Genomic DNA, 115,343 nt, shown 5'->3' with positions numbered 1-115,343 from the left:
GAAGAGCACGTCAAGGGCATGGTCAGCCCGGCGACGCTGTTTGAGGAAATGGGCTTCAATTACACCGGTCCGGTGGATGGGCACGACCTGCCGCGTCTGGTCAAGACGCTCAACGCGCTCAAGGACCGCAAGGGCCCGCAGTTTCTGCACGTGGTCACCAAGAAGGGCCGTGGCTTTTTACCGGGTGAGCAGGATCCGATCGGCTACCACGCCATCACCAAGCTCGAAAAGGAACCGGCGTCCTCTGCGGCGGCAAGCGTCGCCAAGCCGGCACCCGCCGCCAAACCGCAGAAGTACTGCAATGTGTTCGGGCGATGGCTTTGCGATATGGCGGCCGTGGATGAGCGTCTTCTCGCCATCACGCCCGCCATGCGGGAAGGCTCCGATCTGGTGCAGTTCTCGAAGGATTACCCGGCGCGCTACTTCGACGTCGCGATCGCCGAGCAGCATGCCGTGACCCTGGCTGCCGGCATGGCGTGCGAAGGCGCAAAGCCCGTGGTTGCGATCTACTCGACGTTCCTTCAGCGCGGCTACGATCAACTGGTGCACGACGTTGCCGTTCAGAACCTCGATGTCACCTTTGCCATCGACCGTGCCGGACTGGTCGGTGAGGACGGCTCGACCCATCATGGCGCGCTCGATTTGTCGTTTCTGCGCTGTGTGCCGGATCTTGTGATCATGGCGCCCTCCAATGAGAGCGAGTGTCGCAAGATGCTGACCACGGCCTATCACTACGACGGCCCGGCGGCGGTGCGCTATCCGCGCGGCACGGGTCCCGGCGCGGTCGTTGCCGAGGCGCTCGATACCATCGAGATCGGTCGGGCGGCGACACTTCGAGAAGGTACGGGGGTGGCGCTGTTGGCGTTCGGCAGCATGGTGACCCCAGCACTCGAGGTTGCCGAGCGCCTGGATGCGACGGTGATCGACATGCGCTTCGTGAAGCCGCTCGACCGCACGGCGGTGCTCGATGCCGCCGGCAGGCATGAGCTTCTGGTCACGGTCGAGGAAAACGTAGTCAGTGGCGGCGCCGGCAGCGGCGTCGGTGAGCTGCTGGCGTCAGAGGGCGTGTCTACGCCGCTGCTGTCGTTGGGCATTCCGGATCGGTTCATCGAGCACGGTACGCCTGCGGAGCTTCTGATCGAGTGCGGGCTCGACGCTGACGGGCTTGAAGCGTCGATCAAGGCGCGGCTTGGCTGATCGCACCCTGCAAAGACCCTGAAACCCGGCGCAATGCCGGGTTTTTTTATGGCCATGGCTGACTATAACGGGGCGTGGTTACTGGCCTCGAATATCGCGGAAGCGCTGCTCCATTTCCTGACGCAGCTCGCGGCGTCTCTGGGCAAGCGCCATGCGCTGACGCTCGACCTCGTCCTGAGGCGTGATCGGCGGCACCTCAGCGGCCTTGCCGTCATCGTCCACCGCGACCATGGTGAAGTAGCAGCTGTTGGTATGACGCACCACACGTTTGTGGATGTCTTCGGCGATGACCTTGATGCCGACTTCCATCGAGGAGCGGCCGGTGTAGTTGACCGCGCCCAGAAAGGTCACCAGCTCGCCGACATGGATGGGCTGGCGGAACATGACCTGATCGACGGAAAGGGTGACCACGTAGCGCCCGGCCCACCGGCTGGCGCAAGCGTAGGCGACCTGATCGAGAAACTTGAGCAGCGTGCCGCCGTGAACCTTGCCTGAAAAATTGGCCATGTCAGGCGTCATCAACACGGTCATGGTGGTCTGGTGGCGTGGGGTGTCCATGAAAGGCGTGTCCTTGTCTTCTTGTGGTTATGGGTCGGTGTGCAACGGCGCGCCTATCAGGAGGTTGAAGGGTAGCTATACCCCAGAACGCCGTAATAGATCGCCAGAAAGTGGCAGAGACTACCGCCCAACACGAACAGATGCCAGATGGCGTGACCATAGGGGATCGCCCGCACAGCGTAAAAGATGACACCGACGGTGTAGATCACGCCGCCGGCAACCAGAAGACGCACGCCGCCTGGGGAGAGCGTGGCGGTCATGTGATTGGAAAACAGCACCATCAGCCAGCCCATGACGAGATAGATCGCAACGCGCAGCGCCTCGAATCGATAGGGCCAGAGGATCTTGAACAGGATGCCGAGGGCTGCAAGCCCCCACACTGCGCCGAAAAGCCCCCAGCCTACCGAGCCGCGCATGTTGACAAGCAAAAACGGCGTGTAGGTGCCGGCAATCAATAGATAGATCGCGCAGTGATCAAGATGCTGGAACAGTTGCTTCAAGCGGGGGCGGCGGGTGAAGTGGTAGACGGTCGAGGCGACATAAAGCGCGATCAGACAGACCCCGTAGACCGAAAAGCTGACGATCTTCCAGGGGTCGATGTCGGCAGCAAGGCTTGCAAGCACCACCAGTACGATCAGCCCGGCCACGCTTAAAAGCGCGCCCAGCGCGTGTGAGAAGCTGCTTAGCCACTCTTCAAGACGCGTGTACTCTTCCTCGAACTGCGCGCTCAGGCGGTGCGGTTTGGTGGGGTCGGTCGATTGCGTGTCCTTGTGGGGTTGCTTGCTCATCGACGCTCCTGAATGTCACTCCAAGGTCAGAACCCTACTGTCGCCGGTCGGTATCCACCGAGGCGGCAAGCGTAAACTCTTCAAGCCCCATCATGTGTCCGAGCTTGCCTGCCTTGGTGCTGAGGTAATGCTCATTGTGCGGATTGAGCCCGGCGGTGATCGGCACGCGCTCGACCACGTTGACGCCCTGCTGCTTGAGACCGTCGACCTTGCGTGGGTTGTTGGTCATCAGTTGAAGGCCGGCAATTCCTAAGTGTTCAAGCATCGGAATGCAGATGTCATAGCGGCGCATGTCGGCCTCGAACCCGAGGGCCTCATTGGCTTCAACGGTATCGGCGCCGTCATCCTGAAGCTGATAGGCGCGAATCTTGTTCATGAGCCCGATGCCACGGCCTTCCTGGCGCAGATAGAGCAGAGCGCCCCGGCCAGCTGCGGCGATTCGTTTCAACGCGGCCTGCAGCTGATAGCCGCAATCACAGCGCATGGAAAACAGCGCATCCCCGGTCAGACATTCCGAGTGAACCCGGGCGAGCACGGGGTGGCCGTCGTCGACGTCGCCGAGGGTCAGTACGACATGGTCCTTGCCGGTCTCGGTATCTTCGAATCCGTGCATGGTGAAAGTCGCCCAAGGTGTGGGCAAGCGGGAAGCCGCAATATAGCGAATCGTCACGTTAACCTCGATGAAGTGAGTGGGTCCGTCCACGGCGGCTGGACTCGAGAATGTTACACTATTGCGAGCACGTCGGGCGCGTCAAAATTATTTGGAAGTTGTACAAAATAATAGTACAGAGTCTGTACAATGACGACGCATTGACTATAGAGAACTGGAATGGCGTTGATAGTTGGACGAAGCGATCACGGCTCGGGTCAAATATCGGCGGCTTGAGTACACTAGCCTCACACCCACGCGATAGAGTTTCTTTGAATGACGCTTAAAAACGATCGTCTCCTGCGCGCGCTGGCGCGACAGCCCGTGGACCGTACGCCGGTCTGGATGATGCGCCAGGCTGGCCGCTACCTGCCTGAATACCGCGATATTCGAAGCCATGTCGGCAGCTTCATGAACCTGTGTAGAGACCGGGATCGTGCCTGTGAAGTGACCATTCAACCGCTCGAGCGGTTCGATCTCGACGCGGCGATCCTGTTTTCCGACATTCTGACCATTCCTGATGCCATGGGCCTCGGCCTTTACTTCGAAACCGGCGAAGGCCCGAAATTCTCGCACCCGGTGCGCGACCGCAAAAGCGTCGAGCGGCTTGAAGCCCCGAACGCCGAGCGTGATCTCGACTACGTCATGAACGCGGTCTCGACGATTCGACGTGAGCTCAATGGCCGCGTGCCGTTGATCGGCTTTTCAGGCAGCCCCTGGACGCTTGCTACCTATATGGTCGAAGGCGGTTCCAGCAAGGACTTTCGTCACATCAAGTCGATGCTCTACAGCGAGCCCGAGGTTCTTCACCACCTGCTCTCGGTGCTGGCCGATGCGGTGACCGACTATCTGAACGCGCAGATTCGTGCCGGTGCCCAGGTCGTCCAGATCTTCGATACCTGGGGTGGGGCACTCTCGACGCCTGCCTATCAGGCCTTCTCGCTCGACTACATGACCCGAATCGTCAGTAACCTGATTCGCGAGCATGACGGTCGTCGGGTGCCGGTCATCCTGTTCACCAAAAATGGCGGTCAGTGGCTTGAGCGCATCGCGGATTCCGGCGCTGATGCCCTCGGCCTCGACTGGACCACTGAACTTTCGGACGCCCGCGCACGCGTCGGTGATCGGGTGGCGCTTCAAGGCAACCTCGACCCCAATGTGCTCTTTGCCAAGCCACCGGCAATTCGCGCTGAGGTCAAGCGCGTGCTCGACAGCTTCGGCACCGGCAACGGTCACGTCTTCAACCTGGGGCACGGAATTTCCCAGTTCACCCCGCCCGAGCACGTCAACGCCTTCATCGATGCCTTGCATGAGATGAGTCCGGCCTACCATGACTAACGCTCGTCTGTTTGCCGGGCTCGCGCTGATCTGGGGTCTGGCAATCGCGGTGGGCAGTCTCATGCCCGGGGAGGCGCTGCCGAGTGCGCTGCCCTGGGACAAGCTTCAGCACGCGCTCGGCTATGGCGGGCTTGCGCTGTTGCTCTATCTGAGCGGGCGTACCCGGCTGTGGGCGTTAATGGTCTCGTTTGTGTTCGGCATTGCCATCGAATACGCCCAGTGCCTGGTGCCGGGCCGGATGGGCGGTGATTGGGCCGATATTCTGGCCAACACGCTCGGGGCGGTGCTGGGGCTTTTCATCGCAACGCTCGTTCAGTACTTCGGACGACTCTCGCGGCAGTGAGTCGTCGTCCAGGTGCGGGCGTGGGCGAACGCGCGATAGTGCTTTTGTTTCCGTGTACGGCTCGCTATCGTGCGAGCGGGAATGGGCCGGACGCGTTCGGCCCGAGATGAATGGCGCCCGAATGGCGGGCCGTGCAGGAGAGTGATGATGAGCGATCAACCGATCGAAGGCTGGTTTACCGAAGTCTTCGACCGCCACGGCAGTGCGATTGCGTTGAAAGTGCAGGAAAAGCTTCTGGACATCACGTCCGAGTATCAGCACCTGGAGGTCTATCAGACCGAGACCTATGGTCGTCTGATGGTGCTCGACGGCTGTGTGATGTTGACCGACCGCGACAATTTTCTTTACCACGAGATGATGACGCATCCGGCGCTTCTGACCCACGGCGCGCCGCGCCGCGTCGTGATCATCGGTGGCGGCGACTGCGGCACCCTCAAGGAAGTGCTCAAGCATGAGCGCGTCGAGCATGTGACCCAGATTGATATCGACGAAGAAGTGACCAATGCGGCCAGGCAATTCTTCCCGGCGCTGGTCGAGCGCAACGATGATCCGCGGGCCGAGCTGTTGTTCGAGGATGGCGTCAAGTGGGTTGATGCCTGCGATGACGGCAGCGTGGATGTGTTGATTATCGATTCAACCGACCCGGTCGGGCCTGCAGAAGGGCTCTTCAAGACCGACTTCCTGACGCGCTGCCACCGCATTCTGAAGCCGGGTGGCGTGATGGTGCAGCAAAGCGAATCACCGCTTTATCACACCGAGACCATCATCAAGTCGCTGCGCGAGGACATGAGCTCGGCCGGGTTCGAAAGCGTCGCGACACTGCCGTTTCCGCAGCCGACGTACCCCTCCGGCTGGTGGAGCTGCACGATGGCCGGCAAGGGCTGTGATGTGACGGCGTTCGACCCCACAACGGTTCGCACCGAGCATCTTGAGCTTGAGTATTACACGCCAGAGCTTCACAAGGCGGCGCTGACGCTGCCGCCGTTCATGAAACGCCACCTCGGGTAAGTGTTGCCGGCGCTCACGTCGAGCGCCGGACCGTCTTTTTCGAAGACCTTCGGTTTTTCGGTGAGGCTCAGTTCGGGCCGTCGCCGGGGGACGGCTCCTCCGGCAGCGGTGTCGTGTACGGCATCGCCGAGGCGCCCTTGTTCGGCCCGCCGCTTTCCATCTGAATGCTCATCCGCGACATTGCCATGTCGACGCCGTCTGCTTCCATTCGGCGTTTCAAGCGCAGGTTGAACTCGCGGGCCACGTTCCACTGCATGACCGGTGACGTTCGAAACTGCGCGCGCAGGATGGCCGCGCCGTTATCGAAGCTTTCGATGCCTTGAAATTCCAGCGGCGACCAGATGTAGAACCGACCGAAGGTGTCCTGTCTCAGCTCGTCGGCGACTTCCTGAATCATCTTGATGGCGTCGTCGATCTTGAGCTGATGTGGGATGCGGATGCGGAACAGGGCGATGCCGAACTCGCGGGAAAAGTTCTGGATCGATTTGATCTGACTGAACGGGATCGAGTGAACGATGCCGTCGAGGTCGCGAAGACGTACGGTTCGAATGCTGAGTTTCTCAACCGTCCCCATATGGCCGCCCACGTCGACGAAGTCGTCGATGGCAAGCGTATCCTCGATCAGGATGAAAACGCCGGTGATCAAATCCTGCACCAGCGTCTGCGCCCCGAACCCGACCGCGAGGCCAATTACACCGGCACCGGCCAGAAGCGGCGTCACGTTCACGCCCAGATTGGCCAGAATCACGATCAGGGTGATCACGGCAATGGTTACGAACACCACGTTTCGGATCAGTGGGGCAATGGTTTGCGCGCGGGTGCTCTGATGGCGGCCGCGATGGGTTTTCATCGTCGACTTGAGCGCCTGCTGAATTGCGGTATCGAGAATGATCCACACGAACCACGCAAGCAACAGTGTGCTGCCAAGACTCAGAATCGTGTTGAGCACGTATTGCCAGAGCACGGTGGGCGTGCGCGTCTCGGTCAGACTGTGCCCCCAGAAGCGCAGCGCGATCTCGAGAAACAGCACCCAGCTCAAGAGCTGCGCGAGGATATAGCCAAAGCGCACTAGACGCCGCCAGTAAAGCGAATGACGGCGGCGTTTGAAATCGGGTCGACGGCGCTGCTCGTCGCGACGAAGAAGCCCGTTGCTGATCAGGACCACCACCAGTACCACTGCCGTCAGCACCGCCTTGGTGAACGCGTTGCGCGCATCGCCGCTCAGCGTGATGTTCGACACGAACAGGGCGGTTACGAACAGCGTGGCCGGGATGTGCCAGATCCGTCCGAGTGCGTACAGAAATTCGACCAGGTGGCTTCGTTTCTTGCGAAGCGGATAGTCGCTGTTCTGGATCAGGTGGCGAATCGGGCGCTTGAAGCGAATGATGAAAATGCCGGCGATGATCACCGCGATCAGACTGCTCAGCTCGGAAACGAAGCCGGCCAGGCCATCGCCCATGAGTTCTCTGAGCTCGGGGGCATTGGCTGCATCGCTCATGGCGGCGAGTGCGGCAATGAAGAACAGGCGGCCAAGCGCACGCTTTCTCAGGATGCGCTGAGCGGTCCGGCGGTGGCCGTAGCCGAACAGCGAAAAGATGATGTCGCAGATCAGCCGGAACAAAAGGCCGGCAAGCCCGACGTAGGCCACCGTCATGCCAAGCGTGATGCCGGGCGTGGTCGGCAGAAACGACGCCGCCCCAAGTGTGACCCCAAAGGCGATGCCCCAGGGCAGCGCCCGGCGCAGAAAGAATCGGGTGATTGCCAGAAGCGAGGGTTCCTCCGGCAGTGCCATTGGCCACTCGTAATGGCGAACCAGAAAGCGAATCAGCCACTTGAGTGCCCAGGCAAGCCCCAGCCAGCAGCCAAGCGTGATCAGGAAGTCTCCCAGAATCCGCCCGGCCGTCAGATCGAATTTAAGCCGCTGGCTCAGGTTCTTCCAGGCATTGATCGCCTGTGTGCGCCATCGGTCGAGAAAACTCAGGTTTTCCCCGTTATCGAGCTGGTCAAGCGAATCGGCAAGGGCGCCAAGCAGACCTGATGAGCCGCCCTCGTGCGCGCCTTCGCGGGCGGCATTGGCCTGTTGCAGGCTTTTCAGGCTATCGAGCAGGGCCTTGCGATCCTGATCGTTTTCAAGCGTTTTGATCACCTCGTCGAGCGACTGGTTCAGCGTCTGGGCCGAGGCGGCCTGGTCGCTGCCGCCGCTCTGGCCCGGCAGGGCCGCAAGCGCCGTGGTCGACATCAACGCCATCCAGAGCGTCAATATCAAATACGCCCATCGCGGGCCCGTGCGTGCTCGCCTCATTGCAATTCCTTGGCTTGGTCGGTGGGAGGGGTACTTTGCCATGGCTTGTGGCTGCAACCCAGCCCACCATGGGTCAGTGTCTTTTAATAAGCACGTTTTAAACTACAGTGGAGAACGTAGACCGGATGTCGCGTTCGAACGGACGGCGTCTGTCATGTCGATATCGGGGCAAAGGCCTCGCTGAGGAGTTCGTTAGATGGCCAACCATGCTCATTCTTCGTCGGCGCCGCTGTGGCAGCCTTCTAGAGACCGGATCGCGGCGTCTCAGATGACCGCACTGATGCGCCGGCTCGAGCGCGATCACGGCGTCACACTCGAGGATTACGCGGCACTTCACGCCTTCAGTGTCGACCACCTCGAGACGTTCTGGTCGGAGCTTTGGGGCGATTTCAACCTGATCGCCCCTGAGGTGCCAGACAAGACGCTTAGCTTTCCAGACGGCCAGGCCGGCCGTATGGAGCACGCAACGTGGTTCGAAGGTGCCCGGCTCAACTACGCCGCCAACTGCCTCTGGCGTCGGGACGATGCGCCGGCGCTGATTTGCCGTGACGAGCGCGGCCGGCGTGAATCGATCAGTTATTACGCGTTGTATGACGAGGTCGCCAAGCTGGTGTGCGCACTCGAGGAGGCCGGCGTCGCTGCGGGTGACCGGGTGGCGGGTATTGTGCCCAACAGCAAGCACGCCGTGATCGGGCTTCTGGCTTCGGCAAGTCTCGGCGCGATCTGGTCGTCGTGCTCGCCGGATTTCGGCGAGGCTGGCATTCTCGACCGGTTTAGCCAAATCGAGCCCAAGGTGCTGATTGCCTGCGATGGCTACAGCTGGGGCGGCAAAGCGATCGACATCCGTGAACGGCTTGGCAAGGTGAGCGCGCAGCTCGAAAGCGTAGTGACGACCGTGATATTCGGCTTTCTGGAGGACGAACCGGATCTTGAAGCCATCGAAAAGAGCGTGCGTTGGGAGACGTTTCTTGAAAACGACGCCTATGAAATCGATTTCCGGGCGCAGGCGTTCGATCACCCGCTCTACATCCTCTATTCCTCCGGCACCACTGGCGTGCCCAAGTGCATCGTGCACGGAGCCGGCGGTTCACTATTGCAGCATTTGAAGGAGCATCGCCTCCATGTCGACCTCGACAGCGACGACGTACTGTTGTTCTACACCACCTGCAGTTGGATGATGTGGAACTGGCTGGTGTCCGGGCTCGCAACCGGGTCGACCCTGGTGCTCTATGACGGTATGCCGCTGCATCCCTCGAAGGATGCGCTGTGGCGCATTATCGAAGAAGATCAGGTCAGCGTGTTCGGAACCAGTGCGCGCTACATCGCCACCTGTGAAAAGGAGGGACTGAAGCCGGGTCGTGAGTTCGAGCTTTCGGCGCTGCGTGCCATTCTGTCGACCGGCTCGGCGCTGTCTCATGAGTCGTTCGATTACGTCTATGCGGACATTAAGTCTGATCTGATGCTGGGCTCGATTTCAGGTGGCACCGACATCGTGTCCTGCTTCGCGTTGAGCTGCCCGATCAAGCCCGTCTACCGTGGCGAGCTTCAGTGTCTGGGGCTGGGTATGGATGTGGCCGTGTTTGATGATACAGGCGAGTCGGTGGTGGGTGAGAAGGGCGAACTGGTATGCCGACAGCCCTTTCCCTGCATGCCGGTCAAGTTCTGGAATGATCCGGAGGGCACGCGGTTCCATGGCGCCTACTTCGATGAGTTCGACAACATCTGGGCGCACGGCGACTTCGCCGAGCTGACGCCCAACGGGGGCGTGATTATTCACGGGCGCTCGGATGCGCTTTTAAAACCCGGCGGCGTGCGCATCGGCACCGCGGAAATCTATCGCCAAGTCGAAAAGGTCGAGGCGGTCAAGGAAGCGTTGTGCATTGGTCAGCAGTGGGACGGCGATATGCGTCTGGTGCTGTTTGTGACCCTGAAGGAAGGGCATGATCTCGATGAGGCGCTTGCGCAAAGCATCCGTACCACCGTGCGCGAAAACGCAACCCCTCGGCACGTGCCAGCCATCATTATTGAGGCGCCGGAACTGCCGCGCACCCGCTCCGGCAAGCTGGTGGAGCTTGCCGTCACCGACGTTGTGCACGGACGCCCGGTCAAGAACAAGGAAGCGCTCGCCAACCCTGACGCACTTGCGTTCTTCGACTCATTGGAGGCGCTATCTAACTAGCGGCTTTCCAGAGAGCGGCTATCCAAAGAGCGACTTTCTAGAGAGCGGCATGACCGCACCCAAGTGGCCGAGCTGATCCGCCCGTGAATCACGGGCGTTTTCAGGGGGCCGATTTCTTGCGTTTCGAGGGTCGCGCCTCGCCCACCCCGTCGTCTTCATGCGTGCCATGCGTATTTGGCGGCCGGCCGGTGCGCGGGTCGTTGGGCCGCGTGATCATCGGCGCCCGGCCGGACATCGCGATGACCTGCGCCTTCAGGTAATGCGGCAACAGCCACAGCTCGGCCATAAGGCGCAAAACGATCATCGCACACAGCATGGCGCCGACGCCGGTGCCCCAGCGCAAAAGCTCCTGATGCAGGCCGCCAAGCCACAGCCAATAGCCGCCGTAGCCAAGAATGGCCAGTTGCAGCAGGCCGTGCAGGGTCGTGATGACACGACGGGACAAGGGGCGGTCGGGAAAGAGAAAATGTCGCATAGCACTCTGAGTTACCAAAAGGATCACGGCGGCGGGAGGCCCCGTTCGCACAGTGTGGGCGCTTATCCTAGCGAATGCGCTTAAGGCTGTCGTTAGATTGCTGTGTCAAAACGTTGCGGTGTGTAGTTGCCCGCAGGATGACTTCGCGCTAACTGAATTCTTGCTGAGCCAGGGAGTAGCGCTGTTCGGACGGCAACCGCTAAAACAATCGGTTAAAGGGCTTTTTGTACGCTTTTCTATTAAAGGTAGCCCTGATGTTTCATGGTCCACTAAGTTTTGCCTCGGCTGCGTCGTTATCTAGGAAGAGCGCCTCCAAATAAGCCACATGCTGTTCTGGAGGGGCAATAAAGTGCTTCCTCTAGCCGAATGTGGGCCGAACAATATGAAAAACTTCAAGTCCATCAAACATTTTGTCGTACTGGCCGCAGGGGCTTGCATTCTAGCCGTTGTCGCTACTCTTCTTGTCTATAACTACATCTCCACGGTTCAAACCGAAGAAGCCGTGACCGAGCGAACGTCATCACTTTTGAAAAGTGGCATCGATGAGCGGCTGGCATCGATTGCTGAGGCCAAATCCGGGCAGATCAATCTCAAGCTCGAGCAAGCGCTTTCGGTTGCGCAGGAGCTTGCCAACGCTAATGCCGTGATAGGCACCCAGGGTGGCCAGCTCGGTATAGGGCGAAACGAAATGTCGGCGCTTACCAAGCAGGCGGTTAGCCGAAACGCGTTTCTGCTTGATGCCTATATTGGCTGGGAGCCGAACGCGTTCGGTGACGATAGTGCCTATACCCCCCTGGCCGATAGCCCGAAAAACTACGATAACAGTGGTCGGTTCAGGCCGTGGTGGTATCGCACCAACTCAGGCGATGTCAATGTGTTTCCTCTCGGCATCGAGCAGGGGATGGAAAACCAGACCGTTCTTCCCTCAGGGATTCGCAAAGGCGAGTACTACCTCTGCCCTCGTGAAACCGGAAAGACCTGTGTCACCGACCCGGCCATCTACGATTACGGCGGTCAGGATCTGATGGTGACCTCCTTTAGTGTGCCGATCATGGTCGATGGGGTATTCAAAGGGGTTGCTGGAACGGATTTATCGGTCGAATTCATTCAAACGCTCTTGCAAGACGCCAACAAGGATCTATATAGCGGAGCCGGACGGATGGCTCTAGTGGCACCGCTTGGACGGCTGGTCGCCTACACCGGCGATAAAAGTGCACTGGGTACGCCTGCGGCCGGTGTCCTCGAGGGCTCCAGTGCCTCAAGGCTTACCCAGGTGCAGCAAAGCGGCAAGGTCATCCAGGTCATGGATGAACAGTCCGGTCTGGTCGAAATCTATAAGCCCATTCGGATTGGGACGACCGATGTGAACTGGACCCTGGTTATTCAGTTGCCCATTTCTGCCGTCATGGCCGACCTTGAAGCATTGAAAGGAGAGCTTGGCGAGCGGCGTACGACCGATATCATCGGCATGCTCATCATCAGCGCGATCGTGACCGTTCTTGGACTCGCGTTGATCTGGTGGGTGGGTAGTAATATCGCGCGTCCGCTGGGTCATCTGGCCGATCGCATGCAGGATATTGCCAGTGGCGATGGGGATCTGACCCAGCGTCTGCCGGTGTCCGGTCGCAACGAACTTGCCGCGGTGGCGGCTCAGTTCAACGCCTTCGTCGAGAAGATCAACGGGGTCATGCTTGATGTGCGCGACAGCAGCGAGAATGTAAAGCTAGCATCTGGCGAGATTTCAACCGGCAGCCTCGATCTATCCCGCCGTACCGAAAACACCGCCGCAAGCCTCGAGGAATCTGCCGCGGCAATGGAAGAGCTGACCAGTACAGTGGCCAATTCCGCCGAGTCCTCACGTCACGCCTCGACCATCTCCTCGAGCGCGGCCAAGTCCGCTGAAGAAGGCGGTGAGGCCATGGTCGAAGTCACGGCGACCATGCGTGAAATCAGCAACTCCGCCAAGGAGATCGAAAGCATCATCGGCGTGATCGATTCCATCGCCTTCCAGACCAATCTGTTGGCGTTGAACGCCTCGGTCGAGGCGGCGCGAGCCGGCGAGCAGGGCCGAGGCTTTGCCGTGGTGGCAGAGGAAGTTCGAAGCCTTGCCAACCGCAGCACCAAGGCCGCTAAAGAGATCAAGACGCTGATCGATGCCTCGGTCGACAAGACCGCCAGCGGCGAAGCACTGGTTCAGCGGGCCGGCGAGCGCATCACCGGAATCGTTGATCAGGTTCGCCGCGTCAATGACCTGATCGGGGAAATCTCGACCGCGGCGGAGGAGCAGAATACCGGTATCTTCCAAGTCAACCAGGCGGTGTCGCAGCTTGACCAGATGACTCAGGAGAACGCGGCGCTGGTCGAGGAGTCCGCGGCGGCGTCCGATGCCCTCAGCCAGGAAGCCCGCCGCCTGGCCGACATTATCGGTGTCTTCCGGCTTCGAGAGCGCGGTCAGCATGAGTATGTCGCGACCGGTCACTACGTTACCGAGTCAGACGAAGCGCCGTCAGCGCACGCGCGTGAGCGCGAGTATATCGACTGAGCGCGAGACGGTCGAGCAGGAAACGGCGCCTTCGGGCGCCGTTTTTTTAGCCATCATGAATGTATCGGGGCATGGTCAAGTTCCTTTTCGTAGAGACGATAAGGTAGGTAAGTTTTTTAGCACTTTAGGCTTACCTAAAAAGGAAAGTTCATGCCCACTTCGATACGTGCCAGGATTTTAGTGTTCTGCGTTGCCATCATCGTGTTCGCGCTTGCGCTGACCGGTGTTGCAACGTACGCCGTGACCAGTGCCTATAACGAGGCTTCCATCAAGGCCAACCTGACCTCAATCGCGGATGGCTACAGCCGCTCGATCGAGGAGTGGGACGCCAGCCGCCGCTCGATTCTGAATGCAGCCGGCAACGACGCGCTGTCCGATCACGAGGTTCAAAGTCTTCAACAGGCCGCCCGCAGTGGCGGCTTCTCGATGGTGTATATCGCCTACGGAGACGATACGTTCGTTTCCAGCAGTGGCTGGACGCCACCAAACGATTTTACGCCAACCCAGCGCGCCTGGTATCAGAAAGCGCTCGCCCAGGACGGGCTGGTCGTCACCAAGCCCTACATGGACGCATCAACAGGCTCTCTGGCCATCGCGTACGCTTTGCCGATTAAATCCGAAGGGCAAACGGTGGGTGTCATGGGCGCGGATGTAAGCCTCAAGAACGTGACGCAAAACGTTAATTCCCTGAAGCCAACCCCTGAGAGCTATGCGTTTCTGGTCGACCGTAGCGGCACGCTCGTGGCGCACCCCGATCAAGCCATGGTGTTGAAATCGCTGGGTGAATTGGGGGGCGGGTTTGATATCAGCACCCTGACGCAGGCTGCTCAGTCGCAAAATGTACTGGATGCAACGATTGGGACTCAGCAGGTCTTGTTGTTCGCGGTGCCTGTTGCGGGCACCGACTGGACGCTTGCGATCGCCCTTGATCGCAATGACGCCATGGCCGGACTTGCAAGCATCGTCAAGACGACCGTGATTGCCCTGGTGGTGGTCGGTCTGCTCGCGTCCTTGCTGCTCTGGGCGATTCTGACGCCCATCTTCCGCCGAATGAACGACGTCCGCGATGCGATGATCGATGTGAGTGAAGGCGAGGGTGATCTGACCAAGCGCTTACCGCTTGCCCGACGCAACGATGAGATCAACCAGATTGCCGGCTCGTTCAACGCCTTCGTCGACAAGATCAACGGCGTCATGCTCGATGTGCGCGACAGCAGCGAGAACGTAAAGCTTGCCTCCGGGGAAATCTCGACCGGCAGTCTGGACCTGTCTCGGCGCACCGAAAATACCGCCGCAAGCCTTGAGGAATCTGCCGCAGCGATGGAAGAGCTGACCAGTACGGTGGCCAACTCTGCCGAGTCCTCACGCCACGCCTCGACCATTTCCTCAAGCGCCGCCCAGGCCGCCGAAGAGGGCGGCGACGCCATGGTTGAAGTCACGGCCACCATGCGGGAAATCAGCGATTCCGCCAAAGAGATCGAAAGCATCATCGGCGTGATCGATTCCATCGCCTTCCAGACCAACCTGCTGGCGCTGAACGCCTCGGTCGAAGCGGCGCGGGCTGGCGAACAGGGCCGCGGCTTTGCCGTGGTGGCCGAAGAAGTTCGAAGCCTTGCCAACCGCAGCACCAAGGCCGCCAAGGAAATCAAGACGCTGATCGACTCCTCCGTGGATAAGACCGCCAGCGGCGAAGCGCTGGTTCAGCGGGCCGGCGAGCGGATCACCGGAATCGTTGATCAGGTTCGCCGCGTCAATGACCTGATCGGGGAAATCTCGACGGCCGCGGACGAGCAGAACACCGGCATTTCACAGGTGAACCGGTCGGTGTCTCAGCTTGATCAGATGACCCAGGAGAACGCGGCACTGGTCGAGGAGTCGGCGGCGGCGTCTGACGCACTCAGTCAGGAGGCGCAGCGGCTCTCGGAGATCATCGGTGTCTTCCGGCTCAGCGAGCGGGGCCGGTCAATTGATGCCCCCGCACACACGTCCAGACCTACACAGACACCGTCATCTGGAGCCCGCCGTGCGTCGCGTCAGCCCGAGTTCGACCACAGCTGACGGTAAGGCCCGAGCCCGGTTCACAAACGTCCTGCCACGGCGCCTGCGGGCGCCGTTTTATAAAAGGCGTTTATGAGAGTCAGGGTTCAAAACTGTAAGAATTCAAAACTGGACTAAATCACTCAAGCTTATTTTGTACCTCGCCGTTACTCAGACTACTGGCCCATTGAATGGGTCGAAATGACCGGCCCTCGTTTACCAGGCGTGGCGGCGTTGTTGTAAGCATGCTGGTGCATGAAGACTGTGCACCTTGGATACTCCCCCTACGTTCGAGTCCATTGCGATATGAATTATTTCAAATCGATCAAACATTTTGTGGTCCTCGCGGCGGGCGCCTGTATTCTCGCGGTCGTCGCAGCTCTTCTGATTTACAGCTATTTCTCGACGACGCGCACGGCAGAGGTCGTCGAAACGCAAACAGAAAGCCTGATGCGTGAGTCCATTAATGCGCGCCTTGAATCGGTGGCCTCCGATCAGGCCGGTGAGATCAATCGTCAGCTTGAAAAGGCCTTGAGCGTCTCCCGTGAGCTTGCCAACGCCAACGAGCTGATGGCGCCTGCCTCCGGTGGCCCGGCGCTCGACATCAGCCGCGATGAGCTCTCGGCGATGATCAAGCAGACCGTTGCCAAGAATGAGTTCCTGCTTGATGCCTTTATCGGGTGGGAGCCGAACGCGTTCGGCAGTGACAGCGAGTACGCCGGCCGTGAAACCGGCGGCTATGACGGTTCCGGCCGTTTCATGCCGTGGTGGTATCGAACCGGCACCGGTGCGGTGGAAGTCCTGCCACTCGGTGCGACCATGGACAGCCAGAAGGTCATGGAATCCGGCATTCGTGAGGGCGAGTACTATCTGTGTCCGAAGGAAAGCGGCAGTACCTGCGTTATTGACCCCGCCATCTATGACTACGACGGCAAGGACGTCATGGTTACGTCGTTCAACGTGCCGATCATGGTCAATGGCGAGTTCAAGGGCGTGGTCGGTACGGACCTTTCGGTCAACTTCATCCAGGATTTGTTGTTACGCGCTGACCAGAACCTTTATGACGGTGCGGGCGATATGGCACTCATCGCACCGGGAGGCGGGCTGGTGGCCTTTACCGGAGACGCGTCGAAACTTGGTCAAAATGCCTCTACTGCGCTGGACCAGTCGGTCATCCAGCGCATCGAGCAGGCCCGCCGCTCCGGGCAGCCGGTCAATGTGACCGACAGCGCCGCAGGAACGATCAAACTGATTCACCCCTTCGAGATCGGCAATACTGGCACCCGATGGACGCTGATGCTCAGCCTGCCGGAATCCGCAGTATTTGCGCAGCTCAACGCCATGCAAGGTCAGATCACCGAGCAACGTACCTCCGACGTCGTCGGCATGCTGTTGGTCAGTGCCTTGATCGCGGCCATCGGTCTTGCCTTCATCTGGTGGGTCGGGCGCGGTATTTCACAGCCGCTGGCCGAGCTTGCCGGGCGCATGCAGGGCATTGCCTCGGGCGATGGGGATCTGACCCAGCGCCTGCCGGTGACCAGTCGCAATGAACTCGGGCAGGTCTCCGAGCAGTTCAACGCCTTCATCGGCAAGATCGAGCGGGTCATGATCGATGTGCGGGACAGCAGCGAAAACGTCAAGCTGGCCTCCGCCGAGGTCTCGACCGGCAGCCTCGATCTGTCGCGGCGCACCGAGGATACAGCGGCAAGCCTTGAGGAGTCGGCGGCGGCGATGGAGGAGCTGACGGGTACGGTCGCGAACTCCACCGAGTCTTCACGCCATGCATCCACGCTCTCACGCGATGCGGCCAAGGCCGCTGAAAGCGGCGGTGACGTAATGGCAAGCGTGGTCGGCACCATGCGCGAGATCAGTAATTCGTCCAAGGAAATTGAAAGCATTATTGATGTGATCGACGCCATTGCCTTCCAGACCAACCTGCTTGCGCTGAATGCCTCGGTCGAGGCCGCGCGCGCCGGCGAGCAGGGTCGCGGGTTCGCGGTGGTGGCCGAGGAGGTTCGAAGCCTGGCCAACCGCAGTACCAAGGCGGCCAAGGAGATCAAGACGTTGATCGATGCCTCGGTCGAGAAGACCACCAACGGCGAGGCGCTGGTCAAGCAGGCCGGCGACAAGATCGGTGACATTGTCGAGCAGGTCCAGCGGGTCAATGGGCTGATTGCCGAGATCACCACGGCGGCGGAAGAGCAGAACACCGGCATCTTCCAGGTCAACCAGGCCGTGTCGCAGCTTGATCAGATGACGCAGGAGAATGCGGCGCTGGTCGAGGAGTCCGCCGCCGCCGCCGATTCACTGAGCCAGGAAGCGACGCGTCTGGCTGACATCGTCGGGACATTTCGAGTCAGCAGTGGCGGTGTGTCCGATGTCAGCACCCAGTCGTCACACGCAGGCGGCGGCCAGCCCGCGCGCTCACCTCGTCTAGCCAATGATACGGCGCTGCATGCCTGATCAAAAAACATGGATATCGTCCATTCAAGTATTGAAACGGCGCCTTAGGGCGCCGTTTCAATGAGAAAAGCACTGTAACCGAGCCTTTTAAAGGATCGCTTCGTTCAAGCCGATAGCCACAGTACGCCTTATTACCTCGCCCCGTGTTTAACGAACCAAGTGCGTTATGGCCTTGAGCAATTGCGGAGTGCAAGGGAGTAAAACGAGCGCGTCCCGATCAATGAGTTATGGCGAGGTTAAGGCAGATGATAAAGCGGTTCAAATCAATCAAACATTTTGTATTGGTGTCCGCTGGGGCTGCCATTTTGGCGGTCGTCGCGGCGATGCTTATATACAGTGCTTATTCTGCGTCAAGTACCCAGTCCTTCGTTCAGGCCCAGTCCAAGGATATGCTGATGTCGTCGCTTAAGGCACGGCTCGAAGCTGAGGCTGCAAAACAGGCAACCAACATAAATACCAACTTTGGGCAAGTGCTTAGCATGGTCAGTACAGTGGCCGCCACCAATGAAGCACTTAGTGTTGATAAGGATGGGGTACGCGACGAAATTGCCAACACCATGAAGCAAGTGCTGCGACGCAACGATTTTCTGCTCGATATTTATGCCGGCTGGGCACCCAATGCATTTGGCAGTGATGCGGCCTATATCGGCGAGCGTGGTCAGAGCTACGTCGATGCGGCCGGGCGTTTCATGCCTCTTTTCTTTCTCAACGAGGACGGTTCGGTCGGAAATATCACTCAGGAAGGGGTAATCGATAGCACTAAAATCATGCCCTCCGGTTCCGAGGAAGGGGCGTATTATTCATGCGTTGAGCGTACAGGTAACCCTTGCGTCACTGATCCCGCCGCCTACGACCTTGGGGGCGAGAAGGTCATGCTGACGTCGTTCAATGCGCCGATCATGGTCGATGGCACCTTCAGGGGGGTGATCGGGGCAGATATTGCCGTCGATTTTATCCAGCAACTTCTGATCGACACCAATCAAGGCATTTACAGCGGTGCCGGCGACATCGCTCTGGTTACCTCTCTTGGCAACGTCGTTGCGAACACTGAAGACGCCTCAAGTATTGGTAAGAAAGCGGCAGGCATTCTGTCTGCAGATGCCACCCGACTGCTCGAGGAAGCACGTACGTCTGAAAACTCTGTTTACGCCCTTGATGACGCCGGCAGTGGCGATGGCATGATCCGGCTTTATCAGCCCTTCCACGTGGCTGGAACCGACACAACCTGGACGCTGTTGATCCGTTTGCCGATGTCAGCGGTTCTGGCCGATCTTAACGCGATGCAGGCGCAGATGGCCGCCAAGGCAAACAGCGATCTGTTCGGCATGCTCGCCGTGAGTGCGCTGGTCGCGGCACTCGGGCTTGCACTGATTTGGGGCGTTGGCCGCAGCATCGCACGCCCTCTGGGCGAGCTCGCCGGACGCATGCAGGGCATTGCCTCGGGCGATGGGGATCTTACCCAGCGTCTACCTGAGAGTGGTCGTAACGAATTTGGTCAGGTGGCGACTCAGTTCAACGCCTTTATCGACAAGATCGAGCGCGTGATGATCGATGTGCGCAACAGCAGTGAGAACGTCAAGCTGGCCTCCGCCGAGGTGTCGACCGGCAGTCTCGATCTGTCCCGGCGTACGGAGAATACTGCGGCAAGTCTCGAGGAGTCCGCAGCGGCAATGGAGGAGCTTACGGGTACGGTCGCGAATTCCACTGAATCCTCGCGTCACGCATCGGCCCTGTCTCGCGACGCCGCCAAGGCCGCAGAAAGCGGCGGGGATGTAATGGCGGAAGTTGTCGGCACCATGCGTGAGATCAGTAGCTCTTCCAAGGAAATCGAAAGCATCATCGATGTCATCGACGCCATCGCCTTCCAGACCAACCTGCTGGCGCTGAACGCCTCGGTCGAGGCTGCGCGTGCCGGTGAGCAGGGACGGGGCTTTGCCGTGGTGGCAGAAGAAGTTCGAAGCCTTGCCAACCGCAGCACCAAGGCGGCCAAGGAGATCAAGACATTGATCGATGCCTCGGTCGAGAAAACCACCAACGGTGAGGCGCTGGTCAAGCAGGCCGGTGACAAGATCGGGGACATCGTCGAGCAGGTTCGGCGCGTCAATGGGCTAATCGCCGAGATCACCACGGCGGCGGAAGAGCAGAACACCGGCATCTTCCAGGTCAATCAGGCGGTCTCCCAGCTCGATCAGATGACCCAGGAAAACGCGGCGCTGGTCGAGGAGTCTGCCGCCGCAGCCGATTCTCTTAGTCAAGAAGCGACGCGTCTGGCCGAAATAGTAGGTACGTTCCGAGTGAGTGAGGATTCAGCGGCCGTGTATTCACCGGTTGCTGGACAGCCCACGCGGAGCGGCAATGTGCAAAGAAGCGCAAGGGATCACGAAGAGTTCGTTTGAAACTCGGTGAGTGCAGATAAAGACGCAGCGCAAGACGCAGGGATACACAGCAAGAGCCGGGAGGTGACCGGCCACGCAGGAAGGCGCGCATGAGCGTTTTCCATGAGTCAGCGGTGGCATGCCACCGCAACCGTTGGTGCGGCGTTGGGTGACCTCGCACCATGTCGCCGAGAAGCCCAGCGCCTATGGCATTGGAATCTTCTCCTTGGCGCCGGCCTTTGCCGGCGCTTTTTTTTGCCTTTTATCCTGTCATGACGTTTGCAGATGATCGAAGGTGATTTCATCGCTGCGGGTGGCGTGCATGGTGGTGTCGCGGCAGAGCTTCAGGAACTCTCTCAGACCCGGGGTCAGGTATTTTTGCCGGTGCCAGATGAAATAAAACTGGCGGCTCAGATCCAGATCCGGGGTGTGAATCGGTGCCAGCGAGCCGCGCCGAAAAGCATCCTTGAGCGCCAGGCGCGACACGCAGCCAATGCCAAGACGGGCCTCGACCGCGCGTTTGATGCCTTCAGTATGCTCAAGCTCGAGCTGAATCTCGAAGCGCTGATGACGGTGGCGCATCGCCTGCTCGAGGGTCCGACGAGTGCCCGAGCCGTCTTCACGCATGATCCAATCCTCTCGCAGCAATCGTTCCATCGTTACGCTCTGATGCGCCAGCGGGTGGTCGGGTGCGCAAAATACGCTCAGCTCGTCGGCGACCCAGGGCTGCATCACAATTTCCTCATGCTGAAAGTCGCCCTCGATCAGCCCCAGGTCCAGCTCGTGATGCACCACCCGCTCGACAATGGTCGAGGTGTTGCGCACGTGCAGCCTGACCCGGCTTTGGGGATGACGCGCACGAAACTCTCGAATCAGAAGCGGGGCCAGGTAGTTGCCGATGGTGAGCGTCGCGCCGACGTCCAATGAGCCGACGCCGGTCTGGCCCTGCAGCAGTTCCTCGATTTCCTCGGCGCGGTCAAGCAGGGACACCGCCTTGGGCAGCAACTGAAAGCCGATGGCGTTGAGCTTGAGCCGTTTGCCGATGCGGTCGAACAGCTGGCAATCGAATTGACGTTCGAGTTCACCCAGGGCGGTGCTGGTGGCCGATTGAGACAGCGCGAGCGCCTCGGCGGCCTTGGAGACGTTTTCGACCTGACCGACAGCAATGAAGACTTCCAGTTGACGAAGCGTGAAGCGCATGGCTCAACCTATATCTGTGGAATAGATATTTAATATTCGGATAATTCATTTAACGGATAAAGGCCGCTGACATACACTGAGCCCAGAATTTTTGACGGCGCTTGCGCCACCGGTCATTCAAGGAATCGTGTCATGAGCAGCAAGTTTTCTACCGAAGAAGTATTGAGCGTTCATCACTGGAACGACACCCTGTTCAGCTTCAAAACCACTCGTGAGCGCACGCTTCGATTCAAGAACGGTCAGTTCGTTATGATCGGGCTCGAAGTGGACGGCAAGCCGCTGACGCGCGCCTATTCCGTCGCCAGCCCCAACTACGAAGACCATCTTGAATTCTTTTCGATCAAGGTTCAGGACGGCCCGCTGACCTCACGCCTTCAGCATTTGAAAGTCGGTGACTCCATTCTGGTCAGCCGAAAGCCGACCGGAACATTGGTGCTGGATGACCTGCTGCCGGGACGTAACCTGTACATGCTCTCGACCGGCACGGGCCTTGCGCCGTTCATGGGCCTGATTCAAGACCCGGAAGCGTACGAGCGTTTCGACAATATCGTATTGATTCACGGCGTTCGTCATGTCAACGAGCTGGCCTACCAGGAATTCATTACCAAGGAACTGCCGGAGCATGAGTACCTGGGCGATGAGATCCGCGAGAAACTGATCTATTACCCGACCGTTACACGGGAAGAGTACTCCACCATGGGGCGTCTGACCGACCACATTCGTACCGGCAAGCTGTTCGAAGACACCGGGCTTCCGCCGATGGACCCGAAACAGGACCGCGCAATGATCTGTGGTAGCCCTGCGATGCTCGAAGAGAGCAGCCAGGTGCTTGACGAGCTGGGCTTCAACATTTCACCGCGCATGGGTGAGCCGGGCGATTACGTGATCGAGCGCGCCTTTGTCGAGAAATAAGAACTCAGATAAACCGTTAAAAAAGCACGGCCTCGGCCGTGCTTTTTTATGGTCGCTTCCTCGGACAATGTCTCGAAGTAACGATCCTGTTCGATAAAAACGAATGGTTTGAGAGAAAATATCCGCTTTTTATTCGATTTAATCGGCGATAACGTGGCCTCAGATATTCCCCGTTTTGACAGGAGCAGACCATGCCACGCCTACTCGTTTTGAAATCAAGCATTCTTGCCACGTATTCACAGTCCACGCAGCTTGCGGACTACACCATCGAGCAGTGGCGTGCGCGTCACGGCGATGGCAGCGTCACCGTTCGCGATTTGGCCGAGTCCCCTGTACCGATGCTCGATAACGAGCTGATCGGTGCCATTCGCCCAAGCGGTGCGCCCATGAGTGCCCGTCAGGAAGAAGTGCATGAGCTTTCAAATGCGCTGATCGACGAGCTCAAGGCGCACGACACCCTCGTCATCACGGCGCCGATGTACAACTTCTCGATTCCAACGCAGCTTAAAGCCTATTTCGACCTCATTGCCCGAGCGGGCGTGACGTTCCGCTACACTGAAAATGGCCCCGAGGGGTTACTCGAGAACAAGCAGGCGCTGGTACTTACCACGCGCGGTGGTATCCACAAGGGCACCGCGGAAGACATGGTCGCGCCTTATGTTTCCACGTTCCTGGGCTTTATCGGCATTACTGACGTCGAAACCGTGTATGCCGAAGGTCTTGCCATGGGTCAGGAATCTGCCCAACAGGCACAGGCCTCGGCGCACGAAGGGATCGATCGCTGGTTCGCCTGAGCCTGGCGATCGCCTTGACCTCTTCCTTAAGAACGCCGCGCCGATCGCGGCGTTTTTTACGGGACAAACATGCAGTCCGTGGAATACCTTGATTTAGAGGTGGCGCCGTCGGCGTCACGGAGTTCTGTGTTCAGTGCGTTTAGGAGTCGATCATGATCGTATTGTATGGCTATCCCCATTCGCGCTCAGCGCGCGTCGCCTGGGTCTTGGAAGAGCTTGGGCTTGACTACGAGTATCGAATGGTGGATTTGAAGTCAGGCTCGGGCCAGCAGCCTGAACATCTGGCGCGTCACCCGGATGGCAAGGTTCCGGTGCTGTGCGATGGCGATCTCACTCTGTTCGAGTCCGCCGCGATCTGTCGCTATCTGGCCGCTCAATACGGAAAGGGTCGTCTTCTGCCGGAGTGCATTGCCGAGCAGGCCGTCGTCGATCAATGGCTTTCGTTTGTCACCACCGAGCTCGAACAGCCGCTCTGGACACAGGCCAAGCACAGCTTCCTGTTTCCCGAAGCGCAGCGCCGTGAAGAGATCATTCCCGTGGCGCGCTGGGAATTCGACAAGGCGGTACAGGCCTTGCAGAGGCGTTTCGACGGTCAGGACTATGTGACTGGCACCCTGTCGTTGGCCGATCTGTTTCTGGCCCAGACCCTTGCCTGGGCGCGAGGCATGGTGAAGCACGAGCTGCCCGAGGCACTCGATACCTACACAAATGAACTGATCGCCCGGCCGGCGTTCGAGCGCGCCCGAAAGCGAGAAGCCTGCTGATCGATCCCGCTCCGGCCCGAGGCCGGAGCGGGGAAACGCGTGCGTTGGTGGGTTAGGCCGCGGCCTTGCGATTGTAGGTCTCGAGGTCCAGCTCGTTTTCGCTCTTGCCGATCAGTGTGGTGACCATTAGATCGCCCGCCACATTGACGCTGGTGCGGGCCATATCAAGGATGCGATCGATGCCGGCCACCACGGCCAGTGCCTCCAGTGGCAGACCGATCTGGGACATCACGATCGAGAGCATGATCAGCCCGGCGCCGGGGACGCCTGCAGTGCCGATCGAGGCGAGCGTGCCGGTCAGAATGATCATGCCGTAATCTGTCATTGTCAGATCCGTGCCGGTCAGCTGCGCCACGAACACGGCTACAACGCCCTGATACAGCGCCGTGCCGTCCATGTTGATGGTCGCGCCGACCGGCAGCACGAATCCGGCCACCCCTTCGGACACCCCCATATTCTTCTGGGCGCAGCGGATCGAGACCGGCAGCGTGCCGGAGCTCGAGGCGGATGAGTACGCGACCACCAGTGCGTCCAGGCTGCCGCGCAGATACCGCACCGGATTGAGCCCGCCAAGAAGCTTCAAGAGCCCGCTGTAGACCACGAGCACATGCATTACGCAGGCCAGATAGACCACGCCGATGACCTTGACCAACGGCAGCAGCACGTCCAACCCGTAGCTTCCCGCCACGAACGCCATGAGGCCGAAAACGCCGAACGGTGCCAGCGCCATCACCAGCTCGGTCAGCTTATACATTGCTTCGGCGAAGCTTTCGAACAGGCGCACCACAGGCTCGCCTTTCTCGCCGATCAAGGTAAGCGATACCCCGAGGGCGATGGCGAATACGATGATTTGCAGGATATTGCCTGAAGACAGCGCATCGATCGGATTCTGGGGGACCAGGTTGACCAGAATATCGACCAGTGACGGCGCCTCCTTGGCCTCGACCGGCGCATCGAAGGAAAGATCGAGCCCGCTGCCCGGTTGAAAGAGCCAGGCCGCAAGCAGGCCGATGGCGATCGCGAATGCGGTAGTGATCAGATAAAGCGCGATGGTCTTGCCACCGATGCGGCCCATTTTTTTCGGGTCACGCATGGCCGTAATGCCGACCACCAGGGTCGAAAAGACCAGCGGTACGATCAGCATCTTGATGGCACTAATGAAAATGTCACCGATGGGTTTCAAGACACTTGCCTGTTCACCGAGCAGGACGCCTGTGAGTGCGCCCAGAATCAATCCGGCCAATATCTTGGCCCACAGTGGCATACGCCGATACAGATTGGGGGGTGTGGAGGAGTCGGACACGTGAGGTACCTTTTTAATTGTTGGGCATGTTTAATTGTTGGGCATGACGAGGTGAGATGGCGGCGTTATAGGTGTGGTGCGCCATCGTACGTTGCGACGATAACGAGTATCCGAGGGAAAAGGCGAGTCGCTAGAGCAATATTGCATCACCGATGCGAGCTTGGACTGGTATTAGGTGCGCCTTGAATCCGAATAAGCACAGACACAGCCCCGCCCCTGTCGCTTGGCATTGAACAGCGCCTGATCAGCCAGATTGAGCAGGGTATGCACTCGGCGGCTGTCAGTGGGGCACAGTGCCACACCGATCGAAGAGGTTGTGTGAAAGACCTGGTTCTCAATATGCCAGGGGGCCTGAAGGGCAGAGCAAAGACGCTCGGCGTGCGCGAGTGCGTGGTCGGCATCGGCGATCACCACGACGAATTCGTCGCCGCCGATGCGGGCCACCGTATCCCCGATGTCGAGATATTCGGTCAGCCGGTTCGCCAATGCCGTCAGTAACGCATCCCCGATGTCATGGCCGTGGCGGTCATTGATGTTCTTGAAATGATCGATGTCTAGATACAGTAGGGCAAACGCGCTTTCCTGCTGGACTCTTCGACTGAGGTCGTCCAACAGTTGGCGTCGATTGGGAATTCCGGTCAAGGCGTCCTCGTAGGCAAGTCGATGCAGACGCTGCTCGTACTGCACTCGCTCCTGAATGTCTCGACAGGTGAACACGACCTGGTATTCCTCGATGTCATCGAACCAGATCATCGAACGCGAAACCTCGAACCAGCGGTAGATGCCGGAGGCGAGACGCAGTCGGCAGCGGGTCGTGGGAAGTTCCCGGTTTTCAGGCGGCAATATCAGGTCGCGTTGAAGCCTTTGAACGTCCTCGGGATGAATGATCGAGCCGATCTTGCCATTTATATGTGCCGAAATGGTATGGCCCAGCTGATGCTCGAAGGACGGCGATAGATAGGTAATCGTGCCATCAAGGCGGCGAGTGCCGACGATATCGCTCATGTTTTCGGCGATTAGCCGGTACTTCTGCTCCTTTAGTGCCAGTTCCTGTTCGGCCTCGACACGGTCAGTGATATTGCGACTGACGATTACCAGTTGATGTCGAGTGCCCACAGAGGTGAACGAGGGCGTCTTGACCACTTCCCACGTGTTGAGCCGGCCATCGAGTTCGAAGGATTTGTAGATGGTCAACGCCTTGCCGTGGGCCCAGGCCTGCTCGTCAGTCTTCAGGTTGTAGCGAAAGGCCTTGGTCAGGTGCGGTCGAAAGACGGCAATGTCCATATCGGTCATGCCGATGTAGTCGAGTCCTTCAAGTTCGTAGGTATCGATCACGGCGCGGTTGGCGATCAGCCATCGACCTTCACCGTCCTTAAGGACAATGAATTCGGTGACAGCATCGATCAGATAGCGAAGCTGGGCGGCGGTGCTCGAGGTGGGCGGGTCGTAAACCACAGACGTGTTCTCGTACGAAGGAGATACTGTCGTTATCGGCCCGAGACGAACGCAATTGAAGTTTCTGGCTATAAAAAAAGGGAGGCCCGTGGGCCTCCCTTTCATGACGATCGTAACGAATCAACCGCTTTTCTTGGCGCGTTTGCGTTCGTTCTCGGTCAGGTGCTTCTTGCGAAGACGGATGAAGTTCGGCGTGATCTCGACCAGCTCGTCGTCATCAAGGAACTCGATCGCCTGTTCAAGCGTGAAGCGAATGGGCGGCGTCAGCACGATATTTTCGTCGTTGCCGGAGGCGCGCATGTTATCGAGCTTCTTGGCCTTGGTCGGGTTGACCACCATGTCGTCGGCACGGTTGTTGATGCCGATCAGCATGCCTTCATAGACTTCGGTGCCGTGCTCGACGATCAGCTTGCCGCGGTCCTGCAGCGCGTACAGCGCGTACGCCAGTGCCTTGCCGGGGACCATGGAGACCAGAACACCGTTGCGGCGCTTGATCTGGGCGTCGGGTTTCAGCGCGCCGTAATGATCGAAGCGGCTGGTCAGGATGCCGGTGCCGGAGGTCAGGGTCAGGAACTGACCGCGGAAGCCGATCAGGCCACGTGCCGGAATGATGAAGTCAAGACGCACACGGCCCTTGCCATCCGGGTTCATGTTGGTCAGCTCGCCCTTGCGGTAGCCGAGCTCTTCCATGACTGCGCCCTGATGCTGCTCTTCGCAGTCGATGATGACTTCTTCGTACGGCTCCTGCCTGGTGCCCTCGATCTCACGGATGATGACCTCGGGGCGGCCAACGGCCAGCTCGTAGCCTTCACGACGCATGGACTCGATCAGAACCGACAGGTGAAGCTCGCCACGGCCGGAGACCTTGAACTTCTCGGGGCTGTCGCCCTGTTCGACGCGAAGCGCGACGTTGTGGATCAGTTCCTGATCCAGACGCTCCTTGATGTTGCGGCTGGTGACGAACTTGCCGTCCTTGCCCGCGAACGGCGAATCGTTGACCTGGAAGGTCATGGATACGGTCGGCTCGTCAACGGTCAGTGCCGGCAGCGCTTCGACGGCGCTCGGGTCGCACAGCGTATCGGAGATCGCGAGGTCTTCGATGCCGGTGATGCAGATGATGTCGCCTGCGGTGGCTTCATTGGTCTGCATGCGCTCGAGGCCCATGTGGGTCATGACCTGGCCGATCTTGCCGCGGCGGGTGTTGCCTTCCTTGGTGATGACGCTGATCTGCTGACCCGGCTTGACGCTGCCGCGCTTGATGCGGCCAAGGCCGATAACGCCGACGTAGCTGTTGTAATCGAGCGCCGAGATCTGCATCTGGAACGGCGCCTCGAGTTCAACCTTGGGCGGTTCGACGATATCGATGATGGACTGGAACATCGGGTCCATGTTCTCTTCCAGCGCGTCCGGATCAGTCCCGGCGATGCCGTTTAGGGCCGAGCAGTAGATGATCGGGAAGTCGAGCTGTTCGTCGGATGCACCGAGGTTGTCGAACAGATCGAAGATCTGGTCGATGACCCAGTCAGGGCGCGCGCCGGGGCGGTCGATCTTGTTGACGACCACGATCGGCTTCAGGCCCTGATCAAAGGCTTTTTGGGTAACGAAACGGGTCTGCGGCATCGGGCCGTCGACGGCGTCGACCAGCAGCAACACGGAATCGACCATCGACATGACGCGCTCGACCTCACCACCGAAGTCGGCGTGCCCAGGGGTGTCGACGATATTGATGTGGTAATCGTGCCACTGGATAGCGGTGTTCTTGGCCAGGATCGTGATGCCACGCTCTTTTTCCTGGTCGTTGGAGTCCATGATGCGCTCTTGGTTTTCGGCCTTGCGGTCGAGCGTACCGGACTGTTGCAGCAATTTATCGACCAGCGTGGTCTTGCCATGGTCGACGTGCGCGATAATGGCAATATTGCGAAGTTTTTCGATCACAATGGGGTCCTGTCGGGAAAGGCGACGCCAAACGGCATCACAATGCTTGTGTAGGTTGAGGTGCAAAGCGGCCGAGTGGCGGCTTGTGTTGTCGTCTTGCGGCCAGCCTGTCACCTCGAAAAGCCACACCAGCCAAAGACGTCGATGCCGTGCATCGCGGGTGGGCGTATTGTCCCGGCTTAGCCGGCTCGCTTCAAGCCAATGGCCGGTTTATTTTTAACCGGGGCACTTGGATGCACCAACATGGAACATATGGTGAGGTGCTTGAGCGCTTATGGTGCATTTGCAGTGCTGCATGCATGCGTTTTGAACTAGAGTGAGTGGGCGCGCTGGGCACTGCCAAACGCTTTTCTATTTTTTTGTTTTAAAAAACGACCAAAAAACAAAATCTTATAAAAGTATTTTTTGGCCTTGCCCCAAATTGGCACGCGGCATGCATCTGTGTTGCACAGTCAAAAGGCATCGCTGCACACGAACTGCACACGCCAATGCGCTGGACACTTTTTAAAAAACGCATATCGCGGATCAACGCCATCACGAGCCAAGCTCACATCGGAGGATCACCATGGCAGATAAGACGCTTGCCCTGATTGAAGAACATGACGTCAAGTGGGTCGACCTACGCTTCACCGATACCAAGGGCAAGGAGCATCACGTCACCATCCCTGCGCGCAGCGTGGATGAGGAGTTTTTCGAAACCGGACAGATGTTTGATGGCTCCTCCATCAATGGCTGGAAGGGCATCAATGAATCCGACATGATTCTGATGCCGGAAGATGGCAGTGGCTACCTGGATCCGTTTACCGAAGACCCCACGCTGGTGCTTTGCTGCGACATCATCGAGCCGGCCACCATGCAGGGCTACGAGCGTGATCCGCGCTCCATCGCCAAGCGCGCTGAAGCCTATCTGAACAGCACCGGTCTCGGTGACACGGCGTTTTTCGGCCCGGAACCCGAATTCTTCATCTTCGATGAAGTGCATTTCAAAACCGACATGCAGGGCTCGTTCTACAAGATCTCGTCCGAGGAAGGCGCCTGGGCCACCGACGACGCCAAGATCGAAGGCGGCAACATGGGTCACCGTCCGCGCGTGAAAGGCGGCTACTTCCCGGTACCCCCGGTCGACAGCTTCCACGACATTCGCGGTGCGATGTGTAACACGCTCGAAGCGGTCGGTCAGAGCGTTGAAGTGCATCACCACGAAGTGGCCAACGCCGGTCAGAACGAAATCGGCGTCAAGTTCAATACGCTTGTCAAGAAGGCTGACGAAGTCCAGACCATGAAGTACGTGATCCACAACGTGGCGCACGCGTATGGTAAGACAGCGACCTTCATGCCCAAGCCGATGGCAGGTGATAACGGCAGCGGTATGCACGTTCACCAGTCGTTCTGGAAAGACGGCGAAAACATGTTCGCAGGCGATGAGTACGCAGGTCTCTCCGAAACCGCGCTTTACTACATCGGCGGCATCATCAAGCACGCCAAGGCCCTGAACGCCTTCGCCAATGCCTCGACCAACTCCTACAAGCGTCTGGTTCCTGGCTTTGAAGCGCCGGTCATGCTTGCCTACAGCGCGCGTAACCGCTCGGCGTCACTGCGTATTCCGTACACGTCCAGCCCGAAAGGCAAGCGTGTCGAGCTGCGCTTCCCGGATCCGACCGCCAACCCGTACCTGACGTTTGCGGCCATGCTGATGGCCGGCATCGATGGCATCAAGAACAAGATCCATCCGGGCGACGCCATGGACAAAAACCTGTACGACCTGCCGGCTGAAGAAGCTGAATCGGTTCCGACGGTTGCGGCAAGCCTTGAAGAAGCCTTGAGCGCGCTGAAAGAAGATCACGCGTTCCTGACCGAAGGTGGTGTATTCACCGAAGACACCATCAACGCCTACATCGAGCTCAAGGAAGAAGACGTCACCAAGCTTCGCATGGCGCCGAGCCCGATCGAGTTCGACATGTACTACAGCCTCTGATCGCGTCTTGCATCAGGTGGAAAAGCCCCGCTCTTGCGGGGCTTTTTTTATGCATGGCCGATCCATGCCTGCCTTAGACTGACTCAAGGCTCAAGGGAGGAGGCTGCAAATGAAACGGTGGTTTTTATTGATGTGTGCGACCGCGCTGGCATTGCCGGCGCTTGCGGATACGGTCTATCGCGTGGTCGATGATGACGGCACCGTGCGCTTCAGTGATCGGCCCACGCCGGGGGCAAGCGCGGTTCAACCCGCGATGCCGGACGTCGTGTCGCCGCCGTCTGGCGGCCTGGCCGCGCCGGCCTCTTCGCAGAGCGTGTCCGAGGCGCGTCGGGCGTATCGGCGCTTTTACATCGAAAGCCCTGCCGACAACGCAACGATTCCACCGGGGTATGCCGGCGATATTCAAGTTTCGGTCGGGGTCGAGCCGTCGCTCAGGGACGGAGACCGGGTGCGGCTGCTGCTCGATGGCACGCCCAGCCAGTCGGCCATGCGCGCGCGGGTATTCATGATCGCAGGCGTTGAGCGCGGTGAGCACCGAATTCAGGCTGAGCTGATCGATGCCGGCGGCCGTGTGCTGCGTCAAAGCTCCCCGGTGACGGTCTTCGTTAAGCGTGCCCAGGTGCCGCCCAATAGCCCTGCCGCGAAGGCACCGGTCAGCGGAGTACGTGGGGCCAACACACCCTAACCAACACACCCTAATAGGCAGGTTTGCGTTGACCGCTGAATTCAATGCACCAAAATGGTGCCAGTCGCCGCGATGAATCAACGGCGATTCGACGCGCCTGGCACGCTCATGGCGCAAAAGGACACGGCCTGGTCGGAACTGGCGCGGTTTTTGCACTATTGAAGTGAACAGTTCAAACGACGTAATGACGCCACAACGGGGACAGGGATGGATCAACGCTTGCTCGAACATTTGACGACCGGGGTCGTCGTGCTGGACGCCGAGCTTCGGGTGCGCTGGATGAATCCGTCGGCCGAATCGATGCTCGGTATCAGCCTGGAGCGTGTGCGCCAGACCGGACTTGAGTGCATCGACCACCAGAACAGCGACGTTCGAACGCGTCTTGCGGCAGCGCTTGCGCACCAGCACCCCTACACCCAGCGTGAAGTGCCGCTGGCGCTTGCGAACGGCACGTCGATCACGGTCGATTACACCGCCTCGCCCTTATCAAAGGATGAGCTGCTGCTCGAGTTCGATGCCCGGGATCGGTTGATGCGCATTTCGCGTGAAGAGGCGCTGGTTGCCCATCAAGAGATGATCAAAGTGTTGAGCCGGGGGCTCGCGCATGAGGTCAAGAACCCCCTCGGCGGCATCCGCGGTGCGGCGCAGCTTCTGGAGCGTGATCTGCCGGACGAAAGTCTTGCCGAGTTCACCCGCATCATCGTCGAGGAGGCCGACCGCTTAAGGGATCTGGTCGATCGTATGCTCGGGCCGAACATCGTCGCCGAGCATCAGCCGCTCAATATTCACGCGGTGCTTGAGCGTGTGCGTACGTTACTTAAGGCAGAGACCACGTCCGTAAGCTTCGTCGGCGACTATGACCCGAGCCTTCCGGAGCTGGTGGGCGATCAGGGGCAGTTGATCCAGGCCATTCTCAATGTGGCCCGCAATGCGGTGCAGGCGCTCGAGGAGCATCAAAGCCCCTCGCCGACCGTGACCCTCAAGACACGGGCCCGGCGGCAGTTCACGCTTGGCGCTGAGCGCTATCGGCTGGTCTGCGAGGTGTCGATCATCGACAACGGGCCGGGGATCCCCGCGCATCTTCACGATTCCCTGTTCTACCCCATGATTTCAGGCCGAGCCGAAGGCAGCGGGCTGGGGCTTTCGATCGCGCAGTCGATCCTGCATCAGCATCACGGCCTGATCGAGTGCGAATCCACACAGGGAAACACATTATTTCGGCTGCTGATTCCCATGCAATCAGCAGCTCAGGACAAGGAGGGCGCGCATGAGTGACAACGCACGGGTCTATATCGTCGATGATGACCGATCCATTCGATGGGTGCTGGAGCGAACGCTTGCGCAGCCGGACCTGACCGTCGAGAGCTTCGAGCGCGCCGAAGCCGCGATGGAGGCCATTGATCGGCAGGTGCCGGATGTACTGGTGACCGACATTCGCATGCCGGGGGTCGATGGACTCGACCTGATGGCGCGCACGCGTGAGCGTTTTCCGGACATGCCGGTGATCGTGATGACCGCGCACTCCGATCTGGACAGTGCCGTGGCCTCCTATCAGGGCGGCGCGTTCGAGTACCTGCCGAAGCCGTTTGACGTCGATGAAGCGCTGTCGCTGGTTCGGCGGGCGGTCGCCCATGCCCGCGAGCGCAAGGCGCCGGTCGATGCGCCGGAAAACATCACCACTGAAATTATCGGTGAAGCGCCGGCAATGCAGGAGGTCTTCCGAGCAATCGGGCGGCTGTCGCAGTCGCACATCACCGTGATGATCAACGGCGAATCCGGCACCGGCAAGGAGCGCGTCGCTCAGGCGCTTCACCAGCACAGCCCACGCGCCAGGGCGCCATTCATCGCGCTCAACATGGCCGCGATTCCCAAGGATTTGATGGAGTCGGAGCTTTTTGGCCATGAAAAGGGCGCGTTCACTGGCGCCACGGCTCAGCGTCGCGGCCGGTTCGAACAGGCCGATGGCGGCACGCTCTTTCTCGATGAGATCGGTGACATGCCGGCTGAAACCCAGACGCGGCTACTGCGTGTGCTGGCCGATGGCGAGTTCTATCGGGTGGGTGGGCATACGCCGGTGAAGGTCGATGTGCGCATCATCGCGGCCACTCATCAGCACCTTGAGGCGCTGGTGGAAGACGGGCGCTTTCGCGAGGACCTTTTTCACCGGTTGAACGTGATTCGGGTGCACCTGCCGAGACTTTCGGAGCGGCGTGAGGACATCCCGCGCCTGGCGCATCATTTCATGATCGAAGCCGCGCGCGAGCTCGCCACCGAACCGAAGGTATTGACCAAGGACGCCGAAACACACCTGTGTGACCTGCCGTGGCCGGGCAACGTCCGCCAGCTCGAGAACACCTGCCGCTGGCTGACGGTAATGGCGTCGGGCCGTGAAATCCTGATCGACGATCTGCCGCCGGAGCTCAAGAATGCGCACCATCAGACGGCCAATGCCGACGACTGGCGCGGGGCCTTTAGAAGCTGGGCCGATCAGGCGCTGACCTCGGGGCACACGCATTTGCTCGAGCAGGCCGTACCGGATTTCGAGCGCATTTTGATCGAGACAGCGTTGAAGCACACCGGTGGTCGCAAGGGCGAGGCGGCCGAGCTTTTAGGCTGGGGGCGCAATACCCTGACCCGTAAACTCAAGGTGCTGCTGCCGGCGCTGGCCGAAAGCGAGTGATCAGCGCCCGCTCAGGTGGCCGAGCGGGGCGCAAAGATCAAGCGCGACGTCTTCCAAAAGCTGCGCGTACTGGGCGCGCGTGGCGTTATCGAAGCGGGCATTGAGGCCTGTCAGTGCGATTACCCCGTGACGCGTTTGCTGTTCGTCCCGAATGACCACGGCAAGCGTTGCAAGTGAGGCGCCGTCGGTATCGACCTGCTCGAGTACGTGCTCGGGCGCCCCCTCTGTCAAAAGCGTCGCAATGGCGCCTTCTGTCATCGGGTAGCGGCTGCCTTCCTCGATCACATGGCACAGCGCATTTGAGCCGAGCTCCCGAAACCGACACACCTGCATGCCGGCGGCCTGAACGTAGAAGGCACAGGTTTCGCCGGTGCGGTCGCGCAGCTGAAGAAGACGTGGTCGAACCAGACTTTCAAGGTCCGGCAGGCTGTTCGAGGCAAGTGCGCCCAGGCGCACGAAGGCCGGGCCCAGATGGTAAACCCCGGCGGCGTCCCGGGTCAGGTAGCCAAACCGTTCGAGCGAGCCGGCCAGACGCAAGATGGTGCTTTTATAGAACCCGCTGTACTGGGCCAGCTCGGTCAAGGTGAAGTGCTTTTTCTGCTTGGAGAAGGCGTTGAGCAGGGTCAGCGCTCGTTCGACCGATTCTACCCGCTGTTGACTCATATCGTGACTCCTCGGTGTTCTATAAGGCTGCGTCAGACACAACAGTCGCCGCTATTGCGCTTTGGTCGAGACCATCTCTTGTTCAAGGCCGCCTCGAGCTTTTGTTCGAGACCGCCGTCGGTGGAGGGTTCCCGGGGGGAGTGCGACAATGGTGATCCACGCCATCATTTCAGGACATTGCAATGAGCACCATGAGTTGGTCGACACTGTTGGCCCCGGCTCGTCTCGATGACAAGCCGTCTGGCTCCGAGCGCGAGATCGGCCGATCGCCGTTTCACAAGGATTACGACCGCATCGTGTTCGCCGGCTCGTTTCGGCGTCTGGGCCGCAAGACGCAGGTGCATCCGTTGACCGAAAACGATCATATCCACACCCGGTTGACCCATTCGCTCGAAGTCGGCTGTGTGGGCCGAAGTCTTGGCATGATGGTGGCCGAGGGGCTTGGGGATCGACTGCCATCCTGGACCACGCCCGCCGACATCGGTGTGATCGTGCAGGCCGCGTGCCTTGGTCACGACATCGGCAATCCGCCGTTCGGCCACGCCGGTGAGTACGCCATCCGCGACTGGTTTCATCGTGCCCGACTCAGCGAGCCGGAGCTGTTCGAGGGCTTGTCCGAGCGCGAAATGCAGGACCTTTTGACCTATGAGGGCAACGCGCAGGGGTTTCGCATCGTGACCCAGATCGAATACAACCAGTTCCGCGGTGGCATGCGGCTTACGATGCCGACGCTCGGCGCGATGCTCAAATACCCCTGGAGCGTTGCCCACGCCGGCCGTGGCGGCAAGTTCAGCGCCTATCAGTCCGAACACGAGCAACTCGCGCGCGTGGCCGAGACGCTTGAGCTGATTCCCACCGCCGATGACGCCTGGTGCCGCCACCCACTGGCCTATCTGGTCGAGGCCGCCGACGATATCTGTTACGCCCTGCTGGATCTGGAAGACGGGCTCGAGATGGATATCCTCACCTTCGATGAAGTGGCAGGCGTTCTGATCAGTATTGCTGGCCACACCCCTGAGGATTTTCTAGAGCTTCAGCGCCTGGGTGCGTCAAGGCGCCGTCAGGTTGCGATATTGCGAGGCGCGGCGATGGAGCGCGCCGTCAAGGAAGCCGCCGAGGCGTTCATCGCCCATGAGCATGAACTGCTCAGCGGCACGCTCAGGACCGACCTTCTGGAACTGTGCCATCCGGATCTTCACTGGGGCGTGCGCCAGGCCAAGGAGATCGCCCGGGAGCGCATTTTTAGAAACCCGCGCAAGGCCAAGCTCGAGATCGGCGCCTACACAACGCTTGGCATTCTGCTCGAGGCGTTCATCGGCGCGGCGTGCGAACTTCATCGTACCGGCACCTCTAGCTTTAAGCATCAGCGCGTGCTGTCGCTGATCGGCGAGAACACGCCCCGCGCCTCATGGCCCCTGTACGACAGCTATCGGCGGATGCTCGATTTCATCGGCGGCATGACGGATCACTACGCGGTCGATCTGGCCCAGGAGATGGGGGGAAGGTTGCGGGGCGAATAGAACTTAAGTCCAATAAAAAGCGTTTTATTTTGAATGTTCATTTAATAATGACAACTTATTTCGATTGCTTTATCTTGACCTTCTGAATGCGCGCGTGGCCTAAGCACTAAAACAATACGGCAAGGTGATTTCGTATTCAGGTCGTTTTGCTAACGTATGCGGCTAGGCTATATGCTTCCTTATAAACAAAAAAGGGCCAGTCTATGGGCAATGCATTTTCTCGTATCGACAAAGTGCTGTTCTTTGGCGTACTGATCATTCTTCTTTCGGCAACGATTCCGCTTGTCGCCTTTCCTGAGCTTGGCGCCCAATGGGTCATGCAGGCCAAAAACTATGTAACCGATAAATTCGGCGTTGCGTATCTCGCCGTCGGAATCGGTTCGTTCGGTTTCATGCTCTATATCATTTTTAGCGATATCGGCCAGATCAAACTGGGGGAGCCGGACGAAAAGCCCGAATTCCCTCTCTTGTCTTGGGCGGCGATGCTGTTCTGTGCCGGCATCGGTGGCGCGATTCTTTATTGGTCGATGATCGAGTGGGTCTACTACATGCAGGCGCCCCCATTCAACATCGAGCCCTTCTCCGAAGAGGCCGTGACCTGGGCTACGACCTACGGCATTTTTCACTGGGGGCCGCTTGCCTGGTCGATCTACCTGGTTCCGGCGCTGCCTATCGCTTATTTCTACTACGTGAGAAAGCACCCGGTCCTTCGCATCAGTGAAGCGCTTCTTCCTGTGCTCGGTGAAAAGCTGGCTCATGGCTGGCTCGGCAAGATCGTGGATATTCTGTTCGTTTTCGGCATGTTGGGCGGTGGTGCTACTACATTCGGTCTGCTCGCGCCTTTGATCACCGAAGGTATGAGCCAGTTGTTCGGCATTCCAAACAATCTGGGCACGCAGATCTGTGTACTGATGTTGTGTACTGCGGTTTTTGCAGTCAGTGCTTATGTCGGCCTCAAGAAGGGCATCAAAGTGCTTTCTGACATCAACATGTGGCTGGCCCTCGGCATCTTATTGTTCGTTCTGATTGTTGGCCCCACCCAGTTTATGCTGAAAACCGGCTTGAACTCGATCGGCACCTTGATTCAGAACCTTTTCCACATGGCGACTTGGACCGAACCGTTCGGTAACATGCAAGGGTTCCCTAAGTCGAATTTCCCGGAAAACTGGACCATCTTCTACTGGGCGTGGTGGCTTGTGTTTGCACCGACCGTTGGTCTGTTCATTGCGCGCATCTCTCGTGGCCGCACGATCAAGACCATGGTGGCCGGATCTCTCTTTTTCGGAACGCTTGGCTGCGCGCTCTTTTTCAGTATCCTTGGTAACTACGCCATCTATTTGCAGCTCACCGACGCGCTCGATGTGGTCTCTATTCTAAACGACCAGTCGCCGCAGGCGGCCATCTTCGCCGTGCTTCACAGCCTGCCTCTGTCCTGGCTTGTTATCGCGATCTTTACCGTTCTGGTCATTATCTTCACTGCGACAACCTTCGACTCCATTTCCTACATCCTGGCGTCAGTGGTTGAAACGAAGATGGATGAAAGTGGTGAGCCGATGCGCTGGAACCGCCTGTTCTGGGCATTTGCGATGTCGCTTCTGCCGATGACTCTGATGTTCCTAGGCGGACTCAACACGCTTCAGACCGCCAGTGTGGTCAGTGGAGTGCCGCTCTTGATCATTGCGGTGCTTCTGATGGTGTCGATGGTGAGAGCTGCCAAATTCGACCTTCGTTATCAGCCCCACTACGAGGATCCTGAAATCAACATCGAAGAGTTCCCTGTGGACGACCCCTGGACCGAGGACGGCAGTTGGGAAGACACCAACAATGAGGATGCACCATCAATCACTCGTAAAGATCTGGGTGATGAGCCTACACCATGATCGTAAACGTATGAGTCGAACAAAGACGCCCGTGCAGGGCGTCTTTTTTTATGCAGGCACACATACTTTTTTCGTACTTTATGTTGGCGGCCGTGCGTTGCTCTTGCGCCATGAGCTGGCAGTATGTCGAAACGAGGCGGGAAATATCCCGATGCCATTTATTGCTTTAACGTGAATTTCGAGATGGTGAGTCATGAATCGACACATTTTGATGATTGGTTATGGTGCGATGGGCCAGGAAGTGCATCGGCTATTGCCGGAGGGGCTGAGCCTTGAATGGGTGATCGAGACGCCCGAGCGTCAGAGCGCGGTCCAGGCGGAGTTGGGCGAGCAGGTCAACGTGGTGTCCTCGGTCGATGAGGTTCAGGGCGAGCCGGCACTGGTGCTCGAATGCGCCGGGCAGCCGGGACTTCGCGCGCACGGTGAGTCGGTGCTTCGTTGCGGGTGGCGGCTGGCCGTGATTTCAGTTGGCGCGCTGGCCGATCAAGCCCTGTACGACGCGCTTTGTGAGGCCGCACGGGCCGGTGATACCCAGTTCGAAGTGCTCTCCGGTGCGGTGGCTGGCATGGATGGGCTGGCGGCCGCGCGGGAAGGCGGGCTTGACCGGGTAACGTATGAGGCGCGCAAGGCGCCCCGCAGCTGGCAGGGCAGTCACGCCGAAACGCTGGTGGCGCTTGATAAGGTCACGGTGCCGACGGTCTTTTTCGAAGGCACAGCGGGTGAGGCCGCTCGCCTGTTTCCGGCCAATTCCAATGTGGCCGCGACCGTTGCACTCGCAGGCGTTGGCATGGAGGCCACCACGGTCAAGCTGGTGGTCGACCCGCTCACGACGCGCAACACCCACCGCATCAAGGCGGAAGGGCGGTTCGGGCAGTTCGAGATCGAACTCAGCGGCTTTCCGCTTGAGGCCAATCCAAAGACCTCGACGCTTGCGGCGCTGTCGGTCGTTCGCGCCTGCCGTCAGTTACTGACGCCGGCGGTGGTCTGACCCTGCACTTGTCTAACCCTGCACTTGTCTGGCCCGATTTTCTGACCCTCACAGGGCGTTTACAGATCGCACGGCGGTCAGGGGCAGACGACCGGGGCGAACACCGACCAGCCGAGGCGCTCGGTCAGCTTCTCGAGCACCTGCATGCCCACCAGCGAATTGCCGCTCGGGTTCAATGCCGGCGACCACACACAGAGGCTGTAGCGGCCCGGCACGATCGCGACGATACCGCCGCCGACGCCGCTCTTGCCCGGCAGTCCGACCCGGTAGGCGAAGTTTCCGGCCTCATCGTAGAGTCCGCTGGTGGCCATGATGGCGTTGACCTGCTGGGTCTGGCGCGGTGACAGGATGACGTTGCCGCTGTGCAGACAGCGGCCCTGATTGGCCAGAAACGAGAAGGCCCGGGCCAGATCCACACAGCTTGCGGCGAGCGCGCAGTGGTGAAAGTAACTCTTGAGCACCGTTTCGACGTCGTTGTGGAAGTTGCCGAACGATTGCATCAGATACGCGGCGGCTGCATTGCGTGAGCGGTGCTGATATTCGGAGTCGGCGACCACCATGTCGGCGATGATGTGCGGGTTGTCGGTCAGCTTTCGAACCATGTCGCGCATGGAGAGAACGGGCGCGGCGTAGCGGGATTCGTTGATGTCGGCGATGACCAGGGCGCCTGCATTGATGAAGGGGTTGCGCGGTCGTCCCTGCTCGAATTCGAGCTGCACCAGCGAGTTGAAGGCCTGCCCGGAGGGTTCATGGCCGAGCCGGTCCCAGATGGCTTCGCCCTGGTGGGTAATGGCCTGCACCAGGCTAAACACCTTGGAGATGCTTTGAATCGAGAACGGGACATCAGCGTCGCCGGCCTGAGACAGCGACCCGTCGGTGCCGATCACGGCAACCCCGAGCTGATGCGGGTCGACGGTGGCCAACGCAGGAATATAGTTCGCCACCTTGCCCTGGCCGAGCAAGGGGCGAACCTCATCGAGAATCGATTCGAGCAGTGCTTGCATCTGAAAACGCGCCTTGTGTGAAAACGCGGGCAGTGTAGCGCGTTCACGCTCGGCGCGCTCAGCCAAGCGAGGCCCTGAACGCGTCGTATCGAACGCTCACGGGGCCGCGTGCAGATGCGTTAGCGGGACTTGTTGGGTTGTGGCGTCACACGCAGGTAGGGGCGTTTTTCGTCCCAGCCGTTGGGAAAGAGTTCCTTGGCCTGTTCGTTGTCGAGCGAGGGCACGATGATCACGTCATCGCCATCGCGCCAGTTCACAGGCGTTGCGACTTTGTAGCCGTCGGTGAGCTGAAGACTGTCGATCACGCGAAGAAGCTCGGTAAAATCGCGGCCGGTGCTGGCCGGGTAGGTCAGCGTCAGGCGAACCTTCTTGGCCGGGTCGATCACGAACACCGAGCGAACCGTGCTGGTGGCGTCGGCGTTGGGGTGGATCATGTCGTAAAGCTCGCTGACACTACGGTCACTGTCGGCCAGAAGCGGGAAATTGAGCGCGCAGCCCTGGGTCGCTTCGATGTCGCCGATCCACTGCTTGTGCTCGTCGAGCGCGTCGACCGACAGACCGATGGTCTTGGTGTTGCGCTTGTCGAATTCGGGCTTCAGGCGGGCGACTTCTCCGAGTTCGGTGGTGCAGACCGGGGTGAAGTCGGCCGGGTGCGAAAACAGCACGACCCAGCTGTCACCGGCCCATTCGTGAAAGCGGATCGAGCCGTCGGTGCTGTCCTGGGTAAAGTCCGGTGCGGTATCACCTAATCTAAGTGCCATGAAAACCTCCTTTGGGATCAAGACCTGCCATGAACGGAGCAGGCGGTCGGCGGCAGACGCCGAGTCGCTGCCTGCCTGTCACGGGTAAGTCTTGTTGCGATTGGGCGATTTCTCAAGGGCGCAACGCAATCGAGGGTCAATAAAAAAGCGCGCCCGAAGGCGCGCTTTCGAAAATGGCGTGAGGCTGTGCGGTCAGACCGCGTCCTTGCCGGTTTCGCCGGTACGGATACGCAGCACCTGCTCGAGCGGGGAGACGAAGATCTTGCCGTCGCCGATCTTGCCGGTGTTGGCAACGTCTGTGATGGCTTCGATGACCTGATCGACCATGCTGTCATCGACGGCGACTTCGAGTTTCACCTTGGGTAGAAAATCGACGACGTACTCGGCCCCGCGATACAGCTCGGTATGCCCTTTCTGTCGACCGAAGCCCTTGACCTCGGTGACGGTGATTCCCTGAACGCCGACCTCGGATAAGGACTCGCGGACATCGTCGAGCTTGAACGGTTTGATGATGGCGGAGACCAATTTCATTGCTTCTCTCCTTGCAGTGTCGGTAAAGGCATCCCTCGTTTGGCATTAAGCATACAACGGGTTTCCAACTCTCACAAAAAGCATTGCCGCTTTGCCAAAAAAGGCCCAAGGGGCCGCAGGAGGGCGGGGCGGCGTCGAGCGCTGCCCCGGGCCTTGATTATTTTTTGCTGCCGATGAATTCCGGGTACGCTTCCATGCCGCATTCGGTGATATCGACCCCTTCGTATTCCTCTTCCTCGCTGACGCGAAGCCCCATCACGGCCTTGATGATGAACCAGACAACAAGGCTTGCGATGAAGGTCCAGCCAAAGATGACGGCAATGCCCAGAAGCTGTGCGCCGAACGTGGCGGCCTCATTGGTCAGCGGCACCGCGAGCAGACCCCAGATGCCAACCACGCCGTGCACCGAAATGGCGCCGACCGGGTCATCGACCTTGAGCTTGTCGAGGGCGACGATGGCAAAGACCACGATCAGACCGCCTGTCAGGCCAATCAGGGTTGCGCCGAGTGCCGTAGGCGTCAGCGGCTCGGCCGTGATCGCGACAAGCCCAGCCAGCGCCCCGTTGAGGGCCATGGTCAAATCCGCCTTGCGAAACCAAAGGCGTGCAAGAATCAGCGCACCGATCACACCGCCTGCGGCGGCTGCGTTGGTGTTGACGAACACCTGCGCGACCGCATTGGCCTCACCGATGTCTGAAATCTTGAGCTCAGAGCCGCCGTTGAAGCCGAGCCAGCCAAGCCACAGGATGAAGGTACCAAGGGTTGCAAGCGGCAGGTTCGCACCGGGAATGGCGTTGATCTGCCCGTTCTTGCCGTACTTGCCCTTGCGCGCGCCAAGCAGAAGGACGCCTGCAAGCGCGGCGGTCGCGCCACACAGGTGCACAACGCCGGAGCCTGCGAAGTCCTGGAAGCCGGCTGCATCGAGGAAGCCGCCGCCCCATTTCCAGTAGCCCTGAACCGGGTAGATAAAGCCGGTCAGCACCACCGCGAACAGCAGGAACGCCCAGAGCTTCATGCGCTCGGCAACAGCACCCGAGACGATCGACATGGCGGTCGCGACGAACACCACCTGGAAGAAGAAATCCGAGCGGGCGGAGTAATAGACCTCGCCCCCGCTTGCGAACACGTCATCGGGGGTGTTTTCCGCCCCGAGCAAAAAGCCGAGGTTCGGCAGGAAGCCGCCTGAATCGCTTGAGTACATCAGGTGGTAGCCGACCAGCAGGTACATGGTGCAGGCAATGGCGAACAGGGCAATGTTCTTGGTCAGAATCTCGGTGGTGTTCTTGGCGCGGACAAGGCCTGCCTCCAGCATCGAGAACCCGGCGGCCATCCACAGCACCAGCGCGCCGGTCATTAGAAAGTAGAACGTATCGAGGGCGTATTTGACTTCGATCAGGTCATTCATTTCACAGTTCCTTGGAAAGCGTGCAATCGGGGGTCATACCGCATCTATACCGCGTTCACCGGTACGGATGCGGATGGCGTCGTCGAGGGGGGTGACAAAGACCTTGCCGTCGCCGATCTTGCCGCTGTTGGCCGCCTGGCAGATGGCGTCGATGATGCTGTCGAGGCGCGCATCATCGACGGCGACTTCTAGTTTTACCTTGGGTAGAAAATCCACCGCGTATTCAGCGCCGCGGTAGAGTTCGGTGTGCCCCTTCTGTCGGCCGAAGCCCTTGACCTCGGTCACGGTAATGCCTTGCACCCCGTTGTCGGCAAGCGCTTCTCGAACGTCGTCGAGCTTGAACGGCTTGATGATGGCGGTCACAAGTTTCATCCGATTCTCCTTGATGGGGCGCGTGCATAAGCTAGGCAGGCACCATGCCAATGCGCGGTTGATCTCTTTTTTATCAGTAACTTAGGCAGGCGTGGGGCAGTGGGTGTGTGTTTGTGGTGCAGGCGCGTGCCAACGGCTGCACCAAATAACGCCCTTTCTTTCGGGCCTTGTGCAGCGTTGCACTGTTTGTGTGCAAGGCGACGGCATGTGAACACCGGGCGTGTCTATGCGCGTGTCTATGAACGTGTCGAAGGGCGTGTTGGCGGGGGCGTTGCGAAGGGCGGTCAAGAACACGAAAGGATTTTGAACACAGGCGCTATCGTCGACGCCGCGACGGGATTAGGCGTTTCGGTTCCACAGTGCGTATCCTATGCTCAACGAACACGTAATCAGAGGAAGGATACTATGGCCGCCAATCGCGATGTATTCAGTCGATTCGCCCAACAGCTAGGCGAGCGTCTTCAGGACGTCTCCCAGGCGCCGGAAGACATTCAGCGAAGCGTTCAGAGCGCGATGAAAAGCACGTTCGACCGTTTCGATCTGGTCTCGCGTGAAGATTTCGACATCATGATGGATGTGCTGACCCGCACCCGTACCCGCGTCGAGGCGCTTGAAAAGCAGGTTGCCGACATGGAAGCGCAGCTTGCCTCCCTGAAGGGCGGTCAGACCACCACGGCCAACGCCGAGCCGTTAAGCGACGATGCAGCCAACGCCGAACCGACCGGAACCAGCGACGACTCGCCGCACACCGGCGTCTGATCTCACCTGGCGTTTCCTTGAAAACCTCGCATCTGCGGGTTTTTTTTACGCCTGAACGGCGTGCGTGATCGGTCGTGACATCGCCTCGTCATGGGGGCGTATCCAAGACGTCATCTTGTGTTCGGATACTTCGCCTACGATTTCTGGTACGCGGAGACGACATGAAGCGACGTGACTTACTGACGACAGGCATCAAGGGAGGGCTGGGGCTTGCAGGCCTTGGCACGGGGATTATCGGGGCGCCGGCCATTGTGCTTGCCGAGGGGCGTCGTCCGGAAGCGGTGTCCGGCGTCATGAGTGGCGATGTGCTGACGGACCGCGCCATGCTCTGGAGCCGGGCGGACCGCCCCGCGATCATGCAGGTCGATATCTCGAAAACGCCGGATTTCGCCCAGTTCCGGCGGCTGCCACCGGTGGCGGTGCTGCCGGAGACCGGGCTTGTCGGCAAGCTCGACGCCACGGGTCTTGCCGGCTGGGATCATCTTTATTACCGGGTGCGTTTTCAATCGCCGGGGGATCACCGGGCGTTGAGCGCGCCGGTCGCGGGGTCGCTGCCGCTTCCGCCAACCACCGCCCGCAACGTGCGCTTTGTATGGTCAGGCGATGTGGCCGGGCAGGGCTGGGGCATCGATGAATCGCGCGGCGGCATGACGATTTTCGAGACCATGCGAAAGGCGCGCCCGGACTTCTTCCTTCATTCCGGCGACACCGTCTACGCCGATGGCCCGATGGAGGAGCGGGTGGCGCTCGAGGACGGCTCGGTCTGGCAGAACGTTGTGACGCCGGCCAAGCAAAAGGTGGCGGAAACGCTCGAGGAGTATCGGGGACAGCACGCCTATAACCTGCTCGATGCCAACGTACGCGCGCTCTACGCAGACGTCCCGATGCTTGCCCAGTGGGACGACCACGAAACGGTGAATAACTGGTACCCGGGGGAGCTCCTTGACGACGACCGCTATCGGGAGAAAAACGTGTCCCTGCTTTCGGCGCGGGCTAGACAGGCGTTTGTCGAGTTCACGCCAACGCGGTTATCCAGCTCGGCCCCCGACCGGCTCTATCGTCGGTTTCCCTACGGCCCCGGGCTCGAGGTGTTCATGCTCGACATGCGAAGCTACCGCGGCCCCAACAGCGCCAATGTGCAGACGTCCTCGTCCCCGGCCACCGATTTTCTTGGTAAGACCCAGTTCGACTGGTTGAAACAGGCCCTGCTCGACTCAAGCGCGACCTGGAAGATCATTGCCGCCGATATGCCGGTCGGGCTGGTGGTGGCCGACGGTGATCACTTCGAGGCGATCGCCAACCGCGATGACGGCGCGCCCAAGGGGCGCGAGCTCGAACTTGCCCGGCTTTTGCGCTTCATTCGCGACAACGCCATTCAAAACGTGGTCTGGTTCACCGCCGATGTGCACTACACCGCAGCGCACCACTACTCGCCGGAGCGTGCTGCGTTCAAGGCGTTCACGCCGTTTTGGGAGTTTGTCAGCGGGCCGCTGCACGCCGGTACCTTCGGCCCCGGTGAGCTCGACGCCACCTTCGGTCCCAAGGTGGTGTTTCAAAAAGCCCCGCCCGACGGCCAGAAGAACCTGCCGCCCTCGCGGGGCTATCAGTTCTTCGGTCAGGTCGACCTTGACGGCGAAAGCGAGGCGCTGACCGTGACCCTCAAGGACAGCGCCGGTACCGCTCTTCATCGGCAGGTACTGACACCGACCCGGGCCTAGGCTGCGACCGCGAAACGGCGTGATGGAACCAATCCGCTAGAGGAGGGTTCTAAAGGCCGTTTCGCTGTCTCAACGCCCCCGGATGATCATGGAAGCCCTCAATCTTCGCCTGTTCGATTGGCTCAACGCCCCTGCCCACGCCTCGCAGTTCCTGCTCATGACCGCGGATGTGTTCGCGATCTACGTTATCTATCTGGTGCCCCTGCTGCTGGCGCTGGGCTGGCTTCACCGGGCGCCCGGCCGTCAGAAGGGCGTGCTTCAGGCGCTGGTGGCCTGTGTGATGGCACTTGGCGTCAATGGGGTGATCGGGCTTTTCTGGAATCATCCCCGGCCCTTTGTCGCCCATCTGGGGCATACGTACCTGTCGCACTCGGCAACGCCGTCGTTTCCAAGTGATCACATGACCATCGTGACCACAGTGGCGCTGACGTTTCTGGCCTACCCGGGGTTTCGGCGCATTGGCGCGGCGCTGGGGCTTTTGAGCCTCGGTATTGCCTGGTCGCGGATCTATCTCGGCGTACACTATACGATGGACATGCTGGGCGCGGTCGGGGTGTCGGCGCTGTGTACGCTGATGGCGCGCCGACTCGAGGCGCTTTACATGCCCGGCCTGCACCGTCTGACGCGGCGCCTCTATCGCCGTCTGTTTTCGCCCTTTATCGCGCGGGGTTGGCTTGCCCGGTAGGTCGCCTCGACTTGCGCTGGCGGCTATCCGGCAGCGTATGATGACAATTCGATGCGCTGGGCGAGTGCCCATCGCCCCTTGCCGTGATCACGCAGCGGGTAAGCCCTGACTGCGTCTGACTGGATTTGAACGTGACGCCATCCGACCCGCTCTCGCTTGCAGAACACCCCATCCCTGCGCTTTCCGACCCCGACTGGGCCGCCATTGCAAACCTGCCCATTGTCGAGCAGGGCGGACGGCTTCATCCCACCTCGCTTGGGCGCGCCGGGATGGCGACCTGGCCGATCTATCACGCACTCGGCGTGCCCGGCGCGGTGGCCGAATGCTTCGTGCGTGAACCGGTCTACCGTGGGCTTCTGGCCGCTGCGAACATGCTGCCCGAAGGCGTCGGGCTGGTGGTGCTCGATGGCTGGCGCCCGATGGCGGTTCAGCGAGCGCTGTTCGAGCGTCTGCACACGCTGATGGCCGAGCGGTTTCCCGAGTATTCAAACGACCGGCTCTATCAGAAAACCCGCGCGTTCGTTGCGCCGCCAAGCGACGACCCGGCCGCGCCAAGCCCGCATTTGACCGGGGGCGCGGTCGATGTGGCGCTCTGTGATGAGTGCGGTCTTATCCTTGATATGGGGTCGGCGTTCGATGAGGTGTGCTCGGCCTCCTATACCGATCATTTTGAAACCCACCTTGATGCCGAAGATGCGATGCTCTATCGCGCTCGCCGCCGCGTGCTCTTCCACGCGATGGCCTCGGCAGGCTTTGTCAATTTGCCAAGCGAATGGTGGCACTACAGTCTTGGTGATCAGCTCTGGGCCTGGCGTACCGGGTCCAGGGCCGCGCAGTTTGGCCCCACCTCTCCATACACGATCGAGCAGCGCTGAACCGCCTCGCTCGTATAAATGGCCGTGGCCGTGAAGTGAGCGTGTGACCGGCACGGCCTTGCCCTTCCCCATGATGACCCGATGCCTGCGTTGCCCATGGTGCGTATGTGCTATCGGTTTATGCTCATTTTCTCGGTTTATGCCCATTTTCTAAATAGAGCTCATCCTGTCGGCAAAGTTTAATTAAACTGCATCCCCAGCCGGCCGATTTTCGGATATGACTGGAGCGCGAGCGCTCCGAACACGGTCTTTTGCGGTCAGTCAAAACTCAAACAACGATGATGCGACTCGGAGGCGGGGATGCCTTTAGTGTGTACGCAGGGCGCCTCGAGCAGCGGGCTCATGGGTCTGGAAAGTCCCGGGCGCCGGTTCGAGCAGTTGAAGGTGCAGCTTGCAATGGTGTTTCAGCCGATCATCGACGTTGAGACCGGGCGTTGCTGCGCGGTCGAGGCCTTGATGCGCGGGGTCGGGGAGGTGGGGTTCGACTCGCCGCTGGCCGTGCTTGCCTGGGCAGAGCGTGTCGGCAAGCTGGCCGAGGTCGATGCTTTGGTCCGCGCGCGCACGCTTGCTGCCTTCAAGGCGCTCAATGCCCCAACGAACGTTCGCTTGTTTTTAAACCTCGAAAACCGGCTGTTCGCCACGTCGGCGTTGACACTCGAAACGCTGCTGGCCGAGCTCGAGGGCGCCGATGTCGCGCCGGGGGCGCTGGTGCTCGAAATTTCCGAGCGTCATGCGCTGGCCGGCGGTGCAACGCTTGAGGCCGAACTTGCTCGCTGGCGCGCGGCCGGCATCGGGCTTGCACTCGATGATTTCGGCATCGAGCTTTCCAATCTGGACCGGTTGTATACGCTTGCCCCCGAGGTCATCAAGCTCGATAAACAGTTCATTCGCGGGCTCGCAAGCGAGCCGCGACTGGTCCTGTTCGTGAAAGGTGTCGTCGCGCTTGCACGCTCGCTTGGTGTCAAGGTCGTGGCCGAAGGTGTTGAAGACGCTGACGTGCTCAAGGCGTGTCGCGAGGTGGGGTGTCAGTACGTACAGGGGTATTTCATCGAGGCCCCGACGGCCGTGCCCAGCCTGCTCCGACGCCCGTTCGAGGTGGCCTCAGCGCATGATGCAACGACCCCTGCCGGTGGCTCGCACGAGCGACAGGGTTTGCCCGAACAACAGTTTCTACTCGAACAGCTAAGCCAGCCGCCGGTACTGACCCTCGACATGGCAATGAGCGATGCCCTGACGCTTTTTCGACAAAACGCGGCCCACAGCCACTTTCCGGTGTTGGATGCCCACGGCGTGCCGCTTGGGGTGGTCACCGAGCGCATGCTCCGGCGCTATGTCTATTCACCGTACGGCTACGCACTGCTTCAAAAGCGCACGGTGAACGACCAGCTGGCCCACCTTCTGAAGCCCTGTTCGAGCGTGACGCTTGGCACCTCGGCGGCCGGAATGATTGAACGCTATTATCAGCCAGGCGCTCTGCGTAGCGAGCATGAAGGGGTCTGCGCACTGGAGCAGGGGCGCTACGCTGGATTCTGGACGCCTGAGGCCATTCTGAGCGCGCTTCAATGGCGCGACATGAACCAGGCGCGGGATGAAAACCCGCTGACCCGGCTGCCGGGCAATCACACCATCGAGCGCACGCTGCGGGAGTATCTAACGCACACGCGCACCGATTGGGCCACGGTCTATTTCGACCTCGACTACTTCAAGCCGTTCAACGACCACTATGGCTTTCGGCGTGGCGATGAAGTGCTGCTTCTGTTCGCACGGCTGCTTGAGAGCCATTTCAGTGATGACACCGCGTTTCTGGGGCATATGGGCGGCGACGATTTCGTCATGTTCATGGCGTGCCCGGAGGTTGAAAAGGCCTGCATCGAGGTCACTGCGCTACTGGCGACGTTTTCTGAGGAAGTGCGCGCGCTCTACAGCGCCTCCGACCTAGCCGGTGGGGGCTTCATGGGGACTGACCGATCCAATCAGAGCTGCTGGTTTCCGCTTTTGACCACCTCCGCAGCACTGCTTGTAGTGCCGGGCCGAGGCGTTCCGGTCAGTGAGCAGCGCCTGCTTGAAACAAGCGTTCTGCTCAAGGGCGTAGCCAAGGTCGAGGGTAATACGCTCTGCTGCGCAAGCGTCTACCCCGGACCACAGGCCGCGGCCGCGAGTGTTTAATGCTCGGCCGGGTGCTTCAGCGCCTGAGCCAGTGCGTTTCTAAGCCACTGAGAAACTGGCCCGCGGGCGCTGTCGCGCCGCGAAATCAATTCGATTGCGATGTCTGGCAGTGCGCCGGCTTCTGCGACATCAAGCTGAACAAGGTTCGGGCGAAAGGGCGGGTAATGGGCAATGTGGCGAGGCACCCGCGCCCAGCCAAGCCCCCGCACCGCAAGCTCAGCCATTGCGTAAAAACTGTTCAGACGCCAATAGCGCGAGGCCTGGGGCGTGTCTGCGCTGTGGGTCTGGCGCTGGGCGATCATCAGCTGGCGGTGCTCAGCCAGATCGCCCGCGCTCGGGCTATTCACTTGCGCCAGCGGGTGTTCTCGCCCGACCACCACTACCTGCGTTAACTGGCCGAGTGAGGCCCGCTCCAGCGCACTGGCGGGCTGGGCGTGGGCAAACTGAATGCCCAGATGAGCGCTGCCATCCTCGATCCAGCGCGCCACTTCATCCTGCGCACCGTTCAATACGGTCAAGGCAAGCGCCGGGTAGGTCGAGGCCAACCGCTCCAGCACCATCATTACCGGGGGCATTTCGACCAGCGCCTCCTCGATCGCAATCGTAAGACTCGCCTCTTCACCCCGGCTCAGCGTTCGTGCGCGGGCCTCGAATCGCTGACACTGCGCCAGCACCTGACGCGCCTCGTGCACCAGGGTGTAACCTGCGTCGGTCAGCCTCGGCAGCCGTGTGCTGCGGTCAAACAGGGGGCAATCAAGGTCTGCCTCCAGGTGCGCAATGGCGGTGCTGACCGCCGACTGCGCCCGCCCAAGCGAGCGTGCAGCGGCGGAGAATGAGCCGGTTTCTGCCACCCGAAGCAGCGTGATGAGCTGATCAAGGCTCCATGGCAGGTGTTCATTCATGGTGAGACCTATCTGAAAAAGTGATGGAAGCCAACTTTCTACTATCGTAGCTGGCCGTAGAATGCGTCGCACATGTACAGGGCAAGTCGCCCGGGAATCTGGTGTCTTCGATGCGAACGAAAAAGGAACGTCTTGCTCAGGCGGGACTGATGGAGTTGGGCGGTATTGTCATTGTCGCGCCGTGTGCAAGCCTTGCGACCGGGCATGATCTTTCTCAGATGGGGGCGCTCGCGCTGATGCTCTCAACGGTTGCGGTACTCTGGAGCACCGTCTGGAACTGGCTGTTCGATCGCTGGGTGCCGACCCGGGAACGAACGCTCGCCCAGCGGCTGGCCCAGACGCTCGGGTTCGAATTCTTTCTGGCCATGATCACGGTGTTCATCGTGGCCTGGTGGATGAACATGGGGCTTTTGGCCGCGCTGTGGCTCGACCTTGGGTTCATCGGGTTCTTTCTGATTTGGGCACTCGCCTTCAACCATCTATTCGACAAGGCGGTGGTGCGCTTGCTGCGTCACCGTGAGGGCAGCTACGCCTCGGCCCACGGCGAGTGAAGCTCTCTGCGTCCCGGACGATATAAAGGAAATGCTTATATTGTCCTTTCTGAAGGAGACGCATCATGTCGCTCGCCATCGTTCGAACGCGCGCCAGTGTCGGGCTCGAGGCCCCGGAAGTACTGGTTGAAGTGCATCTTTCCAATGGCCTGCCGGGGCTCGCCATCGTTGGGCTACCCGAAGCGGCGGTCAAGGAAAGCCGCGAGCGGGTTCGAAGCGCGCTGATCAATTCCGGGTTCGAGTTTCCCGCCCGGCGCATCACGCTCAATCTGGCGCCGGCGGATCTGCCGAAGGAGGGCGGCCGGTTCGATTTGCCCATCGCGCTCGGCATTCTGGTCGCCTCCGGCCAGGTGCCGGGAGAGGCCGTGGCAGAGCTTGAGTGTCTGGGCGAGCTGGCGCTCGACGGCAAGCTGCGTGGCGTAACCGGTGTGCTGCCGGCGGCGCTTGCGATCAAGACCTGCGGCCGGGCGCTTCTTTTACCTGCGATCAACGCCGATGAGGCGGCGCTTGCCGGGGCACTGGCCGTTTATCCGGCGACGAGTCTTTCGGAGGTGGTGGCGCATTTGGTCAAGCAGGCCGTGATCGCGCCGCATCACCGCACCGTGGCGCCTACCGCCCACGTTCCCCAGCCGGATCTCTCCGAGGTGCGCGGTCAGCATCAGGCGCGCCGGGCACTCGAAGTGGCCGCGGCCGGTGCGCACAACCTTCTTTTTGCAGGCCCGCCCGGCACCGGCAAGACCATGCTCGCAAGCCGCCTGCCCGGCATCCTGCCTGAACTTGCGCCCGATGAGTGCCTCGAGGTCGCCGCGATCCGCTCGGTCTGCGGGCTCGATATCCTCGAGCGCTGGGGTCAGCGACCCTTTCGCACGCCGCACCACACTGCAAGCGCCGTCGCGCTGGTCGGCGGCGGCTCCAAACCCAAGCCCGGCGAAATCTCACTTGCCCACCACGGCGTACTGTTTCTGGATGAGGTGCCCGAGTTCGACCGCAAGGTACTGGAAGTGCTGCGTGAGCCGCTGGAATCCGGGTCGATCCACATTGCTCGCGCCAGCCACCAGCGCCACTACCCGGCGCGTTTTCAACTCGTCGCCGCGATGAACCCGTGCCCCTGTGGTCATCGCGGTGATCCGCGTCAGGATTGCCACTGCACGCCCCAGCAGGTTCAGCGCTATCAGGCGCGGCTGTCCGGGCCGCTGCTCGATCGCATCGATCTCCAGGTTGAGGTGCCGGCGCTGCCGGCAAGCGAACTCACCAGTGCCACCGCAGGCGAAAGCTCGGCCACCGTCCGCGCCCGCGTGCAGGCTGCACGTGCGCGCCAGTGGGCGCGGGGGCATCTCAATGCGCAGCTGCCGCCGCAGCAACTCGAAGCCGCCTGCGCGCTCGGTGAGAGTGAGCGGCGCTGGCTGACCGATGTGCTCACGCGGCTCAATCTTTCGGCCCGGGCGTATCATCGCGTGCTTCGGGTCGCGCTGACGCTTGCCGATCTGGCCGGGGAGGAACGGGTCGGGCAGGCACAGCTGATGGAGGCGATCAGCTATCGCCAGCTCGACCGGATGATGGGGCGGGGGTAGTGCTGTTCGAGCCGGCGTATTCGAGGAGGCGTTCGGTAAAGGTGTCGCGGTAAACTACTTGGCACGCGTATCGATAGTGAAAAGGCGCGAGTGTTACCTCGACTCAGGGAGTATTCATCAAATGACTGCGGCGTTTTCCAACGATGTCTTCATGGTAGGCAAGGCCCGAATCACACGGCTTGCCGAGACGGAAATGCAGGTGCCTGCCAGTGCGCTGTTCAAGGGCCATTGGCCACCACAGGTTCCCCTCGAGCCGGTGGTCGGTTTGTCTGTCGAAGGCGATAACACGATCGTGACGCTCAGTGTGCAGAGCTGGCTGATTCAGACGCCGACCGATACCGTGATCCTCGACACCGGCATCGGCAACGATAAGTCGCGTCCGGGCAATGACGCGATGGATGGCCTCGATACGCCGTATCTCGACCGTTTGAGCGCCGCAGGCGTTGCGCCCGAGGACGTCGATCACGTACTGATCACCCACGTTCATCCTGACCACATTGGCTGGAATACCCGTCTGGTCGAGGGGCAGTGGCAGCCGAGCTTTCCCAACGCCCGCTATCACTTCTCGCGTCAGGGGTATGAGGCGTGGTGCGCCGACGCAGGCCGCGCGCAGATGGTCGCCGACAGCCTCCAGCCGGTTGTCGATCACGACCAGGCCAGCCTGTATGACAGCAGTACTCGGTTCGAGCCGATTGCCGGGTTCGAGGTGGTGCCCACGCCCGGCCACAGCCCGGATCACTGCTCGGTTCTGGTTGAAAGCGACGGTGAGCGGGCGCTGTTCAGCGGTGATCTGATGCATCACCACATTCAGGTCGCACACCCTGAGTGGAATTCGATGTTCTGCGCCGACTTGCAGCAGGCAGAAGCGGCGCGTCGCTGGGCGCTGGCGTTTGCTGCCGAGCAGGCGCTGCTCTGGTTCAGCGCGCATTTCGCCGGCAGTCGTGTCGGGCGGGTTCATCGCGATGAGGGTGGCTTTCACTGGGAGTTCGTCGAGCCCCGGCTCGATGCGTGAGTCTGTCGGTCTGGTGCCGTCGGCGACGAGGGCGCCATTTTCTTGGTTTTAACTTAAGTAGATGACGGTTATCCTAAGGCGTGTTTGGCGCGACGCGTCATGAAAAAAGAGCGCTCGAGCGCCTTAATTGCTTAAGAGATGACCGATGACCGATCAACCCAATAACTGGCAGCGTCGCACCTTCATGCGCCAATCGTTTTTAACGATTCCGGCCATCAGCGCCGTTGCCAGCGTGCCCCTGTCCGCCTGGGCGCAAGACGACACACCGCCCTTGTCCGAGTATTACCCGCGCTTTTTCGAGCCGCAGGAATGGGCCTTCATTCTGGCCGCGACGGACCGCTTGATTCCCGCCGATGACAATGGCCCCGGCGCCATCGCCGCTCATGTGCCTGTATTCATCGATCAGGAATTGGCCGGCGATTACGGTAACGCCTCGGACTGGTACATGGACGGGCCGTTTCTGTCTGACCTGCCCGCCGAGTTCGGGTATCAACTGCCACATACACCTGCCGCGGTCTATCGCCTTGGCATCAAGGCCACTCACGTGTACTGCCAGCGTCAGTACGGCACGTCCTTCGCCGCACTCGACAAGGCGCAGCAAATCACGGTGCTCGAAGCGCTCGAGGCCGGCGAGATCGATTTCAACGCGCTCGGCGTCGCCGACCTTCCCAGCCAAAGCTTCTTTGCCTTTTTGCTCCAAAATACCAAGGAAGGCTTTTTTGCCGACCCCATCTATGGGGGCAATCGTCACATGGCCGGGTGGAAACTGTTGGGCTTTCCCGGCGCGCGGGCCAACTTTCTCGAGTGGGTCGATCAATACGACCGTCCATATCCGCTGGGCCCGGTTAGCTTGAAGGGGCTTCAGAACCGTTGAACGTCGCCCGTTGTTTCTAAATTTTTGGGAACGTTCCCAGTCGTTCGCGACGGTCACACGTATCGACCGCCGTCGCGGGGCGGCGCTGCCACGTTAAAAGAATGCACTCATGAAAAAACGCACTGTAGTACTGATGGCGACGCTGTCGCTTTTTGCGGTTCAGGCGAGCGCCTCGGCGGGGGCATCGTCCGACCCGGACACCCTGGCGCGGGGGGCGTACCTTGCGCGCGCCGGCGATTGCGTCGCCTGCCACACCGCACCGGACGGCAAGCCGTTTGCCGGTGGGCTTGCGATCGAAAGTCCGTTCGGCACGATCTACTCCACCAACATCACGCCGGACACGCACGCCGGCATCGGCGGCTACACCGAACAGGAATTCGCCGCCGCGCTCAGACAAGGCAAGCGCGCCGATGGTGCCAACCTGTACCCGGCCATGCCGTACCCGTCCTACGCCCGTCTGACCGATGAGGATGTGCATGCTCTGTACGTGTATTTCATGCACGGCGTCGAGCCGGTCGAGCACCAGCCGGAACAGACCGATCTGAGCTTCCCGTTCGATCAACGCTGGGGCATTACAGCCTGGAACTGGCTGTTTGTCGATCAGTCGACGTTCACACCGACGCCATCGTCCGACGCCGAGGTAAATCGCGGTCGCTACCTAGTGCAGGGGCTCGGGCACTGCGGCAGCTGCCATACTCCGCGCGGGCTCTTCCAGCAGGAAAAGGCACTCAACGAAGAGGATGGCTCAGAGTACCTGTCCGGGGCGAATCTTAACGGCTGGTGGGCGCCGAGCCTTCGTGGCCAACCCGCGGACGAGGAAGGGGCGAAGGTATCGGGGCTCGCCGGCTGGAGCCGCGACGACATCGCCGAGTATCTGGCCACAGGGCGAAATGCCCACAGCGCGGTAGGTGGGGAGATGACCTCGGTCATCGCCAACAGCACCTCGCATCTGAGCGAGCAGGATCTGACCGCGATCGCGGCGTATTTGAAAACGCTTCCGGCCGAAGGAAGCACCCGCGGCAACGACTCCGACGCAACCGGCGTTGCCAAGGAATCAAGCACCGAGCAGACCCTGACCAGGGCAACCGGTCTGGATGCGGGCGCGCGGCTGTATCTGGACAACTGCAATGCCTGCCATTTCGCTTCCGGCACTGGCGCACCGCGTGTTTTCCCCTCGCTGGTCGGTAATTCACTGGTCAACGCCGAGAATCCGACTGGCCTGATTCACACCATTTTGGCCGGGGCTCAGTTGCCGTCCACGCCGAAAAACCCCGAGCGACTCATGATGCCGGGGTTTGCCTGGCGGTTGTCGAATCAGGAGGTGGCGGCGCTCGCCACCTTCGTTCGCGCCGGGTGGGGCAATACCGGCGGTGCCGTGAGCGCCGAACAGGTCAAGGACGTGCGCGAAACGCTTAATGAGCAACCAGGCTACAGCGGCGCGCCGACGCGTTACGGGGCGAAGACTTCCGCCGAGCACGCAACAGACAATCAGACACCGTCACCGAGCAAGGACTGACACATGACGACGACGAAACCCGGTGTCGATGCCGTTATCATCGGATTGGGCTGGACGGGGTCCATCATGGGCATGGAGCTGACCGATGCCGGCCTCGATGTCCTCGCGCTCGAGCGCGGTGAGGACCGCACTAAGGAAGACTTCCTGTATCCAAAGCCTGCCGATGAGCTTAAATACGGCGTGCGGCTGAGCATGATGCAGCGGCCCAGGCAGGCCACGGTCACCATTCGGCGCAATCAAAACGAGATGGCAGCCCCCCAGCGGCACTGGACCACGTTCCACCCGGGCAACGGAGTGGGCGGTGCCGGTGCGCACTGGACCGGCGTATTGTATCGCGCCACGCCGACCGAGCTTTCGATGAAGCGGTTTGCCGACGAGACCTTTGAGCCCGGCTTCCTGCCGGACAACATGAACATTCAGGACTACGGCGTTACCTACGAAGAGCTCGAGCCGCATTACGATTTCTTCGAGAAAGTGGCGGGGCTGTCCGGGCAGGCAGGCAACGTTCAAGGCGCCCTGATCGAGGGTGGCAATCCGTTCGAGGGGCCGAGGCAGAACCCGTTTCCGCTGCCGCCGCTGCCGCGAACGCTGACTGACACCCTCTTTACCGACGCGACCAGAAAGCTCGGGTGGCATCCGTACCCTTATCCGTCGGCCAATGTCTCCGAGGCCTGGACCAACCCATATGGCATGCAGCTCGGGCCGTGTAATTTCTGTGGCTATTGCAGCAACTACGGCTGCCTCAATTACTCCAAGGCCTCGCCTCAGACCTGCGTGCTCGACGCCCTCAAACGACGCGATAACTTCAGTTACCGCACCCAGTGCGAAGTGACGCGCATCGTCAAAAGCGACGACGGCCAGACCGTCAAGGGCGTGCTTTACACGGATGGCGACGGCAATGAAATCTTCCAGCCGGCGCGACTGGTGATTCTGGCGGCGTTCCCGATCAACAGCGTACGGCTGTTGCTGTTGTCCGAGGTCGGGAAGCCATACGACCCGGTCAGCAACACCGGCGTCGTCGGGCGTAACTTCACCTACCAGTTGACCGGGTCGGTGGACATGTACTTCAAGCGCCACCGGTTCAATCCGTTCATCAATGCCGGCGGCAGCGGGCAGGTCATCGACGATTTCAGCCCGGACACGTTCGATACCGCCCGCCACGGCTTCATAGGCGGCGCCTACATCTACACCACGCAAGGACCGAGCGGCGCGATCGGCGGGGTCAAGGTGCCGCCGGGCTCACCGTCCTGGGGCAGCGAATGGAAGGCCAATGCGAAGGCCCATTACGGCCACCACATGATGCTCGGCTCCACCGGCAGCAATATGGCCTACCGTGATGTCTATCTGGATCTCGATCCGACCTACCGCGATCCGAACGGCGACCCTCTGCTGCGCATGACCTACGACTGGAAAGAGAACGACCTGAAAATGACCCAGTTCATGGGCGATCGCATGCGCGACATCGTGGGAGAGCTCAAGCCGGACTACCACACCGAAAGTATCAAGCGGGTGGGCGATCACTTCGACCCGTCGCACTACCAGTCGACCCACCTGACCGGGGGCGCGATCATGGGCACCGACCCGAATACGTCGGTGGTCAACCGCTACCTCCAGCACTGGGACGCGCACAACCTGTTTGTGCTCGGGGCCAGCGCCTTTCCCCAGAACATGCAGCACAACCCGACCGGCACGGTCGCGGCGCTGACGTACTGGTCGGCCAAGCACATTCGTGAGCGCTACCTGGAAAACCCTGGGCCGCTGATGTCGGCCCAGGGCTGAGTAGCCTAGGGCTTGGTAAATAGGTTGGCGTGGTCGGGCCACGACGAAAGGCGCAGAGGAGGTATTGCCCGAGGTAGACCATCTTGTAAGGTGTCGCTGATATACGTGCGTGGCAACGCAGTGAGCGCATCACACAATAACGGTCATCTTCGGGGAAGCTTCATGCTCAATCATCGTGGTTTACGCGCGCCGGCCCAGTGGGTTTCGGTGCTTTTGTGCGCTGTCGTGCTGTCGGGCTGCGCCGCGTTTTCAGCCGAGCCGACGCCCAAGAGCGCGGCGCACTCGCCCGAGCAGTGGTGGGGCCCGGTCATGACAGCCGTCGCCGAGGCCGAACTCTACCCCGATGGCAAGACGGTGGTGGATCTGATTCCAAAGCGTGACCCGGAGGCCATCGTTTCCGAGTTCGAGGCAAAAACCGTGACGGGGCCGTTGTCCAGGCCGGCGCTTTTGGCCTTCGTCAAGGCCAATTTCGATGAGCCGCCCGCCAATGAAAGCCACCTCGAGGAGCCGGCCAATACGCCGGTCGCCCAGCACATCAAGAATCTATGGCCGGTGCTGACTCGCCGCTCAAGAGAGGTGTCAGCCAACCCCTACAGTAGCCTGGTGGGGCTTCCGCACCCCTACGTGGTGCCGGGTGGGCGCTTCAACGAGATGTTCTACTGGGACAGCTACTTCACCATGGTCGGGCTGGCGCGCAGCGAGCGCTTCGACCTGGTGCGGGACATGGTCGAGAACTTTGCCTGGCTGATCGACCGTTACGGCTTTATCCCCAACGGCACCCGCACCTACTTTCTGACCCGCAGCCAGCCGCCGTTTTTTGCCTCGATGGTGTCGCTTTTGGCGCAAAAAGACGGCAATCAGGTCTATCGCCGCTACCTGCCCGAGCTCATGGCGGAATACCGCTGGTGGATGCGCGGCGCTGAAGAGCTTGCCCCGGGCAGCGCGGGCGCGCACGTGGTCAAGCTTGCGGACGGCACGGTCCTTAACCGCTACTCAGGCGGCGAGAACCGACCACGCGCCGAGTCCTACGCCGGCGACCGGGCGGTAGCGGCAAAAAGTACGCGGCCGGCCAACGAGATCTACGGCAACCTGCGCGCCGCCGCCGAAAGCGGCTGGGACTTCAGCTCCCGCTGGATGGCCGAGGGCACGCATCAAACAAGCATCAACACCCGGGCGCTGGCGCCGGTGGATCTGAACGCGCTGATGTTTAATCTTGAAAAGACGCTCGCGCAGGCGTGGGCAGTGAAGGGGGATGCCGAACAGGCGCGTATGTTTGCCGAGCGCGCCGAGCGCCGCCGCCAGGCGATCAACCACGTGTTCTGGGATTCACGCGGCTTCTACACCGACTACAACTGGCGCACGGAGGAGCTTACGCACCGCGTCACGGCGGCGATGGTCTTCCCACTCGCCTTCGGCATTGCAACGCCTGCGCAGGCTGACGCCACCGCGGCCACCGTGCGCAGTGAACTGCTGCGCCCGGGCGGGCTTGTAACCACGCCGCGCAACACCGGCGAGCAGTGGGACGCGCCGAACGGCTGGGCGCCGCTTCAGTGGCTCGCGGTACGCGGACTCGAGCGCTACGGCCACATCGAGCTTGCTCGCACCATTGCCACCCGCTGGATCGACACCAATGAGCGCGTCTACCGCGAGACCGGCAAGCTGGTCGAGAAATACGACGTCGAATCCGCCGGCGTCGGTGGGGGCGGCGAGTACGAGGTGGTCGATGGCTTTGGCTGGACCAACGGCGTGCTGCTCGATTTCCTCGCAAACTACGGCCCGAACGCCGACGCCCGCACCACCAGCGAGCGGGCCAGGGCGGTGCGGGCGTTCAACCAGAAGCTTCATGAGACCAGCGCTGCCCCGGCGCCGTAGCGCAGCGAATAGCGTTTAGGACGTCTCCGACCACGCCCGGGCGATCTCGCCCGGGGTGGTCCACCATACGCCGTCCTCGAGGGAATGCTCCGCCAGCTCGCGGAGCACCTCGCGCAGCACACGCAGGCGAAACGGCTGCCCGACGATGAACGGATGCAGGGCGATGCCCATCACCAGCGGCTGCTCGGCGGACTGCGCCTTCAGCTCGTGAAACTGATCCCGGATCATGGTCGCGAACTCGTTCATGCTGACGCGATGAGCCGAAATGGTCGGGATGTCGTTGATTTCCTGTGGGTAGGGCACCGACAGCAGCGGCCCGGCCTCGGTGGTCATCGGGCAGGGGCGGTCGTCAAAGGCCCAGTTCAGGGTGTAGTCAAAGCCTGCTTCTTTCAAAAACCCGGGCGTGCGTTCGCTTTCCGAGATCCACGGCGACAGCCAGCCGGTGGGCGGCGCGCCGTAGCGCTCGCTCAACCGCGCGCGGCAGGCATGAATCAGCGCCTGCTCGTCATCGGGCGTCATTTGTCCCTGACGCTCGGCGTTGGTGTGGCCGTGGGCGATCACTTCATCGCCTCGGGCGTGAAACGCATCCAGAAGCGCCGGGCAGTGATCGAGAATCGAGGTGTTGGCGATCACGCCAGCCGGCAGATTGAGCTGATCGAACAGCTCAAGACAGCGCCAGGCCCCGACCCGATTGCCGTATTCACGCCAGCTGTAGTTCAAAACGTCCGGCTCACCGTCAGGAGCGGGCGGGGCGATACCGACGCCTCGGCCCTCGCCAAACGCGTAGTGTTCCAGATTGAGGCCAATATACACCGCAAGCCTGGCGCCGTTCGGCCAGGTCTTGGCGTCGTGTTGGGTGATCGGGCGGTAGTCGAACCGGCCGTGGTGGCGAAGTGGGGAAAGCTGCATGACGACTCCGAGGTGATTTCGTCGACCAAGCGTAGACACTCGCGCGCGGTTCGAGCCAGCGATAACCGGCGTCAAGGCCCTGTCAGGCGTTCGATGACGTGAACGGTTCGACGTGCGTCGGCGCGGCCTATCGATGCGCGCGCGAGATCGAGTACGCTTATCGGTTCACCGAGCCGTCAATGAGCGATGAGATGACCTATCAGGGCGAGCCCCTTCAAATCCAGACGCTGACCGGGAGCGCCATTCGCCCCTGGCTTGATGCGTTGGCCGAGCTGCGCCTCGGCGTGTTTTCGACCTTTCCCTACCTCTATCACGCGCCGAAGGCGGAAGAGTTCGAGTATTTGACGCACTACGTCGAAAGCCCCAGTGCGGCGATTTTTCTGGTGCGTGAAGGCGACCGTGCGGTCGGCATGAGTACGGTCATGCCAATGACCGAGGCCGAGGCCGAGTTTCAGGTGCCGTTTCGTGAGGCGGGCTGGACGCTCTCGAGCCTTGCCTACTTCGGCGAGTCGATTCTGTTGCCCGAGTACCGTGGTCGCGGCCTCGGCCATGCGTTTTTCGAGCGGCGCGAAGCCTACGCGCGAGGCCTCCCAGGCGTGACCCACACCACCTTCTGTGCGGTCGAGCGCCCGGCCGATCATCCCGAGCGGCCTGAGGCCTATCAGCCGCTGGATGGGTTCTGGCGTCGCCGGGGGTATGAGCATCATCCTGAGCTTGCGGCGCATTTCCGCTGGCGCGATATCGGTGATGAGGCGCTGAGCACCAAGCGGCTGTCGTTCTGGATCAAGCCGCTCGAGCCTGCGTGATGACGGTGTTGTGCATTAGTCGGTCAATCGTGCGCCTGTCGGTACGCTGCCCGTTAGTCGGTAAACAGCGGCACCGTGCGGTAAAGGCCAGGTTCGATGTCGGTGAAGTTCGCCACATCGCCCATCAGTGCGCCGGTGCCCGGGGCGTCGAGGCAGGCCTGAAGGGCGTCTTCGTTCTTGAATACGGCCTCGGCGATGGCAATCGTTCCGGCTTCGTTTTGACCGAGTGAGGCGGAAAACAGGACCGAGACGCGCGTGAGCCCGGTGGCTTTCCAGGCCTCGCGTACCTTGGGCAGGTGGTGCTCCAGATAGTAGTCCTGGTCGAAGCGGGCATCGGCCTGGCCGGAGTAAACGATGTAGAGCGTGGCGGGGGCGGAATCAGACATGGGGGCATCCTGCAATAGGGTAAAGCGGCACGATACCACGGCCCTGCGCCTGGTCGGTATCGCGTCTAAGGCGCCGGAAGTGTTCCGGCGCCTGGGCCGTCAACTGCCGAAGGCAGCGCCGCCCATCGCGGCCCGTCCGACGGTCGAGTTCGTGGCGCTGGCGGCGCGGGCGACGTCTTCCGGTGTGCCCGAAAGCTCACGGAACATGCCCATCGAGCCTAGAAGTGCAGAAGACTCATAGGGCACGAACACCCGCTCGCCGTTCTTGGCCATGTCCGGCAGGGTCTTGATGTAGGTCTGACCCAGGAGATAGCCGACGACGGTGCGCTTGTCGTCGATGTCATTACCCAGCGCTTCCAGCACCAGCTTGATCGACTCCTGCTCGCCCTGCGCCCGCAGGATGGTGGCTTCCTTGTCGCCCTCGGCGTTGAGGATCGCCGATTCACGCTCGCCCTGCGCGCGGGCGATGGCAGCGGACTTCTCGCCCTCGGCCTCGGTCACGGTGGCGCGCCGGCGCCGTTCGGCGGCCATCTGAAGGCGCATGGCGTCTTCCACTTCTTCGGGCATGTGAATGTCCTGGACCTCGACGCGGGTGATGCGCACGCCCCACTTGTTCGAGGGCTCGTCCATAGCCGCCTGAATCTTGTCGTTGACCTCGCTTCGCGATTCGAAGATACGGTCCAGCTCCATCTTGCCAACTACCGAGCGCAACGTGGTCTTGGCTAACACCTCGATCGCCTGGCTGACATTTTCGACCTCATACACTGCCGCACGCGGATCGATGATCTGAAAGTAGAGCGCGCCGTTGATGCGCACCGTCACGTTATCGGTGGTCACCACCGGCTGACCGGGGAAATCCATCACCGTTTCGCGGCGGTCGATGCGGGCTTCGGTGCTCGAAATGGGAATGTAATCCTCGCCGCTTCGGGTGTAGCGAATCATGGTGATTGCGCGGGGCTGATCGATGAAGGGGATGATGAAGTTGATGCCGCTTTCAAGCAGCCGATTGAACGAGCCTAAACGCTCGATCACCATCACCTCGGACTGGCGGACGATCACCAGGCCCTTGGCAACCACGATGATCCCGAGAATCAGGATGATCAGTGCAATCAGAAAGGTCGGGCTTTGCAGTAGCGTCATGAGGTGGTGTTCCTATGTCTCGGTCTTGGAGAGGGTGTCAGTGACGGGGTCGGGCACCACGATGGCGGTAGTGCCCTCGAAATGATCGAAGCGCACGCGCATGCCCATCGGAATCGGGCGCTCGGGGGCGTCCCGGTCACGTACGCGGTAGGTGTCGCCCTTGATCTTGATTGCAGGCGTCTGGTCGAACTCGCGGGGCTCGGTGATGAAGTGATAGCCCTGCTCGACCCCGGTGCCGGTGGTGCCGTAGCCCTTGGCCTTGGGGCTGGTGTGGCGGCCGATACGTTTGATCGACACCGGCACCAGGGCGCCTGCCAGAACGCCCACCCCTGCGAGCTGCCAGATCAGCGTTGCGCCGAACAGCGCCAGTAGCGCACCGCCGAGCGCCGCCGCTGCGAGCGCCAGAAACACGAAGGCACCTGCGCCCAATACCAGCTCCAAAAGTGCCAGTATCAGCGCAAGCGCCCCCCATACCCAACTGTCTGTCCACGCCATGCCGGTGTCTCCCGGGTGCTGTACACGTTTTCAATGGCAAGGATCATCGCATGAATCGCTAATGGAGGTAACCGCTCAGGTGTCCAGGCTTACACGTGAATGTCACCCAGTCGGTCTAGTTGGATGTCGATGCGCGCGCCCGTGATACGCTCTTCGTTACTCAGGCCATCGTGGTCGCGAAGGTCGCCGAAATCGAGGCCGGTCAACGCCTCGATGCGGGCCACGCTTTTCTGAAAGGTCTTGTACTGGCCGAAAAAGAGCCCGAGGTTGTCATCGAGTTCCTTGTCCTGCGCGATCAGGTAAGCGGTGGCGCGTGGGGCGTCGTCTGGGGTGCGAAAGGCGACCACTTTCCAGAACGCCTCGGGGATCTGTACGCCGCGATAAGTGCGATCACTCTCCTTGAAGACCGGCCCTGTAAAGATGCTGACCTTGCCCTTGTCCTTCACGGCGTTGCCGAGCAGGTAGTCCTCGAGTCCCAGCCAGGTCTGCTGGTTGAAGGCCGCCATCTGCGGGGTGCAGTTGGTGAAGTGGAAGGTGTCCTCGTTGGCCTGTTCGGCGTCCTCGCCCCAGCAGGCGGCCGAGCGGCGCACCAGATGTCCCCGGTCGAGCGGGTTTCTGGCATAAAGGTCTTCCCCACACTGGGCCTCAAGCGCGAGCCGGCCATCGAGCGCCCAGTGGTCGTTACCGCGGGCGACACTGCGGGCTTGTCGACCATCAAGATTGAAGGCGGTGAAAAACGCCAGCCGTCGGGGCTCGTTCATCACGATCGAAAAGTGGGTGTAGTCAAGCCGGCCATCGTCGCGGCCCTCGACCGGGGCAACACGCCCCGGGGCGTTTTCGGTCACGTGGGGAAGGTCGATCTTGAACTCGTCCAGAAAGGCCGCGTCATAGCCGGCTCGGCCTTCAAACGCTGCCGCGGGCGTGACGTTTTGCCGGGCGGTGGCGGCCTGGATGCCCTTTGGCGTGGACGCTGGATCAAGCGGGGTAAGGTCGTGAAGGCGTGGATGCGATGACATGCTCGGTCCTTTCGGTGGTCGGTTGGCAAGTGGATATGCGCGCCTTTCCGAGCATGGCAAAGATTTCAGGGTTTGCACGGTGGTGTTTCGTGATCGATGCGCCCCATGTCATGTATGTGAGGCAGAGGTTGATCTGGCCATGAAGCCCAATCCCGCCAAAGCGCCAGACATGGTGTGCCTGGCGCTTTGGCAGGTGGCGGTGTGGCGCTCAGGGCGCGCCTTTTTCGAGCGTACTTTGTACGGCCTCGAGCGAGGTGCGCTCACGGTTTTCATAAAGCGCGAATTCGTCGGCCACCGAGGCCCCGAGCGCGGCTTCGAATGCCGCCTGATTGCCGCTTCCCATCGCGCCGTGCGCCTTGGCCTCGCCGAGATTCGATTGAAAAATACCCGCGGCCGAGACCGGCAGGAAGTCTTCATAGACGATCGGGGTGGCCTCGATGAGGCCGCGCTCGATCAGGTCGTCGATATCGTGTGTGTCGATGGTGCTGTCTGCGTCGGGCGTGCCGCTTAAACGGTAGGTGAAGTAGGCAAGTCCCTGGCGTCTGAGCGTTGGTTCGTCGTCCGGGAAGTCGGTGAAGGCGTCGCTCAAGGCCTGCTGGTGGGCGTCTTGTGAGAGTCCGGCGGTCGCGTCGCGTGAGGCGGTGAGCAGTCGGTCGTACAGTGCTCGGCCCTTGGGGGTGAGGGCGACGCCGCGCTGTTCGATTTCACCGAAGCGGGCGGTGTGGGTGCCGTGGTGGCGGCCGGCAAAGTCGATGGGTTCCTCGAGCGCCTTGAAGCTGGTCTGGCGCAGGAGAATCGGCACTTCACGCCGGGGCGGGCCTTCGATGATGGCCTTGGGCGCTATGCCGGCCTCCGGCATCTGGCGCTGTACGGCGTCGATGTCGAGCGTTCTTGGCGTCAGGTGGTTGATGTGGGGGCCCTTGAAGCAGACCACATCGGCGATCAGGCGGTGTTCGTCGTGCAGCGCCTGATAGGTTGCGTAATCGACCGTGGCTTCCGGGTGCCAGCGGAAGGTTTCCAGCGCCTCGGCCACAAAGCGGTCGGCGTCCTCAGCGGTCAGCCCGCCGTGTTGCTCGGCGCGCTCGATCAATGAAATCGCGCCATCGGTAAAGATCTGACGTTTCGCCAGAAGCGCGCTCGCCTGCGCTCGCAAGGCCTCATTGTCGATCAGCTCGAGACGAAGGAGTGAGGTGAATACGCGAAAGGGGTTTTTCTTGAGCTCCTGCTCGCTCACTGGTCGAAAGGCGGTGGAATGTACCGGTACGCCGGCTTCCGAGAGATCGTAATACCCCACCGGAAACATCCCCATGACCGCGAACAGCCGACGCATCGTGTGAAGCTCCTCGGCGGTGCCAAGGCGAATGGCGCCGTGACGCTCGAGTCCGAGTCGCGCAAGCTCATCGCCGTTTTCAAGGCGTGCGTGAAGGGCGGGGTCATTTTCGAGCACAGAGCGATTGACCGTGTCGACCAGCGACAGGAGCGTGGCGTACTGCGGTACTTCGGTTTGATACATTGCCGACATCGCGCTCGAAAAGCGGGTACGAATGACGCTTGGGTCCAGAAAGGTCGCCAAGATAAGCCTCCTTGCAATGTCCGATCTCGGGGTGGGCGCTGTCTGTTCGCCGTGCAATCTTCAGTGAACGCCTACCGCTGTGCATTTTGCTTAACCTGAACTTAATTATCGGTTTGGTGTCTCAGTAATACGCCGACGCACGGTCTGTCGGCAACCGTTCATTTTGATCAGGAGACACCATGGGGTTACCCAGATTAATGCTTGCCGCCTCGCTTTCGACGGTACTTTTCATCCCGAATGCCTTTGCCGCGCCTCACGCGCCTTCGGCACCGGTGGTCAAGCAGTGCATCGAGGCTGCGCACCAGGGCGCCGAGCAAACACAGGGGCTGCCGTTTGAGCACAGCAATGTGGTGCGCTACCACGAAGGCACGCCGTATCGGCTAAGGGTCAGTCTTAGAGGTAACGGCAATGCCTATTACAACGTCACCTGCCAGGTGGATAAGAAAGGCGGTGTGACCTATCAGGGCTTTGAGCTTGGTGGGCAGCCCGTCGAGTAGCGTTTGACGCAGGCGGAGACCGCTCGTTGTGTCTATGATAGGAGCACGTCCTTCACGCGATGGCGACGATGCCGACACAAGGAGTGGTGTTATGAATATGTTGAAGCTTTCCGGGGCGGCGCTGGCCTCGGTAATGATGGTCTCGCTGGCGCAGGCGGCACCGCCGAAAACGCCGGACAATCCGATGGTAAAAGAGTGCATGAACCTTGCCGTCAAGGATTCGCCCAAGCTCGAAGGCCTGCCCTATGGCCAGGACAATATCGATGACTATACCCAGGGTGAACCGTTCGATCTCGAGGTTACGCTCTACGGCCAGGGCAATGCGCTGTTGAACCTGAAGTGCAATGTCGATGAAAGCGGAAGCGTCAGCTACAAGGGCCACGACCGCAACGGCAGCTGGGCCGACTAGGTCTAAAGCCGAGTTCATATGCCTTAAAAAGCCTGCCATGTGCAGGCTTTTTTTATGAAGATGTTTATGCCGGCGTGACGGATCGTCGCGTCCCACCATGGTGTAAGGGGGGTAGGCGAGAAATCGCGTTAAACTTTAAGAACATCTTATTCAAGGAGGCTCATCATGTCCGAACAGACCGCGCTTTGCGAACTCGGCGAAATCGATCTTCTTGACGACAACATCTCGACCTCGCATGAGGTTCAAAAACGCAACGTGCGTCAGCTCTACCTGCTTTCTGTCGAGGTGCGGGCACTGATGGACGTCGTGTGCAACAACGGCCAATCGAGCCTTCTGGCCGACCGGCTCGAGCATCACGCCGAAAAGCTCGAGTCCCGGTTTCTGGAGCGCGCCGAGAAGCGCCGCTCATTGTCGCTGACCTATCAGTTTTTCAAAAAAGAGTGCGATGGCTTCGATCAGCAGGTGCGTTCGCTGGTGTCCGAGCTGCGTGCGCTCGATGACGATCGTGGCGAAATGGCCGACCGCGTTCACGACGACCACACCGCCTACTAAGCATTCGCGCTGACCCTGCCAAGCGTTCGCGCTGACCTAGCTGTCCCGCACGCGCCAGTGCGTGTGGGGCTCGACCTGATCGCCGTGGGCATGTTCTTCGATGTCCGGGGCGATCGGCACCATGAACACCCGCCCATGGCGAACGCCGCGTTCGCTGATTACCCGCTCCGTCAATGCATGCACACTGTTGCTTTCCCCCTTGAGTACCGCCACCGCCATTGAGTGATGGTGATCGAGCGGTATTTCCTGCGTGGTGTGAATCAGGGAATGATGCCGGTGAAAGAGCGTCGATAGCCGCTGTGCAAGATCACGGGTGGCATGGTCGAACACCCAGCTAAGCGTTGCGATGCAGTGTTTGGCGGGTTCGGGGCTGTGCGTGCTCGAATCGAGCAGTCCTGTCCGCAGAAGATCGCGCACCGCTTCCGAGCGGCCCTGATAATTGTGGCTTTTGACCCGGGCATCGATGGCCGACAGCAGGTCCTCGTCAAGCGTGATGGTGACGCGTTGCATGATGGGCTCGCAGGGTATGAGGAATCTGGATAGACATCATATCAGCGCTTCGCTAGGCTCATCACCCCCATGACCTTCCTCCTTGATGACGCTTGAGCAGGCTCTGATCACGATGAACGATTTGCGACGCGGGTGCTGCGCACTCGTGCTGATGGCGCTGACGCTGGTCACGCCGATGAGTCAGGCCGATGGGCCGATCCTGGATGTAGCCTGGCCGTTTGACGTTGGCCCGCTGGATAGCCAGGGCTATGGCGCCAATCAGATGATGGCGCAGGCCATGGTCTATGAGCCGCTGGTTCGGTTTCACGACGGTAAGATCGAGCCCTGGCTTGCAACCAATTGGGACATTTCCGACGACGGGCGCACCTACGTATTCACTCTTCGCGACGGCGTGCGCTTCAGTGACGGCGCGCCGTTTGACGCCCGGGCGGTGAAGGCCAACGTGGACGCTGTTCTTCAATGCCGTGACCGCCACGACTGGCTCGCGCTGGTGAACAAGATCGAGCGGGTCGAGGTCCGTGATGCGCGAACCGTTGCGCTGGTGCTGAAAACGCCGTACTACCCAACCCTGATGGAGCTGTCGCTGATCCGCCCGCTGCGGTTTGCATCCTCAGGCGTGCTCCAGACCGAAAGCGAGCACGGCGATGCCGGAGCCAGGACAGGCCAGGACGCCTGCCGTCTTTCCCGGCCTATCGGTACCGGCCCCTGGGTCTTTTCAAAGCGTGAGCCGGGCCGGGTCGACCACTTCACCCGTAACCCCACGTACTGGGGTACCGCGCCGGCCTACGCAGGCGTCGACATTCATATCATCAATGATCCGAACACCCGGGCCGTTGCGCTCGAAACCGGCAAGGTCGATCTGGTTCAGGGCACCCGGGGGCTTGTGTCGAGCGACAGCTTCCAGCGCTTTACGCAGGATCCTCGCTTTAACGCGCGCGCCTCCAAGCCGCTTGCCACGCGAACGTTCGTGATCAACGCAAGCCACGGGCCGACTGGGGACGTCCGCGTGCGCCGCGCCATCGAGCACGCCATCGACACCGACGCGATGCGTACCTCGCTGCTTTTTGACACCGAACCCAAGGCGGGCGCGCTGTTTTCATCCGATGTGCCCTACGCCGATGTGGCTCTGACGCCGTACGCCTTTGACCCGAATAAGGCCCGGACGCTGCTCGATAACGCCGGCTGGGCGCGCGGAAAAGATGGCCTGCGCTCGAAGGCCGGCACACCGCTGACCCTCGATGCCTATTTTGTCGGCGACGACCCGCTTCAAAAGGCGCTTTCGCAGGTGATGCAGGCCAATCTGGCCGACATCGGCATACAGGTACGGCTTCACGGCGAGGAAGAAACGGCGCTGATGCAGCGCGAGCGCAACGGCGGGTTTGACCTGGTCTACAGCGACACCTGGGGCGCCCCTTACGAGCCGCATGCGTATTTAAGCTCGATGCGAGTGCCGGCCCACGCCGACTATCAGGCACAAAAAGGCCTTGCCGACAAGGCCGAACTCGACCGCGCCATCGTCCGCGTGCTGACGCTTCAGGATGAGACCGAGCGCCGGGCGCTGTATCACGACATCCTCACGCGTCTGCATGAGGCGGCAATCTATGTGCCGATCACCCACGTGACGTCGCGCTCGGTCAGTCGGCCAGACGTCGACAACGTGCAGTTCGGCGACACGCTTGAAGATGTGCCCTTTGCGCGCATGAGGCCGGCCCGCGATGAGTGAGGCAGCCTCTCCGGCGCTCACGCGTCGTCGGTTCGAGCCGCTGTGGCGGCTGGCCGGACGACGGTTGGCGCTGATTCCGCTGTTGATGCTGATCGTCTCGCTTGCGATGTTCGTGCTCCTGCATCTCGGGCGGGGGGACCCGGCGCTCGATTACCTGCGTCTTTCCGGCATCGCGCCGAGCGAGCAGGCCGTGGCCACCGTAAGGCACCAGCTCGGGCTTGATCTACCGCTCTGGCAGCAGTACGGCCAGTGGCTCTGGAATGCGCTTCACCTTGATTTCGGCACGTCCTACATCACCGGGCGCCCGGTGCTCGCGGAGCTTTTCAATTATCTGCCGGCCACGCTCTGGCTGGTTGCCGTGGCGTTTTGCGTGACCGTCATTTTCAGCGTGCTGCTTGGGGTGATCGCCGGCAGCTACCCTGAGCGCCTGCCGGATCATCTGGTGCGCGCCGTGGCATTTCTCGGGGTGTCGCTGCCGAACTTCTGGCTGGCCTTTTTGATGGTGCTGGTGTTTTCGATCTGGCTTAAATGGCTGCCGCCGATGGGCTACGGCGGCCCGAGTCATTTCGTGTTGCCGGCGATTGCGATTTCGGTGATGACGATCTCGATCAACGCGCGGCTGCTTCGAACCTCGCTGGTGGAGGTGGCTGGTCAGCGCCATGTCCATTACGCCCGTCTTCGTGGGCTGTCGCCGTCCAGGCGCCTGCGCGCGCACATTCTTCCGCACGCGCTGCTGCCGCTGCTAACCGCCTCCGGCATGGCGATCGGTGAGCTGATCGGCGGTGCGTTTGTGATCGAAAACATCTTTGCCTGGCCGGGTGTGGGCCGCTTTGCGGTCGAGGCGATTCATAACCGGGATTTTCCGGTGCTGATGTGTTTCACGCTCTTGATGACGCTGGTGTATGTGCTTGCCAATCTGGGTGTCGATCTGGTGCACGCCTGGATCGACCCGCGGGTGCGCCGCCGCACGCAAGGGCCGGCGCCCGGGGGTGAGCATGCGTGAGGCGAGCATGAGTGAGGCGAACGTGAGCGAGTCTTCGTCGTCGACATCGCATAAGGCGTGGCGGCTGTCGCTAAGGTGTCGCACCGTGACCACGCTGATCGGGCTGATGCTGGTGGTCGTGCTTGTCGGTGTGGCGCTTCTGGCGCCGGTGCTGAGCCCGTACGACCCGAACGCGGTCGATGTCGCGCACAGGCTCTCGCCGATGAGCGCCGAGCACTGGCTCGGTACCGATGGCCTCGGGCGCGACGTGCTGACCCGGCTCATGTTCGGGGCCCGGCTGTCGCTTGGCACCGTGGCCGCGATTCTTGCGCTGGTATTCGCGATCGGGCTTTTGATCGGGAGCCTTGCCGGGCTTGCCGGCGGCCGGGTCGATCAGTACCTGATGCGCGGCGCCGACCTGTTTTTGACCCTGCCGACGTTCGTGACCGCCATGTGCCTGATCGGGGTGTTGGGCCCTGGTATGGGCAGTGTCATCATCGCCGTCGCCGTGACGCACTGGGCCTGGTACGCGCGGGTGGTGCGGGTGCTGGTAATGTCGATTCGTGAGCGCGACTACGTTCAGGCCTCGATCATGTGCGGCGCCTCGCGCTGGGCGGTGTTTCGCCATCATATGCTGCCAAGCATCAGCGCGCAGATGCTGATCCTTCTGACGCTCGATCTCGGGCACATGATGCTGCACGTGGCGGCGCTGTCGTTTCTGGGGCTTGGCGTTTCACCGCCCACTGCCGAATGGGGCGTGATGATCAGCGATGCCCGTGAGCTGATCTGGACCCAGCCCGGGCTGATCATATGGCCGGGGCTTGCCATTTTCGCAAGCGTCACCGCGTTCAACCTGTTAAGCGATGGCGTGAGAGACCGCCTCGACCCGGCGCTCAAGGAGATGCACGGATGACCTCGATGTCTTCATCGCAGGCGCGGCCAGAGATGGCGCTGACGCTGTCGCCGCTGTCGATCCATCATGGCCCGCGCCCACTGGTGCAGGAGGTTTCGCTGTCGGTGCCACCGGCTCGACTGGTCACGCTGGTCGGCCAGAGCGGTTCTGGAAAATCACTGACGGCGTCGGCCCTTGCCGGCACGCACCTGCCCGGGCTTCGCTACTCAGGCGGTGAGGTTCGATCAGGTGGTGAGGTGCAATCAGGTGGCGGTGTCCGGCTGGCGCATGTGCTGCAAAACCCGCGCACGGCCTTTAACGCGCTGATGACCATGGAGGCGCATGCGCTTGAAACCCTGGCAACGCTTGGGGTGCGGGGGGCAACGGCGCAGTCGCGCGTCGATGAGGCGCTCACGCAGGTCGGGCTCGCGCTCGAGGTCAAGCCACTGTATCCGTTCGAGCTTTCTGGCGGCATGCTGCAGCGCATGATGATTGCCATCGCGCTGCTTCGTAAGGCCTCGTTCGTGATTGCCGATGAGCCGACCTCCGATCTGGACCCGCGCGCCCAGCACCGCATTCTCACGCTCCTGAGCGAGCTTGTGCATCATCACCGGCTCGGGGTGCTTCTGATTACGCACGATCTGGGGGTGGTCGCGGCCTTTGCCGACGAGGTGCATGTGATGGCCGATGGGCGGCTGGTGGAGTCCACCACGCCCGAGCTTTTGTTCGAGCGCCCGCAAAGCGCGGCCGCGCGTGATCTTTTAAGCGCTCATCGGGCGCTCTACGGCGAGGAGGGGTTCCATGCTGGCGCTTGAGAACATCGATCACTGCTATGGCGACCGTCGCGTGCTTCACGACGTGTCACTGTCAGTCGCAAGGGGTGAGCGTGTGGCGCTGGTCGGCGGCAGCGGTGAGGGCAAGAGCACGATTGCCCGGCTGGCACTGGCCCTCGAGCGTCCGTCTCAGGGGGAGGTCAAACTCGACGATGCGCCGGTCGGTCGCCGCGGGCGCGCGCTCAAGGCGTTTCGGCGCCAGGTGCAGGGCGTCTTCCAGGATGGCCCCGGCGCGGTCAATCCGGGCCACACTATCGGGCGCATCATCGAGGAGCCGCTGGTGCATCTGAGCCGACACTCGGCGCGGGCCCGCAGGGCGCGGGTCGAGGCCCTGCTCGAGGTGGTGAAGCTGCCGGCGAGCTACGCCGCCTATCTGCCGCATCAGCTTTCCGGCGGGCAGCTCCAGCGCGTGTGTCTGGCGCGGGCGCTGGCGATCGAACCGGCCTATCTCGTCTGTGATGAGGCAACCTCAGGCCTCGACACCGTGCTTCAGGTCGAACTGACCCGGTTTCTGGCCGAGACCTGTGACCGTACCGGCATGGGCCTTCTGTTCATCACCCATGACCTGAGACTTGCCCGACGGCTCTGCCATCGGTTGATCGCAATCGAACAGGGCCGGCTTGTCGATGACGTGATCGCCGGGACCGCGTTCACCCACCCGGCCGCAAGGGCGCTTGAGGAGGCGGTGTTGCCGCTTGCGCCAATCAAGGCCTCTGCACACAAGACGCACCGCGCCCCGCAGCACGCCGACGCTGTGGTGTAGCGCACTGCCACTGAACCCTGTATCGACGTGGGTACCAAAAAGGCCCCGACACGATGTGCCGGGGCCTTTTTACGTCACTAGCGCCCTTGATGTAGCGGCGTTGGTTGGGCGTAGACGCGCGTTACTGGCGGATGCCTTCAAACGTTACGTAGATCGTCACATCCTTGGAGGCGTCACCGAGCGAGCTCATGTCGATGCCGAAGTCGTTCGGCTGGATGGTGGCTTCAGCCTCGAAGCCCTGGCGGTAGCCGCCCCACGGGTCGTCACCGCCACCGATGCGGTCGACGTCGAAGGTGACCGGCTTGGTCACGCCGTGCAGAGTCAGGTTGCCCTTGAGCTCGCCTTCGAACTTGTTGTCGTCATCCGGGGTGTAGCCTGTGGACACGAACTTGGCGGTCGGATACTCGCTTGCGTTCAGGAATTCCTTGCCTTTCAGGTGCTTGTCACGCTCGGCGTGATTGGTGTCGAGGCTGTCGGTGTTGACGGTCACCTCGACGGAGGCGTCCTTGACGTTGTCCGGGTCAAAGCTGAAGTGACCGTCGAGATCGTTGAACTGGCCCAGAAGCCAGGAGTAGCCCAGGTGCTGAACCTTGAACTGAACGAAGGCGTGCTGCCCTTCGGTGTCGATCTTGTAGTCGGCGGCAAGCGCAGGTGTTGCGAGCGCGCCCATCATGGCAGTGGCCAGGCCTGCACGAAGCAGTGAAGTCATGATCTTGCTCCTTGAATTGCGTTAGTGAGACGTCGTGTCGTTGTGGTTTATCCCCACCATGCGGCGCAGGGTGTCGTGCTTGTCGATCACATGATGCTTGATCGCGAACAGTGCATGCCCGGCGGCCAGAATGACCAGTGCCCAGGCGCAGTACCAGTGGATGCTGCCGGCGATGGTGGCTTGGTCCTTGAACGGGGTAAGCAGTGCCGGCACCGTCACCCAACCGAATACGTCAATGCCCTTGCCTTCGGCGGTGGAAATCAGATAGCCGGTCACCATGACGGAAACAAGCAGGGCATACAGAAGAAAATGACCGGCGTGCGCAGCGCGGCGCTCGAGCGGCGCGCCCTGGGACGGGGGCGCGGCGGTCACCAGCCGGGTCCCCACGCGAAGCGCGGTGACCGCAAGCAGCGTGATACCAAAGGACTTATGCCACCAGGGCGCCTGGTGATACCACGGGTCGTAGTAGCCAAGCCCGGTCATCCACCACCCACTCGAGAACAGGCCGATAACGGCCAGGGCGCTGAGCCAGTGAAGGCTTCGAATCGTAAGGTTCCATCGGGCTGGGCGGGTGGCGGGCATTGAAATTCCGGGTATGGGGATGCGTTAAGGGTCGGTGCTGCGTCGTGTGTCAGCGTGTAACGTGATTCCTTCAAGGCTACGACAGCCCTGATGAGGGCGAAAGTGAATTTAACTGGCGTTTCGATTCGAAAAAATCGTTTTAAGAAAGGGTTAAGAGCAGATTTTGTTGAGTGCGGGCTGTGCCGGGCGCGGCATGGACGGTTGCGCACCCGGGTAGGTAACGCAGTAGTATGCGATGACTCAACGACAAGGAGAGCGGTCATGGCATTCGCGCCTCGCTTCATCGATGGCAAGGTTTTCGGGCAGGATCTTGGCAAGATCGTCTGTGTGGGACGTAACTACGCGCGCCACGCACGTGAACTCGGCAATGAGGTGCCAACGTCACCGATTCTGTTCATCAAGCCCGCAAGCAGCGCCGTTGATCTGTCGAAACCGATCGACCCTGTTCGTACGGCCGACGGGGTGCATTATGAGGCCGAGCTTGCGCTGTTGATCGGCAAGCGCGTCAGCCGCGCCTCACCCTCGGCGGCGTGTGAGGCGATCGTCGGCATGGGGCTGGCGCTCGATCTGACCCACCGTGATGTTCAGGACGAGCTCAAGGCCAAGGGGCACCCCTGGGAGCGGGCCAAGGGCTTTGACGGCGCCTGCCCGCTGACGCCATTCGTTCCGGTCAAGGGGCGGTTCATCGACTGGAGTGACCTGCGCTTCTCGTTCGACATCAACGGCGAGCTGTGCCAGCGCGGCCACACCGCGCAGATGCTGTTTCCCGTCGACCGGCTCTTGTCCGAGATCAGCCACAGCTTCACGCTGGAGCCGGGGGATGTGGTACTGACCGGTACGCCCGAAGGCGTCGGGCGGCTGCCTCGTGGCGCCCGGTTGACGCTTGCCATCGACGACTGGCTCTTTCTCGACACGTCGTCGGTCTAGTTACTTCATTCGAGACAAGCACCATGATTCAACACGCACGCAATGTGGCCTTGGGCGCCGGGCTACTACTGAGCCTTGCCGGCTGCGCCGGCCATCAGGTCCTTGACGCAGGAAGCGTCGAGCGGGGTGAGGCAAGCTACTACGCCGAGCGCTACAACGGGCGCACCACCGCCAGCGGCGAGCGCCTGGATACCGCCGCGCTGACCGCCGCGCATCGACGCCTGCCGTTCGGCACCCGCGTCGAGGTCACCAACCTTGATACCGATCAGAGCGTCGAGGTGCGCATCAACGACCGCGGTCCGTTCACCCGGGGCCGCATTATCGATCTGACCCCGGCCGCGGCTCGGCGCATCGGGCTGACCGAGTCCGGCGTCGCGCCGGTGGCCGTACAGGTGACTCAGCGCCCCTGACGCCCCGTTCTAAAAGGGCCGCAGAGGCAGCGCGGCGCTTTCAGCGCTGTCGCGCTCAAGGCTCCAGGTAGGTGTAACCCTCGAGCCCAGCCTCGAGTTCGTCCATGAAGCGGGCGCGCTCGGGGCCGGAAAGCTCGCAGTGCATCAGCTGGCGTCGCAGGCGCTCCTTGAGGTGGCCGGCGTCGAAATTGACGTAGCCAAGCACGTCCGCCACCCGGTCGCCCTGGATCGGGGTGCCGAGCCGCCACTGGCCGTCCTCACCGAGGGTGACGTCGATGGAGTCGGTATCGCCGAACAGGTTGTGCAGATCCCCCAGAATTTCCTGATAGGCCCCGACCAGGAAAAAGCCCATCAGCTTCGGCTCGTCATCGCGCCATTCCGGCAGCGGCAGGGTAGCCTCGATCCCCTGGCCGTCGACGTAATGGTCGATGCGTCCGTCGCTGTCGCAGGTGATGTCCTGAATCACGCCGCGCCGAGTGACCGGTTCGGTCAGGTTGGTCAGCGGCAGAATCGGGAAAATCTGATCGATGCCCCAGACGTCCGGCAGCGACTGAAACAGCGAGAAATTGACGAACAGCTTGTCGGCGAGTTTCTCGTTGAGCTCATCGAGAATTTCACGGTGCGCCCGGCTTGTTGGATCAAGGAGCCCGTGAAGGCGTCGGCAGCCCGCCATGTAGATCGATTCGCCCGCGGCGCGCTGGGCAAGCGTTGCATCGCCCAGTACGAAGCGGTCCTGCAGCTCGCTCATTGCCTGATACAGGTCGTGGTAGTACTCGATCAGCCGCCGTGCGACCGGCGCCCGCTCGAGCCGCTCGAGCGTAAGCCACAGGCTATCGAGCTGCGGGTCATCGCCCTCGATCCGCTCGGGCAGGGTGCTGGCACCCTGGCGCTCTTCCTCGATCACCTGCGTGATCAGTACCGCGTGATGCGCGGTCAGCGCCCGGCCCGATTCCGAGATGATGTCTGGGTGGGGCAAACCTTCGGCGTCGCAGAGCTGATGAAAGGCGCCGACGACGTTGTTGGCGTACTCCTGCATCGAGTAGTTCATCGAGCAGAAGCTGCGTGAATGCGTGCCTTCGTAGTCGACGCCAAGCCCGCCGCCGACATCCACGACCGCGATGGGTGCGCCGGCGGCCCTGAGGCTCTGATAAAACCGGGTGCATTCGCGCAGGCCGCGCTGAATGTCCCGGATGTTGGCGATCTGGGAGCCCAGATGGAAATGCACCAGTTGGAGCGCGTCGAGCTTGCCGGCGCGCTCGAGCTGATCGACGATGCCAAGAATCTGGGTCGCGGTCAGGCCGAACTTGGATTTCTCGCCACCGGTGTTCTGCCACTTGCCCTTGCCGATCGACATCAGCCGGGCCCGCACGCCAATGCGCGGTGTAACGCCGAGCGCCTCGGCTTCATCCAGAATCAGCTGCACTTCGGCGTGCTTTTCGACCACCAGATAGACCGTATGACCCAGCTTTTCGCCCATCAGCGCCAGCCGAACGTACTCGCGGTCCTTGTAGCCGTTGCAGACGATGGTGCTCTGCGTTTCAGACGACAGCGCAAGCACTTCAAGGAGCTCTGGCTTGCTGCCGGCTTCCAGGCCGACCCGGCCCCGGCCGCGCTCGGGCGTGGCCAGCAGTTCCTCGACCACCCGGCGCTGCTGGTTGACCTTGATCGGGTAGACCGCCGTGTATTGGCCTGTGTAGCTCGAGGCGGCAATGGTGTGATCGAAGGCGGCGCAGAGCTGTTCGACCCGGTCATGCAGAATGTCGGTAAAGCGCACCAGCACCGGCAGGCGCAGGCCGGCCTCCTGCAGGGTATGGGCAAGCTCCGGCAGCGAGCGGGTACGCGGGTCGTGTTCGCCGCCTGGGCGCACCAGCGCATGGCCCTGGTCATCGACGTCGAAATAGCCACTGCCCCACTGGTCGATGTTGTAGGTGGCAAGCGCCCGGGTAACGGCGGAAGAAGAAACGGTCATCGAAGCTCCACGTCGGAAAACACCTGTCGTCTGGAAACACCTGACGTTCGAATGCATCTGTGATGCACGCATCATACAACAAGGCCGCCCGGTGGGCGGCCTTGTTCGGTGCACGGCAGTCGAGTCTAGAGCAGCGGCGAGAGCAGAACAAAGCCACCGAGGGCTGCGCCGGTCGCGCCGAAAAGCGCGCGGTAATCCGTGGTCTTTAACTGGGAGGCCCGCCACAGCATGCTGCCGATCAGCGGGATCGCCCACATGACGAGCGCGCCGGGGCCAAAGAAGACAAGGGCTGCGAACAGCCAGAGGCCGCTCTTGATCGCCTTTTTCTGGGTAACACGCCCCTTGATCAGCGGCGCCAGTGCGCCGAGCACCAGGGCGATCGTGATGACATCCGCCGTATCGACGTGGCCAAGCAGCGTCAGTGCCAGAAGAAACAGCCAGACCCGTGCGGTGCGCTGGGCGATGGGGCTTGTGTAGCAAAGCCTGCGGGCGCAGCGATAGACGTGCGCTGCCGCCACGCCGAGCGCAAGCGGGGTGGCGACATTGATAAAGCGCCGGGAATGGTCAATGGCGTCAAACGCACTGGTGTGTTGAAACGCGCCCAGCGACCAAAGCTCGGACAGGGCCGACAGCGGCTGCCAGAGCGAGACGCCGATGGCCCAGAGCACGAGCAACGCGATGCCATCCCGATTATCGACCAGCGCGCGCTGTGACGGGCGCAGTCGGGCGATCCAATTTGACGTGAGCGCCATGAGTTCACTGCTCCTGGATATCAAATGGCCTCCAGTGTGCCGAGTAAGGATTAAGGTTTTATGAACGTGGGCCATGAACGCGCCCGGTGCCGATACGACCACAGACACGGCCGAGCATTCCAGGGGATTAAGATTCGGTAAAGAAAATCGCAGGTTGAACGCCAGTGCCAGTGCCGTTGGTCAGGTGACGCGGTGAGCGCGGGACGAGACGCAAAAGAAGGGCAAGCAACAAGAAGGGCAGGAAAAGAGAGAAGGACAAGCAACGAAAGAAGAGCAGGTAATGAGAGAAAAGCAGGCAACGAGAGAGACGAGCACCAAGAGGCGCGCTGCGCTCGAGCCGGATCAAACGCCGGCTCGAGCGGCAAGGCCTGCGTTGGGTCAGGCCGGAAGCGCGGGCAGCTCCAGATCACGGCGTGCTTTGACGATGGCGCGGTATTGAGCCGGGTCCTTTGGCGTCAGGGTATGCGCCGGCGGGTCGACGTAGACCACAAGCAGGCGCGAGAGCCAGTAGCGAAGCGCCGTCATTCGAAGCATCATCGGCCAGAGGGCGCGCTCGCGGTCGGTGAACGGCCGTTCGGCAAGGTACGCGCCCAGCACCGAGGCGTAGCGCTCATGATCGATGGCGCCGTTCTCACGCGTGCACCAGTCGTTGACCACGATCGCGAGATCGAAGATCAGATCCCCCGTGCAGCCGTTGTAGAAATCGATCAGCCCACCGAGTCGGTCGCCATCGAACAGGGCGTTGTCACGGAAAAGATCGCCGTGAAGCGCGCCCTGGGGCAGTGCCGTGTCGGTGCCGAACGTCGCCTCAAACGCATCCAGTTCGTCGCGCATCAACGCCTGGTCGTCGGCGTTCAAATAGCTCAGTACCTTGGTGTGGTTGGCCGAGATCCAGCGAAGATCGCGCGGGTTGGGGCGGCTGCCGGTAAAGTGGCGCGACACCGTGTGCAGTTGACCAAGCGTCTGGCCGATGGCCGCGCACTGGGCAAGGGTCGGATCATGCGGATGACGCCCCGGCAATCGCGGGAACAGAAGCGCCGGCTTGCCGGCAAGGCTTTGAAGCGCCACCCCGGTCTTGTCGTGGATCGGGCCAGGCACTGGCAGTGAGTGGCCGGCCAGAAAATCGAGCAGGTCGACAAAAAAGGGCAGCTCTTCCTGCTCCCCTTGTTCGAACAGCGTCAGCACCAGTTGCTGCTGGTCGGTGGTGACAAAAAAGGTCGAGTTCTCGGTGCCGCTGGCGACTTCCTCGAGGGTGACAAGGTCACCGATCTCGTAGCGCAAAAGAAAGTCGCGGACCTGAGCCTCGGTCAAAGGTGTAAAAACCGCCATGATAGCTCGCCAGTCGATAAGGGAGAGGGGCACGCTTAAGGGCAGGTGCCGTCAAAAAGCGCCAGTTTAGCCGCTCGGGTCGGCCGGTTCCATGCGTGAACGCAGCACGCGCTCAGTCTTTGGTCCAGTCGGGGGCGGCAACGGGTTCTGCGCCTTCGTAGCGCTCGAAGTTGCCATCGCCATTGCGATCAATCAGCACGTAATGGCCGCTGTCATCGGTCACCGCGATGGCGTACAGGTAGCCGTTGGTGCGGTATTCCTGGGTTACCGCGGCGCCTTGATCGGGGGCGGCCTGGGCCGGAAGGCCGAGGGCGCCAAGCGCGAGCAGGGCAATGAACGACAGGCTGCGTGAGGTCATGGGCGCACCGTGCAGTTGAAAGATAGAGCGTGAGTGTAACAAACGGCAACTGGGCATACGATGCCGATCGGCGTGCGCCCGAGTGCCGCGTGATTGGCCCGATCGCATCAGGCCGCCTGACAGGCGCGGGCGCGTTTCGTATCATGGGCCTTTCCGATTTACGCCGACGGGAGCTCCCATGGCCGCTACTCCGATCGTCCTCGTCGACGGTTCGTCCTATCTCTACCGCGCCTTTCACGCCCTGCCACCGTTGAGTGCTGCCGACGGTACGCCAACCGGCGCCGTGCGTGGCGTGGTGTCGATGCTGAAAAGCCTGATCCGTCAGTACCCGGAAAGCCCGATGGCGGTGGTGTTTGATGCCAAGGGCAAGACCTTTCGAGACGAGATCTACCCCGAATACAAGGCGCACCGCCCGCCCATGCCGGACGATCTGCGACCGCAGGTCGAGCCGTTGCACGACTGCGTGCGCGCCCTTGGCCTTCCGCTTTTGTGCATCGAAGGGGTCGAGGCTGACGACGTGATCGGCACGCTCGCGTTCGAGGCGACGCGCGATGGCCGCGATGTGGTGATCTCCACCGGCGACAAGGACATGGCGCAGCTCGTAAGCCCCCACGTCACGCTGGTCAACACCATGAAAAACGAAACCCTCGATGAAGCCGGCGTCGAAGAGAAGTTCGGCATTCCTCCCGGGCTTATCATCGATTACCTCGCGCTGATGGGCGACAGCGTCGATAACATTCCGGGCGTGCCGGGAGTGGGCCAGAAAACGGCGCTGTCGCTATTGACCGGCATGAACGGTGGGCTCGACACCATTTTCGGCGATCTCGAGCGCGTGACCACGCTCGGCTTTCGTGGCGCCAAGAGCCTGCCGAAAAAGCTCGAAGCCAACCGGGAGCAGGCGTACCTCTCCTACACGCTTGCCACCATCAAGACCGACTGCGAGCTGCCGGTGGGGCTGACCGATCTGGAACGTCCCGCGCCGGACGTTGACGCGCTGCGTGCGCTCTACACCCGGCTCGAGTTCAAGGGCTGGCTCAATGAGCTGGATAACGACGGCGGCGACGCGAAACAAACTGCAGCCTCGGGCGATGCCGCGGTCGAGGACCCGGAGCCCGAGCGCCAGACCGGTTTCGCGCTCGATGAGCAGGATTACCGCGCGATCGTTGATGAGGCCGAATGGCAGGCCTTTCTCGAGCGGCTTAACGCCTCTGACGCGGTCTGTTTCGATCTGGAGACCACCAGCCTCAATTACATGGTGGCCGACATCGTCGGTATCGGCTTGGCGCTCATGCCGGGCGAGGCGGTTTACGTGCCGGTCGGGCACGACTATCTCGATGCCCCGGACCAGCTTGATCGTGCCCGGGTGCTTGCCGATCTGGCGCCGCTGCTTGCCAGCGAGCGCGTCACCAAGATCGGACAGAACCTCAAGTACGATCTTGAGGTGCTGGCGCGCTACGATGTACCGGTCGGCGGGCCACTGGTGGACACCATGCTCGAATCCTACGTGCTCAATTCCACCGCGACCCAGCACAACATGGACGCGCTGGCGAAGCAGTACCTGGGCCATGAAACGGTCAGCTTCGAGACCATTGCCGGCAAGGGCGCCAAGCAGCTCACCTTCAATCAGATCGCGCTCGAGGAGGCCACGCCCTACGCCTGCGAGGATGTGGACGTGACGCTTAGGCTCCACGCCATTCTGCGCCCGCGCATCGAAGAAGCCGGGCGGCTTTCCGAGGTGCTCGACGGCCTCGAGCGGCCCCTGATTCCGGTGTTGACCCGAATGGAGCGCACCGGTGTTCTGATCGACACTCAAAAACTCGGCGAGCAGAGCCGGGCGCTCGGCGAGCGGATCGAGGCGATCGAAAAGGACGCCTTCGAGCTTGCCGGGCGCGAGTTCAACCTCGGCTCGCCCAAGCAGCTTGGCGAGATTCTGTTCAATGAGCTTAAACTTCCGGTGATCAAGAAAACGCCCAAGGGCGCGCCCTCAACCGCTGAGGCCGTGCTCGAGGAACTGGCACTGGATTACCCGCTGCCGAAGGTGATTCTGGAGCATCGAGGGCTTTCGAAACTGCGCTCGACCTACACCGACAAGCTGCCGCAACTGGTCAACGCCGAAAGTGGGCGCATTCACACGAGCTACCATCAGGCCGTGACCGCCACCGGCCGGCTCTCCTCGAGTGACCCCAACCTCCAAAACATTCCGGTACGTACCGAGGAAGGCCGCAAGATTCGAACCGCCTTTATCGCCCGAGATGGCTACTCGATCGTCGCCGCCGACTACTCTCAGATCGAGCTTCGGATCATGGCGCACCTCTCCGAAGACGAAGGGCTACTGGAGGCGTTCGCCAATAATCAGGATATCCACAGCGCCACGGCCGCCGAGGTGTTCAACGTTGCTGTGGATAAGGTCAGCGCGGATCAGCGCCGCAGCGCCAAGGCGATCAACTTTGGCCTGATCTACGGCATGAGCGCCTGGGGGCTTGGGCGTCAGCTCAACATCGAGCGTAACCAGGCTCAGACCTACATCGACCGTTACTTCGACCGTTACCCGGGGGTGGCCCGTTTCATGGAGCGCACCCGCGCCGACGCCGCCGACACCGGCTTCGTCGAGACCGTGTTCGGCCGGCGGCTGTACGTGCCGGACATCGCCTCGAAAAACCACACCCGCCGTCAGGCCGCCGAGCGCACCGCGATCAACGCCCCGATGCAGGGCACCGCCGCCGACATCATCAAGCGCGCGATGATCGAGGTCGATGCCTGGCTGTCAGGCGGCGAGTTCGATGCCTGGATGGTGATGCAGGTGCACGACGAACTGGTGTTCGAGGTCAAAAACGATCAGGTCGAGGCCTTCAAGGCCGCCGTCAGCGAGCGCATGATGCAGGCCGGTGAACTCAGCGTGCCGCTGCTGGTCGAGGCCGAAAGCGGGGCGAACTGGGAAGAAGCGCACTGACAAACGCGGTTTTGGATTCTGACACCGCGTTCGAATAAAACCGGGGCCACCTGAAAAGGCGGCCCCGGTTTTTTTACAGCTCGACGTTTGCGTGAACGGTCATGCGGCTGCGTGGCGCTGGCGTTTTTCCTGCCGGCGAGCCACCGCCCAGATTGCAAGGCCGCCAAGGGCCAGCAGACAGCCGACCACACCGGTCGAGCGGTAGCCGAAGCCGAAGGCCAAGGCAAGGCCTGCAAGCCATGGCCCGAGGGCGTTGGCCATGTTGAAGGCGACGTGGTTGAGCGCGGCGGCCAGGTTCTGCGCCTCGCCGGCCACGTCCATCAAGCGCGTCTGCAGGATGGTGCCAAGCGCGCCGCTCATGCCGATGCAGAACACGTCGATCGCGATCAGAATCGGGTTGTCCGCGACCAGCGGGAAGGCTGCGAGCGCGGCCGCGCTCCAAAGCAGTAGCCCGCCTGCCGTCGGCATCAGGGAGCGGTCGGCAAACCGGGGCAGAACCACGTTACCCACCGTCATGCCGAGACCGAAGATGCCCAGGATGATCGGCATGGAATGCGCTGACATCTGGGTGACGTGATCGAGCGTCGAGGTCAGGTAGGTGTAGACCGCGAACATGCCGCCAAAGCCGATGGCGCCGATGGCGAGCGTCAAAAGCACCGCGCTGTTGCTGAGGGCGCGAAGCTCGCTCTTGGCGCTCTGGCCCGTGGCGACCCCGGTTTTCGGTGCGAACAGGGCGATCATTGCAACGGTCAGAAGGGCCAGTGCGGTGACCAGCCAGAACCCGAACCGCCAGCCGAACACGTTGCCAAGCCAGGTGGCAAGCGGTACCCCGACGATGGTCGCGACCGTCAGCCCCAGCATCACCATGCCGACCGCGCGGGTGCGCTTGCCGCTTGTGACCACGGACGCGGCCATGAGCGCGGCCAGACCGAAGTAGGCGCCGTGAGGCAGGCCACTGATGAAGCGAAAGAGCATCAATGAGTTGTAGTCGGGGGCGATCGCACTCAGGCCGTTGCCGAGCGCGAACAGGGCCATCAGGGCCAGAAGCAACCATTTTCGGTCGATCTTGGCGGCAAGTACCGTGATGACTGGCGCGCCGATGACCACGCCGAGGGCATAGACACTGATGATGTGGCTGGCGGTCGAGGGGGAAATGGCCATGTCGCTTTGAATGAAGGGCAAGAGGCTCATGGTGGCGAATTCGGTCGTGCCGATGGCAAAGCCGCCAGTGGCCAGTGCCAGCAGGACGAGCAGAGGGTGGGTATGACGGGTCATGGAACCTCACGTAAGTGGTGCGATCACCGGCCTTCCTTGCGGTTGCGCGGAACGCCGATCGGAACTGAATGTGTAAGCTTAAGGACCCAGAAACCGCCCGGATGGGACGGTGGGGGAAGGGCGAAGTGTCTGGGATTTTAGACGATCGTCGTAGATTCACGCCATGGGTTGGCCTGCAAGTTTTCGAGATCAATGTGCGTAACGCCCTCATGCCCACAAGCGCGGGCCAACGTCATGCCTTCGGCACGCGCACCCAAAAGCGCGTTCCGCCTTCAGGCGGCGTTTCAAAACCGATCTCACCGCGCATGTTGATCACCAGCTGTCGTGTAATTGCAAGGCCAAGCCCCGTGCCGTTGACGTTACGGGTGTCGGAGGCGTCAGCCTGGGAAAACTGCTGAAAGATGTGAGGCTTGAACGCCTCGGGAATACCCGGGCCGCGGTCGATGACCGAGACGATCACACTTTCCGAGGCGTGGTGGATGTCGATGTCGACAACATCACCTTTCGGCGAGAACTTGATGGCGTTGGACAGCAGGTTCGACAGCACCTGTTGAAAGCGCAGGCTGTCGGTCTGGACGTGCGTGTCGTCGAACGGGCGTGCGTTGAGTGTCACTCCGAAACGGTCGGCGTAGCCCTGATTGCTTTTAAGCGCCTCATCGATCAGTGCGCGAAGGGCGTAGGACGCCAGCGAGAATGTCATCTTGCCGGCGATCAGCTTGTCCATGTCCAAGAGATCGTTGATCAGGAGCGTCAGGCGGTCGCTGTTGAGCTTGGCGATATCGAGCATCGGGGCCATGGGCTCCGGTACCGGCCCCAGCGCGCCGGCATTGACCAGAGACAGGGCGCCTGAAATCGAGGTCAGCGGCGTTCTGAGTTCGTGGCTGACCGTCGAGACGAAACTTCGCTTCATCTGATCGATACGGTGACGTTCTGATTGATCCATGTTAACGCCGCTGATGCGAATGGCCTGGCCGGAGCCGTCACGCTGGATGGTGCCGCGAGAGAGAAAGGGAATGTAGTGGCCATCGCGGTGGCGCAGGCGAAATTCGACATTGAACTCGGTGTCGTTCGAGCCGAGCCGGTCATAAAATCGGGTCACCGTTTTTTCGTGATCCTCGGGGTGCAGCAGGGACATGAACGTGTCGATGGTGGTGGGGTAGTCATCATGCGTCAGCCCCAGAAGCGACCACCAGCGCTCGGAGAAAAACAGCTCCCCTTTTTGAAGGTCGTACTCCCACCAGCCGTCATTGCTGCCACTCAGCACGCGCTCCTGACGTGCACGGATATCCTGAAGCTCCCGTTCGTTATGACGAATGGTGCGCGTCATTCGCTTGGCAAGCCGCTCGGCCTTTCGTTGCCGATTGACCATGATAAACACCAGAGCGAACGCGAGCAGGGCGACGGCGAGGCCGGTCGGCAGCAGCAGGTGGTCGGCAAGCGAGACGAACTGTTTTTCGAACCCTGGCAGGCTGTAGACGCGAAGCGTCCACGTCTTGCCGAAGTGATCGAGGGTGAGTTCCTGGGTGTAACGGGCCTTGTCGATATCGACCTGGGCCTCATCGAAGGAGCGATACATTTCGGTGGCAGGCGACGGCGCCCCATCGAACAGAACAAAGCCGAGGCTGCTGCTTGAAGGGACGCTGCCTTCGATCAGGTCACTGATGCGGTACGGGCTGTATACAAACCCTCTGAGCGCTTGCCAGCGCTGCGCCCGGGTCAGAAGCGGTTGTCCCTCGTAAAAGACCGGGACGTAGATCAGGACGCCGGCCTGCTCCCTTGTCGACGCCGCTTTTTGAACCAGGGTGACGCGTGACGTCATGCTCGTCGCGTTCTGGTCGACGGCGCGGACCATCGCCTGGCGACGCGTCTCGTTCGAAAACATGTCATAGCCGAACGCATCGAGGTTGGCGCCGGAAAATGGCTCCAGATAGGTGACCGGAACGTACAGCGCGCGCGCGCCTGGCGGATGCACCTCGAACGTCGGAAATCCTTCATCGCGAACGCGCCGCTCGAATTCCGGACGCTCAGCGTCTCTTAGAAGGCGGGCGTAGCCGAAGCCCAGAATGCCCGGGTAATTTTGATCCAGGTGGAGGCTTTCGTAGTAGTGATGCCACTCCCGGCGGCTGACCGTTCGGCTGGCACCGATGAACCCTGCGCCACTATTTAGAATCAACTCGTGATTCTTCATGCGCTCAGTGATGGCAAGGGCAATGTCATCGGTCAGGATCATGAAGCGTGCCCTGGCGTAGTCGTCGTTTTGCTGAACGTACCAGCGATAGGTCGTCAAGGTGATCACGGCGATGATTAATGCTGTCAGCCAGGGCAGCCAGCGGGGCGAAAAAAGAGTGCCTCGAGCCATGGGTCAAATCCACAGTTGAAATACGCGGTTCAGTACATAGTCACAGAGGCTACTTTATCCGCTTCGGTGAGGCGGTATTGAATGAACAGGGCGGTTTTTTTCGGTCAATCTATCCTGCGGCCTGCCGATATCGCAGCAAATACGTTCAATTGATCGAGCCATGATGAACAACGACCCTATTTATCGATATCTAGTGCATAACGTCATCGACTACGCGATCTATCTGCTTGATCTCGATGGCAATGTAATGAGCTGGAACGAAGGGGCCCGCCTGATCAAGGGGTACACGCCCGAGGAAATCATCGGGCGGCATTTCAGCTGCTTCTATACCGACGCCGACCGCCAGTCAGGACTTCCAGCGCTTGGACTCAGGCTTGCGCGTGAGGATGGCCGCTTTGAAAACGAAGGCTGGCGCATTCGCAAGGACGGCACCCTGTTCTGGGCAAGTGTGGTGATCGACCCGGTGCACGATGACACCGGCACGCTGATCGGGTTTGCCAAGGTGGCCCGAGACAATACCGAGACCATGCAGCAGCAGCGCCGTCAGATCGAGGAGGAGCACCGGTTTCGCCTTCTGGTCGAGGGCGTCAGTGACTACGCGATCTACATGCTGAGCCCGGAAGGCATCATCACCAACTGGAACGCGGGCGCCCAGCACATCAAGGGGTATATCGCCGAGGATGTGGTCGGCAAGCACTTTTCCATGTTCTACACCGATCAGGACCGCGCCGACGATAAACCCGATAAGAGTCTGGATATTGCGCGCGAGCAGGGCAGCTTCGAGGCCGAGGGCTGGCGAGTGCGAAAGGACGGCTCGACCTTCATGGCGCACGTGGTGATCGAGGCGATCCGGGATGATCTGGATACGTTGATCGGCTTTGCCAAGATCACGCGCGACGTCACCGAGCGACGTGAGTATGAAAAAGCGCTTCAGGTTGCGCGAGACGATGTGATTGCACGCAACGAAGAGCTCGATGCGCTGACGACGTTTCTAAATTCCGTCATTGCCAATATTCCGATTCATGTGGTGGTGCAGGAAGTCGACACTGGCCGCATTCGGCTCAACAGCGAAGCGCTTCGTGACGCACAGGGTGGAAAACCGAGCGTGACCGCGCCGCACCATCTGGCGGAGATTCTCGACCAGCTGACCGGCGCCTCCGAGCGGGCCGTCCTGGAGCGCACCCTTCAGCAGACGCACGCCAAACTGCAGCGCGCCGATGGCACGCGACATCTTCGATGTCGCATGGTGCCGCTCGTGGCTGAAAACGAGCAGCTGCTGATGGTCTATCTGATCGAGGACGTGACTGAAACCAAGCAGGCCCACGATCAGATTCACCACATGGCGCATCACGACGCACTGACCAATTTGCCGAATCGAAGCCTGTTCGTTCGATGCATCGAGCAGGGGCTCGAACTCTGCCGCGAGCGCCGCCAGAGCACCGGCGTGCTGATGCTTGATCTTGATAACTTCAAGGACGTCAACGATGTGCTGGGCCATCACGTGGGCGATCAGCTTCTGATGGCGCTGGCCGCGCGGCTGCAACCGCTGTTGTCCGATCACGACATCATGGCGCGCATCGGCGGCGACGAGTTCGCCATTGTCATTCCGGCCTGTCACACCATCGATGCGCTCGAGGCGTTGGCCACCCGGTTGTTGGCGGCGGTTCAGACGCCGTTCGAGATCGATCATCACCAGCTTCAGGCCGGCATCAGCGTCGGCATCGCCCTGTCCTCGGAGACGCTTGATACGCCGGAAGCGCTGATGAAAAGCGCGGATCTCGCGCTTTATGAAGCCAAGCGGGTCGGCAAGGGGGCGTACGCCTGTTACAACGACGCCCTTCATCAGGCGGCGTGTGCCCGGCTCGATATGGAGGCGGATCTGCGTCGCGCCCTGCGCGAAAACGAGTTCGTCGTGTTTTATCAGCCGATCATGCGCGCCGACGATTACGGCCCGTCCGGCTACGAGGCGTTGATTCGCTGGATGCATCCGATGCGGGGGATGGTGTCACCGCTCGAGTTCATCTCGGTGGCTGAGCGCACCGGGCTCATTCACGACATCGGCCTATGGGTCCTCAATCAGGCCTGTCGCGAGGCGGCGTCCTGGCAGACTGAGATGACCGTCTCGGTCAATCTGTCGCCAATCCAGTTCGAGCGTCCGCAGCTGGTCGATGACGTGCAGCAGGCGCTGGTCACGTCAGGGCTTGCCCCCGAGCGGCTGGAACTCGAGATTACCGAATCCATCCTGCTCGATAGCTCACAGCGCAACATGACGACGCTCAAGGCACTGAAGGCGCTGGGCGTGGCCATCGCGCTGGATGATTTTGGCACCGGGTATTCCTCGCTTCACTATCTGCGCTCCTTCCCGTTCGATCGCATCAAGATCGACCGGAGCTTCGTGGATGAAATCTGTCAGAGCAATGAGGCCCGAGCGATCATCAAGGCGATCACGAGCCTTGGGAACAGCCTCGACATCAAGATTACCGCCGAGGGGGTCGAGCATCTCGATCAGGCCGAGGCGCTGCAGCACGAAGGGTGTTCCCACCTGCAGGGATACTATTTCGGCCGTCCTGCCGAGCTTGTCCGCGCGGCATCGACCGTAGGGCCTGCTCAGCCCGTTCGGGAGTGACCGAGCATGCGCGACAGCACCCCATCGTTTTTGATGCGGTGGTGGTAAAGCGCCATCGTGATATGACCCGCCACTGCCGCCAGAAGCGCCCAGCCAAGCCAGTGATGGGCTGTATGGAAAGCCCCTGCGCCCATGAGCGTGCTTGCATCATGCGGCCCCCACAGTGAATAGCCGAAGACTGCAAGCGGGCGACCACTTAAGTAGGTCATGGCGAGCCCGGCCAGGGGAATGGCAATCATCAGCGCGTAGAGGCCGATATGCCCGAGTGTGGCAGCCCGGCTGAGCGCGGGTGGACGCCGGCGAAGCTGGCCAAGCCCCCAGAGCGCCCGGATCAGGGCCACGCCGAGCAACAGTGTCCCCACCGATTTGTGGGTGCCGATCCAGGCGCCAAGCCACGCCGGGCGCCCCTCGACAAAAAGCGAGAGCGTCACACCGCCGAGCTGCCAGAAAATCAGAGCGGCCATCGCCCAGTGAAAGCCGCGGCTGATGAGGCCGTAGCGGGCGTTCGTATCTTGCCAATGCATGGTGCATTCCCTTTTTGTTTTTGCGCGAGAAGCGACTCTAGCGCGCCATGATGAACGCAGCCTTAATGAACGCCGACGCCCCCGGTCACTTGCCGTCGCGCTTTTGCGCCAGGCGAGCATTGCACATCACGCGGGTCGGCCATGACAGACGGCGTCCTCACTGCGTGACGGCGCGCCGACAGAACTCCTCGAAACGCCCACTGAAGTAGTGCTCTCTGGGCCAGCCGACGCTTGGCAGGTAGAAAAACACTTCTTCGAGGCGGGATTTGATGATGTCGTGGTTCTTGGTGTCGATCACGAACACGTGCTTGCCCCGGGCATCGCTCGGGCTTTCGGCCAATTGGCGAAGGATGAAACGGATCAGTGCATCCTCCGGCGGCATGCTGTAGCCCACAATCACCAACACATCCGTTTCGCGAAGAAGACGCACGGCCTTTGGAAACACCTGATGAAAGTAGGGTTCATCATAGTCCTGCACCTGTGAGGGCAGAATCAGCAGCGGTGGCGCCTCGCGGATGGCGCGATCGCTTCGGGCGCGGTATTCAAACTCGAAGCCCTCGAGCGTGGGTAGAATTTCGAACCCGCCGTTGATCTTGATGACGGTTCGATCCACCGTTCGCGGCAAATGCTCCCATATGGTGCTGCCGCAGATTCGGCTCGGCGTCACCCCACGATAGAGCCGCCCGAACACCGGTGCTGAATGCGCATGTACCCGTTCCAGAATGCTTTCGATCGTGAAGTCGTAATTGGTGGTTAGAAAGTGATACAGCGGGCAGTTGGCATCAAGGCCTGCGTGTCGGGCACGTTGTTCGAGAAGGGCGAACAGTGCGGTGATGTTCTGCTGATCCATGCTGTCGCGCTCAGTGGTGAAGCGCAGGTCATCGTCGACGTTTTGAACGTCGCAGGCGGCCTGAAAGCGGCGCATGATCAGGGTGCGCAGCTCACTGATGCTCAGTTTCAGGTTCTGAATATCGAAATAGCGGTTACGAATGTCCGGGTAGCGGACCTGCATGTCCAACACGTAGCGCAGGTTCTTGAACTGCTCGAAATTGAGACGTCGATAGTCTGCCCAGCCGATGACATGCAGCACGTGCTGCAGGTTGGGGAAGTCGTGAATGTCATCGAGGTCGATGGCGAACAGATCACCATCGGTCGGGGAGCTCGGGTCCCAGGCTTTCGAAAAACCGGCACCGCACCAGAATGTGACCACCGGTGGGCGGCGGCGGTCGAGCGGGTCGTCGAGCATGCCGTCGAGCAGCTCGATGAACGCCTGCACGGTGGCGGTGTTGTCGTCGGAAAATGGCATGGCAGGTAGCCCTTGTGCTGCAATCCTGCCTGGAGCATAGCGGGTTTGACGCGGGTTTGACGCGGGCGTGACGTCGGCCCGAGTCATCTCAACAGCGTGAGGGCATGATGACCTCGGCGCCGGGCGGGTCTGCGTAGAGCGTGTCGAGGTGCTCGGTATGGCGCTCACGGACCAGACGCTGATTGACCGAGCCCTTTTCCGTAACCTCCCCCTTGTCGAAGGAAAGGGGGGCCTCGAGAATCAGCAGCCGCTCGAGGCGCATCGAGCTTGATTTGCCCTGTTGATGAACGGTGAGGCGGTCGGCCAGAAATCGCCGGACAATGTCATTTCGGGCAAGCTCTGCAAGGTCCGGTTCGGTGCCGAGAAGGTCGGCGCAGTGGGTCTTGTTCAACACGAGCAGGCCCGTAAGGTAGGGGCGGCCTTCGCCCACGAGGACGATGTCCTGGGCGAGCGGTGCCATGTCCTCGACCAATTGCAGCCTGAGTGCGCCGACGTTGACCCAGGTGCCGGTCATCAGCTTGAAGTTCTCGCTCAGGCGCCCATCGAACATCAGGCCCTTTTCAGGGCTGCTCGCATCATGAAAGCGCATGGCGTCGCCAGTGCAGTAATAGCCTTCCTCATCGAAGACCGTTTCCGAGCGCGTGTCGTCCTTCCAATAGCCCGGCGTGACGTTTGGCCCCTTGAGGCGCGCCTCGAGCTTGTCGCCGGAAGGCACCAGCTTGACCGTCATGCCGGCAACCGGCTGTCCAACCAGGCCGCGAACGTGGTCCCGGTTTTGAGTGCAAAACGACAGGCAGGCCTCGGTAGACCCAAGCCCCGTCAGCATCGGTACACGTCGGCCCGTTTCCTGTAAGGAGAGGATGTCGAGGTGCTCGCTGACGTGGGAGGGCAGGCTGGCGCCGCCGAAATGCATCATTTTCAGGTTGCGAAAGAACGCCTCGCGCAGGGCATCGCTCTGTTGAAGATGATCGACCAGGGCTTCGAAGCCCTTTGGGACGTTGCAGTAAAACGTGGGCGAGATTTCCAAAAGGTTCTGAACCGTGCGCTCCACACCATCGACGGTGGGGCTGCCATCATCGATGTAGAGCGTACCGCCATTGTGAATGGTCATGCCGAGGATGGTGTTACCTCCGAAGGTGTGATGCCAGGGCAGCCAATCCATCAATACCGGCGGTGCGGATTCCAGAAACGGTAGGGTCTGTCCCAGCATGGCCTGGTTGCTGCAGATCATGCGCTGGGTATTGATGACGGCCTTGGGCATGCCGGTCGAGCCGGAGGTGAACAGCAATTTCGCGATGGTATCCGGGCCCACATCGGCATGGGCGTGGTCCACTGCCGCGCGCTTGGGGGTTGCCATCAGCGTATCGATTGAATGTGCCGAAACCGAGGGCACTGTTGCGAGCCTGTGAACCGTGGCGTCCGAGACGCACTCAAGTGCGTGTTCGAACCGGGCCTCCTCGTCGATGAAGATCATTCCCGGGCTTACCAGGTCGACGACGTGCTTCAATTTGGTGTAATCATTGGCAAGCAATGCGTACGAGGGCGACACCGGTGCATAGGGAATGCCAACGTGCATGGCCGCGCAGGCAAGCAGTGCATGATGGATGCCGTTACCGGAAAGCACCATGAGCGGCCGCTTGAGCGAGAGGTCGTGATCCAGCAGGGCCTGAGCAAGACATTCGACTGCTGCCAGCGCCTCGGCGTAGCTCATGGTATGCCAGGCGGCGCTTGCGTGATTTCGCTGACGCTCGGCCAGAAACGGCGCATCGGGCGTGTGTTCGGCCCAGTGTACGAGCCGGTCGGTCAGGCAGCGTGGGTGCGCCTTGAGCGATGGGCCGCTCAAATAATGAACACCGTCATCAGGGTGGTGTTCGTGGGGTTCGGGGTGGCAACTACCATTATCGGGCGACATGACAAGCTCCGTAGGTGAGGTCAACCGGATGACCGGGTCGCTGTGGTAATTAGTTATAAGGTGTAACTAGTTTTGTGGCTAGAGGCGTGGGATCAGACTTTAGGCTACGCAGTAGAAGGCGATTGGCCGGTTAAATAGAGAGTAACGCCTGAATAAGGTTATGTTTTATAATTAGATGGTTGCTGCGTAAGCGGCGGCTTATTTTTGCGGATGGGTGTTCAAATGGAGCTTGCTATGCAGCAGATGGGAGACGATCAATCAGGCTCTGAGACAGGCCGCACACTGATTCTCGATGAGCTTTTGGGGTACGCCCTGCGTCGGGCACAGCTCAAGGTCTTCAAGGATTTCGAGGAGGCCATGCGCGAGTACGCCATCCGCCCGGCCCAGTTTTCGGCGCTGGTCGTCGTGGAAGAAATGCCGGGCGTCACGCAGTCGGAACTCGCGCAGCGGCTTGCCATCGACCCGCCACGCGTGGTCAATCTCGTGCACGATCTTGAAAAGCGTGGCTACGCCGTGCGCGTTCGCTGCAAACGGGACCGTCGATCTCATGGCATCTTCCTGACCAAGCCGGGGGAGGCGCTGGTCACGACGCTCAAGCGGTTGTCGGTGGAAAGCGATGCCCGCGCCAGTGTGGGGTTGAGCGAGGACGAACGCGCCCACCTGTTGATGCTGCTTCGAAAGATCTACGACACCCCGGAGGCGCCCTGACGCCCTCGCGTGACTCAAGCCGGTCAAGCCGTGGCCCGGTCGCCGTAATGAGCCTTGTTCATTCAGGCTCGATCAATCCTGCCCCCAATGCCTTGAGTGACGCCTTTAGCTGGCGCTGAAACGCGGTGCGCTGGTCTGTGCTCATATCTTCAAGCATACATTCCTCGAGCGCGATGACAGCGCTGTCGCATGCGCCGAGAACGCGCTGGCCCTTGTCGGTCATGCTGATCTGGATCAGACGGCCGTGATTCGGGTCCGGCCGTCGCTCGACCAGCCCTTTCGATTCCATGGACTTCACCATCTCGTTGGCCGCCTGGGGCGACACCAGCGATTTTTCGGCAAGCTTTGCGTTCGAAAGTGGGCTTCTCCGCGCCAGCACGGAAAGCGCCGTGTACTGCTGCATGGTTACGCCCAGTGGCTGAACGGCCTCGCTGATATGGCGTCTGAGGGCGCGGTCGAGCCGCCCGATCAGATACGCCACCCGGGTTGGGGGAGGGCCATCTGCAGGACGATCATCGGCTGTACATTGGTCGAATGTGTCGGTCATGGGCGGTTTTTCCTCTTTGCAAGCGCAGAATAGCGCATTATGATGAATCAAGAGAGTATCAACTTACTTGATATTATATGGAAGGGACAATCGCATGAGCGACTACACCAATCGTTGGAAAACCGTTTCCGTCTCGGTCGAGGACGGCATCGCCTGGGTCACGTTGAACCGGCCTGAAAAACGTAACGCCATGAGCCCGACACTCAACCGGGAAATGATCGATGTTCTTGAGACAGTCGAGCTCGATCAGGACGCAAAGGTCCTGGTACTGACCGGGGCCGGCGAGTCGTTCTCTGCCGGTATGGACCTCAAGGAGTATTTCCGCGAAATCGACGCAAGCCCTGAAATCGTGCAGGTCAAGGTGCGCCGTGACGCGTCGACCTGGCAGTGGAAGCTTCTGCGTAACTACGCCAAACCCACCATCGCCATGGTCAATGGCTGGTGCTTTGGCGGCGCGTTTTCACCGCTGGTGGCCTGTGACCTTGCGATTGCGTCCGATGATGCGGTGTTTGGCCTGTCGGAAATCAACTGGGGTATCCCGCCGGGCAACCTGGTCAGCAAGGCCATGGCGGATACGGTCGGTCACCGCAAGGCCCTCTATTACATCATGACCGGTGAAACCTTTACCGGCCGCGAAGCGGCGGATATGGGGTTGATCAATCAGAGCGTGTCGCTTGATGAGCTTCGCGAGACCACCCGCAAGCTTGCCATGACCCTGCGCGACAAGAACCCGGTTGTGCTGCGCGCGGCCAAGGTCGGCTTCAAGCTGTCGCGTGAGCTGACGTGGGAGCAAAACGAAGAGTATCTCTACGCCAAGCTCGATCAGGCCCAGTTGATTGACCCCGAGCATGGTCGCGAGCAGGGCATGAAGCAGTTCCTCGATGAAAAGAGCATCAAGCCGGGGCTTCAAAGCTACCGCCGCACCGAGTGATCGCGTCATCGTACGGCCCGGTGGGGCGTTTGATTTTCAAGGTAAGGTGAAGGAGTGATCGGTATGAACATCGAATTATCGATTGGGGGCGTCTCGCGGCCTGCCAGTGATAACAGCACGTTCGAGCGCAGAAATCCCTTCGATGGCCAGGTGGCCACTCGGGCCGCCTCGGCAACGCCTGAAGACGCCACCGCCGCCGCCGATGCCGCTCAGAAGGCATTTGCGAGCTGGTCCCGAACCGGGCCGGGGGAGCGTCGGGCCCGGCTTTTGAAAGCTGCGGATGTGATGGAGGCGCATCAGGCGCGTTTCATCGAGCTCATGGTCAGTGAAACCGGCGCCACGCCCGGCTGGGCCGGCTTCAACGTCGCGATTGCCGCCGGCATGTTGCGTGAGGCGGCAGGGCTTACGACGCAGGTCGGTGGCGAAGTCATCCCCTCGAACGTGCCTGATAATCTGGCAATGGGCGTTCGCGTGCCCTGCGGCGTGGTGCTGGGTATCGCGCCCTGGAACGCGCCGATCATTCTCGGTACCCGCGCCATTGCCACGCCGCTTGCCTGTGGCAACACCGTCATCTTGAAGGCGTCCGAGCAGTGTCCGGCGACGCACCACCTGATCGGTGAGGTGTTGATCGAGGCCGGTTTCGATCAAGGCGAGGTCAACGTCATTACGCATGCCCCCGAGCGCGCAAGTGAGGTGGTCGATGCGCTGATCGGTCATTCGGGCGTTCGGCGCATCAACTTCACTGGCTCGACGGGCGTTGGGCGGATCATTGCCGAGAAGGCCGCGCAGCGTCTGAAACCTGCCCTTCTGGAGCTCGGCGGCAAGGCCCCGTTTCTGGTGCTCGATGATGCCGATCTCGAGGCGGCCGTCGAGGCTGCTGCCTTCGGGGCGTTTTTCAATCAGGGTCAGATCTGCATGTCCACCGAGCGATTGATCGTTGATGCCGCCGTGGCTGATGCGTTTGTCGAGAAGCTGGCCGACAAGGCGCGCACGCTCAAGGCCGGTGATCCGAAGGATGATGCCAATGCGCTCGGCACGCTGATTGACGCCGCTTCCGGCGAAAAGCTCAATGCGCTGATTGACGATGCGCTCGCTCATGGCGCGACGCTCGTGTGCGGGGGCAAGGCCGAGGGTGTTGTAATGCAGCCGACCGTGATCGATGGTGTGACCTCGCGTATGCGACTCTATCGCGAAGAGTCGTTTGGGCCATTGGTTGCAATGATGCGGGTCGACGGCGAGGACGAGGCGCTCGATGTCGCCAATGACAGCGAGTATGGCCTTTCGGCGGCAGTGTTCAGCCGAGACAGCGCCCGAGCCATGCGGGTCGCGCAGCGGGTCCAGTCCGGTATCTGCCACATCAATGCACCGACCGTACACGATGAGCCCCAGATGCCGTTCGGGGGCGTGAAAGACAGCGGCTACGGACGATTTGGTGGCAAGGCCGGCATCGAGGCCTTTACCGAACTGCGCTGGATGACCATGCAGCTCGGGCCACGGCACTACCCGATCTGATCGGTGCGACGCGGCCTGTCGGTGAGGCCTTTTGTAGTTGGCGTTTCAGGGCATGAATAGCCACACTGGGTCGTGCCTAAACCCAAGGAGAGGAACCGATGGCCGCTCGTTTTGAAGTGTTTGAACACGCAACCGCTCATGTTCAGGGCTCGCCCAACCGGGACAAGAATCAGACGGCGGACGACATGCCGCTTGAAAGCTTTCGGATCTATGATCACGAGCAGCAACAATACGCCAGCGATGAGTATGAAATTCGCGATGAGGCCGAGGAAGACTGCGCACGCATGAATGCCGAGGCCACCTCGTAAATCAGGCGACGCGTGCGTAGTTCGCCATGACCATGGTTTGCCGGGCGGCGCTGCCTCGCGCGCAGAATCGCCCATAAAAAATGCCCCGCGTTAGCGTTAACGCGGGGCATTACTGCATTGATGACATCCCTTTTTACTCTACCCATCCTGGGCGTTGACTTCCTGTCACAGCTCATTCGGTGTCGGGCCACACCAAAATGATGACCTCCTGTCGGGGGCACATCCTGTACATATTCGTTCCCTGAATGACGACGTCCTGTCAGTACCAGCGTCCTACGTAAGTATTATCTAAATGTAGGAAAAGGTTTCTATTTGGTTTTTTATATTAGATTTGTCAATTAAATGAAAAAGCCATTACTGAATCAGGCGGGCCTGTGTGGCGTCGATGACGCCGAAAGCGGCACATCGACCCAGAACGTTGACCCCTGACCTTCCCGCGATGAAAAGCCCACCGCGCCGTCCATGCGTTCGGCAAGCTCGCGCGTGATGGCAAGCCCGAGCCCGGTGCCAACCCGCTCGCGGGTTGTCGACGTATCGGCCTGAGAGAACTTCTGGAAAATGTAGGGGTGAAACTCTTTGGGAATGCCCTTGCCCTGGTCAATGATTTCGATTCTGGCGCGAACCGATGTCTGTGGGCTTGGCATGGCATTGACGACGACCGTACCGTGTTCCGGGGAAAACTTGATTGCATTGGACAACAGGTTGCTGAGGATCTGCTGGAACCTGAGCTCGTCAACGTCAACCCGGAGTCCTTCCGGCGCGGCGTACTCGACCGAGACGCTGAATTTCTCGGCGTAGCCCTGGTTGGCGCTGATGCTTTTTTGAATCAGCCCGGCAACCGAGTGTGATTCGATGGAAAACGTCATCTTGCCCGCCACCAGCTTGTCCATGTCGAGCAGGTCATTGATCAACAGGCCCAAACGATCACAGTTGGTCTTGGCGACGTCCAGCATGGCCTGCATCGGGGCTGGCGCCTCACCCAGAGCACCGCCGGTAATCAGCCCGAGCGAGCCCGAGATCGAGGTCAGTGGCGTTCGAAGTTCATGACTTACGGTGGAGACAAAGTTGTTTTTCATCGCCTCGACCCGTTTGGTTTCACTCAGGTCGGTATTCGCACCACTGATAACCTGTGCCTTGCCGTCACTGCCGCGTTCGATCACACCGCGCACCATGAAGGGAATACAGTGGCCATCGCGGTGCTTTAACGTAAGTTCAAACGCGAATTCAGTCTCGTCGGATTTGATCAGCGTCTTCAGGGTTTCGAACACGCGGGCCTCTTCTTTTTCGGGCAACCGCGCCTTGAAGGCGTCGACCGTATTCGATTGATGTTCGGGCGCGTAGCCGAGCTGTCGCCACCAGCGGTCGGAGCAGAAAAGCGCTTCGGTACTGAAGTCATACTCCCACCAGCCGTCGTTACTGCCGGCCAGTACTCGCTCCTGTTTTTCCTTGATGCGCAGGAGCTCCTGTTGGTGCACGTTGAGCTCGGCCGTCATGTCGGCCGCCAGCTCTTCGGCCCGCCGCTTGCGGTGAAGGATCGTGGTCATCGTCAGGAAAATGGCGGTAGCCAGTACGAATGTAACGAAAACGATGATTAAAATCGGAAGTGAGTTGATCTGGTTTTCGAAGTCCGGCGTGCTGTAGAAGCTGATCGTCCAGGTGCGGCCGAAAAATTCCAGATAGACGTGGCCCTGATTCTTGAGCTCGCCCGACGCCTTGGCTTCCTTGGAAAACGAACTGAACATGAGAGCCGTGTCGGACGGTGTCATGCCATCATGAATTTCGAAGCCGACCAGTGACTCATCCCGAAGGCCCACCCCTTTCATTAAATCGCCCATGCGGTAGGGGCTATAGACGAAGCCCCGCAGGGCCTTCCAGCGCTCTTCGGGGCTTGAGGTGGTAAACCCTTTTTCAAAGACCGGGGCGTAGATCAGCATGCCGGCCTGAACGTCGGCGTCTGTTTCCTGCAGGAGCGTAACGCGACTCGACATGGCGGCAGCGCCATGGTTCACCGCGCGCTGCATGGCCTCGGCCCGAGTCGACTGAGACATCATGTCATAGCCGAATGCTGCCAGATTGCGCCCGCTGAACGGTTCCAGATACAGGATGGAGGTATAAAGCGGCCGATCGCCCTTTGGGTGGACCGAAAAGCTTCGAAACCCCTCGTCACGCACCGTGGCCTCAAAGGACGCCAGATCGTTTGGCTCGATGACCTTGCTGTACCCAAGCCCAAGAATGCCTGCGTAATTCCGGTCGAGCTCGAGGTTGCTGTAGTAGTCGCGCCACTCCTCACGGGTCAGCGTTTCGCTGTTGCGTACAAAGCCGCGGGCGCCCTTGAGGATCAATTCGTGGTCGCGCATGCGGTCACTCATGACCGTCATGATCTCGCTTTTGATGGTATCGAGCGTCGCGGCCTGATGGTCCTGCTGCTGTTGATAGACCCAGTACGCTACAAACAGGCCGATCAGCACGGTGGCAAGAGCGCACGTGGCCGGCAGAAACGTGTATCGATTGAGTGTTTTCATGATTAAAGGCATCTCATTGCCCCTGGATGACCGCGTGATATTGGATAAATAACGCCTGTTTCGGCGGGGGCTTTAGTGGGGAGAGCGTCCGTGTACCCGGCGGTCATTCATCGTTGACAATCGAGGCCGATGACACGGTTCATGCCTGTTTTTGAGATCCATCCTTCATTAACGCCGCTCATGTGTCGTTAACACCAGCATTCACTCGTTCAACGAAAAGGCGATCCGGTGTCCTGCCCACTTCCTCCACCAGATGACGAACCGCGACGGCTCAAGGTGCTCGCCGAGTACAATCTTCTCAATACGGCGCCGGAAGAGAACTTTGATCGCCTTGTGGCATTGACGTCGCGCATGTTCAACGTGCCGATTGTGCTCATTTCGTTGATCGGAAAGGATGAGCAGTTTTTCAAGGCCAAGGTCGGGCTCGATGTGTGCCAGACCGATCGGTCGTCCTCGTTTTGCGTCCACGCCATCGAACAGGATGGCGTCATGGTCGTCCCGGATGCCCTGGAGGATCCGCGCTTTTGTACCAATCGGCTGGTGCTTGGCCCGCCGTATATCCGCTTCTATGCCGGTAAGCCACTGTGCGCGCCGGGCGGTGAAAAGCTCGGCACGATCTGTCTGATTGACCAGGAGCCGCACCATGAGTTTTCCGCTGCCGACGAGCGAAACCTGGCTGACATAGCTGCGCTGATCATGAGTCGGCTCGAGGTACGAAGGCTCGAGCACTTGAAACGCATTAATGAAGCGCGGTTCAACAACGTGGCGGCGTCTTCGCCCGACGCCATCCTGTTTTTCGACGCCCGCGGCATCATTCAGTACTGGAACGGCGCCGCCGAACGTATCTTCGGCTACCGCGCAGACGAAGTGGTCGGAAGGCCCGGCCATGTGCTGGTGCCCAACAGTTGGCGTGCACGCTATGAGCAGCGCATCGCCGCACTCGAGGGCGGTAATGCCTGGCGGCTGCCCAAAAAGCCCATTGAACTTCCCGGGCTCAAGAAAAACGGCCGAGAGTTTGCCGCCGAATTTTCACTGTCGGTGTGGCATGAGGGCGACACGCTCAGTATCGGCGCGATCGTGCGCGACATCACCGAACGCAAGTTGAACGAACAGCGGCTTTACCATCTGGCGTCCACGGACCCGTTGACGAATCTGTATAACCGCGGTTATTGGCGCCAGGCGCTGGATGAACAACTCGAGCGTGCCTGCCGCGCCACTGTCCTCATGATGGATCTCGATGGCTTCAAGGCCATCAACGATACCTTCGGCCATTCAGCGGGCGACGACGTGCTCAAGGGCGTGGCGCTGCGTCTGCGTGCCCTCTGCGATGACACAATGGACATCGCCCGCTTCGGCGGCGATGAGTTCGTGATCTCGATGCCGGGCAATGATGTGACCAAGGCGGTGCAACTGGGCAATGCCATCATCTCGGAGCTTTCAGAACCTTACGCGCTGTCCGGCGGGCGGCGCGGCGATATCGGCGTCAGTGTCGGTATTGCCCGCGCACCCAAGCACGGGTCGAACTCCGGGCAGCTACTGGGTGCCGCCGATCTGGCGCTCTACCGCGCCAAGGAAAACGGCAAGGGCGGCTGCGTGGTGTTCGAGCCTGCCTTTCAGGACGTGGCCCAGGCGCGAAAGGCGTTTGAAAAAGAGCTCAATCACGCCTTCAAGAACGGTGAGTTCGAGATCTACTATCAGCCGCAATTTGCCACCCGGGATGGCCGCCTTACCGGCGCCGAGGCCCTGATTCGCTGGAACCATCCGGAGCGAGGGCTCTTGAGCCCGGACGAATTCATCGGGGTGCTTGGCAAGAAGCCCTCGGCCAACGCCGTGGGCGAGTGGATCATTCGCACCGCCTGCGAGCAGATCGCGCGATGGCGAAAGACCTTTCCAGCGCTTCGCATCGGCGTGAATCTGTTCGACTCGCAGCTTCGAACGCCGAGGCTATTGACGGTCGTGACCCGGATACTGGCCGAATTCAACCTGCCACCTTCGGCGCTTGAGCTCGAACTGGTTGAAAGTACGCTCCTTCGAAGCGACAGCCTCACGCTCAAGCTATTGAACGACCTGCGCGCTGTCGGCATCGGGCTTGCCTTCGATGATTATGGAACGGGCTACGCCTCGCTGAGCATGCTCAAGGAATACCCGGTTACCCGCTTAAAGATCGACCGCACCTTCGTCAAGGACATGACGAATAGCCAGGCCGACGCCGCAGTGATCAAGGCCGTGCTGTATCTCGGGCGAAATTTCGGGCTCGACGTGATCGCCGAAGGGGTGGAAACCCCGGCCCAGATGGCCTTTCTCGAGCAGAACGGGTGTCTGGAAGCACAGGGGTATCTCTACGGCGCCCCGATGCAAGCTGAGGCGTTCGAGCAGCTGTTTTTGAGAGACAAGACGGTATCCATGCCATAAGCCGGTTTTTAAGACTCTTGGCGTTCGTGGCTCGAGTGACGCTCGCGCGTTGCCGACGGGGTCTCGCCGAACAGCGCCTTGTAGTCGCGGGCGAACTGGCTCAGGTGGTAAAAGCCCCAGGCGTTGGCGGCCTCGCTCACTGACGCCGCCTCCGGTGCGGACAGATGACGCCGTACCCGGTTGAGGCGCGCAAGCCTCAAGAACTGGATCGGGCTGATGCCGAGCACGCTTTCAAAGCTGTAGCGCAGGGTACGGGGGCTTACGTGGGCAATGGCGCAAAGCTCATCCAGGGTGACCGGCAGCGCGGCGTTTTGATTCAGGTGCGCGCGCACGCGCTCGACCGCCTTGCGCCGGCGCGCATGACTGGGTGGGCGTTCGGCGCTTGGGCGTGCGTCCCTCAAAATGGGCTCGAGCGCAAGCGTCAGAATATCCTGGTGTATTTTGATTTCGAGCCGGTCTGCGGGCATGGCGAGCAGCCGCTCGATCACGAAGGTGACGGCCTGGCGATGCGGTGGCGCAAGCCACAGCCGCTCGGTGCCTGCGTGGGCTACACGCTCGGTGTTCTCGTCTGCCAGTCCGGTCAGCGCCGACCGGCTGACTACCAGCCCATAGATGCCGAAGTCGTCCGGCGTGAGCAGTTCGAAGTCGCAGCCACCGGGGCGGCATAGAATCTCGTGCTCACCGCTTGGCTGACCATTGATGCGACAGCCCCGTTTGCCCATCGGGATACCGAGCCAGAGTGAGTCTGGCCAAACCATGCATTTTTGATCCAGCGCGTGGCTGGTGTATTCCCGGAACACCTGCATTCTGGGCAGGTGAATTTCATCGAGGCGCCCGTGAAAGGTGCCCGGGCTCAACTGATCGTATTGCTGTGACCAGTCGGTCAGGTTGCGGGCGTGTTCGTTGGCGTCCCACGCCTCACTCACGCACTTGCGTGGTGCAGGGCGCGCGTGCGGCCGTACTGATGTCATGAGTGTGCGCTCCTGCCCGCCGGCAAAAGCCAGGCCTTGAGCGGGCTGTATTGTTATTGGTGTTGCGCGTGTCGCTCTTGCCGAAACACGATAACGCCGAATCGCTTTACCTGACTATCCTCTAATCAAGGCGTGTGGCGTCATGGCCGACGGCTGGCCGCCCGCGCCGCTTACGAGGAGACGATCATGGCCGGACCCTATCATTACACCCTTGGCGACCGACGCTATCGCTTCGAGTGCCTTGCCGAGCTCATGGCCAAGGCAACGCCGGCCCGCTCCGGCGACCGCCTGGCAGGTGTTGCTGCCGAGACCGCCGAGGAGCGGGTAGTGGCGCAGATGGCGCTGTCAGAGCTTTCGCTGACCACCTTTCTCGACGACCCCCTGATTCCCTATGAACGCGATGAGATCACGCGGCTGATCATCGACACCCATGATGCCCACGCCTTCGCGCCGATCCGGCATCTGACGGTCGGCGATTTTCGAAACTGGCTCTTGAGTGATCTGGCAACGCCTGAACGGCTTGCCCAGGTGCGCGCCGGCATTACCCCGGAAATGGCCGCGGCGGTGAGCAAGATCATGCGCAATCAGGATCTGATTCTGGTGGCGAAGAAGTGCCGGGTGGTGACCGCCTTTCGTGACACCATTGGCCTTGAAGGGCGGCTTTCGACGCGACTTCAACCCAATCACCCAACGGATGACGCCACCGGCATTGCCGCCAGCATTCTCGACGGGCTGATGTACGGCAATGGCGATGCGGTGATCGGCATCAATCCGGCCACCGACAACGTCGCCCAGAGCGTCCGGCTGATGACCCTGATGGACGAGGTGATCCAGAAATACCAGATTCCGACCCAGTCCTGCGTACTCACTCATGTGACCAACACACTTGAGGCGATCGAGCAGGGCGCCCCGGTGGATCTGGTGTTTCAGTCGATCGGTGGCACCCAGGCCACCAATGAAAGCTTCGGCTTCGATCTGGCAACGCTTGCCGAGGCCCGAGATGCGGCGCTGAGCCTGAAGCGCGGCACGGTGGGCGACAACGTCATGTACTTTGAAACCGGCCAGGGCAGTTCGCTGTCGGCCAACGCCAATCACGGGCTCGATCAGCAGACCTGTGAAGCGCGTGCCTACGCGGTCGCGCGTCATTTCAAGCCGCTTCTGGTCAATACCGTGGTTGGGTTCATCGGCCCGGAGTACCTGTTCAACGGCAAGGAGATCATTCGCGCCGGCCTCGAGGATCATTTCTGCGGCAAGCTGCTTGGCGTGCCGATGGGCTGTGACATCTGCTACACCAACCACGCCGACGCCGACCAGAACGACATGGATAACCTGCTGACGCTGCTTGGAACGGCCGGATGCAACTTCATCATGGGCATTCCGGGCTCGGATGACATCATGCTCAATTACCAGACCACCTCGTTCCACGACGCGCTGTATCTGCGCCGCGCGCTCGATCTGGCGCCGGCGCCGGAGTTCGCGCAGTGGCTCGAGGCGATGGCGATCTTCGATGATGTTCGCCACTACCGGCCAAGCAGCGCGCTGCCCAAGGCGTTTTCCAAGACGCTTGCCCAACTGCCTGAAGGAGGTGCGTGATGGCCGATCAATCCTCGCCCGACAATCGATCCTCATTCGACAGTCACTCCTCAACTGACAGTCAGTCTTCAACCAACAGTCAGCCCTCAACGGACAGTCAAGCCTCGACCGAGAATCACCCGCCGGCCGACGACCATCCGTCGAACATCGTGACCGACAACCCCTGGCAACAGCTTCGCCAGTTCACCGATGCCCGTATTGGCCTCGGCCGGGCCGGCATCAGCCTGCCAACCGAGCATCTGCTCGAGTTCCAGCTGGCCCACGCCCGCGCCCAGGACGCCGTTCATTTGCCGCTGGATATCGAGACGCTCTGCGACGACCTCGGTGAGCTGGCGCTCGACGCGCCCATCGCGCGGCTTCATAGCCAGGCGACGGACCGGCTGACCTATCTTCAGCGCCCGGACTGGGGGCGCAGGCTTGATGACGATGCGCGGGAGCGGCTGACGCAGTCCGGTGGCAGCGCTCGATCCTCGGTGGATCTGGCCATCGCGGTGGTCGATGGGCTTTCCTCGTTCGCGATCCAACAAAACGCAGTGGCGTTTCTGAAGACGCTGCTCCCGAAACTTGCCGAGGGGGAGACGCCCTGGTCACTGGCGCCGCTGTCGGTGGTCGAGCAGGGGCGGGTGGCGATCGGGGATGAAATCGGCGAATGCCTCAACGCCCGCGCGGTGCTGGTACTGATCGGTGAGCGCCCGGGGCTCAGCTCGCCCGATAGCCTCGGGCTGTACTTTACCTGGGCGCCGGAGGTTGGCCTTACCGACGCGCGGCGCAACTGCATCTCGAACGTCCGCCCGGCCGGGCTCTCGTTCGAGGACGCCAGCCGACGGCTGATGGCGCTGCTCAAGGAAGCGCGGGAAAAAGAGCTTTCAGGGGTCAAGCTCAAGGACCGCTCCGAAGACGACGTCATCGAGCAGGGCGGCGCCCGCAACTTCCTGACCTCGTAACAATGAGCCTCGTAAGCGGCCGGTCTTTTAAGCCCGGCCCTGTAAGCAACGCAAGGCCTTGAACGACGAGCCACCTTGCGGCGGGCAAGCACATCACGCCTGCCGCCCAACACCTGCCTACAACAACAATCGATAGGTGCCTGCATGAACGATTCAACGCTTGATTCCGACTACCTCGCCAAACGCCAGCTTAAAAAGGGCAGCGCCGGCTGGCTTTTGCTGGCGGGGCTTGGGGTCTCCTACGTCATTTCCGGTGATTTCGCCGGCTGGAATTTCGGCATCGCCGAGGCCGGCTGGGGCGGATTCGCGATCGCGGCGGCCCTGATGGGGCTGATGTATTTCGCACTCGTGCTCTCGCTTGCCGAAATGTCGGCGGCGATCCCGGCCGCCGGCGGGGGCTACAGCTTTGCCCGCCAGGCCATGGGGCCGACCGGCGGCTATCTGACCGGTCTCTCTGTGTTGATCGAGTACGCGCTGGCGCCCGCGGCCATCGTCATCTTCATCGGCGCGGCCGTGGAGGAGCTTCTCGGCGTCAACGGGCCGCTGGTCTATGCGCTTTTTTACGCGGTGTTCATCGGCATTCATCTTGCCGGTGTCGGTGAGGCGCTGAAGGTGATGATGGTGATCAGCGCCCTGGCAGTGTTCGCGATTCTGGCAACCGCGCTTGCGCTCTTTGGTGCCTTCGATGCGAGCCGCCTGTTTGACATTGCCCCGACCGATGCCGCGGGCGCCAGCGCATTTCTGCCGTTTGGCTGGTACGGCGTATGGGCGGCGCTGCCGTTCGGGATGTGGCTCTTTCTGGCGGTCGAAGGCGTGCCGCTGGCGGCGGAGGAGGCCAAGAACCCGGCCCGCGACGTACCACGGGGCATCATCGCCGCCATGCTCTTTCTGCTGGTGACGGCGGTACTGGTGGTCGTGCTTCTGGCTGGCGCCGCCGGGGCGGAGGTCATCGGGGCCAGTGGCGTACCGCTGGTCGAGGCCCTGAATATTGCCGGGCATTCGACCCTTGCAACCGTCGTTAACGTGCTGGGCCTTGCCGGGCTGATCGCGTCGTTTTTCTCGATCATCTACGGCTACAGCCGGTTGGTGTTTGCGCTTTCCCGGGCAGGGTATCTGCCGAAAATACTGTCGCTGACCAGCCGCCGCAAGGCGCCGACCTGGGCGCTGGTGGTGCCCGGTGTGCTCGGGTTTCTGGCCTCGCTCAGCGGTGAGGGCGACCTGATTCTTGCGATGGCGGTGGTCGGGGCGACGGTCTCGTACGCGCTGATGGCGCTGAGCCACATCCTGCTTCGCGTGAAGCGCTCCGAGCTTGCCCGTCCATACCGAACGCCCGGTGGGGTCGTGACGTCTTCGGTGGCGCTGGTGCTGTCACTGGTTGCGCTTTCCGGCGTGTACGCCTTCGATCCGCGGGCGTTTTTCTACACCCTGGGCCTGTTCGTGCTGGGGACCGCGTATTACGTTCTTTACAGCCGACATCATCTGGTGGCCAAAAGCGCCGATGAGGAATTTGCGCTGGTGGCCGACGCCGAGAGCAGTCTGGAGTCGTAGCGCTCACCCTAAGTGCGACCTGGTTCGAGCGCCCTGCATCGCAGGGCGTTTTCGCGCTTGGGCATTTCGCGCGCGCTAGGGCCCGGCGTCAACGTCGATTTCGACCAGGCTGTCGTTGATGAAGCGCAGGTAGTAACGCGCGCCGTGATCTGGCCCGTACACCCAGCGCTCGACGTTGACCGCGCCGGGGGCATCGGCCGCCGGGGAAATCCGTTTCGACGCCGGTGGCCCGCACTTGCGGGCAACGTCCACGGTCAGATCCCCTTCGGTGACCAGATCACTGCTACAGCGCATGGCCTGCGCATCACATGTGAAAAGCAACAGTGCGATCATGGCGTAACGCGGCATGGCAGGCTCCACGGCGGTGTCTTTGAGGTGGGTAATAATGGGGGGGCACGCGAAGAAAACGGTACCCCCAGCTACAGCAATACACCCGATTACAGCAGCACGGCCATTCAGCGCGCTAGAGTAGAGGTGTGCGTTACTGCGAATACGAATTTTTATCATAATCATTGACTATAAATAAGCGGGTTCCCAGAATCGGCGCGGCCAATTCGAATAAAAGCGCATGCCGGAGCCAGGGCATGCCAGAACACAGGGAACCTTCATGATCACCAACATTTCACCGGGTGGGCGTACCGGCGCGGTCTTTGTTACCTCGTCGCAGCGTGCACGCGTTTCCGCACTTGGCGCCACATTCGCAGCCCTGGTGCTGAGCGGCCCTGCGCTTGCCGAGCGCGGCGAGACCGTGACGGTTGAATCCAGTGCGTTGCAGCAAAGCCCCATTGGAACCGATGGCTCGATCATCGCTGATCGAACCACCACCGGCAGCAAGACCGACACCGCGCTTCTGAACCTTTCCAGCACCGTCTCGGTGGTGACCGAGGAGGAAATCGCCCAGCGCAAGGCGCAAGATCTGGAGCAGGTGCTTGGCTATACCGCCGGGGTATCGGTGGGGCAGTACGGGTCGGACAACCGCTACGATTACTTCATGATTCGAGGCTTCGATAATACGTCGCTCGGCACGTACCGAGACGGCCTTGCCCACCGCACCGTCAACTTTACCGGCAGCCGGCTCGAGCCCTATGGCTTGCAGCGCATCGATGTATTAAAAGGCTCGACGTCCTCGCTTTTTGGGCTCAACGCTCCGGGCGGCCTGGTCAATGCGATCACCAAGCGCCCGACCGAGTACGCCTTCGGCGAGGTCTACACCACCCTGGGTGACGGCCACCAAGAGACCGGGGCCGATGTAGGTGGGCCGATCAATGCCGATGGCACCTGGCGGTACCGACTCACGGCCAAATGGCAGGAGGCTGACCGGGGGGCACGGCACACCGAGGATGACCGGCTCTACCTTGCCCCGGCACTGACCTGGGCGCCGAGCGCGCAGACGTCACTGACGTTTCTGGCCGACTTCAACCAGCGCGACAGCAACGCCTCCAACGCGATTCCCTATGGCTCGAACATCGACCCGCAGACGTTTCTGGGGGAGCCCGGCTACGACGCGATGAATACGATCGAGCGCAATCTCGGATTCGATCTTCGCCATGCCTTCGGTAACGGGTTGAGCTTTGATCAGACCGCGCGCTATACCCACACGGATCTAACGCTCGAGTCGGTGTATCTGGGCGCGGCAGACCCGGCGGTCTCCAGGGAGGCCTACGGCATTCTCGGCGAGAGCGATCAATACAACATCGACAGCCGGCTGATCTACGACGCCGAGCTTGGCAACATATCGAGCAAGACGCTGGCGGGCATCGAGTACACGCACACCGACACCACCGAGGCCCAGCGCTATGGAAGCGCCGGCGGTATCGACATTACCCAGCCGCGCTATTGCGGGCGCGCCTGCATCGATCTGGCCGCACCGGTTCGGTTTCATCAGAAACGGGAAGGGCAGGGCTATTACCTGCAAGAGGAGTTGACGTTCGACGAGCGCTGGATTCTGACCCTCGGCGGGCGCTACGACGAGGTCGAGACGCAGTCGCTGTCGTCGGGTACTGCCAGCGAGACTACCGACTACGCCTTCACCAAGCGCGCAGGCCTCACGTACAAGGCCACCGAGTCGCTGTCGCTCTACGCGAACTATTCCGAATCGTTTCAGCCCCCGACCAGCCGGACTCTGCTGGTCGGCCGCGCTGAACCGCAGGAAGGTACGCAGTACGAGGTGGGCATGAAGTACCGCCCCGAGACGCTCAATGCGCTCGTCACCGTGGCGGCGTTCGATCTGACCCAGACCAACGTGGCGACGCAGGTCACGCCGACGCGCTATCGCCAGATTGGCGAGGTGTCGGTTCGAGGGCTCGAGCTCGAGGGCAAGCTAGCGCTTGCCGAGCGGCTCAACCTGATCGCGGCCTATTCCTACTGGGACGCCCGCATCGACCGCGATGGCCTTAGTGGCAACGAGGGCAATCGGCCAGGGCTGGTGCCGCGTCACATGGCCTCGCTCTGGGCCGATTACACCGTGGCGGGGGACGAGCTGACCCTTGGTCTGGGCACGCGCTTTGTCGGCTCGTCCTATTCCGACGACGCCAACACTGTGAAAGCGGCCTCGTATACGCTGGTGGAGGCGCTGGCCCGCTATCGGTTTACGCCACGGGTCGACCTGACGGTCAATGCGCACAACCTGTTTGACCGCGAGTACATCACCGATGTGAATCCGTTCAGTAACAGTGCCTTCTACGGTGAGGGCCGCTCCGTGCTCGGCACACTGCGCTATCACTGGTAGATGCGCCTGCCAGCGCCAGCGCTCGCAGACGCGGGCCGGTGTAAGGGCGTCGGCGACACGGGGTGCATAAGGCATGCCCCGCTCGACGTGCGTAGAGTCAGGGACGTCGCCTAGATAGCGTTGCCCGGCCTTCGAGCCGGGCTTTTTTATGTCTGTTTGTCAGGATCAATGCCGGTCTTTTGGCCGAGTTGGTACGGTCTTTTCCGGGCCATGCCTTGCAGGGTAAGACTGGAACACCATCATGGTGTCCATGGGAAATGATTGCCGTTTTAGGGTCTAAACGTTATGGTATAACATAATTAAATCAACCCGACCGCTCTGGAGCCTGTCATATGACCGCCGGCCTTTCCCGCCATACCGCCGCGCTTGCACTTGGCCTTTTTGCCACCGCCAGCCCCTTCGCCGCATTCGCCGCCGAGCAGTCGCACAATCATGATCAGCCTGCCGATCACGCGCATGCTCATGGTGACCACGACCACGACCACGACCACGACCACGACCACGACCACGACCACGACCACGACCACGACCACGACCACGACCACGCGCGCGACAGCCAGGTGCACAAGGGCTATTTCGACGACGCTCAAGTCAAGGCGCGCACGCTCAAGGATTGGCAGGGCGATTGGCAGTCGGTGTATCCGCTGTTGGAAGACGGCTCGCTTGATGAGGTGTTCGCACAAAAGTCGCACGCGGGCGATAAAGGTGCCGCAGAGTATAAGTCGTATTACCGCACCGGCTATCGCACCGATGTCGAGCGCATCGAGATCGACGGTCAGGATGTGACCTTTCATGCCAATGGCGAGGCCTACACCGGCCATTACGTCGACGATGGCCATGAGATCCTGACCTACGAAGCGGGCAATCGCGGGGTGCGCTATATCTTCGAAAAAGCCTCGGGCGATGTCGAAGCGCCGACGTACATTCAGTTCAGCGATCATGACATTGCCCCCACCGATGCCAGCCACTACCACATTTACATGGGCAGTGACCGTCAGGCGCTGTTGGACAACGTTACCAACTGGCCGACCTACTACCCGGCGGGGCTTAGTGGCGAGCAGGTTGCGCGTGAAATGATGGCGCACTGAGCCGGCACCCGTTTATTTCTGTTTCCCCCCCTCCGACCATGAAACGGCCGCGTGAACACGCGGCCTTGGTAAAGCGTTGATGTCTCTCAGAGCTGATAGGCGTTGGCCCCGGCGCCGGCCAGGGTGCCGGCATCGACGATCAGATACTCCTCGCGAAGCGGGGTGCCCTCGAGGAAATCCTGCAGGATCTCGAGGGTGCCTGCGGCGTAGCGGGTCTGTGCCGACAGTGACGTGCCGGAAATGTGCGGGGTCATCGCGTGGTTGGGCATTCGGCGCCAGGGGTGATCGACCGGGGCCGGCTGCGGGAACCAGACGTCGCCGCCATAGCCTGCCAGTTGCCCCGATTCCAGCGCCTCCACAATCGCCTCCCGGTTGCACAGCGCCCCGCGTGCGGTATTGATCAGATAGGCACCGCGCTTGAATTTCGACAGAAACTCCCGGTCGATAAACCCTTTGGTCGAGGGGTAAAGCGGGGTCTGAACGTTGACGATGTCGCAGTGGCTGACCAGTGACTCGGGGGAGTCATGGTAGGTCAGGTTCAGAGACCGCTCGACGTCTTCTGGCAGCCGGTGCGGGTCGTAGTAGTGCAGCGGCGTGTCGAACGGGTGCATGCGCTTGAGCACCGCAAGGCCGATGCGCCCGGCGCCGAGGGTTCCGAAGTGAAGGCCTTCGATGTCGTAGCTGCGTGACACGCAGTCGGCGATGTTCCAGCCGCCGTTGATCGCGGTCTGATGCGAGGGCACGAAGTTTCGTACCAGCGTCAGCGCCGTCATCATGACGTGCTCGGCAACGCTTATGGAGTTGGAGAAGGTGACTTCGGCCACCGTGACGCCATGCTCGGCCGCGGTCTTGAGGTCGACGTGATCCGATCCGATGCCGGCCGTCAGTGCAAGCTTGAGCCTGGGCGCCTTGGCAAGGCGCTCTGCGGTCAGATAGGCCGGCCAGAACGGCTGCGAGATGACCACATCGGCGTCGCCCAAGTGGCGGTCGAGCACCGAATCGGTGCCGTCCTTGTCGCTGGTCACGATCAGTTCATGGCCATTGGCCTCCGCCCAGGCGCGCAAACCGAGCTCGCCGGAAACGCACCCGATCAGCTCGCCCGGCGAGAAGCCCAACTCCCCCTGGGGCGTGGGGGCTGTCTGGCCGTTGGGGTAGGCGGTGATCTCGGGAATGTCGTCTCGCGCATAACGCGGTGGGTAGCCGGTGACCGGGTCGGGATAAAGCACGCAGATGATTTTTGCCATGTTCTTGGGCTCCTGATGATCGACTGAAATGAGAGTGCGTCACGCGACGAAGCAATCTTCAGCGCCAGCCCGAAATGGATTCAAATCGTTTATTCGGATGATCTGATAAGCGGTCTTTATCTTGAACTCAACCAACTGAAAATACTGATCAAAATTCGATCTCCAGGGTTTTGGTATGGCGCCAGATGGCGTCAGCAACGGCGGGCGGTGTGTCCTGGGCCAGCCGGATCAGACTGATTGTTGCCCGAGGCTGGTCGGCGATGGCGTGCATGCGCACGCTTCCATCCATGAAGTAATCGGGCAGGGCGCTTACGGGCGCGACGGCGTACACCTGAGCGCTTCGAACCTCTTCATACATCAGGCTCGGGGCATTGCTTTCGACCACCACATGCGGCGTCACGCCGGCGTTTTCAAAGCATCTGTCCAGAATGCGGCGGTTCTGCATGTCCTTGGTAAAAAGGCACAGCGGAAGCGCCCCAAGCTCATGCCAGGTGAAGGCATGCTCCGGTGGCAGGCCGGACTGGGCACTGGCGAGCAGAACGAAGCGCTCTTCATAAAGGGGCAGCGCCTCGAAGCCGTGACTGAACCGAGGGTCGACGTAGGCGATCGCCAGATGAAGCTCGCGCGCTTTCAAACGCCTGGCGATATCGCGGGTACTTAGTGACAGAATTTCAACGGTGAGATCCGGCACCGTACGCCGGTATTCGCCGGCAAGGGTCGAGATGGCGCGAAGCGCCGAAGGCACGGCGCCGATGGCAAGGTGGCCGCCGGACACCTGCTGTGCCAGGGCGGCTTCCTGACGTAGCCCGTCGAGGGAGTTCAGGGTCTGTCGCGCCCACACCAGCACCCGCTCCCCTTCACGAGTAAAGCCCTGAAAGCGTCGGTCGCGCTTGATGATGGTGACCTTGAGTTCCTTTTCAAGCTGCAGGATGTCCGCCGAGAGTGCCGGCTGTGATACCCAACACGCCTCCGCCGCGCGGGCGAAATGGCGATGTTCGGCCAGGGAAACAAGGTAGTGAAGTTGTCGTAGGAACATGGTGACCCGAATGTGTTGTTCTTGGGCTCGGTGCGGTTTCATTCACACGTCGTGCCCGCTCTTTTATACCGCATCAACGGCGTTGTTCCAGTGCCACACCGGTGCGTGACGGTTTTTGAGATCGGCAGGGCGCTTTGGCAGTTATGCCAGTGTTGAGCACAGGGCCATGCTGAACTCATGCTCGAAACGCCGGTTACGTTCAGTGGCTGGAAACCGGAAATCGATGGGAAAGAGTGGCTGGTGACCGAAGTCGAAGATTCGCTTAATGATTCAGGGTACGGCACTCGAATGCGGTGCGAGACTGACATGTCGAACTGAGCCAGGCCTTGCCTGAGGCGATGAATTCACAAACCGTTACCGCGCCCATATCAGAACTTGGTTAACCTACGTCCATTACGTTTCTAGTCAAACATGGGGTCGTCATGCAGGATCTGGCAAAACTGGGGGATAAGGTCGCGTGCTCATGCAAGGGTGGGCCGCATTCCATCGTCTCGTCAGGCACATCGGTAATCGATGGTATTCCCGTCGCGCGCGTCGGCGATATGAGCTCCTGTGGCGCGTCGATCGTAGAGGGGCACTCTTGGTTCACCATCGATGGCGCCCCCGCCGCGGTTCACGGCAGCTAGACCTCCTGCGGCGGCAGCGTAATCGCCTCCTCGAGTGCCAACAGCGCGCCACCGCGTACCGCGCAAACCGAATCCGAAGAGCCGGAAGAGGAAGCGCCGAAAAGCGACATTCTGCCTGGCATCACGCTTGTGCGTGAGGCGGGCACTCGCGCACAGGTCAAGCAGCGCATCCTGCCCTCGCCGTCTGCCGAAGTCAGTGCCAAGTTCGACGAATTGAATACCCACCTGCCGGATTACGTACTGCCCGGCACGCTGGTCGTGTTGAGTGACCCTGAAAACACCAGCCAGATGTGTACCCAGCAGGAAGAAGAACTCAGACAGCAAGCGGTACGTGCTCAACAAACCGTACAATGGCTGGAACTCCCTGAAGCGCAGGCGCTGGTCGATCATTACGGACCACTGCGTGACTTTTCCCTGGCTCACAACGATGAAATGTCAGACGGCAGCACCTGGGTCGGGGTTGCCTCTGCAGCGGGCGAACATTTCATGGAAACCGTTCAAAAAGAGCTCGAGCACATCCACAGCGTATATGTCTCGGCGTCAGAAAGAATGTCGGCACGTTTCGAGGCCATGCGACAGTCCGCATTCAAGCGCATCGATGCCGCAGGTGAAGCGTGGACGAACGTTAAGCTCGAGATTGTCGACGATGTCAGTGATCTGAAAGGCAAGATCGGAGTAGCTGGCGGCGTTGCCGTCAGTAAAACGCAAACGGCTCTTAAAAGCTTCATCGATTATGAAATACCCTCTGTATCAGAGGCGATCGGGAAAGCAGGGGTTGTCGTTAAGGGGTTATCGCTGGCGAACTACGCGGCGGTTATAGTGGACTATTACGCAACGGATGCGCGAGTTGCAAAGGCCTGCTCTGAATCCAGAGAGAGTGAGTGTATGCGGGTAACTGTCAAAGAGTATGGGGGATTGATGGGACGGATTGGCGGTGGAACCCTTGGTAGTATTGCAGGCGGAGCAGTCGACGCAAGATATGGGCAAGTTCTTTGCGGCGTCGTTGGAGTGCATCCGGCTGGGCGACTGGTTTGTGGTGCTGCGGTGATCGGTAGTGGCGCATACTTTGGCGGTGCAGCTGGCGGTGACTTCTTAGGCGGCGTTGCTGAACGAGTGTACCTCCAGGTTCAAGATGACGATAAACGGGTAGACAACGCAGATGACTGATGGGCTTTCCATATTCGAAATAATCGGAATGTTATCAAGTGTGGTTGTTGCTATAACGGGTATTCTCGCCTTAATAGTATCGCACTTTACCATCAAGTCAGCGGATCGATTATTCACAGGAAAAACTCATCCAAATAGAGTCTGGTATCCTTTGTGCGCTTGGGGGATGGGTGAGTATGCCCTAGCACTCATAACCTATAAATCAAAGACAACTCGTGAAAAATACCCCTTATATTTTGAAGAGTGGAAGTCAGGAAGCCGAAGATCACGCTGGATCACCGGTATATTGATTGCGATTTACATACCGGGGTTAGTCAGTTTTGCACTTATGGCGATCTGCTACATACTTCAGAAGCTGATTGGGTGAGCCAGCCGCCACACCACCGCATCGACGTTGTGCTGCCAAACCTCCTACGGCGGCAGTGTAATCGCCTTCTCAAGTGCCAAACGCGTACCACACCGACCAAACCATAAGAACCAGAGAATGATCAATAGCTATTGGCGGTCTCAATGACCAAGTGCAACACGTGAGCCATCAGGTACGGTGTTGCCATGAACCACTGCTATCGCCATCTTTCTGCTGAAGACCGGGCCGCCATCATGATGATGCGAGCCACGCATTC

At 60.8% G+C, this 115,343-nt stretch carries 97 protein-coding genes (1 of these 97 running past the window's edge); 57 read left to right on the top strand and 40 right to left on the bottom strand.

The genetic code is table 11. The annotated features are described in order from the left end of the window. On the top strand, positions 1 to 1,197 hold the 3' portion of the coding sequence (dxs, locus tag NAT23_RS07645) for a 1-deoxy-D-xylulose-5-phosphate synthase (protein WP_251926969.1). It extends 705 nt beyond the left edge of the window; the window shows 1,197 of its 1,902 coding nt (coding positions 706-1,902); its start codon lies off the left edge, out of view; the stop codon is at positions 1,195 to 1,197. A 78-nt stretch (positions 1,198 to 1,275) separates the two neighbouring features. Here dxs and NAT23_RS07640 read toward each other — a convergent pair whose 3' ends face one another. The 3 genes from NAT23_RS07640 to ribA are packed head-to-tail and all read right to left on the bottom strand — an operon-like array spanning position 1,276 to position 3,213. Next, a complete protein-coding gene (locus NAT23_RS07640) occupies positions 1,276 to 1,755 on the bottom strand; it encodes an acyl-CoA thioesterase (RefSeq protein ID WP_251926967.1) in 480 nt (159 codons plus the stop codon). A 56-nt stretch (positions 1,756 to 1,811) separates the two neighbouring features. Then, a complete protein-coding gene (gene trhA, locus NAT23_RS07635; protein ID WP_251926965.1) occupies positions 1,812 to 2,543 on the bottom strand; it encodes a PAQR family membrane homeostasis protein TrhA in 732 nt (243 codons plus the stop codon). A 34-nt stretch (positions 2,544 to 2,577) separates the two neighbouring features. Further along, positions 2,578 to 3,213 carry a GTP cyclohydrolase II gene (ribA, locus tag NAT23_RS07630; protein ID WP_251926963.1) on the bottom strand — a complete coding sequence of 212 codons (636 nt, stop codon included), beginning with the start codon at positions 3,211 to 3,213 and terminating at the stop codon, positions 2,578 to 2,580. Positions 3,214 to 3,468: 255 nt separating this feature from the next. Here ribA and hemE point away from each other — a divergent pair, with 255 nt between their 5' ends. The 3 genes from hemE to speE all read left to right on the top strand — a co-directional run bounded on the left by hemE (position 3,469) and on the right by speE (position 5,881). Then, on the top strand, positions 3,469 to 4,530 hold the full coding sequence (gene hemE / locus NAT23_RS07625) for a uroporphyrinogen decarboxylase (protein ID WP_251926961.1): 1,062 nt from the start codon (positions 3,469 to 3,471) through the stop codon (positions 4,528 to 4,530). Further along, positions 4,523 to 4,873, top strand: coding sequence for a VanZ family protein (locus NAT23_RS07620; RefSeq protein WP_251926960.1), 351 nt, complete (start codon positions 4,523 to 4,525; stop codon positions 4,871 to 4,873). The genes hemE and NAT23_RS07620 overlap by 8 nt, the downstream gene beginning before the upstream one ends. A 147-nt stretch (positions 4,874 to 5,020) precedes the next feature. Continuing rightward, entirely contained in the window at positions 5,021 to 5,881 is an 861-nt protein-coding gene (speE, locus tag NAT23_RS07615) for a polyamine aminopropyltransferase (RefSeq protein WP_251926958.1), read from the top strand. A gap of 67 nt (positions 5,882 to 5,948) precedes the next feature. Here the strand turns inward: speE and NAT23_RS07610 are convergent, their stop codons facing one another. After that, positions 5,949 to 8,183, bottom strand: coding sequence for a mechanosensitive ion channel family protein (locus NAT23_RS07610; protein WP_251926956.1), 2,235 nt, complete (start codon positions 8,181 to 8,183; stop codon positions 5,949 to 5,951). A 196-nt stretch (positions 8,184 to 8,379) separates the two neighbouring features. Between NAT23_RS07610 and NAT23_RS07605 the strand changes: the two genes are divergently transcribed. Next, positions 8,380 to 10,362: an acetoacetate--CoA ligase gene (locus NAT23_RS07605; RefSeq protein WP_251926954.1), complete on the top strand. Its 1,983-nt coding sequence runs from the start codon at positions 8,380 to 8,382 to the stop codon at positions 10,360 to 10,362. 100 nt (positions 10,363 to 10,462) lie between these two features. Here the strand turns inward: NAT23_RS07605 and NAT23_RS07600 are convergent, their stop codons facing one another. Continuing rightward, positions 10,463 to 10,837, bottom strand: coding sequence for a hypothetical protein (locus tag NAT23_RS07600; RefSeq protein ID WP_251926952.1), 375 nt, complete (start codon positions 10,835 to 10,837; stop codon positions 10,463 to 10,465). Between the two features lie 382 nt (positions 10,838 to 11,219). Between NAT23_RS07600 and NAT23_RS07595 the strand changes: the two genes are divergently transcribed. From NAT23_RS07595 to NAT23_RS07580, 4 genes are all read left to right on the top strand, one after another. After that, a complete protein-coding gene (locus tag NAT23_RS07595) occupies positions 11,220 to 13,379 on the top strand; it encodes a methyl-accepting chemotaxis protein (RefSeq protein ID WP_251926951.1) in 2,160 nt (719 codons plus the stop codon). A 150-nt stretch (positions 13,380 to 13,529) separates the two neighbouring features. Further along, entirely contained in the window at positions 13,530 to 15,437 is a 1,908-nt protein-coding gene (locus tag NAT23_RS07590) for a methyl-accepting chemotaxis protein (protein ID WP_251926949.1), read from the top strand. A gap of 429 nt (positions 15,438 to 15,866) precedes the next feature. Beyond that, complete coding sequence (locus tag NAT23_RS07585) at positions 15,867 to 17,879, top strand: methyl-accepting chemotaxis protein (RefSeq protein WP_251926947.1); 2,013 nt, start codon at positions 15,867 to 15,869, stop codon at positions 17,877 to 17,879. A 395-nt stretch (positions 17,880 to 18,274) separates the two neighbouring features. Beyond that, a complete protein-coding gene (locus NAT23_RS07580; RefSeq protein WP_251926945.1) occupies positions 18,275 to 20,275 on the top strand; it encodes a methyl-accepting chemotaxis protein in 2,001 nt (666 codons plus the stop codon). Between the two features lie 249 nt (positions 20,276 to 20,524). Here NAT23_RS07580 and NAT23_RS07575 read toward each other — a convergent pair whose 3' ends face one another. Continuing rightward, positions 20,525 to 21,454, bottom strand: a complete 930-nt coding sequence (locus NAT23_RS07575) for a LysR family transcriptional regulator (RefSeq protein ID WP_251926943.1) — start codon at positions 21,452 to 21,454, stop codon at positions 20,525 to 20,527. Positions 21,455 to 21,586: 132 nt separating this feature from the next. On the opposite strand from NAT23_RS07575, the gene NAT23_RS07570 reads away from it, so the two are divergent. From NAT23_RS07570 to NAT23_RS07560, 3 genes are all read left to right on the top strand, one after another. Continuing rightward, on the top strand, positions 21,587 to 22,366 hold the full coding sequence (locus NAT23_RS07570; protein WP_251926941.1) for a ferredoxin--NADP reductase: 780 nt from the start codon (positions 21,587 to 21,589) through the stop codon (positions 22,364 to 22,366). A gap of 191 nt (positions 22,367 to 22,557) precedes the next feature. Then, complete coding sequence (locus NAT23_RS07565) at positions 22,558 to 23,160, top strand: FMN-dependent NADH-azoreductase (RefSeq protein ID WP_251926940.1); 603 nt, start codon at positions 22,558 to 22,560, stop codon at positions 23,158 to 23,160. A 152-nt stretch (positions 23,161 to 23,312) separates the two neighbouring features. Then, positions 23,313 to 23,924 (top strand): glutathione S-transferase family protein, encoded by a 612-nt coding sequence (locus tag NAT23_RS07560; RefSeq protein WP_251926938.1) that lies wholly within the window; start codon positions 23,313 to 23,315, stop codon positions 23,922 to 23,924. Between the two features lie 52 nt (positions 23,925 to 23,976). On the opposite strand, the gene NAT23_RS07555 is transcribed toward NAT23_RS07560, so the two are convergent. The 3 genes from NAT23_RS07555 to typA all read right to left on the bottom strand — a co-directional run bounded on the left by NAT23_RS07555 (position 23,977) and on the right by typA (position 28,617). After that, the gene (locus NAT23_RS07555) at positions 23,977 to 25,188 is read right to left on the bottom strand and encodes a dicarboxylate/amino acid:cation symporter (RefSeq protein ID WP_251927585.1); all 1,212 of its coding nucleotides are present in this window, start codon (positions 25,186 to 25,188) and stop codon (positions 23,977 to 23,979) included. A 210-nt stretch (positions 25,189 to 25,398) separates the two neighbouring features. Then, the gene (locus tag NAT23_RS07550; RefSeq protein ID WP_251926936.1) at positions 25,399 to 26,682 is read right to left on the bottom strand and encodes a diguanylate cyclase domain-containing protein; all 1,284 of its coding nucleotides are present in this window, start codon (positions 26,680 to 26,682) and stop codon (positions 25,399 to 25,401) included. Between the two features lie 120 nt (positions 26,683 to 26,802). Then, the gene (gene typA, locus NAT23_RS07545; protein ID WP_251926934.1) at positions 26,803 to 28,617 is read right to left on the bottom strand and encodes a translational GTPase TypA; all 1,815 of its coding nucleotides are present in this window, start codon (positions 28,615 to 28,617) and stop codon (positions 26,803 to 26,805) included. A 565-nt stretch (positions 28,618 to 29,182) separates the two neighbouring features. Between typA and glnA the strand changes: the two genes are divergently transcribed. The 4 genes from glnA (at position 29,183) to ntrC (ending at position 33,957) form a co-directional block, all read left to right on the top strand. Next, positions 29,183 to 30,592, top strand: coding sequence for a glutamate--ammonia ligase (glnA, locus tag NAT23_RS07540; RefSeq protein WP_251926924.1), 1,410 nt, complete (start codon positions 29,183 to 29,185; stop codon positions 30,590 to 30,592). 109 nt (positions 30,593 to 30,701) lie between these two features. Beyond that, positions 30,702 to 31,277, top strand: coding sequence for a DUF4124 domain-containing protein (locus NAT23_RS07535; protein ID WP_251926922.1), 576 nt, complete (start codon positions 30,702 to 30,704; stop codon positions 31,275 to 31,277). Between the two features lie 207 nt (positions 31,278 to 31,484). After that, on the top strand, positions 31,485 to 32,552 hold the full coding sequence (glnL, locus tag NAT23_RS07530) for a nitrogen regulation protein NR(II) (protein ID WP_251926920.1): 1,068 nt from the start codon (positions 31,485 to 31,487) through the stop codon (positions 32,550 to 32,552). Further along, positions 32,545 to 33,957 carry a nitrogen regulation protein NR(I) gene (gene ntrC / locus NAT23_RS07525; protein ID WP_251926919.1) on the top strand — a complete coding sequence of 471 codons (1,413 nt, stop codon included), beginning with the start codon at positions 32,545 to 32,547 and terminating at the stop codon, positions 33,955 to 33,957. The genes glnL and ntrC overlap by 8 nt, the downstream gene beginning before the upstream one ends. Here ntrC and NAT23_RS07520 read toward each other — a convergent pair whose 3' ends face one another. Then, positions 33,958 to 34,620: an IclR family transcriptional regulator gene (locus tag NAT23_RS07520; RefSeq protein ID WP_251926917.1), complete on the bottom strand. Its 663-nt coding sequence runs from the start codon at positions 34,618 to 34,620 to the stop codon at positions 33,958 to 33,960. Between the two features lie 182 nt (positions 34,621 to 34,802). Between NAT23_RS07520 and NAT23_RS07515 the strand changes: the two genes are divergently transcribed. From NAT23_RS07515 to NAT23_RS07505, 3 genes are all read left to right on the top strand, one after another. Further along, positions 34,803 to 36,140, top strand: coding sequence for a deoxyguanosinetriphosphate triphosphohydrolase (locus tag NAT23_RS07515; RefSeq protein ID WP_251926915.1), 1,338 nt, complete (start codon positions 34,803 to 34,805; stop codon positions 36,138 to 36,140). A 203-nt stretch (positions 36,141 to 36,343) separates the two neighbouring features. Further along, positions 36,344 to 38,020, top strand: coding sequence for a BCCT family transporter (locus tag NAT23_RS07510; RefSeq protein WP_251926913.1), 1,677 nt, complete (start codon positions 36,344 to 36,346; stop codon positions 38,018 to 38,020). Between the two features lie 193 nt (positions 38,021 to 38,213). Then, a complete protein-coding gene (locus NAT23_RS07505; protein ID WP_251926911.1) occupies positions 38,214 to 39,008 on the top strand; it encodes an aspartate dehydrogenase in 795 nt (264 codons plus the stop codon). Between the two features lie 77 nt (positions 39,009 to 39,085). Here NAT23_RS07505 and glsB read toward each other — a convergent pair whose 3' ends face one another. The 5 genes from glsB to NAT23_RS07480 all read right to left on the bottom strand — a co-directional run bounded on the left by glsB (position 39,086) and on the right by NAT23_RS07480 (position 43,081). Further along, positions 39,086 to 40,012, bottom strand: coding sequence for a glutaminase B (glsB, locus tag NAT23_RS07500; protein WP_251926910.1), 927 nt, complete (start codon positions 40,010 to 40,012; stop codon positions 39,086 to 39,088). A 119-nt stretch (positions 40,013 to 40,131) separates the two neighbouring features. Then, positions 40,132 to 40,773, bottom strand: coding sequence for a peroxiredoxin (locus NAT23_RS07495; RefSeq protein ID WP_251926909.1), 642 nt, complete (start codon positions 40,771 to 40,773; stop codon positions 40,132 to 40,134). A 192-nt stretch (positions 40,774 to 40,965) separates the two neighbouring features. Continuing rightward, positions 40,966 to 41,304, bottom strand: coding sequence for a P-II family nitrogen regulator (locus tag NAT23_RS07490; protein ID WP_251593090.1), 339 nt, complete (start codon positions 41,302 to 41,304; stop codon positions 40,966 to 40,968). Positions 41,305 to 41,461: 157 nt separating this feature from the next. Beyond that, positions 41,462 to 42,709 carry an ammonium transporter gene (locus NAT23_RS07485; protein WP_251926908.1) on the bottom strand — a complete coding sequence of 416 codons (1,248 nt, stop codon included), beginning with the start codon at positions 42,707 to 42,709 and terminating at the stop codon, positions 41,462 to 41,464. A gap of 33 nt (positions 42,710 to 42,742) precedes the next feature. Next, a complete protein-coding gene (locus NAT23_RS07480) occupies positions 42,743 to 43,081 on the bottom strand; it encodes a P-II family nitrogen regulator (RefSeq protein WP_251926907.1) in 339 nt (112 codons plus the stop codon). Positions 43,082 to 43,486: 405 nt separating this feature from the next. Here NAT23_RS07480 and NAT23_RS07475 point away from each other — a divergent pair, with 405 nt between their 5' ends. The 5 genes from NAT23_RS07475 to NAT23_RS07455 all read left to right on the top strand — a co-directional run bounded on the left by NAT23_RS07475 (position 43,487) and on the right by NAT23_RS07455 (position 49,284). Continuing rightward, entirely contained in the window at positions 43,487 to 43,840 is a 354-nt protein-coding gene (locus tag NAT23_RS07475) for an accessory factor UbiK family protein (RefSeq protein ID WP_251926905.1), read from the top strand. 161 nt (positions 43,841 to 44,001) lie between these two features. Continuing rightward, positions 44,002 to 45,558 (top strand): alkaline phosphatase D family protein, encoded by a 1,557-nt coding sequence (locus tag NAT23_RS07470; protein ID WP_251926903.1) that lies wholly within the window; start codon positions 44,002 to 44,004, stop codon positions 45,556 to 45,558. An 82-nt stretch (positions 45,559 to 45,640) separates the two neighbouring features. Then, positions 45,641 to 46,243, top strand: coding sequence for a phosphatase PAP2 family protein (locus NAT23_RS07465; RefSeq protein ID WP_251926901.1), 603 nt, complete (start codon positions 45,641 to 45,643; stop codon positions 46,241 to 46,243). Between the two features lie 131 nt (positions 46,244 to 46,374). Beyond that, on the top strand, positions 46,375 to 47,118 hold the full coding sequence (locus tag NAT23_RS07460; protein ID WP_251926899.1) for a M15 family metallopeptidase: 744 nt from the start codon (positions 46,375 to 46,377) through the stop codon (positions 47,116 to 47,118). A gap of 342 nt (positions 47,119 to 47,460) precedes the next feature. After that, the gene (locus NAT23_RS07455) at positions 47,461 to 49,284 is read left to right on the top strand and encodes an EAL domain-containing protein (RefSeq protein ID WP_251926897.1); all 1,824 of its coding nucleotides are present in this window, start codon (positions 47,461 to 47,463) and stop codon (positions 49,282 to 49,284) included. Here the strand turns inward: NAT23_RS07455 and NAT23_RS07450 are convergent. Beyond that, entirely contained in the window at positions 49,281 to 50,186 is a 906-nt protein-coding gene (locus NAT23_RS07450; RefSeq protein WP_251926895.1) for a LysR family transcriptional regulator, read from the bottom strand. The two genes, NAT23_RS07455 and NAT23_RS07450, sit on opposite strands and share 4 nt — an antisense overlap. Before the next feature lie 110 nt (positions 50,187 to 50,296). Between NAT23_RS07450 and NAT23_RS07445 the strand changes: the two genes are divergently transcribed. From NAT23_RS07445 to treA, 7 genes are all read left to right on the top strand, one after another. Further along, positions 50,297 to 50,737: a PACE efflux transporter gene (locus NAT23_RS07445; protein WP_251593079.1), complete on the top strand. Its 441-nt coding sequence runs from the start codon at positions 50,297 to 50,299 to the stop codon at positions 50,735 to 50,737. Between the two features lie 65 nt (positions 50,738 to 50,802). Further along, positions 50,803 to 52,308, top strand: coding sequence for a YifB family Mg chelatase-like AAA ATPase (locus tag NAT23_RS07440; RefSeq protein WP_251926893.1), 1,506 nt, complete (start codon positions 50,803 to 50,805; stop codon positions 52,306 to 52,308). A 121-nt stretch (positions 52,309 to 52,429) separates the two neighbouring features. Then, on the top strand, positions 52,430 to 53,320 hold the full coding sequence (locus NAT23_RS07435) for an MBL fold metallo-hydrolase (protein WP_251926891.1): 891 nt from the start codon (positions 52,430 to 52,432) through the stop codon (positions 53,318 to 53,320). Positions 53,321 to 53,465: 145 nt separating this feature from the next. Beyond that, a complete protein-coding gene (locus NAT23_RS07430) occupies positions 53,466 to 54,194 on the top strand; it encodes a gluconate 2-dehydrogenase subunit 3 family protein (protein ID WP_251926889.1) in 729 nt (242 codons plus the stop codon). Positions 54,195 to 54,303: 109 nt separating this feature from the next. Further along, positions 54,304 to 55,710, top strand: coding sequence for a c-type cytochrome (locus NAT23_RS07425; protein ID WP_251926887.1), 1,407 nt, complete (start codon positions 54,304 to 54,306; stop codon positions 55,708 to 55,710). A 3-nt stretch (positions 55,711 to 55,713) separates the two neighbouring features. Then, on the top strand, positions 55,714 to 57,489 hold the full coding sequence (locus tag NAT23_RS07420) for a GMC family oxidoreductase (RefSeq protein WP_251926885.1): 1,776 nt from the start codon (positions 55,714 to 55,716) through the stop codon (positions 57,487 to 57,489). A 162-nt stretch (positions 57,490 to 57,651) separates the two neighbouring features. Continuing rightward, the gene (treA, locus tag NAT23_RS07415) at positions 57,652 to 59,361 is read left to right on the top strand and encodes an alpha,alpha-trehalase TreA (protein WP_251926883.1); all 1,710 of its coding nucleotides are present in this window, start codon (positions 57,652 to 57,654) and stop codon (positions 59,359 to 59,361) included. A gap of 15 nt (positions 59,362 to 59,376) precedes the next feature. Here treA and NAT23_RS07410 read toward each other — a convergent pair whose 3' ends face one another. Next, a complete protein-coding gene (locus NAT23_RS07410) occupies positions 59,377 to 60,270 on the bottom strand; it encodes a polysaccharide deacetylase family protein (RefSeq protein WP_251926882.1) in 894 nt (297 codons plus the stop codon). 98 nt (positions 60,271 to 60,368) lie between these two features. Between NAT23_RS07410 and NAT23_RS07405 the strand changes: the two genes are divergently transcribed. After that, positions 60,369 to 61,076, top strand: coding sequence for a GNAT family N-acetyltransferase (locus tag NAT23_RS07405; RefSeq protein WP_251926878.1), 708 nt, complete (start codon positions 60,369 to 60,371; stop codon positions 61,074 to 61,076). A 53-nt stretch (positions 61,077 to 61,129) separates the two neighbouring features. Here NAT23_RS07405 and NAT23_RS07400 read toward each other — a convergent pair whose 3' ends face one another. The 5 genes from NAT23_RS07400 to hglS form a co-directional block, all read right to left on the bottom strand. Next, positions 61,130 to 61,462 (bottom strand): EthD family reductase, encoded by a 333-nt coding sequence (locus NAT23_RS07400; RefSeq protein ID WP_251926876.1) that lies wholly within the window; start codon positions 61,460 to 61,462, stop codon positions 61,130 to 61,132. A 99-nt stretch (positions 61,463 to 61,561) separates the two neighbouring features. Continuing rightward, complete coding sequence (locus tag NAT23_RS07395) at positions 61,562 to 62,602, bottom strand: SPFH domain-containing protein (protein WP_251926874.1); 1,041 nt, start codon at positions 62,600 to 62,602, stop codon at positions 61,562 to 61,564. 12 nt (positions 62,603 to 62,614) lie between these two features. Next, entirely contained in the window at positions 62,615 to 63,097 is a 483-nt protein-coding gene (locus NAT23_RS07390) for a nodulation efficiency, NfeD-like protein (protein WP_251926872.1), read from the bottom strand. A gap of 89 nt (positions 63,098 to 63,186) precedes the next feature. Further along, positions 63,187 to 64,113 carry a DNA/RNA non-specific endonuclease gene (locus NAT23_RS07385; protein WP_251926870.1) on the bottom strand — a complete coding sequence of 309 codons (927 nt, stop codon included), beginning with the start codon at positions 64,111 to 64,113 and terminating at the stop codon, positions 63,187 to 63,189. A gap of 208 nt (positions 64,114 to 64,321) precedes the next feature. After that, on the bottom strand, positions 64,322 to 65,686 hold the full coding sequence (gene hglS / locus NAT23_RS07380) for a 2-oxoadipate dioxygenase/decarboxylase HglS (protein WP_286009982.1): 1,365 nt from the start codon (positions 65,684 to 65,686) through the stop codon (positions 64,322 to 64,324). A gap of 179 nt (positions 65,687 to 65,865) precedes the next feature. Between hglS and NAT23_RS07375 the strand changes: the two genes are divergently transcribed. From NAT23_RS07375 to NAT23_RS07365, 3 genes are all read left to right on the top strand, one after another. After that, positions 65,866 to 66,183: a hypothetical protein gene (locus NAT23_RS07375; protein ID WP_251926868.1), complete on the top strand. Its 318-nt coding sequence runs from the start codon at positions 65,866 to 65,868 to the stop codon at positions 66,181 to 66,183. Between the two features lie 91 nt (positions 66,184 to 66,274). Beyond that, complete coding sequence (locus NAT23_RS07370) at positions 66,275 to 66,592, top strand: hypothetical protein (protein WP_251926866.1); 318 nt, start codon at positions 66,275 to 66,277, stop codon at positions 66,590 to 66,592. A 165-nt stretch (positions 66,593 to 66,757) separates the two neighbouring features. Then, a complete protein-coding gene (locus NAT23_RS07365) occupies positions 66,758 to 67,144 on the top strand; it encodes a hypothetical protein (RefSeq protein ID WP_251593052.1) in 387 nt (128 codons plus the stop codon). 36 nt (positions 67,145 to 67,180) lie between these two features. Here the strand turns inward: NAT23_RS07365 and nikR are convergent, their stop codons facing one another. Further along, the gene (nikR, locus tag NAT23_RS07360; protein ID WP_251593051.1) at positions 67,181 to 67,654 is read right to left on the bottom strand and encodes a nickel-responsive transcriptional regulator NikR; all 474 of its coding nucleotides are present in this window, start codon (positions 67,652 to 67,654) and stop codon (positions 67,181 to 67,183) included. Between the two features lie 112 nt (positions 67,655 to 67,766). On the opposite strand from nikR, the gene nikA reads away from it, so the two are divergent. The 5 genes from nikA (at position 67,767) to NAT23_RS07335 (ending at position 72,847) form a co-directional block, all read left to right on the top strand. Further along, entirely contained in the window at positions 67,767 to 69,377 is a 1,611-nt protein-coding gene (nikA, locus tag NAT23_RS07355) for a nickel ABC transporter substrate-binding protein (RefSeq protein WP_251926865.1), read from the top strand. Then, positions 69,370 to 70,380: a nickel ABC transporter permease subunit NikB gene (gene nikB, locus NAT23_RS07350; protein WP_251926862.1), complete on the top strand. Its 1,011-nt coding sequence runs from the start codon at positions 69,370 to 69,372 to the stop codon at positions 70,378 to 70,380. Before nikA ends, nikB begins: the two co-directional genes overlap by 8 nt. Before the next feature lie 85 nt (positions 70,381 to 70,465). Next, on the top strand, positions 70,466 to 71,272 hold the full coding sequence (gene nikC / locus NAT23_RS07345; RefSeq protein WP_251926860.1) for a nickel ABC transporter permease subunit NikC: 807 nt from the start codon (positions 70,466 to 70,468) through the stop codon (positions 71,270 to 71,272). Then, complete coding sequence (locus tag NAT23_RS07340) at positions 71,269 to 72,066, top strand: ATP-binding cassette domain-containing protein (protein ID WP_251926858.1); 798 nt, start codon at positions 71,269 to 71,271, stop codon at positions 72,064 to 72,066. Before nikC ends, NAT23_RS07340 begins: the two co-directional genes overlap by 4 nt. Further along, complete coding sequence (locus NAT23_RS07335) at positions 72,053 to 72,847, top strand: ATP-binding cassette domain-containing protein (RefSeq protein WP_251926856.1); 795 nt, start codon at positions 72,053 to 72,055, stop codon at positions 72,845 to 72,847. The genes NAT23_RS07340 and NAT23_RS07335 overlap by 14 nt, the downstream gene beginning before the upstream one ends. Before the next feature lie 121 nt (positions 72,848 to 72,968). Here NAT23_RS07335 and NAT23_RS07330 read toward each other — a convergent pair whose 3' ends face one another. Both NAT23_RS07330 and NAT23_RS07325 read right to left on the bottom strand, forming a co-directional pair. Beyond that, entirely contained in the window at positions 72,969 to 73,556 is a 588-nt protein-coding gene (locus NAT23_RS07330) for a YceI family protein (protein ID WP_251926849.1), read from the bottom strand. Between the two features lie 21 nt (positions 73,557 to 73,577). Then, a complete protein-coding gene (locus tag NAT23_RS07325) occupies positions 73,578 to 74,138 on the bottom strand; it encodes a cytochrome b (protein WP_251926848.1) in 561 nt (186 codons plus the stop codon). 261 nt (positions 74,139 to 74,399) lie between these two features. On the opposite strand from NAT23_RS07325, the gene NAT23_RS07320 reads away from it, so the two are divergent. Further along, entirely contained in the window at positions 74,400 to 75,065 is a 666-nt protein-coding gene (locus NAT23_RS07320) for a fumarylacetoacetate hydrolase family protein (RefSeq protein ID WP_251926846.1), read from the top strand. 23 nt (positions 75,066 to 75,088) lie between these two features. After that, entirely contained in the window at positions 75,089 to 75,475 is a 387-nt protein-coding gene (locus NAT23_RS07315; protein ID WP_251926844.1) for a septal ring lytic transglycosylase RlpA family protein, read from the top strand. 55 nt (positions 75,476 to 75,530) lie between these two features. Here NAT23_RS07315 and speA read toward each other — a convergent pair whose 3' ends face one another. From speA to NAT23_RS07295, 4 genes are all read right to left on the bottom strand, one after another. Further along, positions 75,531 to 77,444 carry a biosynthetic arginine decarboxylase gene (gene speA / locus NAT23_RS07310; protein WP_251926842.1) on the bottom strand — a complete coding sequence of 638 codons (1,914 nt, stop codon included), beginning with the start codon at positions 77,442 to 77,444 and terminating at the stop codon, positions 75,531 to 75,533. A 125-nt stretch (positions 77,445 to 77,569) separates the two neighbouring features. Then, on the bottom strand, positions 77,570 to 78,196 hold the full coding sequence (locus tag NAT23_RS07305; protein WP_251926840.1) for a hypothetical protein: 627 nt from the start codon (positions 78,194 to 78,196) through the stop codon (positions 77,570 to 77,572). Positions 78,197 to 78,574: 378 nt separating this feature from the next. Then, on the bottom strand, positions 78,575 to 79,525 hold the full coding sequence (locus tag NAT23_RS07300) for a homoserine kinase (RefSeq protein ID WP_251926838.1): 951 nt from the start codon (positions 79,523 to 79,525) through the stop codon (positions 78,575 to 78,577). Positions 79,526 to 79,637: 112 nt separating this feature from the next. Continuing rightward, a complete protein-coding gene (locus NAT23_RS07295; protein WP_251926836.1) occupies positions 79,638 to 79,883 on the bottom strand; it encodes a DUF2782 domain-containing protein in 246 nt (81 codons plus the stop codon). Between the two features lie 178 nt (positions 79,884 to 80,061). Between NAT23_RS07295 and polA the strand changes: the two genes are divergently transcribed. Next, positions 80,062 to 82,833: a DNA polymerase I gene (gene polA / locus NAT23_RS07290; RefSeq protein ID WP_251926835.1), complete on the top strand. Its 2,772-nt coding sequence runs from the start codon at positions 80,062 to 80,064 to the stop codon at positions 82,831 to 82,833. Between the two features lie 99 nt (positions 82,834 to 82,932). Here polA and NAT23_RS07285 read toward each other — a convergent pair whose 3' ends face one another. Together NAT23_RS07285 and NAT23_RS07280 are read right to left on the bottom strand one after the other, a co-directional pair. Continuing rightward, on the bottom strand, positions 82,933 to 84,108 hold the full coding sequence (locus tag NAT23_RS07285) for an MFS transporter (RefSeq protein ID WP_251926834.1): 1,176 nt from the start codon (positions 84,106 to 84,108) through the stop codon (positions 82,933 to 82,935). Between the two features lie 232 nt (positions 84,109 to 84,340). Then, complete coding sequence (locus NAT23_RS07280) at positions 84,341 to 86,467, bottom strand: CHASE domain-containing protein (RefSeq protein WP_251926833.1); 2,127 nt, start codon at positions 86,465 to 86,467, stop codon at positions 84,341 to 84,343. Positions 86,468 to 86,630: 163 nt separating this feature from the next. On the opposite strand from NAT23_RS07280, the gene NAT23_RS07275 reads away from it, so the two are divergent. Next, complete coding sequence (locus tag NAT23_RS07275; RefSeq protein ID WP_251926832.1) at positions 86,631 to 89,093, top strand: sensor domain-containing protein; 2,463 nt, start codon at positions 86,631 to 86,633, stop codon at positions 89,091 to 89,093. Here the strand turns inward: NAT23_RS07275 and NAT23_RS07270 are convergent. The 3 genes from NAT23_RS07270 to NAT23_RS07260 all read right to left on the bottom strand — a co-directional run bounded on the left by NAT23_RS07270 (position 89,075) and on the right by NAT23_RS07260 (position 92,835). Beyond that, the gene (locus NAT23_RS07270; RefSeq protein ID WP_251926831.1) at positions 89,075 to 89,617 is read right to left on the bottom strand and encodes a cytochrome b; all 543 of its coding nucleotides are present in this window, start codon (positions 89,615 to 89,617) and stop codon (positions 89,075 to 89,077) included. The genes NAT23_RS07275 and NAT23_RS07270 overlap by 19 nt on opposite strands. Before the next feature lie 157 nt (positions 89,618 to 89,774). Then, on the bottom strand, positions 89,775 to 90,923 hold the full coding sequence (locus tag NAT23_RS07265) for an SIR2 family protein (RefSeq protein ID WP_251926830.1): 1,149 nt from the start codon (positions 90,921 to 90,923) through the stop codon (positions 89,775 to 89,777). An 88-nt stretch (positions 90,924 to 91,011) separates the two neighbouring features. After that, the gene (locus NAT23_RS07260) at positions 91,012 to 92,835 is read right to left on the bottom strand and encodes a feruloyl-CoA synthase (RefSeq protein WP_251926829.1); all 1,824 of its coding nucleotides are present in this window, start codon (positions 92,833 to 92,835) and stop codon (positions 91,012 to 91,014) included. Positions 92,836 to 93,069: 234 nt separating this feature from the next. Between NAT23_RS07260 and NAT23_RS07255 the strand changes: the two genes are divergently transcribed. Beyond that, positions 93,070 to 93,543: a MarR family winged helix-turn-helix transcriptional regulator gene (locus tag NAT23_RS07255; RefSeq protein ID WP_251926828.1), complete on the top strand. Its 474-nt coding sequence runs from the start codon at positions 93,070 to 93,072 to the stop codon at positions 93,541 to 93,543. 58 nt (positions 93,544 to 93,601) lie between these two features. On the opposite strand, the gene NAT23_RS07250 is transcribed toward NAT23_RS07255, so the two are convergent. Beyond that, the gene (locus NAT23_RS07250) at positions 93,602 to 94,090 is read right to left on the bottom strand and encodes a MarR family winged helix-turn-helix transcriptional regulator (RefSeq protein ID WP_251926827.1); all 489 of its coding nucleotides are present in this window, start codon (positions 94,088 to 94,090) and stop codon (positions 93,602 to 93,604) included. Positions 94,091 to 94,184: 94 nt separating this feature from the next. Between NAT23_RS07250 and NAT23_RS07245 the strand changes: the two genes are divergently transcribed. From NAT23_RS07245 to NAT23_RS07235, 3 genes are all read left to right on the top strand, one after another. Beyond that, on the top strand, positions 94,185 to 95,021 hold the full coding sequence (locus NAT23_RS07245; protein WP_251926825.1) for a p-hydroxycinnamoyl CoA hydratase/lyase: 837 nt from the start codon (positions 94,185 to 94,187) through the stop codon (positions 95,019 to 95,021). Between the two features lie 63 nt (positions 95,022 to 95,084). Further along, positions 95,085 to 96,533 carry an aldehyde dehydrogenase gene (locus NAT23_RS07240; RefSeq protein ID WP_251926824.1) on the top strand — a complete coding sequence of 483 codons (1,449 nt, stop codon included), beginning with the start codon at positions 95,085 to 95,087 and terminating at the stop codon, positions 96,531 to 96,533. A gap of 98 nt (positions 96,534 to 96,631) precedes the next feature. Beyond that, positions 96,632 to 96,841 (top strand): hypothetical protein, encoded by a 210-nt coding sequence (locus tag NAT23_RS07235; RefSeq protein WP_251926822.1) that lies wholly within the window; start codon positions 96,632 to 96,634, stop codon positions 96,839 to 96,841. A 362-nt stretch (positions 96,842 to 97,203) separates the two neighbouring features. Here the strand turns inward: NAT23_RS07235 and NAT23_RS07230 are convergent, their stop codons facing one another. After that, on the bottom strand, positions 97,204 to 99,363 hold the full coding sequence (locus NAT23_RS07230) for a CHASE domain-containing protein (RefSeq protein ID WP_251926820.1): 2,160 nt from the start codon (positions 99,361 to 99,363) through the stop codon (positions 97,204 to 97,206). A 228-nt stretch (positions 99,364 to 99,591) separates the two neighbouring features. Here NAT23_RS07230 and NAT23_RS07225 point away from each other — a divergent pair, with 228 nt between their 5' ends. After that, positions 99,592 to 101,775 carry a sensor domain-containing phosphodiesterase gene (locus NAT23_RS07225; RefSeq protein ID WP_251926818.1) on the top strand — a complete coding sequence of 728 codons (2,184 nt, stop codon included), beginning with the start codon at positions 99,592 to 99,594 and terminating at the stop codon, positions 101,773 to 101,775. Positions 101,776 to 101,783: 8 nt separating this feature from the next. Here NAT23_RS07225 and NAT23_RS07220 read toward each other — a convergent pair whose 3' ends face one another. Continuing rightward, positions 101,784 to 102,746, bottom strand: a complete 963-nt coding sequence (locus NAT23_RS07220; protein WP_251926817.1) for a helix-turn-helix domain-containing protein — start codon at positions 102,744 to 102,746, stop codon at positions 101,784 to 101,786. A 186-nt stretch (positions 102,747 to 102,932) separates the two neighbouring features. Here NAT23_RS07220 and NAT23_RS07215 point away from each other — a divergent pair, with 186 nt between their 5' ends. The 3 genes from NAT23_RS07215 to eat all read left to right on the top strand — a co-directional run bounded on the left by NAT23_RS07215 (position 102,933) and on the right by eat (position 106,831). Beyond that, the gene (locus NAT23_RS07215) at positions 102,933 to 104,339 is read left to right on the top strand and encodes an ethanolamine ammonia-lyase subunit EutB (RefSeq protein WP_251926815.1); all 1,407 of its coding nucleotides are present in this window, start codon (positions 102,933 to 102,935) and stop codon (positions 104,337 to 104,339) included. Next, the gene (gene eutC, locus NAT23_RS07210; RefSeq protein ID WP_251926813.1) at positions 104,339 to 105,283 is read left to right on the top strand and encodes an ethanolamine ammonia-lyase subunit EutC; all 945 of its coding nucleotides are present in this window, start codon (positions 104,339 to 104,341) and stop codon (positions 105,281 to 105,283) included. The genes NAT23_RS07215 and eutC overlap by 1 nt, the downstream gene beginning before the upstream one ends. A gap of 144 nt (positions 105,284 to 105,427) precedes the next feature. Further along, positions 105,428 to 106,831, top strand: a complete 1,404-nt coding sequence (eat, locus tag NAT23_RS07205) for an ethanolamine permease (protein ID WP_251926811.1) — start codon at positions 105,428 to 105,430, stop codon at positions 106,829 to 106,831. A 75-nt stretch (positions 106,832 to 106,906) separates the two neighbouring features. Here the strand turns inward: eat and NAT23_RS07200 are convergent, their stop codons facing one another. Next, positions 106,907 to 107,179 carry a DUF2845 domain-containing protein gene (locus NAT23_RS07200; RefSeq protein WP_251926806.1) on the bottom strand — a complete coding sequence of 91 codons (273 nt, stop codon included), beginning with the start codon at positions 107,177 to 107,179 and terminating at the stop codon, positions 106,907 to 106,909. 259 nt (positions 107,180 to 107,438) lie between these two features. On the opposite strand from NAT23_RS07200, the gene NAT23_RS07195 reads away from it, so the two are divergent. Together NAT23_RS07195 and NAT23_RS07190 are read left to right on the top strand one after the other, a co-directional pair. Beyond that, positions 107,439 to 109,559: a TonB-dependent siderophore receptor gene (locus tag NAT23_RS07195; RefSeq protein WP_251926805.1), complete on the top strand. Its 2,121-nt coding sequence runs from the start codon at positions 107,439 to 107,441 to the stop codon at positions 109,557 to 109,559. 332 nt (positions 109,560 to 109,891) lie between these two features. After that, positions 109,892 to 110,647 (top strand): metal-binding protein ZinT, encoded by a 756-nt coding sequence (locus tag NAT23_RS07190; RefSeq protein ID WP_251926804.1) that lies wholly within the window; start codon positions 109,892 to 109,894, stop codon positions 110,645 to 110,647. A gap of 86 nt (positions 110,648 to 110,733) precedes the next feature. Here NAT23_RS07190 and NAT23_RS07185 read toward each other — a convergent pair whose 3' ends face one another. Further along, a complete protein-coding gene (locus NAT23_RS07185) occupies positions 110,734 to 111,891 on the bottom strand; it encodes an NAD-dependent formate dehydrogenase (protein WP_251926803.1) in 1,158 nt (385 codons plus the stop codon). Positions 111,892 to 112,039: 148 nt separating this feature from the next. Continuing rightward, positions 112,040 to 112,927: a LysR substrate-binding domain-containing protein gene (locus NAT23_RS07180; protein ID WP_251926801.1), complete on the bottom strand. Its 888-nt coding sequence runs from the start codon at positions 112,925 to 112,927 to the stop codon at positions 112,040 to 112,042. Positions 112,928 to 113,104: 177 nt separating this feature from the next. On the opposite strand from NAT23_RS07180, the gene NAT23_RS07175 reads away from it, so the two are divergent. From NAT23_RS07175 to NAT23_RS07170, 3 genes are all read left to right on the top strand, one after another. Beyond that, entirely contained in the window at positions 113,105 to 113,245 is a 141-nt protein-coding gene (locus NAT23_RS07175; RefSeq protein ID WP_251926799.1) for a hypothetical protein, read from the top strand. Positions 113,246 to 113,349: 104 nt separating this feature from the next. Further along, positions 113,350 to 113,553 carry a PAAR domain-containing protein gene (locus NAT23_RS14805; RefSeq protein WP_350028321.1) on the top strand — a complete coding sequence of 68 codons (204 nt, stop codon included), beginning with the start codon at positions 113,350 to 113,352 and terminating at the stop codon, positions 113,551 to 113,553. Between the two features lie 129 nt (positions 113,554 to 113,682). Continuing rightward, entirely contained in the window at positions 113,683 to 114,720 is a 1,038-nt protein-coding gene (locus NAT23_RS07170) for a hypothetical protein (RefSeq protein ID WP_251926798.1), read from the top strand. Positions 114,721 to 115,343 lie beyond the last annotated feature (623 nt).

Origin of the sequence: Larsenimonas salina, from assembly GCF_023736155.1 — a bacterium.
In the GTDB taxonomy this organism is placed as follows: domain Bacteria; phylum Pseudomonadota; class Gammaproteobacteria; order Pseudomonadales; family Halomonadaceae; genus Larsenimonas; species Larsenimonas salina.
This window is presented reverse-complemented; position numbering and strand designations above follow the sequence as displayed.

Bases quoted from the DNA above. Each gene is read 5' to 3' on its own strand.
- NAT23_RS07640 (WP_251926967.1), bottom strand. From the start codon at position 1,755: ATGGACACCCCACGCCACCAGACCACCATGACCGTGTTGATGACGCCT.
- trhA (WP_251926965.1), bottom strand. From the start codon at position 2,543: ATGAGCAAGCAACCCCACAAGGACACGCAATCGACCGACCCCACCAAA.
- hemE (WP_251926961.1), top strand. From the start codon at position 3,469: ATGACGCTTAAAAACGATCGTCTCCTGCGCGCGCTGGCGCGACAGCCC.
- NAT23_RS07620 (WP_251926960.1), top strand. From the start codon at position 4,523: ATGACTAACGCTCGTCTGTTTGCCGGGCTCGCGCTGATCTGGGGTCTG.
- speE (WP_251926958.1), top strand. From the start codon at position 5,021: ATGAGCGATCAACCGATCGAAGGCTGGTTTACCGAAGTCTTCGACCGC.
- NAT23_RS07610 (WP_251926956.1), bottom strand. From the start codon at position 8,183: ATGAGGCGAGCACGCACGGGCCCGCGATGGGCGTATTTGATATTGACG.
- NAT23_RS07605 (WP_251926954.1), top strand. From the start codon at position 8,380: ATGGCCAACCATGCTCATTCTTCGTCGGCGCCGCTGTGGCAGCCTTCT.
- NAT23_RS07600 (WP_251926952.1), bottom strand. From the start codon at position 10,837: ATGCGACATTTTCTCTTTCCCGACCGCCCCTTGTCCCGTCGTGTCATC.
- NAT23_RS07595 (WP_251926951.1), top strand. From the start codon at position 11,220: ATGAAAAACTTCAAGTCCATCAAACATTTTGTCGTACTGGCCGCAGGG.
- NAT23_RS07590 (WP_251926949.1), top strand. From the start codon at position 13,530: ATGCCCACTTCGATACGTGCCAGGATTTTAGTGTTCTGCGTTGCCATC.
- NAT23_RS07585 (WP_251926947.1), top strand. From the start codon at position 15,867: ATGCGTGAGTCCATTAATGCGCGCCTTGAATCGGTGGCCTCCGATCAG.
- NAT23_RS07580 (WP_251926945.1), top strand. From the start codon at position 18,275: ATGTCGTCGCTTAAGGCACGGCTCGAAGCTGAGGCTGCAAAACAGGCA.
- NAT23_RS07575 (WP_251926943.1), bottom strand. From the start codon at position 21,454: ATGCGCTTCACGCTTCGTCAACTGGAAGTCTTCATTGCTGTCGGTCAG.
- NAT23_RS07570 (WP_251926941.1), top strand. From the start codon at position 21,587: ATGAGCAGCAAGTTTTCTACCGAAGAAGTATTGAGCGTTCATCACTGG.
- NAT23_RS07565 (WP_251926940.1), top strand. From the start codon at position 22,558: ATGCCACGCCTACTCGTTTTGAAATCAAGCATTCTTGCCACGTATTCA.
- NAT23_RS07560 (WP_251926938.1), top strand. From the start codon at position 23,313: ATGATCGTATTGTATGGCTATCCCCATTCGCGCTCAGCGCGCGTCGCC.
- NAT23_RS07555 (WP_251927585.1), bottom strand. From the start codon at position 25,188: ATGCCACTGTGGGCCAAGATATTGGCCGGATTGATTCTGGGCGCACTC.
- glnA (WP_251926924.1), top strand. From the start codon at position 29,183: ATGGCAGATAAGACGCTTGCCCTGATTGAAGAACATGACGTCAAGTGG.
- NAT23_RS07535 (WP_251926922.1), top strand. From the start codon at position 30,702: ATGAAACGGTGGTTTTTATTGATGTGTGCGACCGCGCTGGCATTGCCG.
- glnL (WP_251926920.1), top strand. From the start codon at position 31,485: ATGGATCAACGCTTGCTCGAACATTTGACGACCGGGGTCGTCGTGCTG.
- ntrC (WP_251926919.1), top strand. From the start codon at position 32,545: ATGAGTGACAACGCACGGGTCTATATCGTCGATGATGACCGATCCATT.
- NAT23_RS07520 (WP_251926917.1), bottom strand. From the start codon at position 34,620: ATGAGTCAACAGCGGGTAGAATCGGTCGAACGAGCGCTGACCCTGCTC.
- NAT23_RS07515 (WP_251926915.1), top strand. From the start codon at position 34,803: ATGAGCACCATGAGTTGGTCGACACTGTTGGCCCCGGCTCGTCTCGAT.
- NAT23_RS07510 (WP_251926913.1), top strand. From the start codon at position 36,344: ATGGGCAATGCATTTTCTCGTATCGACAAAGTGCTGTTCTTTGGCGTA.
- NAT23_RS07505 (WP_251926911.1), top strand. From the start codon at position 38,214: ATGAATCGACACATTTTGATGATTGGTTATGGTGCGATGGGCCAGGAA.
- glsB (WP_251926910.1), bottom strand. From the start codon at position 40,012: ATGCAAGCACTGCTCGAATCGATTCTCGATGAGGTTCGCCCCTTGCTC.
- NAT23_RS07495 (WP_251926909.1), bottom strand. From the start codon at position 40,773: ATGGCACTTAGATTAGGTGATACCGCACCGGACTTTACCCAGGACAGC.
- NAT23_RS07490 (WP_251593090.1), bottom strand. From the start codon at position 41,304: ATGAAATTGGTCTCCGCCATCATCAAACCGTTCAAGCTCGACGATGTC.
- NAT23_RS07485 (WP_251926908.1), bottom strand. From the start codon at position 42,709: ATGAATGACCTGATCGAAGTCAAATACGCCCTCGATACGTTCTACTTT.
- NAT23_RS07480 (WP_251926907.1), bottom strand. From the start codon at position 43,081: ATGAAACTTGTGACCGCCATCATCAAGCCGTTCAAGCTCGACGACGTT.
- NAT23_RS07475 (WP_251926905.1), top strand. From the start codon at position 43,487: ATGGCCGCCAATCGCGATGTATTCAGTCGATTCGCCCAACAGCTAGGC.
- NAT23_RS07470 (WP_251926903.1), top strand. From the start codon at position 44,002: ATGAAGCGACGTGACTTACTGACGACAGGCATCAAGGGAGGGCTGGGG.
- NAT23_RS07465 (WP_251926901.1), top strand. From the start codon at position 45,641: ATGATCATGGAAGCCCTCAATCTTCGCCTGTTCGATTGGCTCAACGCC.
- NAT23_RS07455 (WP_251926897.1), top strand. From the start codon at position 47,461: ATGGGTCTGGAAAGTCCCGGGCGCCGGTTCGAGCAGTTGAAGGTGCAG.
- NAT23_RS07450 (WP_251926895.1), bottom strand. From the start codon at position 50,186: ATGAATGAACACCTGCCATGGAGCCTTGATCAGCTCATCACGCTGCTT.
- NAT23_RS07445 (WP_251593079.1), top strand. From the start codon at position 50,297: ATGCGAACGAAAAAGGAACGTCTTGCTCAGGCGGGACTGATGGAGTTG.
- NAT23_RS07440 (WP_251926893.1), top strand. From the start codon at position 50,803: ATGTCGCTCGCCATCGTTCGAACGCGCGCCAGTGTCGGGCTCGAGGCC.
- NAT23_RS07435 (WP_251926891.1), top strand. From the start codon at position 52,430: ATGACTGCGGCGTTTTCCAACGATGTCTTCATGGTAGGCAAGGCCCGA.
- NAT23_RS07430 (WP_251926889.1), top strand. From the start codon at position 53,466: ATGACCGATCAACCCAATAACTGGCAGCGTCGCACCTTCATGCGCCAA.
- NAT23_RS07425 (WP_251926887.1), top strand. From the start codon at position 54,304: ATGAAAAAACGCACTGTAGTACTGATGGCGACGCTGTCGCTTTTTGCG.
- NAT23_RS07420 (WP_251926885.1), top strand. From the start codon at position 55,714: ATGACGACGACGAAACCCGGTGTCGATGCCGTTATCATCGGATTGGGC.
- treA (WP_251926883.1), top strand. From the start codon at position 57,652: ATGCTCAATCATCGTGGTTTACGCGCGCCGGCCCAGTGGGTTTCGGTG.
- NAT23_RS07410 (WP_251926882.1), bottom strand. From the start codon at position 60,270: ATGCAGCTTTCCCCACTTCGCCACCACGGCCGGTTCGACTACCGCCCG.
- NAT23_RS07400 (WP_251926876.1), bottom strand. From the start codon at position 61,462: ATGTCTGATTCCGCCCCCGCCACGCTCTACATCGTTTACTCCGGCCAG.
- NAT23_RS07395 (WP_251926874.1), bottom strand. From the start codon at position 62,602: ATGACGCTACTGCAAAGCCCGACCTTTCTGATTGCACTGATCATCCTG.
- NAT23_RS07390 (WP_251926872.1), bottom strand. From the start codon at position 63,097: ATGGCGTGGACAGACAGTTGGGTATGGGGGGCGCTTGCGCTGATACTG.
- NAT23_RS07385 (WP_251926870.1), bottom strand. From the start codon at position 64,113: ATGTCATCGCATCCACGCCTTCACGACCTTACCCCGCTTGATCCAGCG.
- NAT23_RS07375 (WP_251926868.1), top strand. From the start codon at position 65,866: ATGGGGTTACCCAGATTAATGCTTGCCGCCTCGCTTTCGACGGTACTT.
- NAT23_RS07370 (WP_251926866.1), top strand. From the start codon at position 66,275: ATGAATATGTTGAAGCTTTCCGGGGCGGCGCTGGCCTCGGTAATGATG.
- NAT23_RS07365 (WP_251593052.1), top strand. From the start codon at position 66,758: ATGTCCGAACAGACCGCGCTTTGCGAACTCGGCGAAATCGATCTTCTT.
- nikR (WP_251593051.1), bottom strand. From the start codon at position 67,654: ATGCAACGCGTCACCATCACGCTTGACGAGGACCTGCTGTCGGCCATC.
- nikA (WP_251926865.1), top strand. From the start codon at position 67,767: ATGAACGATTTGCGACGCGGGTGCTGCGCACTCGTGCTGATGGCGCTG.
- nikB (WP_251926862.1), top strand. From the start codon at position 69,370: ATGAGTGAGGCAGCCTCTCCGGCGCTCACGCGTCGTCGGTTCGAGCCG.
- NAT23_RS07340 (WP_251926858.1), top strand. From the start codon at position 71,269: ATGACCTCGATGTCTTCATCGCAGGCGCGGCCAGAGATGGCGCTGACG.
- NAT23_RS07335 (WP_251926856.1), top strand. From the start codon at position 72,053: ATGCTGGCGCTTGAGAACATCGATCACTGCTATGGCGACCGTCGCGTG.
- NAT23_RS07330 (WP_251926849.1), bottom strand. From the start codon at position 73,556: ATGACTTCACTGCTTCGTGCAGGCCTGGCCACTGCCATGATGGGCGCG.
- NAT23_RS07325 (WP_251926848.1), bottom strand. From the start codon at position 74,138: ATGCCCGCCACCCGCCCAGCCCGATGGAACCTTACGATTCGAAGCCTT.
- NAT23_RS07320 (WP_251926846.1), top strand. From the start codon at position 74,400: ATGGCATTCGCGCCTCGCTTCATCGATGGCAAGGTTTTCGGGCAGGAT.
- NAT23_RS07315 (WP_251926844.1), top strand. From the start codon at position 75,089: ATGATTCAACACGCACGCAATGTGGCCTTGGGCGCCGGGCTACTACTG.
- speA (WP_251926842.1), bottom strand. From the start codon at position 77,444: ATGACCGTTTCTTCTTCCGCCGTTACCCGGGCGCTTGCCACCTACAAC.
- NAT23_RS07305 (WP_251926840.1), bottom strand. From the start codon at position 78,196: ATGGCGCTCACGTCAAATTGGATCGCCCGACTGCGCCCGTCACAGCGC.
- NAT23_RS07300 (WP_251926838.1), bottom strand. From the start codon at position 79,525: ATGGCGGTTTTTACACCTTTGACCGAGGCTCAGGTCCGCGACTTTCTT.
- NAT23_RS07295 (WP_251926836.1), bottom strand. From the start codon at position 79,883: ATGACCTCACGCAGCCTGTCGTTCATTGCCCTGCTCGCGCTTGGCGCC.
- polA (WP_251926835.1), top strand. From the start codon at position 80,062: ATGGCCGCTACTCCGATCGTCCTCGTCGACGGTTCGTCCTATCTCTAC.
- NAT23_RS07285 (WP_251926834.1), bottom strand. From the start codon at position 84,108: ATGACCCGTCATACCCACCCTCTGCTCGTCCTGCTGGCACTGGCCACT.
- NAT23_RS07280 (WP_251926833.1), bottom strand. From the start codon at position 86,467: ATGGCTCGAGGCACTCTTTTTTCGCCCCGCTGGCTGCCCTGGCTGACA.
- NAT23_RS07275 (WP_251926832.1), top strand. From the start codon at position 86,631: ATGAACAACGACCCTATTTATCGATATCTAGTGCATAACGTCATCGAC.
- NAT23_RS07270 (WP_251926831.1), bottom strand. From the start codon at position 89,617: ATGCATTGGCAAGATACGAACGCCCGCTACGGCCTCATCAGCCGCGGC.
- NAT23_RS07265 (WP_251926830.1), bottom strand. From the start codon at position 90,923: ATGCCATTTTCCGACGACAACACCGCCACCGTGCAGGCGTTCATCGAG.
- NAT23_RS07260 (WP_251926829.1), bottom strand. From the start codon at position 92,835: ATGTCGCCCGATAATGGTAGTTGCCACCCCGAACCCCACGAACACCAC.
- NAT23_RS07255 (WP_251926828.1), top strand. From the start codon at position 93,070: ATGCAGCAGATGGGAGACGATCAATCAGGCTCTGAGACAGGCCGCACA.
- NAT23_RS07250 (WP_251926827.1), bottom strand. From the start codon at position 94,090: ATGACCGACACATTCGACCAATGTACAGCCGATGATCGTCCTGCAGAT.
- NAT23_RS07245 (WP_251926825.1), top strand. From the start codon at position 94,185: ATGAGCGACTACACCAATCGTTGGAAAACCGTTTCCGTCTCGGTCGAG.
- NAT23_RS07240 (WP_251926824.1), top strand. From the start codon at position 95,085: ATGAACATCGAATTATCGATTGGGGGCGTCTCGCGGCCTGCCAGTGAT.
- NAT23_RS07235 (WP_251926822.1), top strand. From the start codon at position 96,632: ATGGCCGCTCGTTTTGAAGTGTTTGAACACGCAACCGCTCATGTTCAG.
- NAT23_RS07230 (WP_251926820.1), bottom strand. From the start codon at position 99,363: ATGAAAACACTCAATCGATACACGTTTCTGCCGGCCACGTGCGCTCTT.
- NAT23_RS07220 (WP_251926817.1), bottom strand. From the start codon at position 102,746: ATGACATCAGTACGGCCGCACGCGCGCCCTGCACCACGCAAGTGCGTG.
- NAT23_RS07215 (WP_251926815.1), top strand. From the start codon at position 102,933: ATGGCCGGACCCTATCATTACACCCTTGGCGACCGACGCTATCGCTTC.
- eutC (WP_251926813.1), top strand. From the start codon at position 104,339: ATGGCCGATCAATCCTCGCCCGACAATCGATCCTCATTCGACAGTCAC.
- eat (WP_251926811.1), top strand. From the start codon at position 105,428: ATGAACGATTCAACGCTTGATTCCGACTACCTCGCCAAACGCCAGCTT.
- NAT23_RS07200 (WP_251926806.1), bottom strand. From the start codon at position 107,179: ATGCCGCGTTACGCCATGATCGCACTGTTGCTTTTCACATGTGATGCG.
- NAT23_RS07195 (WP_251926805.1), top strand. From the start codon at position 107,439: ATGATCACCAACATTTCACCGGGTGGGCGTACCGGCGCGGTCTTTGTT.
- NAT23_RS07190 (WP_251926804.1), top strand. From the start codon at position 109,892: ATGACCGCCGGCCTTTCCCGCCATACCGCCGCGCTTGCACTTGGCCTT.
- NAT23_RS07185 (WP_251926803.1), bottom strand. From the start codon at position 111,891: ATGGCAAAAATCATCTGCGTGCTTTATCCCGACCCGGTCACCGGCTAC.
- NAT23_RS07180 (WP_251926801.1), bottom strand. From the start codon at position 112,927: ATGTTCCTACGACAACTTCACTACCTTGTTTCCCTGGCCGAACATCGC.
- NAT23_RS07175 (WP_251926799.1), top strand. From the start codon at position 113,105: ATGCTCGAAACGCCGGTTACGTTCAGTGGCTGGAAACCGGAAATCGAT.
- NAT23_RS14805 (WP_350028321.1), top strand. From the start codon at position 113,350: ATGCAGGATCTGGCAAAACTGGGGGATAAGGTCGCGTGCTCATGCAAG.